This is a genomic window from Mucilaginibacter lappiensis (genome assembly GCF_050433765.1).
GTDB lineage: Bacteria > Bacteroidota > Bacteroidia > Sphingobacteriales > Sphingobacteriaceae > Mucilaginibacter > Mucilaginibacter lappiensis_A.
Genome location: NZ_JBNPWP010000009.1, coordinates 173,015 through 273,798 on the forward strand (window position 1 = coordinate 173,015; position 100,784 = coordinate 273,798).

85 protein-coding genes and 1 tRNA gene (1 of these 86 cut by a window edge) are annotated in these 100,784 nt (G+C 41.5%); 43 read left to right on the top strand and 43 right to left on the bottom strand.

The window, feature by feature from the left end; translation table 11 throughout:
* The 3 genes in view from M2273_RS23580 to M2273_RS23590 are tightly spaced (at most 29 nt apart) and all read left to right on the top strand, a layout consistent with a single transcriptional unit that may run on beyond the window.
* Positions 1-1,702, top strand: the 3' portion of a protein-coding gene (locus tag M2273_RS23580) for a SusC/RagA family TonB-linked outer membrane protein (protein WP_429400238.1). The gene continues 1,532 nt to the left of window position 1, outside the view; only the last 1,702 of its 3,234 coding nucleotides appear in the window; its start codon lies off the left edge, out of view; its stop codon occupies positions 1,700-1,702.
* 29 nt (positions 1,703-1,731) lie between these two features.
* A complete protein-coding gene (locus tag M2273_RS23585) occupies positions 1,732-3,186 on the top strand; it encodes a SusD/RagB family nutrient-binding outer membrane lipoprotein (RefSeq protein ID WP_429400239.1) in 1,455 nt (484 codons plus the stop codon).
* Between the two features lie 20 nt (positions 3,187-3,206).
* On the top strand, positions 3,207-4,148 hold the full coding sequence (locus tag M2273_RS23590) for a DUF1735 domain-containing protein (RefSeq protein ID WP_429400240.1): 942 nt from the start codon (positions 3,207-3,209) through the stop codon (positions 4,146-4,148).
* 465 nt (positions 4,149-4,613) lie between these two features.
* On the opposite strand, the gene M2273_RS23595 is transcribed toward M2273_RS23590, so the two are convergent.
* Positions 4,614-5,336 (bottom strand): hypothetical protein, encoded by a 723-nt coding sequence (locus M2273_RS23595; protein ID WP_429400241.1) that lies wholly within the window; start codon positions 5,334-5,336, stop codon positions 4,614-4,616.
* Positions 5,337-6,053: 717 nt separating this feature from the next.
* On the opposite strand from M2273_RS23595, the gene M2273_RS23600 reads away from it, so the two are divergent.
* The 6 genes from M2273_RS23600 to M2273_RS23625 all read left to right on the top strand — a co-directional run bounded on the left by M2273_RS23600 (position 6,054) and on the right by M2273_RS23625 (position 15,349).
* On the top strand, positions 6,054-6,647 hold the full coding sequence (locus tag M2273_RS23600) for an RNA polymerase sigma factor (protein WP_429400242.1): 594 nt from the start codon (positions 6,054-6,056) through the stop codon (positions 6,645-6,647).
* A gap of 129 nt (positions 6,648-6,776) precedes the next feature.
* The gene (locus M2273_RS23605; protein WP_429400243.1) at positions 6,777-7,871 is read left to right on the top strand and encodes a FecR family protein; all 1,095 of its coding nucleotides are present in this window, start codon (positions 6,777-6,779) and stop codon (positions 7,869-7,871) included.
* Positions 7,872-8,098: 227 nt separating this feature from the next.
* Positions 8,099-11,497 (top strand): TonB-dependent receptor, encoded by a 3,399-nt coding sequence (locus M2273_RS23610; protein WP_429400244.1) that lies wholly within the window; start codon positions 8,099-8,101, stop codon positions 11,495-11,497.
* A gap of 18 nt (positions 11,498-11,515) precedes the next feature.
* On the top strand, positions 11,516-13,081 hold the full coding sequence (locus M2273_RS23615) for a RagB/SusD family nutrient uptake outer membrane protein (protein ID WP_429400245.1): 1,566 nt from the start codon (positions 11,516-11,518) through the stop codon (positions 13,079-13,081).
* A 330-nt stretch (positions 13,082-13,411) separates the two neighbouring features.
* Positions 13,412-14,002: an RNA polymerase sigma-70 factor gene (locus M2273_RS23620; RefSeq protein ID WP_429400246.1), complete on the top strand. Its 591-nt coding sequence runs from the start codon at positions 13,412-13,414 to the stop codon at positions 14,000-14,002.
* Positions 14,003-14,143: 141 nt separating this feature from the next.
* Entirely contained in the window at positions 14,144-15,349 is a 1,206-nt protein-coding gene (locus M2273_RS23625) for a FecR family protein (protein WP_429400247.1), read from the top strand.
* Here the strand turns inward: M2273_RS23625 and M2273_RS23630 are convergent.
* Positions 15,344-15,625 carry a hypothetical protein gene (locus M2273_RS23630; protein ID WP_429400248.1) on the bottom strand — a complete coding sequence of 94 codons (282 nt, stop codon included), beginning with the start codon at positions 15,623-15,625 and terminating at the stop codon, positions 15,344-15,346. The genes M2273_RS23625 and M2273_RS23630 overlap by 6 nt on opposite strands.
* On the opposite strand from M2273_RS23630, the gene M2273_RS23635 reads away from it, so the two are divergent.
* The 3 genes from M2273_RS23635 to M2273_RS23645 all read left to right on the top strand — a co-directional run bounded on the left by M2273_RS23635 (position 15,615) and on the right by M2273_RS23645 (position 21,234).
* Positions 15,615-18,461: a carboxypeptidase-like regulatory domain-containing protein gene (locus M2273_RS23635; RefSeq protein ID WP_429400249.1), complete on the top strand. Its 2,847-nt coding sequence runs from the start codon at positions 15,615-15,617 to the stop codon at positions 18,459-18,461. The two genes, M2273_RS23630 and M2273_RS23635, sit on opposite strands and share 11 nt — an antisense overlap.
* A gap of 21 nt (positions 18,462-18,482) precedes the next feature.
* The gene (locus tag M2273_RS23640; RefSeq protein WP_429400250.1) at positions 18,483-19,631 is read left to right on the top strand and encodes a hypothetical protein; all 1,149 of its coding nucleotides are present in this window, start codon (positions 18,483-18,485) and stop codon (positions 19,629-19,631) included.
* A 142-nt stretch (positions 19,632-19,773) separates the two neighbouring features.
* Positions 19,774-21,234: a DNA/RNA non-specific endonuclease gene (locus tag M2273_RS23645; protein WP_429400251.1), complete on the top strand. Its 1,461-nt coding sequence runs from the start codon at positions 19,774-19,776 to the stop codon at positions 21,232-21,234.
* Positions 21,235-21,317: 83 nt separating this feature from the next.
* On the opposite strand, the gene M2273_RS23650 is transcribed toward M2273_RS23645, so the two are convergent.
* The gene (locus M2273_RS23650; RefSeq protein ID WP_429400252.1) at positions 21,318-21,713 is read right to left on the bottom strand and encodes a (R)-mandelonitrile lyase; all 396 of its coding nucleotides are present in this window, start codon (positions 21,711-21,713) and stop codon (positions 21,318-21,320) included.
* Between the two features lie 233 nt (positions 21,714-21,946).
* Between M2273_RS23650 and M2273_RS23655 the strand changes: the two genes are divergently transcribed.
* From M2273_RS23655 to M2273_RS23665, 3 genes are all read left to right on the top strand, one after another.
* Positions 21,947-22,825 carry an NmrA family NAD(P)-binding protein gene (locus M2273_RS23655; RefSeq protein ID WP_429400253.1) on the top strand — a complete coding sequence of 293 codons (879 nt, stop codon included), beginning with the start codon at positions 21,947-21,949 and terminating at the stop codon, positions 22,823-22,825.
* 18 nt (positions 22,826-22,843) lie between these two features.
* Complete coding sequence (locus M2273_RS23660) at positions 22,844-23,761, top strand: helix-turn-helix domain-containing protein (protein WP_429400254.1); 918 nt, start codon at positions 22,844-22,846, stop codon at positions 23,759-23,761.
* A 100-nt stretch (positions 23,762-23,861) separates the two neighbouring features.
* Positions 23,862-24,239, top strand: a complete 378-nt coding sequence (locus tag M2273_RS23665) for a hypothetical protein (RefSeq protein ID WP_429400255.1) — start codon at positions 23,862-23,864, stop codon at positions 24,237-24,239.
* A 446-nt stretch (positions 24,240-24,685) separates the two neighbouring features.
* On the opposite strand, the gene M2273_RS23670 is transcribed toward M2273_RS23665, so the two are convergent.
* The 3 genes from M2273_RS23670 to M2273_RS23680 form a co-directional block, all read right to left on the bottom strand.
* The gene (locus tag M2273_RS23670) at positions 24,686-25,264 is read right to left on the bottom strand and encodes a cupin domain-containing protein (protein ID WP_429400256.1); all 579 of its coding nucleotides are present in this window, start codon (positions 25,262-25,264) and stop codon (positions 24,686-24,688) included.
* Between the two features lie 82 nt (positions 25,265-25,346).
* Positions 25,347-26,720 (bottom strand): tetratricopeptide repeat protein, encoded by a 1,374-nt coding sequence (locus M2273_RS23675; protein ID WP_429400257.1) that lies wholly within the window; start codon positions 26,718-26,720, stop codon positions 25,347-25,349.
* Positions 26,721-26,827: 107 nt separating this feature from the next.
* Positions 26,828-26,992 carry a hypothetical protein gene (locus M2273_RS23680; protein WP_429400258.1) on the bottom strand — a complete coding sequence of 55 codons (165 nt, stop codon included), beginning with the start codon at positions 26,990-26,992 and terminating at the stop codon, positions 26,828-26,830.
* Positions 26,993-27,218: 226 nt separating this feature from the next.
* Between M2273_RS23680 and M2273_RS23685 the strand changes: the two genes are divergently transcribed.
* Positions 27,219-27,710 carry a cupin domain-containing protein gene (locus M2273_RS23685; RefSeq protein ID WP_429400259.1) on the top strand — a complete coding sequence of 164 codons (492 nt, stop codon included), beginning with the start codon at positions 27,219-27,221 and terminating at the stop codon, positions 27,708-27,710.
* Between the two features lie 23 nt (positions 27,711-27,733).
* Here the strand turns inward: M2273_RS23685 and M2273_RS23690 are convergent, their stop codons facing one another.
* Complete coding sequence (locus tag M2273_RS23690) at positions 27,734-28,657, bottom strand: DUF5996 family protein (protein ID WP_429400260.1); 924 nt, start codon at positions 28,655-28,657, stop codon at positions 27,734-27,736.
* A gap of 397 nt (positions 28,658-29,054) precedes the next feature.
* Between M2273_RS23690 and M2273_RS23695 the strand changes: the two genes are divergently transcribed.
* Positions 29,055-30,611, top strand: a complete 1,557-nt coding sequence (locus M2273_RS23695) for an alginate lyase family protein (protein ID WP_429400261.1) — start codon at positions 29,055-29,057, stop codon at positions 30,609-30,611.
* Positions 30,612-30,699: 88 nt separating this feature from the next.
* Here M2273_RS23695 and M2273_RS23700 read toward each other — a convergent pair whose 3' ends face one another.
* A complete protein-coding gene (locus M2273_RS23700) occupies positions 30,700-32,223 on the bottom strand; it encodes a M20/M25/M40 family metallo-hydrolase (RefSeq protein ID WP_429400262.1) in 1,524 nt (507 codons plus the stop codon).
* Between the two features lie 184 nt (positions 32,224-32,407).
* Here M2273_RS23700 and M2273_RS23705 point away from each other — a divergent pair, with 184 nt between their 5' ends.
* Positions 32,408-33,703 carry a hypothetical protein gene (locus M2273_RS23705; protein ID WP_429400263.1) on the top strand — a complete coding sequence of 432 codons (1,296 nt, stop codon included), beginning with the start codon at positions 32,408-32,410 and terminating at the stop codon, positions 33,701-33,703.
* A gap of 8 nt (positions 33,704-33,711) precedes the next feature.
* Here the strand turns inward: M2273_RS23705 and M2273_RS23710 are convergent, their stop codons facing one another.
* The 3 genes from M2273_RS23710 to M2273_RS23720 form a co-directional block, all read right to left on the bottom strand.
* Complete coding sequence (locus M2273_RS23710; RefSeq protein WP_429400264.1) at positions 33,712-35,157, bottom strand: serine hydrolase; 1,446 nt, start codon at positions 35,155-35,157, stop codon at positions 33,712-33,714.
* A 203-nt stretch (positions 35,158-35,360) separates the two neighbouring features.
* Complete coding sequence (locus M2273_RS23715; RefSeq protein ID WP_429400265.1) at positions 35,361-36,404, bottom strand: PmoA family protein; 1,044 nt, start codon at positions 36,402-36,404, stop codon at positions 35,361-35,363.
* 187 nt (positions 36,405-36,591) lie between these two features.
* Positions 36,592-37,947 carry a Gfo/Idh/MocA family protein gene (locus M2273_RS23720; protein ID WP_429400266.1) on the bottom strand — a complete coding sequence of 452 codons (1,356 nt, stop codon included), beginning with the start codon at positions 37,945-37,947 and terminating at the stop codon, positions 36,592-36,594.
* A gap of 467 nt (positions 37,948-38,414) precedes the next feature.
* Between M2273_RS23720 and M2273_RS23725 the strand changes: the two genes are divergently transcribed.
* A complete protein-coding gene (locus tag M2273_RS23725; RefSeq protein ID WP_429400267.1) occupies positions 38,415-39,629 on the top strand; it encodes a hypothetical protein in 1,215 nt (404 codons plus the stop codon).
* A 156-nt stretch (positions 39,630-39,785) separates the two neighbouring features.
* Here the strand turns inward: M2273_RS23725 and M2273_RS23730 are convergent, their stop codons facing one another.
* From M2273_RS23730 to M2273_RS23740, 3 genes are all read right to left on the bottom strand, one after another.
* The gene (locus M2273_RS23730) at positions 39,786-40,676 is read right to left on the bottom strand and encodes an OmpA family protein (RefSeq protein WP_429400268.1); all 891 of its coding nucleotides are present in this window, start codon (positions 40,674-40,676) and stop codon (positions 39,786-39,788) included.
* Between the two features lie 263 nt (positions 40,677-40,939).
* On the bottom strand, positions 40,940-41,821 hold the full coding sequence (locus M2273_RS23735) for a DUF3078 domain-containing protein (protein ID WP_429400269.1): 882 nt from the start codon (positions 41,819-41,821) through the stop codon (positions 40,940-40,942).
* A gap of 276 nt (positions 41,822-42,097) precedes the next feature.
* Entirely contained in the window at positions 42,098-42,535 is a 438-nt protein-coding gene (locus M2273_RS23740) for an RrF2 family transcriptional regulator (RefSeq protein WP_429400270.1), read from the bottom strand.
* Between the two features lie 147 nt (positions 42,536-42,682).
* On the opposite strand from M2273_RS23740, the gene hmpA reads away from it, so the two are divergent.
* Complete coding sequence (gene hmpA, locus M2273_RS23745; RefSeq protein ID WP_429400271.1) at positions 42,683-43,894, top strand: NO-inducible flavohemoprotein; 1,212 nt, start codon at positions 42,683-42,685, stop codon at positions 43,892-43,894.
* 73 nt (positions 43,895-43,967) lie between these two features.
* Here hmpA and M2273_RS23750 read toward each other — a convergent pair whose 3' ends face one another.
* Positions 43,968-44,918 (bottom strand): NADP-dependent oxidoreductase, encoded by a 951-nt coding sequence (locus M2273_RS23750; RefSeq protein WP_429400272.1) that lies wholly within the window; start codon positions 44,916-44,918, stop codon positions 43,968-43,970.
* Between the two features lie 153 nt (positions 44,919-45,071).
* On the opposite strand from M2273_RS23750, the gene M2273_RS23755 reads away from it, so the two are divergent.
* The 5 genes from M2273_RS23755 to purD all read left to right on the top strand — a co-directional run bounded on the left by M2273_RS23755 (position 45,072) and on the right by purD (position 50,101).
* Positions 45,072-45,887 (top strand): AraC family transcriptional regulator, encoded by an 816-nt coding sequence (locus tag M2273_RS23755; RefSeq protein WP_429400273.1) that lies wholly within the window; start codon positions 45,072-45,074, stop codon positions 45,885-45,887.
* Between the two features lie 39 nt (positions 45,888-45,926).
* Complete coding sequence (locus tag M2273_RS23760; RefSeq protein WP_429400274.1) at positions 45,927-46,793, top strand: helix-turn-helix domain-containing protein; 867 nt, start codon at positions 45,927-45,929, stop codon at positions 46,791-46,793.
* Between the two features lie 371 nt (positions 46,794-47,164).
* Complete coding sequence (locus M2273_RS23765) at positions 47,165-48,208, top strand: alpha/beta hydrolase (protein ID WP_429400275.1); 1,044 nt, start codon at positions 47,165-47,167, stop codon at positions 48,206-48,208.
* Positions 48,209-48,302: 94 nt separating this feature from the next.
* Positions 48,303-48,719 carry an acyl-CoA thioesterase gene (locus tag M2273_RS23770; protein ID WP_429400276.1) on the top strand — a complete coding sequence of 139 codons (417 nt, stop codon included), beginning with the start codon at positions 48,303-48,305 and terminating at the stop codon, positions 48,717-48,719.
* A gap of 107 nt (positions 48,720-48,826) precedes the next feature.
* Positions 48,827-50,101 carry a phosphoribosylamine--glycine ligase gene (gene purD / locus M2273_RS23775; protein WP_429400277.1) on the top strand — a complete coding sequence of 425 codons (1,275 nt, stop codon included), beginning with the start codon at positions 48,827-48,829 and terminating at the stop codon, positions 50,099-50,101.
* Between the two features lie 274 nt (positions 50,102-50,375).
* Here purD and M2273_RS23780 read toward each other — a convergent pair whose 3' ends face one another.
* From M2273_RS23780 to M2273_RS23790, 3 genes are all read right to left on the bottom strand, one after another.
* Complete coding sequence (locus tag M2273_RS23780) at positions 50,376-51,488, bottom strand: redoxin domain-containing protein (protein ID WP_429400278.1); 1,113 nt, start codon at positions 51,486-51,488, stop codon at positions 50,376-50,378.
* 120 nt (positions 51,489-51,608) lie between these two features.
* Positions 51,609-52,781 carry a redoxin domain-containing protein gene (locus tag M2273_RS23785; RefSeq protein WP_429400279.1) on the bottom strand — a complete coding sequence of 391 codons (1,173 nt, stop codon included), beginning with the start codon at positions 52,779-52,781 and terminating at the stop codon, positions 51,609-51,611.
* Positions 52,782-52,852: 71 nt separating this feature from the next.
* Complete coding sequence (locus M2273_RS23790) at positions 52,853-54,034, bottom strand: formimidoylglutamase (protein WP_429400280.1); 1,182 nt, start codon at positions 54,032-54,034, stop codon at positions 52,853-52,855.
* A 156-nt stretch (positions 54,035-54,190) separates the two neighbouring features.
* Between M2273_RS23790 and M2273_RS23795 the strand changes: the two genes are divergently transcribed.
* Both M2273_RS23795 and M2273_RS23800 read left to right on the top strand, forming a co-directional pair.
* Positions 54,191-55,159, top strand: coding sequence for an SDR family NAD(P)-dependent oxidoreductase (locus tag M2273_RS23795; RefSeq protein ID WP_429400281.1), 969 nt, complete (start codon positions 54,191-54,193; stop codon positions 55,157-55,159).
* A 250-nt stretch (positions 55,160-55,409) separates the two neighbouring features.
* Complete coding sequence (locus M2273_RS23800; protein WP_429400321.1) at positions 55,410-56,699, top strand: HAD-IB family phosphatase; 1,290 nt, start codon at positions 55,410-55,412, stop codon at positions 56,697-56,699.
* Positions 56,700-56,811: 112 nt separating this feature from the next.
* Here the strand turns inward: M2273_RS23800 and M2273_RS23805 are convergent, their stop codons facing one another.
* Positions 56,812-57,282, bottom strand: coding sequence for a universal stress protein (locus tag M2273_RS23805; RefSeq protein WP_429400282.1), 471 nt, complete (start codon positions 57,280-57,282; stop codon positions 56,812-56,814).
* A gap of 161 nt (positions 57,283-57,443) precedes the next feature.
* Between M2273_RS23805 and M2273_RS23810 the strand changes: the two genes are divergently transcribed.
* Complete coding sequence (locus M2273_RS23810) at positions 57,444-58,391, top strand: tryptophan 2,3-dioxygenase family protein (protein ID WP_429400283.1); 948 nt, start codon at positions 57,444-57,446, stop codon at positions 58,389-58,391.
* 230 nt (positions 58,392-58,621) lie between these two features.
* On the opposite strand, the gene M2273_RS23815 is transcribed toward M2273_RS23810, so the two are convergent.
* From M2273_RS23815 to M2273_RS23850, 8 genes are all read right to left on the bottom strand, one after another.
* Positions 58,622-60,673 (bottom strand): M13 family metallopeptidase, encoded by a 2,052-nt coding sequence (locus tag M2273_RS23815; RefSeq protein WP_429400284.1) that lies wholly within the window; start codon positions 60,671-60,673, stop codon positions 58,622-58,624.
* A 94-nt stretch (positions 60,674-60,767) separates the two neighbouring features.
* The gene (locus M2273_RS23820; protein WP_429400285.1) at positions 60,768-62,087 is read right to left on the bottom strand and encodes an MFS transporter; all 1,320 of its coding nucleotides are present in this window, start codon (positions 62,085-62,087) and stop codon (positions 60,768-60,770) included.
* Positions 62,088-62,403: 316 nt separating this feature from the next.
* Positions 62,404-63,783 carry a M20/M25/M40 family metallo-hydrolase gene (locus tag M2273_RS23825; protein ID WP_429400286.1) on the bottom strand — a complete coding sequence of 460 codons (1,380 nt, stop codon included), beginning with the start codon at positions 63,781-63,783 and terminating at the stop codon, positions 62,404-62,406.
* Between the two features lie 59 nt (positions 63,784-63,842).
* On the bottom strand, positions 63,843-65,945 hold the full coding sequence (gene recG / locus M2273_RS23830) for an ATP-dependent DNA helicase RecG (RefSeq protein WP_429400287.1): 2,103 nt from the start codon (positions 65,943-65,945) through the stop codon (positions 63,843-63,845).
* Positions 65,946-66,057: 112 nt separating this feature from the next.
* The gene (locus M2273_RS23835) at positions 66,058-66,435 is read right to left on the bottom strand and encodes a RidA family protein (RefSeq protein ID WP_429400288.1); all 378 of its coding nucleotides are present in this window, start codon (positions 66,433-66,435) and stop codon (positions 66,058-66,060) included.
* Complete coding sequence (locus tag M2273_RS23840) at positions 66,432-66,575, bottom strand: DUF6728 family protein (protein WP_321562784.1); 144 nt, start codon at positions 66,573-66,575, stop codon at positions 66,432-66,434. The genes M2273_RS23835 and M2273_RS23840 overlap by 4 nt, the downstream gene beginning before the upstream one ends.
* 244 nt (positions 66,576-66,819) lie before the next feature.
* The gene (locus tag M2273_RS23845; RefSeq protein WP_429400289.1) at positions 66,820-69,993 is read right to left on the bottom strand and encodes an ATP-dependent helicase; all 3,174 of its coding nucleotides are present in this window, start codon (positions 69,991-69,993) and stop codon (positions 66,820-66,822) included.
* 300 nt (positions 69,994-70,293) lie between these two features.
* Positions 70,294-72,021 (bottom strand): glycoside hydrolase family 3 protein, encoded by a 1,728-nt coding sequence (locus M2273_RS23850; RefSeq protein WP_429400290.1) that lies wholly within the window; start codon positions 72,019-72,021, stop codon positions 70,294-70,296.
* Positions 72,022-72,210: 189 nt separating this feature from the next.
* Between M2273_RS23850 and M2273_RS23855 the strand changes: the two genes are divergently transcribed.
* Together M2273_RS23855 and M2273_RS23860 are read left to right on the top strand one after the other, a co-directional pair.
* Entirely contained in the window at positions 72,211-72,885 is a 675-nt protein-coding gene (locus M2273_RS23855; protein WP_429400291.1) for a porin family protein, read from the top strand.
* 148 nt (positions 72,886-73,033) lie between these two features.
* Positions 73,034-73,933: a glycosyltransferase gene (locus M2273_RS23860; protein ID WP_429400292.1), complete on the top strand. Its 900-nt coding sequence runs from the start codon at positions 73,034-73,036 to the stop codon at positions 73,931-73,933.
* A gap of 19 nt (positions 73,934-73,952) precedes the next feature.
* Here the strand turns inward: M2273_RS23860 and M2273_RS23865 are convergent, their stop codons facing one another.
* The 4 genes from M2273_RS23865 to M2273_RS23880 are packed head-to-tail and all read right to left on the bottom strand — an operon-like array spanning position 73,953 to position 78,700.
* On the bottom strand, positions 73,953-75,815 hold the full coding sequence (locus M2273_RS23865; protein ID WP_429400293.1) for an ABC transporter ATP-binding protein: 1,863 nt from the start codon (positions 75,813-75,815) through the stop codon (positions 73,953-73,955).
* Positions 75,816-75,875: 60 nt separating this feature from the next.
* Positions 75,876-76,694 carry a hypothetical protein gene (locus tag M2273_RS23870; RefSeq protein ID WP_429400294.1) on the bottom strand — a complete coding sequence of 273 codons (819 nt, stop codon included), beginning with the start codon at positions 76,692-76,694 and terminating at the stop codon, positions 75,876-75,878.
* Positions 76,691-77,686, bottom strand: a complete 996-nt coding sequence (locus tag M2273_RS23875; protein ID WP_429400295.1) for a glycosyltransferase family 2 protein — start codon at positions 77,684-77,686, stop codon at positions 76,691-76,693. The genes M2273_RS23870 and M2273_RS23875 overlap by 4 nt, the downstream gene beginning before the upstream one ends.
* Before the next feature lie 18 nt (positions 77,687-77,704).
* Positions 77,705-78,700, bottom strand: coding sequence for a glycosyltransferase family 9 protein (locus M2273_RS23880; RefSeq protein WP_429400296.1), 996 nt, complete (start codon positions 78,698-78,700; stop codon positions 77,705-77,707).
* 144 nt (positions 78,701-78,844) lie between these two features.
* Between M2273_RS23880 and meaB the strand changes: the two genes are divergently transcribed.
* Positions 78,845-79,711, top strand: coding sequence for a methylmalonyl Co-A mutase-associated GTPase MeaB (gene meaB, locus M2273_RS23885; protein ID WP_429400297.1), 867 nt, complete (start codon positions 78,845-78,847; stop codon positions 79,709-79,711).
* Positions 79,712-79,776: 65 nt separating this feature from the next.
* Here the strand turns inward: meaB and M2273_RS23890 are convergent, their stop codons facing one another.
* Positions 79,777-81,066, bottom strand: a complete 1,290-nt coding sequence (locus tag M2273_RS23890) for an aminopeptidase P N-terminal domain-containing protein (protein ID WP_429400298.1) — start codon at positions 81,064-81,066, stop codon at positions 79,777-79,779.
* Positions 81,067-81,204: 138 nt separating this feature from the next.
* Between M2273_RS23890 and M2273_RS23895 the strand changes: the two genes are divergently transcribed.
* Positions 81,205-82,587 (top strand): OmpA family protein, encoded by a 1,383-nt coding sequence (locus M2273_RS23895; protein WP_429400299.1) that lies wholly within the window; start codon positions 81,205-81,207, stop codon positions 82,585-82,587.
* A gap of 388 nt (positions 82,588-82,975) precedes the next feature.
* Here M2273_RS23895 and M2273_RS23900 read toward each other — a convergent pair whose 3' ends face one another.
* The 3 genes from M2273_RS23900 to M2273_RS23910 are packed head-to-tail and all read right to left on the bottom strand — an operon-like array spanning position 82,976 to position 84,881.
* Positions 82,976-83,773, bottom strand: a complete 798-nt coding sequence (locus tag M2273_RS23900) for an ABC transporter permease (RefSeq protein WP_429400300.1) — start codon at positions 83,771-83,773, stop codon at positions 82,976-82,978.
* A gap of 5 nt (positions 83,774-83,778) precedes the next feature.
* A complete protein-coding gene (locus M2273_RS23905; RefSeq protein ID WP_429400301.1) occupies positions 83,779-84,678 on the bottom strand; it encodes an ABC transporter ATP-binding protein in 900 nt (299 codons plus the stop codon).
* On the bottom strand, positions 84,672-84,881 hold the full coding sequence (locus M2273_RS23910; protein ID WP_429400302.1) for a hypothetical protein: 210 nt from the start codon (positions 84,879-84,881) through the stop codon (positions 84,672-84,674). Before M2273_RS23910 ends, M2273_RS23905 begins: the two co-directional genes overlap by 7 nt.
* Positions 84,882-85,118: 237 nt before the next feature.
* Here M2273_RS23910 and M2273_RS23915 point away from each other — a divergent pair, with 237 nt between their 5' ends.
* Genes M2273_RS23915 through M2273_RS23925 form a run of 3 tightly spaced genes read left to right on the top strand, consistent with a single transcriptional unit; the run spans position 85,119 to position 87,703 of the window.
* Entirely contained in the window at positions 85,119-86,171 is a 1,053-nt protein-coding gene (locus M2273_RS23915) for a sensor histidine kinase (RefSeq protein ID WP_429400303.1), read from the top strand.
* 15 nt (positions 86,172-86,186) lie between these two features.
* On the top strand, positions 86,187-86,936 hold the full coding sequence (locus M2273_RS23920) for a 3-keto-disaccharide hydrolase (protein ID WP_429400304.1): 750 nt from the start codon (positions 86,187-86,189) through the stop codon (positions 86,934-86,936).
* 41 nt (positions 86,937-86,977) lie between these two features.
* Positions 86,978-87,703, top strand: coding sequence for a LytR/AlgR family response regulator transcription factor (locus M2273_RS23925; protein ID WP_429400305.1), 726 nt, complete (start codon positions 86,978-86,980; stop codon positions 87,701-87,703).
* A 30-nt stretch (positions 87,704-87,733) separates the two neighbouring features.
* Here the strand turns inward: M2273_RS23925 and M2273_RS23930 are convergent, their stop codons facing one another.
* From M2273_RS23930 to frr, 3 genes are all read right to left on the bottom strand, one after another.
* The gene (locus M2273_RS23930) at positions 87,734-88,594 is read right to left on the bottom strand and encodes an SDR family NAD(P)-dependent oxidoreductase (RefSeq protein WP_429400306.1); all 861 of its coding nucleotides are present in this window, start codon (positions 88,592-88,594) and stop codon (positions 87,734-87,736) included.
* 160 nt (positions 88,595-88,754) lie between these two features.
* A complete protein-coding gene (locus M2273_RS23935; protein ID WP_429400307.1) occupies positions 88,755-90,521 on the bottom strand; it encodes an ABC transporter ATP-binding protein in 1,767 nt (588 codons plus the stop codon).
* 74 nt (positions 90,522-90,595) lie between these two features.
* A complete protein-coding gene (gene frr, locus M2273_RS23940; RefSeq protein WP_429400308.1) occupies positions 90,596-91,159 on the bottom strand; it encodes a ribosome recycling factor in 564 nt (187 codons plus the stop codon).
* Positions 91,160-91,358: 199 nt separating this feature from the next.
* Here frr and M2273_RS23945 point away from each other — a divergent pair, with 199 nt between their 5' ends.
* Complete coding sequence (locus tag M2273_RS23945; RefSeq protein WP_429400309.1) at positions 91,359-91,733, top strand: hypothetical protein; 375 nt, start codon at positions 91,359-91,361, stop codon at positions 91,731-91,733.
* An 8-nt stretch (positions 91,734-91,741) separates the two neighbouring features.
* Here M2273_RS23945 and cdaA read toward each other — a convergent pair whose 3' ends face one another.
* From cdaA to M2273_RS23960, 3 genes are all read right to left on the bottom strand, one after another.
* Positions 91,742-92,533, bottom strand: a complete 792-nt coding sequence (cdaA, locus tag M2273_RS23950) for a diadenylate cyclase CdaA (protein WP_429400310.1) — start codon at positions 92,531-92,533, stop codon at positions 91,742-91,744.
* A gap of 93 nt (positions 92,534-92,626) precedes the next feature.
* On the bottom strand, positions 92,627-93,109 hold the full coding sequence (locus M2273_RS23955; protein ID WP_429400311.1) for a group II truncated hemoglobin: 483 nt from the start codon (positions 93,107-93,109) through the stop codon (positions 92,627-92,629).
* 87 nt (positions 93,110-93,196) lie between these two features.
* Positions 93,197-94,168, bottom strand: a complete 972-nt coding sequence (locus tag M2273_RS23960) for a polyprenyl synthetase family protein (protein WP_429400312.1) — start codon at positions 94,166-94,168, stop codon at positions 93,197-93,199.
* 262 nt (positions 94,169-94,430) lie between these two features.
* On the opposite strand from M2273_RS23960, the gene M2273_RS23965 reads away from it, so the two are divergent.
* From M2273_RS23965 to M2273_RS23975, 3 genes are all read left to right on the top strand, one after another.
* A tRNA-Ser gene (locus tag M2273_RS23965) sits at positions 94,431-94,518 on the top strand.
* 442 nt (positions 94,519-94,960) lie between these two features.
* Positions 94,961-95,308: an Arm DNA-binding domain-containing protein gene (locus tag M2273_RS23970; protein ID WP_372978953.1), complete on the top strand. Its 348-nt coding sequence runs from the start codon at positions 94,961-94,963 to the stop codon at positions 95,306-95,308.
* 100 nt (positions 95,309-95,408) lie between these two features.
* Positions 95,409-96,629 (top strand): site-specific integrase, encoded by a 1,221-nt coding sequence (locus M2273_RS23975; protein ID WP_372978952.1) that lies wholly within the window; start codon positions 95,409-95,411, stop codon positions 96,627-96,629.
* A 165-nt stretch (positions 96,630-96,794) separates the two neighbouring features.
* Here M2273_RS23975 and M2273_RS23980 read toward each other — a convergent pair whose 3' ends face one another.
* Positions 96,795-97,340, bottom strand: coding sequence for an ImmA/IrrE family metallo-endopeptidase (locus tag M2273_RS23980; RefSeq protein ID WP_429400313.1), 546 nt, complete (start codon positions 97,338-97,340; stop codon positions 96,795-96,797).
* A 22-nt stretch (positions 97,341-97,362) separates the two neighbouring features.
* On the bottom strand, positions 97,363-97,716 hold the full coding sequence (locus tag M2273_RS23985) for a helix-turn-helix domain-containing protein (protein WP_429400314.1): 354 nt from the start codon (positions 97,714-97,716) through the stop codon (positions 97,363-97,365).
* Positions 97,717-97,860: 144 nt separating this feature from the next.
* On the opposite strand from M2273_RS23985, the gene M2273_RS23990 reads away from it, so the two are divergent.
* Genes M2273_RS23990 through M2273_RS24005 form a run of 4 tightly spaced genes read left to right on the top strand, consistent with a single transcriptional unit; the run spans position 97,861 to position 100,636 of the window.
* Positions 97,861-98,277, top strand: coding sequence for a lecithin retinol acyltransferase family protein (locus M2273_RS23990; protein WP_372978949.1), 417 nt, complete (start codon positions 97,861-97,863; stop codon positions 98,275-98,277).
* Between the two features lie 16 nt (positions 98,278-98,293).
* Positions 98,294-99,049 (top strand): hypothetical protein, encoded by a 756-nt coding sequence (locus M2273_RS23995; protein ID WP_429400315.1) that lies wholly within the window; start codon positions 98,294-98,296, stop codon positions 99,047-99,049.
* 2 nt (positions 99,050-99,051) lie between these two features.
* Entirely contained in the window at positions 99,052-100,236 is a 1,185-nt protein-coding gene (locus tag M2273_RS24000; RefSeq protein ID WP_429400316.1) for an SMODS domain-containing nucleotidyltransferase, read from the top strand.
* Positions 100,196-100,636 carry a hypothetical protein gene (locus tag M2273_RS24005; RefSeq protein ID WP_429400317.1) on the top strand — a complete coding sequence of 147 codons (441 nt, stop codon included), beginning with the start codon at positions 100,196-100,198 and terminating at the stop codon, positions 100,634-100,636. Before M2273_RS24000 ends, M2273_RS24005 begins: the two co-directional genes overlap by 41 nt.
* Positions 100,637-100,784: the final 148 nt, after the last annotated feature.

Consider the following 100,784-nt stretch of genomic DNA (forward strand, 5'->3'; position numbering starts at 1 on the left):
TACCTATCGTAAAAACGAGGAAAATACCTGGAACGAGCAGCAAACAAGCTCTCAGTTACAGTACAGCGGTACGCAAACCGGTGTAAAAGGTGGTTATGCAACACTAACTACATATGACAACAGGGAAAACTATGAAATGTTGATCAACTATACTAAAAAGATCCATGATTTTTCTGTAAATGCTAACATTGGTAGCGACTTTTTTAATAGGATTGTGAAAACCAATGGAGCAAATACCAACAATGGTTTAAGTGTTGATGACCTATATGCCATATCAAACTCTGTAGATCAGCCTTCAGTAATTAACGGGAGAGGCCAGGAGCAATACCGTGCTTTTTTTGGTAAAGCTTCCATTGGATATAAAAACTTCTTATTTGGCGATGTTACCATACGTAATGATTGGTTCTCAACTTTGATACCAACCGATAACTCTGTTTTATCAAAATCATTTGGTGGTTCATTTGTTTTCAGCGAGTTGTTACCACAATTTAAAAATTGGTTAAGCTTTGGTAAAATAAGGGCGTCATATGGTGAAATTCCTTTGGCTTTGGGTACCACTACCGAAACATTTGGTGCTTATAGAACCAATACGGTTTATGGTGTTAACGCATTCAAGTGGGGAAGCAATATCCTGATGTCGACCCCCGACCAATTTGTTGACCCGGCAATACACGGAACCACTACAAAACAAACCGAGGTTGGTTTAGATTTAGGTTTTTTTGATGACAGGGTTGGATTTGCAGGTACTTATTATTATGGTAAAGACAGCGGCATACCCTATAACCTGTCTGTAAATTCAGCGAGTGGTTTTTCGAACATATTAACCAATATTGGTTTAATCGATAAAAAAGGCCTTGAATTATCGCTAAGAGGTACCCCGTTCAGAACTTCAAATTTCCGTTGGGATATCAATGTTAACTTTGCTCAGCTACTTGAAAATAAGATAGTTGAAATTAGCAATAAATATGGTGTTGACCGTATTACAGTTGGCGGCGTTTGGGGCTCAGATATGCCTTACATGATACATCAAAAGGGTCAACAGTGGGGGCAGATATATGGTAATGGTATTAAACGAAATGCCGATGGTGTACCAATCCTAACTTCATCCGGTGCTTATATAAATGATCCTAACGTTTATTTCGGTAGTGTTTTACCAAAATACACAGGAGGGGTACAAAATACATTTGCCCTATTTAAAAATTTCACATTAAGTGCTAATATCGACTATCAGTTCGGCGGTAAATTTGTTTCATTATCAAACAGATGGGGCCAATATAGCGGACTAACCGCAAACACCGCTGCGCTTAATGATAAGGGTATGAATGTACGGGATCCTGTTGCCGATGGCGGAGGTGTTAAAGTATCCGGAGTTGATGCTGATAATAAAGCCGTTACCTATTATGTTGATGCCAAAACCTACTTCCAGGGTTTAACAAACAACAAAACTTACGATCCTTATATTTATGATTTAACCTTTATAAAACTACGAGAAGTTGCTGTTGGCTACAACATTCCGGTTCAAAAACTGGGATTGGGTAAAGCCATTCAATCTGCAAAATTTGAGTTAACGGGCCGTAATCTGTTTCTGATATATGCAAAAACCAAAGACTTTGATCCGTCAGAAATAACTGCAACTGAAGGTGAAACTGCTCAGTGGCCAGGTACCAGGGGATTTGGATTTAATCTTAAGGTAACTTTCTAAGTATTACAAAATCATTAGACATAAATAAAATGAAAAAGATATATATATATACATTAGCAACAACGCTTATTTGGTTAAGCACGGGTTGCTCAAAGCTAAAAGACTTTGGTAATGTAAATGATAATCCCGGCGCTACTACCAAACCGGTACCTGCAGCATTGCTAACCAATGCGGAGTCTGCACTGGGTGGTTACGCTTCTTCAAATACTGAAGCCATAAGCGGAGGCCAGTACGCTCAATATTTTACCGAAACACAATATTCAGGTACATCGCTATATACATTACCGCAAAACTCTTTTACAGGTAATTACAGCGGAAACCTGTATGATCTGCAGAATATTATTAACCTGAATCAAAGCAAAAACAGTTCAACTGTCGCTAAAATTCTTCAACAATATATTTTCTGGATCGTTACCGATTCATGGGGCGATGTTCCTTATAGCGATGCGTTAAAGGGCATACAGTCTATAACTCCCAAATATGATACACAGGAAGATATCTACAAAGGCATAATTGCCAATTTGACCGCGGCTATTGGTGAATTTGATGCCTCCTCTTCCCTGGCCGGCGATATTGTTTTTAATGGCGATGTTGCTTCGTGGAAAAGAACAGCTAATTCACTTAAGTTATTAGTTGCCATACAGCTATCAAACAGAGTTCCTGCTGCCAGCGGTTACGCGGCCACAGCTGTTAAAGAAGCTATAGCTGCCGGTGTTATTACTTCAAATGATCAGAATTTTGATTTAAACTATCCGGGTGGTGGCTATAAAAGTGCATGGTGGAATCTATATAATGGCCGTAAGGATTTTGCTGAATCTAAAACAATGACGGATCTTACCGCATCCTTAAATGACGACAGGCAAAATGCATTTGGCGGCGCAAGTGAAGTAGCTGGAAACGTTACCACATCAAATATTGGTGTACCCTATGGTTTAGCCAGAAACAATGTGTTGGCCTTTACCGATAATAACCCTACCTGGGCACGTATTTTACGTGGCGATCTGCGTACCGAAACTGGCAGTGTTATGCTTATCAGTGCCGCCGAGGTTGCTTTAGCCCGTGCAGAAGCTGCCAACCTGGGTTGGACAGCGGATGATATTACTACCCAGTATCAAAACGGTATTAAATTATCATTTGAACAGTGGGGAAGGCCGGCTCCGTCAGCATCCTATTTTACACAGTTGGGTGTAACAATTTCTGCAGGCGCCAATGCTGCAAATGTGAAAAATATCTCTATCCAAAGATATTTAGCCAGTTACCCTGATGGGCACGCGGCATGGGCCATCTGGAGAAAAACAGGTTATCCTCAACTTACCCCTGCACCCGATGCTACAAATGCTACCAAACAAATTGTTCGCAGGTTTACCTACGCCACAAGTGAATATAATACCAACGGTGCTAATGTTAACGCGGCCGTTGCAAAATTAACTGGCGGTGATACACAAGATGCGCATGTATGGTGGGATACAAGAACAACTAATTAATTTTTTTGAATTAAAAAGACATGAAAAAGAAAATATTCTTAAAATATCTGTTTCTGGCCTGTACTTCTGCGCTTGTTTTCACAGGATGCAGAAAAGAGCCGGCTAACGATAAAGCAGCAAAAAATGCTCAAACAGGTATATCGTTTATTGGCTTCCCTACGGGTATGGAGTCATCAACGTTTTTTGATCCGTTTACCGATATTAAAACCGTAAATGTGTTCACCATAAAAAAAGATGCGTTTAATAATGCTGATCTTAATAAACCAGAAAACATTGTGGTAACCGCTCTTCCTGATGCGATTACAGCATATAACGATGCACATGATACCCAATATGAATTATTGCCATCTTCATTTTACACGGTAGCTAACAGTACTGCCGATGTTACGCAAGCAACCGATGGTAGTTTAACTTTCAAATTTGCTCCTGGTAATTTTGCAAAGGACTTTGCTATAAAACTTAATGGTAGTAAGCTCGACCTGTCAAAAAGTTATGCATTAGCCTATAAAATAACCAAGGCCGATGGATTAACTGTACATGCAGCAAATAAAGACACTTTGTACGCATTTTATAGTGTTAAAAACAAGTATGATGGTAAATATTCCATTACCGGAACTATTTTCAGAAATTCAGCTACGATTCCGGATGCAACTTTAAGTGGGGCACTTAAAGATGACTTAACAACAAATGTTGCCACAATTGGCGCTAATGCTAACACCTTTTCCCAATATTGGGCAACTGGTGAGGGAATAGCCGGCATTGATGGCCTACAGTTGGCCGTTGACCCAATAACTAATAAAGTTACAGTTACAGCAAGCGGAAACCCAGTGCTTAAGAACACCCCGGGTACTGATAATTACTATGATCCGGCTACCAAAACATTTCACTTAGCATTTGATTGGGGAGTTGCACCCAATACAAGGGTTGCAGTAACCACGTTAACATACGTAAGTTCAAGATAATTAATACCCCTAATAAATGAAAGAAAAGGAGGCTGTTCATGACTTATGATACAGCCTCTTTTGTAACGCGTAAGTGCTTGTTTAATATGGTACAAACAAGCAGGCATTTATATACGATTAATGCCATAGTTAACCAGAATTAGTAAATCTTAAAATACTCTTGTCGTTCTTTACATAGTTTCTTCATCATTAATGAAAGACACTTAATAGTTAAGTTAAAAATAGCGTCAGCTCTGGAGTGCTGCGCTTTTTTTATTAATTCGTCATTTTTAACCGGATAACATCTAACCTCCCGATACCCAATGAACGAGGCAGGTATTTTCATTGCATCTAACCGTTTGGCTTTTCCAAAACATTTGATGGTAGTGTCTCAGTTTGAAAATAAATATTTTGGTTCACCCGTTTGACCAAAGCTTTTTCTAAAAAGATGGAAATAATTATTAGGTTATTGCGCTGCACTTTGTGCTACTTCCCATCAGATTTGCGGATATCTTTTGCCTTATTAAAAGTTGCCAAACAACTATCAAGCGGTTGACCTTGTTTATAAATGCAGTCGCAGAAAACTTGGCAAGCCGCGGGGTTTTTGCTGGATGCACATTGATTGCTGCACTCATCTTCAGAGTTGCCCGGTACGATCTCAAATAAATAAAAAGTACCAATGATGATAAAGATTAAGATGGCGAAGGAACCGCCAAAAAATATGATCCGAAGGCGCATACCCAAGGGCTTTTTTAACACAGGAGGATCTGCTTTGGGCTGCTTGAATGGCAAAAGGTGTTTTAAACGGTCATAATTCCAAATTAGTAAAAACAAGCTTGCCAATAACATCATCGTGTTGCCCCGGGTACCATCAAAGCGGGTAGCATAAGTCAGCACACAAATATTAACGATGATGGGGAAATACATTAGTGCACCAAGAAGGGATGTTCTCGGGATCAGTAATAGTATAGCTGTTATGATTTGAACAATGCCGATAAAGGTATAGTAATATCCTGTCAGATGTAAGGCATCGAAGTAATGCCCTAACGGGTTGTTAGACGGCAAGCCAGCGGCGAATCTTTCCCCCACGATTTTAATATAGCCTGCCGGAATAAAGCTCGCGGCTAAAGCAATGCGGCAAAAAACAGCAAACCGTTGAAACCATTTGTCAGCCTTTGCCTCATAATATAGTTCTTCAAATCTATTCATAACTGCATTTTAATTAGTGTAGGACAGGTTTTGGCGGAATTACGACAAACTTCAGGCTTTTTTACGGGTGAATAATTTAATGAAGAGAAAATAAAGGACTGAAGCTACGGCCGTCCAGTATAGCGCACAGAAGAAAGCCAAAACAGGAGGTGCCGGATCCGGATCATTAAATACAGGCGCTAACGGACCTACCAAAACCACTTTAACAGGGTATATAATTGATGCCACAGTACGCTTCCAGGCTACCGGTGAGTCAGTCCCAGGGAACCATTGACCATTCACCGGAATCCCCCGGACTTCGGGACCTAAAATAGAGTTAGTTATAAACTGAAATGCGAACGCAGAAACGAGGAAGATGATTAGAAATCTTGTATATGGATTCTTCACAATATTAGTTTTTAATTTAAAAGTACTTTGCATAACAAAGTTATACATGTCACTTTATATTTCAAAGTATTCTAAGAAAAATTTAAACTGAGGCACTACCCATTTGATTATTAGGCATGATACTAATGTTTTAGTATAAACCATACCAAAGATTAAAATTAATTAAGGCTACCCAAGCTTATTAATATCCAGGCTGCCGTTTTTCAAACGTCCATAATACGGTTGAACAATCTTTTAAGTAATTTAGCCAGATTTATCAACGCTGATTATATAGTAATTAAAAGTGAACGTATTACTTTTGACCAGTTAAGCAGACTTTTGCTTCTAATTATGGTACCTGATAATAACTTTTCGATAGTTGCTGATGATTCTGAACTCTGGGATCTGTTTCGGGCTGGAGATGAAGTTGCTTATACCCGGTTGATCAAAAAATATTCAAAAATATTATTTAATTATGGCTTTCGAATTTGTCAGGATAAGGATTTTTTAAAGGATTGTATCCAGGACGTTTTTTTGGAACTTTGGAACCGCAGGCTAAAGATAAACCCAACCCAGGCCGTAAAATGGTATTTGTTCAAAGCTGTGCGGCTGCGTATTTTCAGGGAACAGTCTAAATGGAACCGCAATGAAACGCCCGACGAAAATTATACATTTTTAGTTGAGTTCAACATCGAATCAAAAATGATCACCGATCTTGAAACGATGGAGCTGGGGACTCGCATTAAACAGGTGCTCAATGGCCTCCCACCACGCCAACGCGAAATCATGTACCTGCGCTTTTATGAGAACCTTGATTTTGAGAATATTTCGCAAATTATGGAAATCAGCAAGCAATCGGTACATAACCTGTTGCAAAAAGCATATAAAAACTTTCGGGCCGAGTGGGTTGTATTGCTCATAGCATTTTCAAACCTCAATCAATAAAAAAATAAACACCTGTTTATCAGGCCATTGTGTTAAATTTATAAAAAAGTTTTATTTTTTTGTCTTTCAGAAGGGTAATATTTAACTGATTCGGAATATATACTGTATAAACCAATTGAATCAGCCCGCGTGATTAATTATACAAACTACGAAGTTGAAGACTTCTTGCGTGACGACTTTTTTATTGATTGGGCGCTTAAAAACTCGCCTGAACAGGAGGTATTTTGGCAACAATGGCTTGCAGAACACCCCGATCGCAAAAAAGTAGTTGACCGCGCCCGCATAATAGCCGCGTCTATTAAAATTGAACCGTTGCAGGTCGAACTTACCGATACTGAGGTTAACGCCTTAATTACACACATCAGGCAACAAGCTTTTGATCAGGCTAATCCAAAGATAATCAGACACCGATATTATCAATCTAACTGGTTTAGGATAGCCGCTTTGCTTTTGTTGTTTGTTAGCGCGGGGCTTTTGTTTATCAAAAACAAGCATCAGGAACCCACCGGGTTAAAAACCACGGCACAAGCTGATCCATATCTGCATATTACCAATCATACAACAGAATCAAGACTGGTGCAAATGAGCGATGGCAGTCTGGCTGTTTTAAAACCAGGATCAGGGCTCAAATACCTTCGGTCATTTCATGACAAACGGGAAGTTTTTTTAGATGGGGAAGCATTTTTTGAGATTCACAAAAACCCCAAAATGCCGTTCCTGGTACATAATCACGATATGGTAATACGTGTTCTGGGTACCAGCTTCACGGTTAAGTCTTTAAACAATAATGACATTAAAGTAGTAGTAAACACCGGTAAAGTACTGGTATATAACCAAAAAGCTACAACAAAAGCCGATAGGGAAAGATACGAAGTAACCCTGGTTCCGAATGAGCAAGTTACTTATGTCGAAAAACAACTCCGATTTAAAAAAGAAACACTGAAGGTCCCTTTAATCCTCTCTAAAGAAATTGCCCAAAAGGAGTTCACATTTGATAACGCTCCATTATCGTACATTATTGAAAGAATAGATAAAGCGTATGATGTTAATATTGAATATGATAAAGCAAAACTGGGAGATATAAATTTAACGGCCTCTCTTTCAGACAGGCCATTGGACGAAAAAGTTAAATTGATATGCAAGGCTATAAATGTTTCGTGCCAGTTTACTGATGGCCGCATTATTATTCACAACCAAAACCTAAACGTTACCCCAACCAATTAACCTATTATTAACTCCAAATGATATGATGAGAAAAAAAACTACATAAATTCCCTCAAAAAAAACCGGCAATATTTGCGGTACTGCCGGTCCAAATGTTTAGCCCCAAAATGATTGATACCCATTTACTGCAACCTCTAAAAGGTTGAGCGGGGCTTTTTTGTCAAGTTATTAACGAATTATTAACCCTTACCAAATTTATGAAATATAAACCTATACTCGTAAAAATAATGAAGATCACATTTTTACAGTTAACATTAAGTCTCTCTTTATTAGGAAGCGCCCTTGCCAAAGATGTTAAAGGCCAGGCTATATTAGATACAAAGGTTTCTGTAAGCGAAAACAACGTTGCACTTAAAACAATAATAAAAAAACTGGAGCAAAAATATCATGTGAATTTTGTGTTTAGCCCGGTACTTATTAACGAAGGCCAAAAGGTAAATGCCTCTTTTAAAGAAAAGCCGTTAGGTACAGTATTAACACAACTGTTTACACCGCTTAATCTTACTTATGAGGTATCCGGAGATGTTATTGTAATCAGCAGCATGAACAACCAGCCTGCAGCAATTACTAAACGCTTTGATCTGGACATGACCCAGGCACCCATCAGTGGTAAAATTGTTGACGACAAAGGCCAGCCGGCTCCGGGCGTTACAGTAACCATTAAAGGCACCAAAACAGGTACTGTTACTGATGTCAATGGTAATTTTACGCTGAACGTGGCACCGGGCACAACACTGGTTTTTAGCGCCATAGGTTTTGACACCCAGGAACTGCCCGCCAAAGCCGAGCCTATGAGCATCGTTATGGTAGCTTCCAACAGCAACCTTGCGGAAATTGTTGTAGTAGGTGTCGCCTTCAAAAAAGGCGATCTTACAGGTTCTGTAAGCAACGTGGATGCCAAAACATTGCAGGAGCGCCCGGTTACTAATGTTAACAGCGCATTACAAGGCCGTGTGGCTGGTGTATTTATTGGCGGCGGCTCAAAACCAAGTGACGATGCAACCATTAAAATACGTGGTACTAATACCATAAACTCAGGTTCAAAACCTATTTATGTAGTGGATGGTTTGGTTATGGAAAACAACCAGGGGGGCTTTAATTCCATCAACATGAATGATGTTGCCTCTGTTCAGATATTAAAAGATGCTTCTGCCACCGCCCTTTATGGTTCGCGCGGTGCAAACGGCGTGGTGGTTATTACTACCAAAAAAGGTAAAAGGAAAGCTGGCGATGGCGTGATAACTTATGACGGCTGGGCTGGTTTCTCCAACTTTGCCAAAATGCCCGAGACCCTTAATGCCAATCAGCTGTTTGATTTAAGGCTGGATGCTTATGCAAACGGTTACCTAAAAGATAACCCTACTGCAAACAGGCAGGATTATATCAATAACACCCTGTTAAAAACCAATATAGCGTTCTCTAAACAAGAGTTTGATACCCATAACAGCGGCAAAAGCTATAACTGGCTCGATCAGGTAAAACGTACCGGTTATCAGCAAAACCATGCTTTAAGCTTTTCAGGAGGATCTGACAGAGGTACATTTTATCTGAGCCTTGGTTACGCTGGCACAAAAGGTCTTATTCAAAAAGTAAATCAAAATAAGTATACCGGTCGTTTTAACGCCGAGTACGATGTTAAAAAGTGGTTAAAAGTAGGTACCAATACCGGTTTTACCCGCACAGATGATGATCTGCCTTCTGATGATGTATATAATAAGGCACTTAATGCCAATCCGTTGTTAAACTATGATCCGTACCGCGCGCCGGATACCCGGTATACTGCAGATTACCTTACAGTGTACTACCGTTCACATGGTGAGCAAAACAACAACGATTATAACCCATTCAACTCGCTTGATGTTACCCGTAAACAAAACAGGAACAGGTTGGTATCATCAAACTATATCAATGTTAACCCTATAAAAGGCTTGGATATACGTTCAACCTACGCGGTTGATTTCGCCAATCAAAGCTGGTTTGAGTTTACTCCTAAAAACATACAGGAAGCCATCAGGCAAAATAACGGCGATGCACGCGCCAAGCACGAACGCACGAACGACCTGTATTGGCAATGGGACAATACCGTTTCATACAACACCACCATTAACTCCAAACACAGGATCTCTGCTTTGTTAGGTACTACTGCCAGCAGGCGCAGTTATGATTATACCAAAGCACAAGGCGACAGGTTTGCCAGCGATGATCTGCTATACTATGATCTTGGTGGTGCAGCTGCAACTGATAAAACAGTAATAGGATCAGACTTTTACCGGTATTCGCTGTTTTCGGTTTTTGCCCGTGCTACCTACAGTTATGACGAAAGGTATTTCCTGACCGCTACTGCACGTTATGATGGTTCGTCAAAATTCGCGGCAGATAACCGCTGGGGTATTTTCCCTTCATTTTCAGCCGCGTGGGACGTTACACACGAGGATTTCATGAAAGACCAGAAAGTATTTAACCAATTAAAACTGCGTGTTGGCTACGGCGTGGTAGGTAATCAGGATATTAACAACTACTCCTTCCAAACACTATATGGTTCAAGGATTGATAATGGCAACGCGCTTATCGTGAACGACGGCCTCCGCGGTAATCCAAACATTACCTGGGAAAAGCAAAAACAAAGCAACCTGGGTATCGATATGACGTTCCTGAACTCAAGGCTTAATGTTACCGCCGATGCGTTCTACATCAACAACGATAACCTGTTGCTTGATCGTTCATTAGCTACCACTACCGGTTACACCCATGAGTGGCAAAACATTGGCCGCGTAAATAACAAAGGTTTAGAAATTTCAGTAAGCGGTCAGATAGTTAAAAGTCAGGACTGGAACTGGACACTGTCTGGTAATATCTCCTTTGATAAAAATACCGTAAAACAACTATACGGAAATGCCAAAGAGATCTATAACACTGACCCATCTAAAGATAGTCGTACAGGCAACGTGTTCCTTGGCCAGTCACTCAACAATATCTACACCTATGTTTCTGGTGGTATAGCCCAGGAGTCAAACCGTGCTGAGTGGGAAAACATCAACTACAACGGTAAAACAGTAGGCCTTGGCGACCTTTTCGCCAAAGATGTTTCTGGTCCTAACGGCGTAAAAGATGGTATTGTTAACCAATATGACAGACAAGTAGTAGGTAAATCAGACCCTAAATTCTACGGGGGCTTTTCAACCGATCTGTCTTATAAAGGTGTAGCCTTAAACGCTGTTTTTGTTTATTCTAATGGTGCTAAAAAAATCAGCAACTTTTATGAGGGCACAATGAACAGTATTGGTGAAAGCATGGCATCAACAGATCTGCTTAACCGCTGGACACCAACCAACACCAATACCAATATACCGCGTGTAATTGGCAATACCAGCTATAACAGGTATAACCCTTCTGAACTGGATTATAGCTTGCAAAACGCTTCATACCTGCGTTTATCGGCGCTAACGTTAGCGTACAACTTGCCGCAATCTATACTTAACAACTGGCATGCTAACCGCCTGCGTGTATATGTGACTGGTTCAAACCTGTTCTGCATCACTAAATACAAAGGTCTTGACCCAGAAACAGGCGACTATGGCTACCCGCCTGTGAAAACGTTTGTTCTTGGGGTAAATTTTGGATTTTAAACGTCAATGCAAAAAATCATGAAAAAAACCATTATAAAGATATTCATAGCCGGAGCGGTAATTATTTCAGCCTCCTCCTGCAAAAAATTTCTCACCGAGGAGAGTTTGACCAAGGTGGATGAAAGCAAGGTGTATTCAGACATCGGCCTCACCGAAACAAGCCTCAAAGGGATATACGGCAGCTGGAAAAACATACGTACAGACGAGCAGGGCCTTATTACCATGATGGGTACCGACGAATTGCAGCAGGGCGCTTTCCAAATGAAAAGCGACGCTGCAAAAGGAGGTCTTGACCGATATGACGGTAATCTCAACTCGCTGTTAAACCAATTAGCCAACCAGTGGAACCTGCGCTGGCCAGTTATAAACGAGGCTGCCAAGATCATTAAAGGTATTGATAAACCAGGCATCGCCCCCGACAGCAAAGAAGCGCATGTTTTAGGCGAGGCCTATTTTATAAGAGGCTTTGTTGACTTTGAGCTGGCGATGTACTGGGGCGAAATACCCATCCGTGACCTGAACCGCGAAAAAGAGCTGGGTTTCCGCCGCCAGCCGCTTAAAGATGTTTGGGCTTTTATCATCAACGATTTGACCAGGGCATCAACCCTTTGTCCGCAAACAAATGATCCGGGCAGGGCTACCAGCGGAGCGGCACTCGCCATGCTGGGTAAAGCTTATATGTCGGCTCCGGAATCAACTGGTTTACGCAGCTTTGATAAAGCACGCGAAGCTTTTGAAAAAATGATGGGAAGATACACCCTGGTGCCTTACAAAGATCTGTGGGATTATGCAAAAGGTAACACGGCCGAGTCTATCCTGGAGTTCCAGTTCAGCCCCGTTTATCCTAACAACAATAAACTGCAGTTCCAGATAGGTTCACGTGCCGTGCAGGCATTTTTTGGGGATGGCTGTTATTATTCAGGATATGACAAAGTTGTTCCAACTATTCATGCCTATGAAACTGTGGCCAACGGCGGTGTGTGGGAAGATGGTGACCTGCGTCGCAACGAGAGCATCCGTTATGACTTCACCTACTACGGAGAAACCCCTACCCTTGACCCTATTTTATGGGAAGATCTGGGCAACGATTATGACGAACTGAAACCTCACATCAAAAAATATGAGGATTTCCGTACAGACAAGCACACTGATAACAAAATCAACAATGAGTGGAACTCAGGAAAAAACATTCCTGTGCTTCGTTTAGCTGATATTAAGCTTTGCTATGCCGAATGTTTAAATGAGCTTAATAAAACAGGCGATGCCGTAGCAGTGGTTAACGAGGTACGTACCCGAGCTTGGGGCGGCACTCTGCCTAATGATAAAAGGTGGAACGTGATGTCGCAGGTTGATTTCCGTACCAATATCATGGAAGAGCGTATCAGAGAGCTTTTTGCCGAAAACTGGCGCCGTATCGACCTGATCCGAACCGGAAAACTCCTTGAGCTGGTAAAAGCTCGTAATAAATGGACAAAGCAATCAGGAACAATTCAGCCGTTTAATACACTTTTCCCTATACCTGATAGCGAAATGAAGCTGAATCCTCAGATAACTCCGCAGGATCAAAATCCAGGTTATAAATAAGGCTTACCGGTAAGCTATAATGATCAAAACAAGTAAAAAAAGTAAAGCGCTTCATAATTAATTATGAAGCGCTTTACTTTTATATATTAGATTTTTTGCGCGACCGGATGAATATCTTCCTTTTCATGATACGCTTTAGTCACCCTGAGATAGACACCGCATTAAATTTACGCTGCTTTATTTTGCAACTGAAAAGTTACCAATTAAGTGCTATTTATTAACCCGGAATTAACCTAAATTGAACACGTAAAGCTCAATTTTGAGGCAGATATTTATATATACCATTAGTGCAGCCCGTAAAATCTAATTAATTATTTCTGCAAAGGATAGATGAGCATTGTAAAAGAAATATTTACGTATAAAAGTAATGCAGACGGATTGCCTGAACAGGTTGATCTGGATGTTCTTTTTAAGGAATATTACGACAGGCTGGTGTATTTTTCTTTACAACTGATCAAAGATAAAGATCAGGCTGAAGACATTGTTCAGGATTCCTTTATAAAATACTGGCACCAGCGCGAAACGGTGATCCAGAATAAAATAGCTATAAAGAACTTTTTATACAGTACGGTACGCAATGCAAGCCTCAATACCATAAGGCACAATAAAGTTGTAGATGGCTATATACAACAACAAGGCAACGCCGAGCTGGAGGAGCCACCGGTAATTGAAGCGATTATTACAGCAGAAGCAATAGCCGAAATTCATTCGGCGGTTCATGCTTTACCGGCCAATTATAAGGTAATTTCAATTATGGGATATTTTGATGGTAAAAAAAACCATGAAATTGCCGACGAGTTAAATATGTCAATAAATACAGTAAAAAAGCAAAAACAGCGGGCCCTTCAGTTGCTCCGGGTAAAACTCACCCCCGAGGTGTTTACCTGCTTTGTTCTGCTTACCATTGCAGCTCTTAAATAGGTTATACTTCTTTCTTTAAATATAACCGGGTTTTCTTCCGGGAATACCATTCTCAAAATCTTTCTTAAAAAAAATTAAAAAAAATGCACACTCCTTTATCCTTTTTAAATGGTGAGGTGTCTTTATGTACGAAAAGGAATTATGAATAATTACAAACCATATTTTGACCTGGGCAGCCTGATCGCGAAACATCAGCGTAATGAACTCACGCCACAGGAAAAAGAGGAATTGGAGCATTGGCTTCAATCAGATGTACGTAACCAGGAATTATTCAAAAAACTAACCGACGAAGCCATAATTAATAACGAGTTTGAAGCCTTTTCAGTAACCGATAAAGCTAAAGCCTGGAAAAATATAGTTAAAAAAACAGGCTATAAAGCGGCTGAAAATAAGCCGGCTGTAACCAGGAGATGGTTAGGCTACGCGGCGGCCGTAATTACACTGATGGCATTGGGCATTACTTTAAGTAAATATCGCAGCAATGAGGACCTGAAAACTTTGGCCCACCAGCAAAAGGATATCTTGCCTGGTAGTAACAAGGCTACATTAACCCTGGCCAATGGATCAAAAATAATTTTGGACGATGCCAAACAAGGAAAAATTGCCAATCAGAAAAATGTAGTTATTAATAAAAACAAAAGTGGGGAGGTGACTTATAAAGCCACATCTGCTGATCAAACATACTCCAGCCAGACACCTGCTGAAGCAATAACCATGAATACGCTAACTACCCCACGTGGGGGGCAGTATGAAGTGGTTTTGCCCGATGGTACCCGGGTATGGTTAAATGCAGCATCCTCATTAAAATACCCAACAGCATTTACCGGTAACGAACGTAGGGTAGAGTTAACAGGCGAAGCTTATTTTGAGGTAAGTAAAGATGCACGTAAACCGTTTTTTGTAAAAACGGCAAACCAAACAGTGGCAGTTTTAGGTACACACTTTAATATTAATAGCTATGCTGATGAGGCAGCCACCAAAACAACCTTACTGGAAGGCAGTGTAAAGGTTACCGGCAACGCAAACCAGCTTACGGTAAAACTTAAGCCCGGCCAGCAAGCGGTAAATACCGTAAATGCTATTGATATAAAACAAGATGCCGATATAGACGAGGCTGTAGCATGGAAAAATGGCAAGTTCCTGTTCAGGAATACCGACCTGCGTACAATTATGCGCCAGCTATCAAGATGGTATAATGTGGATGTGGAATACCAGGGCAATGTAGCCCAAAAACATTACCGGGGACGGATCTCCAAGAACGTTCCTGTTTCAGAGATATTTCAAATATTAAAAACAAGCGGTATAAACTTCACAATTAACGGAGGGAAGATTATTGTAAAATCATAACAAACCAATTACGGCAACCGGCGAGGCTGGTACCCGGGTTTGGCCAATAAAAAAGCCGGAAAGTGTTACGAGCACCTCCGGCCAAATATCGGGCTGACCATATAAATCATATTGACTAATACACTTTTTACTAAACAACCCAAACAAAAGTATGGATTTTTCTACATTTCCAGCGTCCGCGTGCGAAAGCATGCGGGTAAATAAAATTAATAAGCTTACCCATTGTTTTTCCCGGATAAACCCGGCTACAAAAAGGAAATTTATTATGCGGATCAAACTTATCACAGCTTTACTATTTGCAGTATGCCTTCATATCAGTGCCGCGAGCTTTAGCCAGAACATTACCTTAACTGAAAAAAACGCAAGCCTTGAAGCTGTTTTAAACAAAATTGAACAGCAAAGCGGTTATGATATTTTTATGCAAACAGAATTGCTTGCCGGCAGTAATAAGGTATCGGTAAATGTAAAAGACCAGTCTTTGGCAAAAGTACTCGAAAAAGTATTTAAGGGCCAGCCAATAACCTATGCTATAGTTGGCCATACCATTGTGCTTAAAGAAAAAGCACCTGCTAAAGCGGCTGTAGTCTCATCTCAAACTATGATGGCACCGGTTTATACCGGTAAAATTGTTGATGCCAATACCAAAGAACCTCTTATTGGTGCTTCTATAGGCGTAAAGGGTGGTGGCAAAGCTACCTCAACAGGATTAAACGGTACTTTTAAGTTGGATGTTGGTTCATCAGATGCTACGGTATTGGTGATCTCTTATATAGGTTATGTGACTAAAGAAATTTCGCTTTCAGGTACTAATGACCTGGGTGTAATAGAACTGAAGTCGAGCGCGAATGCCATGAGCGAAGTAGTGGTAACCGGAGACGTAGCGGTAGACAGAAAAACACCGATCGCGGTTACAACAATCAGCCAGCAATTTATTGAGGAAAAAGTTGGGAACCAGGATATCCCGCAGCTTTTAAGTGGCTCCCCAGGTGTTATGTCAACCCAGGGCGACGGTGGTTATGGCGATTCACGTATCAATATCCGTGGTTTCTACAGCGGTTCCAAAAAAGGGAACGTGGCATTAACTATTAATGGTATCCCGGTTAATGATATGGAAAACGGGTCAATTTTCTGGTCGAACTGGTCAGGTCTTACCGATGTTACAACTTCCATACAGGTACAACGCGGCTTGGGTGCTTCTAAAGTTATTGTGCCTTCATTTGGTGGTACTATTAATATTACTACCCGCAGTACTGATACTCAAAAAGGCGGTTATATTTCGCAAACCATCGGTAGCGATGGTTATGAAAAAACAGCCGTGCTGGTATCAACCGGCCTAAACGAAAATGGCTGGGCTGCAACCTTCCAAGGCAGCAGAACTAAGGGCGATGGCTTTGCTAACGGACTTAATTTTTTAGGATATAACTACTTCTTTAACCTTTCAAAAGTAATATCCCCAAGCCAAACATTGTCATTTTCTGTAATGGGCGCAACACAAACCCACGGGCAAAGACCTGATGAACTTATTTCAGACTGGCAAAACGCGCCCCAGGGCACCCGTTGGAATTACGAACTGGGAGTTAAGGATGGTAAGCAGATAAACCCGTATAACAACACTTTCAGTAAGCCGGTATTTTCATTAAACCACGATTGGACCATTAATGATAAATCAAGCCTTTCAACAGTTTTATACGCCACTTATGGTACAGGCGGAGGCGGAGGCATAGGCGGAGACGTTGTTGCCCCAAGGGTTAGTAATTATTACTCACCGTTTGACTATACAGCGGCCGAAAAAATGAATGCCACCAATCCTGATGGTTCTGCAAGCACCTACTTTTATTCATCACATAATGACCATGCATGGTATGGTGCCAGAAGTACATACAGAACCGAATTAGGGAAATATATCAATCTTTCTGCAGGCCTTGACGTTAGGTACTATAAAGGTACCCACTATGAAACGGTTACTGATTTGTTAGGTGCCGACTATGTTTATGACCCATATACAGCTACCGAGGTAGTAGGAAGCAGATCAGGTGATATCAATAATCCTGAACATCGTGCGGTAGTTGGCGATAAGATAGACTATTATAATAAGGATTATGTTCAGTCGGGCGGAGCATTTGCCCAGGCAGAATATGTAAAGAATAACTTTTCGGCATTTGTAACCGTGAACGGATCAGGTACAGGCGACCAAAGAAACGACTATTATAATTACCTGAACAGCGATCCAAATCAATCAAGCAGGTACGTTTACTTCTTTAACTACCAGGCTAAGGGTGGTGCAAATTATAATATTAATGATGAGATGAACGTATTTGCTAATATAGGTTACATCACTAAGCCGCCTTATTTTGATAACGTATTTCAGAAATTCACCAATAATATCAATCCAAGTTCAGTATCTGAAAAACTATTAAGCTATGAGTTAGGCTACGGTTTTAAGGTGTCAAACTTCAGCGCTAAATTAAACCTTTACAGATCATCGTACATGGATGAGTCTTTTGCTACCTCGTACCTTGACCAGGCTTCTAATCAGCTTTATACGGTGAATGTTGCCGGGGTAAATGAAATGCACCAGGGAGCAGAACTTGAATTAAAATTAAGACCTATCAAGGACGTAACTTTAAGTGGCATGTTCTCATACGGCGACTGGTACTACAGTTCAGACGCTGGTCCTTCATCGGTGTTTAATGCGCAGCAACAGCTGGTTAAAACAGTTAATAAAGTATACCTGAAAGACATTAAAATTGGTGATGCCGCGCAAACTACCGCCGCGTTTGGTCTTGATGTAAATGTTTTACCTGATTTAAAACTGGGCACCAACTATTACTATTATGGCAATTACTATTCTGATTTTAATTTTGCCAATGCAGGCAGCGCCGGCTTAAGCCCATATAAATTACCAAATTATTCTGTTTGGAACGTTAATGGCGTGTTCAGATTTAAGATCGCGGGTCTTGACGCGTCACTTATTGGCAATGTTAATAATTTGCTGAATACCAAATACATAGCAGATTCTTATGACGGCAACCTGTCCGGAGATGCTTCTAAAGCTTTGGTTTATTATGGCTTAGGCAGAACCTTTACAACGAGCATAAAAATTAAATTTTAATCAAATATTTTATTAATTAAAATGAAAAAGATATATTATTTATTAGCCTTTGTTGCACTGGCTTTTACGGCCTGCCAAAAGCAGCCCATAGTACCTAATCCTAATTTAGCACATACTCCGTCATTAACGCTTACATTAGCTCAGGCAGATTATCAAATGCTGGATACATCAACTTACGCGTATAAATCAAGCGCCTTCCTGTCAGATGCTGATGCAAAATTGAACATTCCGCTAATTTTAGCTGCCAAATATCCGCGATTGGATGATAAATCAGCAGCAGCAGTAACTTTTGCGGTAGGAACACCTACCATTAAACTGCCTGATAGCGTTTATAAAGATGTAGCATATACGCTTACCAATGCTGATTATTTGCTGTTACCCGGTAATAAATATACCGATTTTAGCGCGACGCAAATACTTTCATGGTTACCTTACGGGCCTAAAACCAGCGCTCCCGTAGCCAACCAACTGGCAGTACTTACATTTAATTACTACGCGGGTACTACCACCGTACAAACGTTTTCCTACTTGTATTTAAATGGCGCCTGGCAACAAATATATATGCTTACCCCTGCCCAATACGCGACAGTTGACCGTTCAAGCTATAATCAGTTCACTTCGGCTGATGATGCCAGTTTAACTGCGTATTTAAATGCCATATTGAAGGCCGATCTGACGGTTACCGCTACCGCTAAAATAGGGGATATTAGGTATGTGAGCTTTAACTATTATAATAGCAGTAAAGGTACCAATCAAAGAGTTATAGCACTTACATTTGATGGAACAAACTGGATCACCAAATCAACACCTGAATCATTATCATTCTCCAGGGCTGATGGTAAATGGGTGGTTAACAGCGATATAAGCTATACGCTTATTAAGGAAGATTATACTTATATCGGTACAAAAACTACGGCCGGTAGTGATGCTGCAAGAGCAAATGTTGCACAATACCCTGATTTTAATATCAGTGCTGCAACCGACGCTACCTTCTGGAGTGATGCCGATCTTAATGCCGCTTTAATTGCAGTGTTGGTGAATAAGTTTAAAGGCACAGCTACCTTAAATCAAAAGTATATAGTTACTTATACCGTTTATAGCTTTGGAGTTACTTCTAATACTTCCAAAACATTTGTTTATGATGGTACTGCTTTCGTAGTTCCTAAATAATAAAAACTTACAGTTAATACAAGGGTATGGTTTAAACATGCCCTTGTATTATTCTACCCTAAATCTATTCTGATTAAGCTTTTTGCACAGTGTATATGCTGTTGCTATGCTTTGTTATTCACTTTATTTAAAAAAAATCACTATGAAAATTCAAAACCTATTGCTTGGCATTGGCTTAATTTTAGCCATTGCCGGCTGTTCAAAAAAGGATGCTAATGTGCCTCCGGTTACCCCTCCTGCCGATACGATAGCTAAACCTCCTGCGCCTACTCCTTATAGCATTACTGAAGATTTTGAGCAGGGAACAAAAACGGCTTACGCGGCAGCCGATGTAATCTTAAGCACTGGCAGCTGGAATTTTAATGATGCGGTAATAGGGAACCTTGCTGCCGATTTAAAAGACGGCCTTAAGTCGGTACGTTTACGTGCCGGCGATATTGCCATGAACTTTGATATTAACGGCCTTACCACTTTGTATATTAAACATGGAAAGTATGTTGGTGCCGATAAGCCATCGGCCTGGCAGTTATTAATATCGGCAGATGGGGGTAAAACCTATACCCAGGTGGGCAGCGATATTAACGAAACCAACACAACACTTGTTACCGACTCTTTTAAAGTAAGTACTACGGGCAAAGTTCGTTTTGAGATTAAAAAAGTAGGTACCACCACCGATCGTGTAAATATTGATGATATTACCTTTAAAGGTAAAGGCGATCCTGGCATTGTTGTAGGTGCGCCGGATGATGGCGGCGGCGATGGTGACAATGGCGGTTCTACCGGATCCGATTCGGCACCAAGAGATGTAACTGCCGGTGCGGATGCTCCACCTGCCAGCGGCGATAACAGTAATTTATTGTTTGGCAATCCATCAAACGCGCAAAATACCACAACATCCATGGATAATTATTTGGTTGATCAAAAATATTATACCGAATCATACAACGCCACCAAAGGCGAGCCCAACTGGGTGAGCTGGCATTTGGATGCTACTAATACCACTAATGCATCACCACGCCTGGATGATTTTGCAGGCTGGTCTGCCTTGCCTGCAAACTGGTATATGGTTGTTACCTCGAATTATACAAACAGTGGGTTCGACAGGGGGCATAATTGTCCTTCGGCCGACCGTACAAGTTCTGCAGGTGCCAACGCGGCTACATTTTTAATGACCAATATAATACCACAGGCTCCTTACAATAATGAACATACCTGGGCAAATCTGGAAAATTACTTGAGAGAGCAGGTGGTAGAGGGGAATGAAGTATACATTATTATGGGTAGCTATGGCACAGGCGGTACCGGTTCAAAAGGGGCAGCCAATACCATCAATAATGGTCATATTAATGTTCCGAGCAATGTTTGGAAAGTTGCGGTTATTATACCCGCCGGCAATGGCGATATTAATAGGGTAACAGCCAGTACACGGGTAATTGCAGTTAATACACCTAATATTAATACCACTGACAGCGACTGGACAAAATACATTGTAACCGTAAAGGATATTGAAACGGCTACCGGTTATACCTTGTTATCAAGCCTTCCTGCCAATGTAAGGACGGCTTTAGAAACAAAATTAGATGCCGGAATACCTGGCGCCTGATAGTTAATCTTATAAAAAAGTTAAAGCCGGTTCTTGCATAAGAACCGGCTTTACTTGTATATGCGGCACAAGTTTCTGTTTAATTACTTATTATATTGTTCGTCAGTTACCTGTTCCATCCAATCAACCGGCGAACCGTTTAGCTTCTCCTGGATGGCGATATGGCTCACGGCTGTGGTAGCAGTGGCCCCGTGCCAATGCTTTTCACCTGGTGCGAAATACACCACATCTCCCTGATGAATTTCTTCCCGTGCACCCCCTTGGCGTTGTACCCAGCCCGAGCCTGCTGTGATAATTAAAGTCTGGCCCAACGGATGTGTATGCCAGGCCGTACGGGCCCCGGGCTCAAAGGTTACCAATGCCATCGAGACACGAGCCGGTTCTGGTGGATTAATAAGTGGATCAATTCGCACTGATCCGGTAAAATATTCTGCGGGTCCTTTGCCCGAAGGTTGTGAGCCGCTGCGTTTAATTTCCATGTTGATTCTTTTTTAAAACCTTTTACAATTTTAACTTATTGAAGTTTATTATTGGTGAATAAATTTTCTTCCTGAATTGTTTGGTTAGGAACAGGATTCCTGAGCTGATTTATTCCGGGTTTCCTATCCGGCCAACCAAAGCAATCCTCATTTTTTTGACTACAACAACAGTAGATTCGGCTACACCTGCGTCCTTGCTTCTACGGAACTTTGAACCAACAAAAAACAGAAAGATGAAAATTATAGTAACAGGTTCGTTAGGACACATCAGCAAACCACTGACACAAGAGTTAGTACAAAAAGGACATGCGGTTACAGTAATCAGCAGCAACCCGGAAAAACAGGCAGCCATTGAAGCATTGGATGCCACTGCTGCTATAGGCTTGGTAGATGATGTTGATTTTTTAGCATCAACATTTATAAATGCTGACGCGGTGTTCTGTATGGTTCCACCAAATTTTGCCGAACCCGACCAGATAGCGTATTATAGCCAGGTCGGTAGCAACTATGCGCAGGCCATTGGGCAATCGGGTATAAAGCGCGTGGTTCATTTGAGTAGTTATGGTGCGCATTTAGATAAAGGCACGGGGTTCATTGTCGGTTCGCACCGGGTAGAAAACATTTTGAATAAACTGGTAAACACAGCTATTACGCATCTGCGACCAGGTTACTTTTACTACAATTTGTACCGCTTTGCAGATATGATAAAAGGGGCTGGTATTATGGGCACCAACTTTGGAGGTGATGACAAGCTGGTACTGGTATCGCCAACAGATATTGCCGCCGTCGTCGCGGAAGAGATAGTGTTACAAACAACTGAAAACAAGATAAGATATGTGGCCAGTGACGAGCATACCTGCAATGAGATAGCCAGTGTTTTAGGAGATGCAATTGGTAAGCCCAATTTAAAATGGTTAACCTTTACCGACGAGCAAACACAAGCCACTATGGAAAAGAACGGCGTATCGGCACCAATTGCCGCCACCCTGGTAGAATTGGGCGCTGCCACACACAACGGTGCATTGCGCCAGGATTATGATCTGCATAAACCTGTTATGGGTAAAGTAAAACTGGCTGATTTTGCCAAAGAATTTGCTGCCGCCTTTAAATAAAAATAAGTACATTGAAATATGGCAACCATCCAACCTCACCGGTTTAAAACGATAAGCGAATTTCACAAGTTTAGGGGATTGCCTAAGCCCGAGCACCCGTTAATAAGCGTGATAAATTTAGAAACAATTGCACAGGTGCCCGGTCATGAAATAAGCTTAGTAAAGGATTTTTATTCCATTGCGTTGAAAAGGAATTTCAATGTAAGGATGAAATACGGGCAGCATGAATATGATTTTGATGACGGGATCATGTTCTTTATGGCGCCTGGTCAGGTTTTCAGGATTGAGGTTGAGCAGGATACAACATTAAAACAGTCGGGTTGGATGTTGCTGTTTCATCCCGATTTTTTATGGAATACGCCCTTAGCCAAAACCATCAGGCAATACGAATATTTTGATTATTCGGTAAAGGAAGCCCTGTTTTTGTCAGAGAAGGAAGAATCCATAATTGGAAGCATTATGCAAAACATTCAGCAGGAATATCATTCAAATATCGACAAGTTTAGCCAGGACATCATCATTGCCCAGATTGAATTATTGCTTACTTACTCCGAAAGATTTTACCAGCGCCAGTTCATCACCCGTAAAATTGCGAATCACCAGATCCTGGACCGGTTGGAAGAGATCCTTGCAGCATATTTTAATAGTGATGCTTTAACCCAAAAAGGATTACCAACCGTTCAATACATTGCCGATGCGTTAAACGTTTCGCCCAATTATTTAAGTGGTTTATTAAAAGTACTCACAGGGCAAAGCACCCAGCAGCACATCCACGATAAGCTGATAGAAAAGGCAAAGGAAAAATTATCCACCACCGGTTTATCGATAAGTGAAATTGCCTACGAATTAGGTTTCGAACATCCGCAGTCGTTCAGTAAGTTATTCAAGACAAAAACCAAAGTTTCGCCTTTGGCGTTTAGGCAGTCATTTAATTGATAAAAATTGGTATGGGTAACGATAGAGGACGTTGTATAATCTAAATACGAATAGAAATATTTGAGATTTTTTTATCTTCACTTCAACCAATTTTTAGTTAATGCTTGAAAACATCAACACTATAAAAGATTCATTTACCGAAGACTTTTGTTCTCATCTTGAATATCACCTGACAAGAACGTTTGGAAATTCATCAGACAGAGAATTAAAATGGCTTTGGTGCGACGGTATCCGGCTGCCTCTTGTTGAGGAACAGCTCATCGCAAAAAGTATAATTGAAACACGACAAATTGTAACAGAGGCCTGGTTAGGAGTTGACGGCCAGGGTATATACGAAATGACCATTAAATTTGGCCCACGTTCTTTAGAGAAATGTATTCAAGGGCTAACTTTAAATGATTGTTTACCAAGTGAAGAATCATTAGATTGGATAACGCTTGACCTGGAAAAAAAAGAAATTGAATTACAATTGGATTAAACAAGGTCTGGAGGCAAAAATTTAGCCTGTAGTCGATGTTATCACCAGAAGTGTTCGGATGATATAAGTTTGGCTAAAGCCCATATCTGGTTACTTCTATCCGTCCCATAAATGGAACGGCAATGAATTGAATATCGTTCTATAAATTCGTTGGCTTTATCATTGCCGTTGGCTTTAGCCAACGGATTGCAAGTGAAATTTAGATGGCTTTAGCCAAAATCATCGTGTGAGTTATCCGTAGCGAAAAATCATATCCGATCTGTAATGACCACCCCGTGCACATCGCTTGTTTAATGTTGCAAATTTTTGATTATCAAATGTTTATTAATGACTAAAATGTAAATACCTGATTATCAAGCGTTCATTAGTGTTCACAGTGTTCATAGGTGTACATATGAACGGTATAAGCTTTTCTGTTAAACCCAAATACGCAAGGAAGCTAATTATTAAAAATTCTTAAAATAGGTAAGTGGGCCGCCTACCCGCTCAAAGCCATGCATTTTGCGGAAATCATCTTGCTGTTCCTGGGTCATTTTTGATAGTTTACCTTCACTAATTGCTTGAAAACATGCCTCCATCTTTCCTGCCGGCTGAAAGATGATCAGCATTTTTGCGTCGCCATCATTTGTTTTGGCAAAAGTATGAGGTACCCCTCTTGGACCAAATACACTGTCGCCGGCCTTTGTATTGAACATTTTGTCTCCAACCTTAAATAAAAATTCACCTTCCAGAATATACCACCATTCATCCTGATCATAATGATAATGTAGTGTCGGGCCACCCTTTTTTACCCGCGTCGACTCAAAAGCGTACATATCGCCATCTGAATCTTTTGTAGATACTTTGGTAAAAAAGGTATCCCCTTCAAATAAAGAAATTGATTTGCCGAAACGGTCATTTCCTGAATCAACTTTAAAGCCCTTATTATCTCTGGTTTTAAATAAACGTTTAGCACTACTGTAAAGTGGAACGGTTAGAAATGTACTTGCTGTTATGAAAATTCTGAGAAATGAATTACGTTTCATATGTCTAAATTAAAAATTACACGTTATTCGAAAATTGCCCAGCAAGGGCTGCATTGCAAAAGCCCCCTGAAAAAGGAAACGCTCAGGAAGAAACTTTTTTTATTTCTCTCTTCTTTAAACCAACGGTACCTGGTGTTTTTGTTGGATTATGCGCCGTTGGATCATGCGCCACATGTGCCAGCTTTTCGCGCAGCCAATGGGTAAGGGTATGGTGTAACGGAACTAATATAGCAGCAAGAATAACAAGTATTAATAGTTCAATTACGGGTAAATGATTACTTATACGCGCTACGAAGGGATGGATAAGCAATGTAATGAATTCAAAAACCAACAACAGGGAAAGCACACTCATAAACTCAATCACCTTGCGGTGGGTACGGCTTTTGCTTAACAGTAACAGCACCAAAAAGAAAAAAGGAATAAATATTGCTATTGCAATAAGCTGAAGATTAATTATTCTCTCATCGGCTTCCCGGCGTTTGTCATCAGCTATTTCCTGCTGACGGGCCGCCTCATTAAAACTGAGGTTTTGAATCTCCCTCACTTTTTCGGCATTAAACATACTGTCTTTAGCAGCAACTGATGTTTTATAATACATTAATTCAAGATGTTCATTTTTACCCTGGTAAATCTGGGCAAGTAAACTACTTGCATTGTAAATACCTTCGGGATACAACGCAACTTTTGCAGCTTCGAGTGCTTTTGATGCATAAAAAAGGCTTGAATCTGAACGTCCGGATTTGACATATAACCGGGCTATGCTATTATAGGTATCGGCAATTGCGCTCTGGTCATTATTTTCAACCGCGTAAGGTATACTTAACCGGTAATATTCAAGCGCCATAGGAATATTACCCATTTTATAATTGATATCACCTAAAATTGAAAGCGTATTGGGCATTGTCCCTTTATCATTTATGGCATGTTGTATGCCATAAGCCTGCAGTTCAAAATACAACGCCGAATCAATTTTATTTAGCTTTAAATAGCAATTGCCAATGTTCGACAATACAATACTTACCCGCTTTTTATCGTGAAGCGATTCGGCAGCGGCTTTAGCTTTAAAATGGTAGGTTAATGCTTTGGTATTATCTCCCTGGTCTGAATAAATGATCCCAATGTCATTCAAACTTTTTAATACCCCCAGCTGGTCATTTATTTCTTCTCTTATTTTTAATGAACTGAGTATATAAAATAATGCACGATCATATTTCCCGTTTTTCCACAATACAACACCTACCCTGTTCAGGCAATCACCCTCTCCTTTTTTGTAATTGGTCTTCCTCGCCAAATCAAGCCCTTGTTGTGCATATATTAAAGCACTATCTGGTTTGTATGACTGTACCTTTAAGCTCTTCTGCCTCAATAATTCAACAGCAGCGGTGTCACTTGCGGCCGTGTCATGTTGTTTTAAGAAAGATGAACTTTGTTGCCGGGCACGCACAACTGTAACCATACACACTAAAAAGCATATAGCAATTAACCCATTTATTGAGCTTAGGCGCATATATTATTATAAACACCCCATAACAGGGCAGTAGTTATACGGCGAAAAACACTGGCTTATTCCTCACCCGTTTCTTCACTTGAATCCTGCTCATCAGTTGGTGAATTTTCATTGTCAACTGCCGAAGGGTGGATAATTTGTTGTAATGATGCGAGAACATTGGAATCATCCTGCAGATTGGTTCTTTTGCCCATTGAGGTATTTTTATCAAACGCAGCCATAGTGAGTTAAATAAATTAGTTAGTGCCTACTTCTTTTAGGGTGGTTTTTTCGGCTTATTCCCCATGTTAAATGTAAAACATTAAAGCCTAATAACCAAATGTTTAACATTAATTTTGTTAAATTTTTTAATTACAAGAATAAAATTTTACCCAAATGTGTTGCTCAAAACCTGAAGTGAATGATTAGTACATAGGATGTATACTCATCATTGTTTAATTTGGCCAAATGGAAATACAGGATGCAGCTTATTGGATAAAACGCTTAAACTTACTGCCTCATCCCGAAGGTGGTTATTATAAAGAGGTTTTCCGCTCAAATCAGGAAGTAATAAGAAAATCAGGGGCCGGTTTTAAACAAGCCTGCACATCCATATATTACTTGCTTGAAGCAAAAGACTACTCAGGTTTTCACCGGCTGGCTTCTGATGAAATATGGTATTTTCATCAGGGCGAACCATTATACATACACGCCATTGATAGTCAAGGTATTTACACCCGGCACGAACTTTCGGTCACTGGTAATGGTAGTTTGTCTGTGGTTATTCCCGCTGGTTTATGGTTTGCAGCAGAAATACCAGCCAAAAGCGGCTTTACTTTGGTAAGCTGTGTCGTTGCTCCAGGGTTTGATTTTAGTGAATTTGAAATGGCTAAAAAAGATGAGTTATCAAAACAGTATCCTTCCTATACACACCTGTTTAATAAATTATGCCGTGAATAAGTGGTTTTTAATAACACCCTTCTCTACGCTTCAAAGTTAGTCAGATCACATTCAAGCGATTTCCTGTCCCAGTTGCCGGTATTTGCGGCAGCCACGTAGGTAGACTGTAAAAACTCCAAAAGGGCATTTTCAGGATCGGCAGCATTCCTGACATCCTCATAACGGAGCATAAATTCGCCCAAATCATTGCTATAAAATGCCTGTTCAGGTTTAACCTTTTGCGCTTTATAAGTTTCAGGGGTTGGATAACAATAAGCGTAAAAAATCGGATCGGGAAAACTATCATTACCTCCCCAAAAACCACTACTGCTTACTTCGTGCGAATAAGCTTCCTGCATTACATCCAACGGAATATTTGGAACGCCGCCTTGATGCTTTGGTGCTTCCCTGCCCGAAAAACGGGAAACCGCCAAATCAAATGCGCCCCAAAATAAATGGACAGGGCTGCATTTGCCCCTAAATTTTGCCCGGAACCTTGTAAAAACAGCTTCAATTTTGACCAGCGCCTGCCAATATAAATTTATCTGTTCCTTATCATATTGAAAGTGTAAGTCATCTTTTTCAAATGGGATGGCAGCTTCCATTTCGTTAGGTTTTGCATAAATTTCAGCATCGATCTCCATAAATGCCAGCTTTTCAAAAAGTTCTTTATAAAAACTGGCCACAGTGCGCGGAAAAAGATCCATATGCTGCTGCTTACCTGTACTTGATATGATCACTAACTGATGGGAAATAAAATCAAAATCTATTTGAAATATACCTTGTTCATACGGTATGCTCCCGGTTGTTAACCCTCTTGGCGATACATATAAGGTAACATGCCAGGAGTGGTTTAACCATGGCGTTTTTACCAGCCTGATCTTCCCAATTATTTGTGCCCATAATTGAACGGTGGTAAGCGTTTCCTTTAAATCTGGAAATTTTAATTCTGGCCAGGTATTACCCATGATATTTGAGGTTAGTTTGGTGAATATCGTGAGTATTTACAACAATATAATACCACTATAGTTTATAATTTATGGTAAATAAACATCTGCCCAAAACAGGCCCCCTTATTAGTTCACAACCTTTAACCCCGCTGATTTTTTAGAACGTGTTAACCAAACACCACTTGTAACTTTAAGGATAATATGTCAATGTTACGGATATTAAAACGAAAACGTTTTCGTAAATAAATACCTGATGATAAGCTAATTATATAAACGTTATAAATAGATTTGGATTAACCAATAATTAACCAACCATAAACCTGAACTTATCACAACGGCTGTACAACAGTTTTGTTGGGTATTTTTTATGCCTTATGCAAACCAATTTTTATTACATAAACCTAAACTTTTAATTATGAGAAAGAAAATCTCTTACTGGCTGGCCTTTGCCTGCCTGTTTACCCTGAGCGCATTTTTATGCCAATGCAAAAAATCTAATGTAGCTGGCAAAACAACCGATGCTACCGGGCAAACTGTACCGCGGGCGGTAACTACTTTTGTGCATCCGGGCGTATTAAATACAACGGCTAACCTTGACCTCATCACTTCGCAGGTAAACAGCGGGGATGCCACCCGCACAGCCGCCTATCAAAAAGTGCTTGATTTTATCAGCAACAATGCTTTACCAACCCAATTCTACACTACTGTTTTCGTAGGGTCAAACGGACACACCAGTCCATCTAAAAGTCAGATCAGGAAGGATGCTGAATTGGCGTACGCGCTTGCCCTGCGCTTTGCAAAAACCGCGGATGTTACTTACGCAAATCAATGCATAGCCATATTAAACGGATGGTCATACACCTTTCAGAATTATGCTTCTATAGATGCTACTGATAACCCCAATCAACCCGCCTTAGAAGCATCATGGACCACACCAAGCTTTGTTGCAGCTGCCGAGATCATCAGGTATTATCATCCCAATGGTGTATCCGCCAACTGGTCGACCACTGATATCAACAAGTTTAATGATTATCTGAACAACGTAAAAAACAACTACATTAACAACGTACCCGCCTATAATAATAACTGGAATGTATCTGCAGGTTATGCTAAAATGGCTATCGGGGTTTTCCTGAACAGCACCAGTGTATTTCAAAGCGGCGAGGATATGATTAATGCCGTAATGCCGCTGGTGATACAAAGTAATGGCACCATGCCCGAACTTTGCGACCGTCAGGATTGCGTACATTACCAATATTCATTAACCGGCTTAACTTATGCTGCCGAAATTGCCGACATGCAGGGCGATGGTTCGCTTTATACAGCGCTTTCAAGCCGCATAAGCGCCGGATACGATTTTGAGCGCAGCGCCTATAATCAAAGCACAGGCTGTAATTACTGCTCCACATCAAGCCCTATATTTCCGGGTGTTGAGGTGGCATACAAACATTACGGAACCGCCAACATGTTATCTTTAAGAAATATGCAGGATCCGCTTGGCGTACCTAATGACAATACCTTTTTAGGCTTTACCAGTTATACACACTTTAATGTTGGCGGCAGCACTACCCCGCCTCCGGGTGGCAGCAACCCTCCTATTGGTACAGTAATATCCCTTAAAGGCTTTAATAACGCGTTCGTAAGCGGCGAAAACGGTACCCAGGCCATGACCTGTACCCGCACTACGGCAGGCGATACAGAACATTTTACCGTAATTGATGCCGGCGGAGGCAAAATATCATTACGCAGTAAGGCCAAATTCGTTTCGTCCGAAAACGGTACTATGGCTATTACCTGCAACCGCGCAACAGCCGGCGACTGGGAAAAATTTGACTGGATAACCACCCCCGATGGCAAAGTAACCCTGCGTGGTAATAACGACAAATTCATCAGCAGCGAAAATGGCACACAGGCCATGACCTGTACCCGCACCACTGCTTCGGGCTGGGAATCTTTTACTGTTGGGCAGTAAACTTTTATTATGTTTTTTTTAAGCAAAAGCCTTTAGCGTAAAGCTAAGGGCTTTTTGTTGCAGCAGCATACTGTTAGCTTTAATACTCTCATTTCATCTGCATTACGGCAGCTATTGTTTCAATCCCTTCCCACAAAAAACTGATCTTTACATTTTCATTTTCGGCATGCTGGTTATTATCGTAGTTTACCAATGGCACAGTAATTACTTTGGCACCCAGTTCTTTTTCAAAAATAAATAAGGGCAAGCTGCCACCGCCGCTGGGTACAAGTACTACAGGATAGTTAACCGTTGATTGTATCGCTTTTATTGCCGATTGTGCAATGGGCAGGTCCATAGGTGTACGCTGTGCATTGTAACCGGCATCATGTGTAATTTTTATTATCTTATCATATCTCGCCCTTTCTTCGTCAGTCGGTTCTTTGTTGGTAACAAAGTACCCCTGCGCTTTTATATGCGCTGTTACTTTCTCAATCTGGCGGTCCATATCATTACCCAGTACCAGGCGCAGGTCAAGCACGGCTTCGGCCTTTGTGGGTATCACATTAGCAGCGTGGGCGCCAACATTACCGCTGGCCATACCATTTATATTTAGGGTTGGCAACATAAAAGCCTCAACCAATGGGCGCGACCCGCCTTCGGGTTCGGCTATACCTAATTCTTTTTTTAGTTCTGGTTCAATGGGCGGCACTTTGCTAAGAGCCTCTTTTTCACTATTGCTAAGGGGCAATACATCATCATAAAAACCTTTAACATTTACATGGCCTTTATCATCTTTCATACCGGCAAGCAGTTGTGCCAGCATCAGGCCAGGATTAGGGGCCCAATTACCGTAGTTACCACTATGCAATGGGCGTTTAGGGCCATAAACGGTAAGCCATAAATTTACATCGCCCCTTACACCAAACATGATTGATTTTTTACCGGATGCATGCCGCGGCCCATCGCAAATAATCCACAGGTCAGAATTTAGTCTGCTTTTGTACTTTCTGAATATTTCGGCCAGCCGGGGCGATCCTTTTTCTTCCTCTCCCTCAAAAAAGAACTTAATGTTACAGCCCGGCTTGAGTTTGCTTTTAATAAGCGCGTCATAAGCGTTAATGATGCACATTACGCCCGCTTTATCGTCCGCGCTGGCACGTCCGCTTAACCGCCAATCGGGGTCTATATGATCACCAGGCTTATAATTAATAATATGCCCGCCCTGTTCAACAGGAGCCGTAATAAAAACCGGCTCAAAAGGCTTTAAACCAGGTGCCCATTGCTGTGGGTTTACGGGTTGCCCGTCATAATGGGCATAAAAAATAATTGTTTTAGTGGCTCCCGGAACATTAACCTCACCAAAAACAACCGGGTTGCTTTCGGCAGTGCTCCATAATTCGGCTTTAACACCTCGCTTAATCAGCATATCCTTTATGTACGATGCGTTTACGCGAATGTTTACAGAATCACTAGTTTCATCGGGTATGGCAACCAATTTAAGGTATTCTCCGATGATCTCCTGTTCATTGGCTTTGCGGAAATTGGTTATTTTTTGAAGGTTGTTTTGTGCCGACAGCGAATAGGTGCCAAGCAATAAAATGGAAGTGAGTAAGCATGAGGTCAGTTTCATAGATCGCCAGATATGGTTAAAGTGTTACAATATACTTAACCTTTAAGTATGTTGTATTTTTATTTAGACTGAAGTTCCAAACTACGGATATCATCAAAATGCAAAAAAACTTCCGCATTCATTATGGTTGATGCCGGGTTTGATTACATTTATATATTTGTTAAAACCCCTGCTACTGATGCTGATGAAAAAATTTGCTCTGCCCTTTCTTACTGCCTGCCTGTTATTGTGCTCATCAATACGCGCCCAAACCAATGCAAACAGCATCAAGAGTATCCTTCAATCACCTTACTTTGAAAAACTGTATGCCAATACCTATTATAGCTTGCTGGACAGGATGGGGAAAGATGGCTTTTTACCCGAATCCTTAACCGGAGCTTATGAAGGCATGTATTGCCGCACTACGGGTGCGCTGGTGTCGCTGTTTTTAGAAACCGGCCGTTTAGAAGAAGCGGAGCTTAACATTCAATGCGTTTTAAATGCAACTACACAATATGATATGGAGCGCATACCGCATGTGGTAGGCATAAAAGATAACAAGTATACCATCATCAGCGATGAGCACCAGATAGACGGACAGGCACATGTACTGATGGCCTGGGCAAGGCTGGCACTTAAACGCGGACACACCAAATTTGAAGATGATACCTGGCCACTGGTAAGGGCCATCATGAAACGCACCTGCGACCGCACTTTTTTTCAGCGTGGACGCTGGTCGGTTGAAACTGGGTTGGTACGCAATATATCCTTTGAACATTCGCGCGAGGGCCGCCGTTGGGATACTTGGGACCTGCTCACCCAAAGCTTTGTTGGTGCGGCATTAAATGATATGGCAACCGTAGCAGCAAGAAGGGGCGAAACCAAACTGGCCGACAGCTGGCATAAAGATCTGGGTATCCTTACCGAAGGCATCCGTAAAAATCTGACCACCGTAAGGGATGCCGATACTACTTACCTTGAAATGCGACTGCCCGACTCTAACGGTGGCGTACCATTCCTGGGTATGGGCTGGGTTACGCTCTCACCCATCGCCGCCAGCTGGGAAGGGCCAAACCATGAGGTGATGCGCAATACCGTAAAAGCCATGCGCCGTACCATGCTCAAAACAACCGACGGCTTAGCCTGGATGCCTACAGACAGTTACCCCGATGGCACAGTATCCAACGAGATCATTGGCAAAGGGCAGGCATGGGAAATGGATTTTGCCCGATCAGAAAAAGATTACAACCGCATCAAACAGATCCTCGATCTTATTAAAATAGTTAACGCGCCCAAACCAGTTTACATGGAAGGCGGCTGGCTGGAAGACAGCGGGCATCACCAGTCTGACAAACTCAGCGACCAGGATCTGGCCGCCATGACCAACGCCGTATGGAAAACCAAGGATGCCGGTAATGGCGAGCAATGCGCCTGGTGGTGTTGGGCCATGGCGCGTTTAAGAAACCAAGTGGGTTTACCTGCAGAACCGAAGCGGATGTAAATTAACCATTATTTTATCTTTTTAGCTTCTGTATTTTGCCCGCCTTCTTTTAACATTACGGCATATACCTTACCCGTGGCATCCTTTACAAATTCCAATTCAACCTGTGCTTCTTTTAATACAAAACTTGTTGGTGTTTTAGGAAAAATGGCGCTTTTTACACGGCCGGGTGGTTGGACATATAGCTGCTTGTCTTCTTTTGATACCGTTAAACTGAATTGGGGCGTAACTTGATATACACCAGTATAGGCTTGCAAAACCGTATCAGCTACCGCGATGGTTTTGGTAGAATGATAAAGTCCCTTAAATCCATAAACCTTAGCCACGCTGTTAACTACCTCTTTAATTATTTCATCATGATCTGAATTGATCATCACAACCACACCATTGCCGCCTTCCATACTACCATAATACCAGCTGCGAAAACCCAAAGTTGCCCCGGCATGCTCAAAATATTTGGCACCCTCCATGTCATCAATATAAATACCTAAAGCCGTGCGCTTATCCAGATAAGGCGTTAACCGGAGTTTGGTTGTTGCCTGGTTTAATATTTTAGCCGACCGGCCTTCATAAGCCAGTTGTGTTTCGACGATGTATTTGGCAAGATCAGTAGGATTGGTCCACAAGCCAGCGGCTGCCAGTTCGGAAAAAATACGGTATTTACCGGGTATTGGTTTGTTATTTAAGCCATAACCAGTAGCCAGCAGATCTGGTTTGATGTCTGTGGGCGGCTGTATAAAAGTGCTACTTTTCATTCCCAGCGGGTCAAGCACTGCTTTTTTCATATAATCTGCATAAGCCTGATGGGTTACATCCATCACGATCAATTGCGAAATGATGATCCCCCCGCCTGAATATTCTGATCTTATGCCTGGTGCATACTTTGAACGGATGGCCGGGGTGTTTGCTGGTTTCTGACCGTCAAGTATCTGCACTATAGTAGGCAGGGATTTACCTTGCTGATAACCCGGAAAGCCTGGCATATTTAAACCTGCCGTATGGCTTAATAAGTTAGCCATCGTGATCTTTTTACCTTTACTCAAACTGTCATAAGGAAATTTCCAGCTGGTAAGATAGTTGTTGATATCAGTATACAGATCGAGCTTTTTATCCTGTACCAGTTTAAGCACACCAACCGCGTTCAGTGATTTACTGATGGACCCAGCTTGAAAAAGTGTTTGTGCAGTTACAGGTGTTTTTAAACTATCATTGGCAAAGCCATAACCTTTGGCCCAAACAATATGGTAATTTTGTATTACTGCTACGCTTAGCCCGGGTATCTTAAAGTAGGCCATGCGCTCCTGTATAGTCCAGGGTGTTTCGCCGTTAATCTGTACAGTGCCAATCAGCCCTTTTTCAACTTGCTGAATCTTGTCTTTATCGCTTTGAGCGCAGGCAGTTAACTGTATAAATAGCAGAAATGTAAAAGTCAGTGACAGGCTTAAGGTTTTCATAATTATAATTTTATATTTTTATTTATTCGAAAATACAAAATTAAATTTCGAATTATCAAATAAAAACAAAATTAAATAATTATTTCGAAGATATTTTGACTTATGAAATCACCAGAAACTTCTTTTAATACTGAATTTAAATTCAAAAAAATACCCGCAGATAAAAACCTGCGGGTAAAATCATGAGCATTAAAGCGTAAAATCTATTTCTTTCCAAAAACCTCAGCCAGCTCATTAAGTTTAGCCGCGCTAATGGTTTCACTGCCGTCGGTGATCACTACACGATACCGGAAAGTTACCGACTCTCCTTTTTGAAGGGTCAGGTTCTTTTCTGATTTACCGTTGGTGAAAATTTTCTCTCCAAGTGGGTTGGCTGCAAACAGACCATAGCCGCGGGCATGCCAAAACGTAGGATAATTAACGTTTTTAGGATGATCAATAATGGCTATACTTACCGAATCGGCTCCCATTTTGGCGTAAACCTTGCACCATACACCGCGGGTACTCCAGACGTCATTCCCGGTTTTACCGGCGCTGGTGAGGTAAGTTCCGTTGGCTAACTTATCTGTCCCGCCCTTTACTACAGTTACATTGCCTTTATCATCCGTAAACTTTTGATCTGCCGCATCGGGGATCTGTAGTTCATGAGCCAGACGCAGACCCAGCATACCGTCTTTGGCATCTTTAAAAACAGCGGTCATATCAGCCTTTAAAGTAGTAACACGATCAATAATCCGCTGGTTACCGTCACCGCTAAATTCAAAGCGGGTGGTTTCTTCCAGGATCACCTCTTTTTGCTGGTTGGTCCAGTTGGCATGATAAGCTAAAACACCTGTTGCTCCGCCTTTTGCTTCCAGGATACGGTCGGTACGGATCCACCCATAGGAGCTTTTTTTGCTGGCCGGGATAGCGTAGGAATTGTTCCAGAAATCGAGCCCGTTCAGGTTTTCAAAATTAAACCAAATACCAATATGGTGCGGATGATCGGTTGGGTCGCCGGCTCTTGGGGCAATCGGAAAACCACGGGTTACCAATGTACCGTTGGCAGCGTGCAGGGGGTATAATACCGGCTTCTCCAGCGTATCAGGGTACAGAAAGCTGGTGAACGGCTTGCCGCCAATAAAAATATCCACCTTGTTTTCCTTTGCGGACTTTACCACTTTTACCGGCTCGTTTTTTTGAGCCAGTGTTACAGAAGATAAAGTAGTCATCGCTATGGCAAAACCTAAAGTTTTAAATCTGATCATATTTTTTATTGATAAGGTTGATGAATGGGTGCATTTATTCCCTCCCCACGGGAGGGGTGCGCCGGATGGTGCAGTGGCAAGGAGGGGTTTATACATGCAGTACAGGCTTACCCTGTTTACTAAACCCCTACCTCCCCTTCCCCAGGGAAGGAATCGCACTATCCTTGCTTTCTTTTCACTTTTTCACCTAATATTTAAACACTTTACCATTCGTCATTACCTCCTGGGTGCTTTCGTCAAACGTGGCTTTGAAGCCGGTATGTACGGCTGCGTTGGTCATGATGTTGGCAATAGAGTGACTGTACCCTGCCTCAACCGGTGCATTAGGCTGTTTGCGACTGCGTACACATTCCATCCAGTTACGCACGTGGTTTGATGTCAGTTTATCGCCACCGGTATTGGCCGAAGCCACCACTTGTTCGGTATTTTCCAGGCTGAGCTCGGGCAACAGGTTAGCCTGCATCTTCATGGCATCAGCCATTTTTTGTGTCAGGCCGCCCTCGGGCGAAACCTTATTGGTGTTCAGGTTTAGTTCGCCGCCGTTGGAGTAATAGATCTCGGCGGGGTGCTCATCGCCATTATGCATACGCGAGCCAAAAGTCACCTGGAAACCTGTAGACGGATCATCAAGCGGACCATAATCAAAGGCGGCTAAAATGGTATCCCAGTTCCGGCGGCCATCCTTCCATTTATAAATACCACCATTGGCCACTACGCTGCGCGGATGTTTAAGACCAGAAAACCAATGTACGGTATCAATCTGGTGACTCATCCACTGACCAGCCAGTCCTGATGAATATGGCCAGAATAAACGATATTCTAAATATTTGCGTGGATCGAAAGCTTCATAAGGGCGGTTCATGATAAAGCGTTTCCAGTCGGTATCTTCTTCTTTCAATACATTCAGTAGCTCCGGCCGGCGCCAGCGCCCCGGCTGGTTCACATTCCAGGTAAGCTCTACCATGGTAATAGGGCCAAACTTGCCCGAACGGATAAAATCATTAGCAGCATGGTAGTTAGCCCCGCTTCTGCGTTGCGAACCTATCTGTACAATTTTTCCCGATTCCTTCACCGCTTTCAGGGCGGCGCGGTTATCTTCCATGGTTTCGGCAAAGGGTTTTTCTACATAGGCGTCACAACCGGCTTTTACTGCTTCAATAGCGTGGCGGGCATGTTGAAAATCGGCGGTGCTGATAAATACGGCATCTACCGATTTGCTGTCATACAGTTCCTCATTATTGCGGTAAGCTTTTACATCGTGCTGCATCTTCCCTTTCCAAATGGCAGCGCCTTCTTCCCGGCGTCTGCTCCAGATATCTGATACACCAACCACATCAAAATTGAGTTCCTTGTAGTGGTTCATAAAACTGGGGATGTGTGAGCTTTTGTGCCTGTCTGAAAAGCCTACAACGCCAACCCGCACGCGGTCGTTAGCGCCAATGATGCGTTTATAACTTTGGGCGCTCCAACTGGTTTTGGTAAGCATTACACCGGCACCCGCCAAAGCGGCCTGCCTGATAAAAGTACGGCGAGATTTTTCCATGAAGAATAGGTAATTGGTTAAACGCCGGTTTTTGCAACCGACTTAATCAAATATCGAAGAAATTAGATAAAAAGCGACATTGTTTTTTAAGTGTCTTTGTAACAATAATGTTTCTTAACTGTGTTTTTGACATGAGCATAAGGTTCGAGGTTGGAAACTTCAGTAATAAAGTCAAGCCCTATCGGGGCTCCGTGTTTATAGCAATTATTGTATGTATAAAACTATGAGCTCCATGGGAGCTTCCTAAAAATGTTATCGCCCCGCCAGTTCAAGCGTCCTTCGCTTGAACTTATATCCAATGTAAGCGTCCACGCATTATTAAAAAAGGTAAGCGTGGACGCTTACCTCAGCAACTATTTAAGCGCAGACGCTTGAATAGGCGGGGTTAAATAAATTTGATTCGTTGTTTGATAAGAAATTCATATATATCTGTACTTTTGCCTTTAATAAAGCCTTATCATAATTAAATGAATAAATACCTGCCACTGGTAACTATCGCATTTATTGCGTCACTTTCCGCATGTAAAAAAGAAGCCGTCGGAAATAAATCAATCATTGATACCATTAAAATTAATGATACTATTAAAGTTAATGTTAATGAACTTGATCGGCCAATTAATTTAAGCGCTTCTAAAGGATTATATGGCAACAGGATAATTGTAACCTGGACCCCAATACCAAAAGCAAAAAATTACCGGTTATTCAAATTTGACAGTACTAAACAAGACTATCAATTACTAAAAGAATCAGCAGATACGAGCTATACCGACTTAGCAACAGTAACACCATTAACCAAGGTATTTTATAAGGTAATGGTATATAATAGCAATACAGAATATAGTAAGTTTAGCGATATAGATTATGGTTACACTACAGGGCAAGACTATAGCAGAAATCTATTTTTTGGTTCCCCAGGCTCTGGCCCTGGACAATTTGCATACCCGAACTACGTGGATGTTGACAAAGAGGATAACATTTATGTAGCCGATCTTGACAATGGTAAGGTTCAGAAATTCGATAAAACAGGTAAATTTTTGGAGTTATTCTTTGCAGGTACCAGATCGGCAAGAGGATTGGCCTTCTTAAATAATGGTAATGCGATAGTAACCCAGTTAACGTTATCAGACAATTACGTTAAGATTATCGATAAACAAAAAAATGTGGTAGCGTCCTGGGGAAGTTATGGTACAGGTGACGGCAAGTTTCAAAACATTGAAGGAATAACTGTTGATGATGACCAAAATATCTATATAGTAGATGGCATTAATAATGTAGTTCAGAAATTCGACCAAAAAGGAAAGTTTCTTTTAAAATTCACAGCCGCAATACAAGCTCCCAATCAGGCGGGGGGACCATATCCATTTGGAATTTGCTATTATAACAATAAAATCTTTGTTACTTCTCCCTATAACAGCATTATAAGAATATATGATAAAAACGGTAAATTTTTAAATTCATGGGATGCTGGTACCTCTGCAGAAGGAATAAAAGCCCGAAACAATTATCTTTATATAGCTTGTGCAGGCTTTATCTTGAAAACAGATGAAAAAGGAGAGATAAGAGAAAAAATAGGAGCTGGTCAATTTAGCAGCATTATAACAGGCTTAACTGTAAATAGCGAAGATGAGATTATAGTAACCGAGGTATATAGTCAAAAGATTATCAGTTATAAACATTTATAAAGGCTTGGTAAGGCATATATAAATTGATCATATAAATAAAAAAAGGCCACTTTAAAAAGTGGCCTTTTTTTATTTATATTCCCTCAGTCATTTAATTTTCCGACGGGAAATACTTTGCGTTGGCAATACCATCCAATCACGGATTACTTTACAGCCTTATTGTTTTGGCGGTGTTACCGGAGGTGTTGTTGACTGCGCGTCAGGTGCTTTGCCTATCAGATCCATAAACTGATCAAGTTTTGGGGTAATGATAATTTGCGTACGCCTGTTTTTTGATTTACCGTCTGGCGTGTTATTGTCGGCAATAGGGTTGTATTCGCCACGACCACCGGCTGTTAAACGTTTGGGTTCAACACCGTAAGTGGTTTGCAGGGATTGCACTACTGATGATGCCCTTAAAGCACTCAAATCCCAGTTGTTACGGATGTTTTTCTGTGTGATGGGCACATTATCAGTGTTACCTTCAATCAGCACATCATAAGTGTTATAATCTTTAATGATCTTGGCAATTTTGCTCAGCGTTGCGCCGGCTTTGTCTGATATTTCATAACTGCCCGATTTATACAGCATATTATCGGCAAGCGATATATAAACCACGCCTTTTAATACCTTTACATCAACATCGCTCAGCTCCTGCTGACTTAATGAGCGGGTAAGGTTGTTGGTTAACACCATGTTAAGCGAATCGCTTTTGGATTTGGCATTCACCAATTGCTGAATGTATTTGTTGGAGCTGTTGATCTCATCAACCAGTTTAGAAATGTTCACACTTCCCTGGTTGGTGGAGTTTAAACATTTATTAAGGGCATCCTGCAAAACCTTTACATTTGCTCTTTCAGATGCTAACTGATCTTCCAGGCTCTTTACCCGGCCGTTTGCCACAGCCAGTTGCTGCTCACTGGTTTGATATTTTACGCTCAGGTCGCGGGTGCTGTTTTGCAACTGCGTGTAGTTGGCGTTCAGCTCTTTATACTTTTTGGTGCTTACGCAACTTTGAGCCGTCACTGCTACAATGAGCAGCGCTAATATTAATTTGGGAAACTTCATATATTTTTACTTTTATTTAAATTAAATGTATATCAATAAAGCATAACTAATTATTATCAGTAAAGTTTTGTTTATTAATCATTTCCGCTTAAACGGGTGGTAATATTTACCTCAAAACCCACCTTAAAAAAATTTCAGGCTATAAACCAAAAGCCCTTAGTTCATCACTAAGGGCTTTTAGTTTATCGTGTTCGGGAGTGTTCGGGTTTTTCATTCATACAAAAAAGCGAACACCCGAGCACTCTTAAGATCGCGTAGGAAAATTAAAATTTATATGTTAAGCCCGCGCCAAAAATTTGCTTTACCTGTAAGGCAATTTTCGTACTGCCGTCTTCATTTGGTATTCGGGTTTTACCATCATAAATCAATTGCAAGCCCGCATTAACCGTTACAAACTTGTTTACTTTCATAAAAAGGTTGGCGGTATAGTCTGTATAAATATCACCCGGTTTGTGTAGATAATCTGAGTATAGTTTCAAAATATTCTCCAGGCTGATGTTCTCTACCAGATTGATCTTGTAATAAGCATCTAACGAAGCACCAAACTGGAACAGGCTTTTATGGTCAGGAGTAACACCAAACGCGCCCCTGTGCGAAAGCGTGTCATCATTCACCATAATGATACGTGCCGCAGCAGGCGAAATATTGATCCTGAAATTATCAGAACGCTTATAAGCAAAACCAGGTCCAAAGGTAAGGTATGCCGGGGCCAGGAAATTGGAGATAAATGTTTTGGGTTCTGTAGTATAATCGTAACCTTTTGTAAACTGGGATTGGAAGTTCATATAAAAGGTGTACAGCCAGTATTTTGATGCCTGTCTGCCCAGCAAGCTATTCAAAACTATTTTATCGTCGTTTTTGCGCCAGCCTGCATCCTGCTGTTTACTTAAACCATAGCCCAGGATAACTTTATTGTCCCAGCTCCATTTATCTTTTTTGTAATTAAAATCGTAATTAAAAAGCAGGTTACCTGCAAATGCATTTACACCACCTGCCGACCAGTTTGAATAAGAACTTTGATTGATCAGGAAAGTGTTTTCGCCGTGAATGGTCCATCTTTTTGTGGTGTCGGCTTTCGGTGCATCCTGCGCATAGCCCAACAGGCCAACACATGATAATACTAACAGTAGTGTGATTTTTTTCATAAGAGGTAAAATGTTTAGTGATCAAAAAAGCTTCTCTGCCATTCATCCTTACCCCGCAATAACAAACTTATCTTAGTTTATGGCTATCAGTATTTTTTACAAAATACTTTAATATAAGTTATTATTTTATCCGTTTTTGAGCAATATATGTATTCATGCTCCGACAGATGCTTAGCCAAATATCGCATTTTATTATTTATTATTGTTTAACGAAATTAATGTAACCGTTAATTTACACCCGGAGATAAGGCATTAAAAACTAAGAAAATAATATCCTTATTTTTTGAGAGAGAGTAATCCGTTCATCAGTTCCTCATTAAAGTTGCCGATAGTGGTAGTATTAAGCATCAGGTATATCCGGTTCCGGATATCTTTAAACTCATTATGTAAAGGGCATGGATTAACTTCAGAACATTGTTTTAATCCCAGTCCGCATCCGTGAAACAAGCTGTCGCCATCAACAGCCTCCACAATTTCACTCAGCGGGCGGGTGAGTGCCGGGGCATCCATATAAAAGCCGCCATGCGGTCCTTTAAAAGAACTGATAAGCCCCTTGCGGCTCAGGTCCTGCAGTATTTTGGCCAAAAAATGCTCAGGCGAGTCAATACCGGCGGCAATATCCTTTATGCCTACCTTACTACCTGATGCAGTTTTATGGGCTATAAAAAAAACGGCCCGGATAGCATACTCACATGTTTTTGAAAAAATCGCCATAATTTGATAGCACAAAATTAACAAAAAAATTAATAAAAGATATTTTTGTCTTTTATTTTTTTAATGCATAGTTTTGCCCTGTCAATCATCAAAACGCGCGGATCATTGCACAATAATAAAAGACAAAAAGGTATTAATATATTCATTATGACAACCGAACAAAAAACACTCATTACCGCAACCGTACCAATACTGAAGGAAAACGGCGTACTGCTAACCAAATATTTCTACAACCGGATGTTCACCCATCACCCCGAACTCAAGAATATGTTTAATATGGGGAACCAGCAGAGCGGAAAACAGCAAACTGCTTTAGCCATGGCCGTACTGGCCTATGCCGAACACATAGCCGATCCCACGGTGTTGCTCCCGGTGGTCGACCGTATTGGCCAAAAACACATTAGTCTGGATATTCGTCCAGAACAATATATTATAGTGGGTAGGCACCTGATAGCCTCTATACAGGAAGTTTTAGGCGATGCCGCTACCCCCGAAATTGTAGATGCCTGGACAGCCGCGTATAACCAGCTGGCTAAGCTTATGTCGGGCCATGAGGCTAATTTATACGAACAGCAAACCAACAGGACTAACGGGTGGACAGGCTGGCGCCCTTTTAAAGTGGGTAAAAAAGTAACGGAATCTGCCGAGATCACTTCGTTTTACCTTTATCCCGCCGATGGAGGCAAGGTAACACCACACCAACCGGGGCAGTTTATCAGCATCCGTTTGTTTTTGCCGCAGCTTAACCTGAAACAAGCCAGGCAATACAGCGTATCAAGCACCCCAGGCCATGAATACTATCGGATCTCTGTAAAGCGGGAAAAAGGCTCCAATCTGGATACCAGCGGCATGATCAGCAACCAGCTTCATGACTTTATTAATGAAAACGATATTGTTGACCTTACCGCACCGGCAGGTAATTTTACACTGACCCCTAATATTGATGCACCGGTTACCCTCATCAGCGGTGGCGTTGGTATTACGCCATTATTGAGCATGCTACATAGCCTGGTTGAAAATGACTACGCCCATCCTATCACCTGGCTTCATGGCTGCCGTGATCAGTCGGTACATGCTTTCAGGAACCAACTCAATGATATTGTGAAAACAAAGAGCAATGTAAAACAACACGTTTTTTATAATCAGGTAACTGACGAAAACAGGGAAGCAGGGGTTTTAGAAGGTTACCTGGATATCAGCAAAGTACCCTCGCTAAACCTTCAGCCCGATGCGCACTACTTTATCTGCGGCCCTTCCGCGTTTATTCAAAAGCAGCACCATGACCTGGTTAGCGCCGGGGTAAATAAACAACACATCTACTTTGAAGAGTTTGGCCCGCAACTGCTCTCCTTAAACTAATTAAACAATATCAAAGCAAAAAACCGGCGTTGGGCCGGCTTTTTGCTTTGAATAGCTTGATTGCATTAATCCATTATAATTCTACTACAATCTTACCCCGGGTTTTACCAGCATCTACCTTTTCATGTGCGGCAGGGATATCTTCAAAGCTAAATACATCAGATATATGCGATCTCAGACTGCCATTTTCCAGTAGTTTGGCTATTTGCTTCATATCCTCACCGTTTGATTCCACTGCCAGCCTGTAGGCCTGTACTTCTTTTGATTCGGCTTTTTCCGCATTTTTGCCTTCGAAAAAGGCAAGCAGGCTTATCACCCGGCCACCACGTTTAACGGCATCTAATGACCTTAATATATGATCGCCAGGAATGCCGTCAAGTATCACATCAGCGTCCTGTACCTTCTCCTCAAACTTTTCCTTACTGTAATCAATGAAATCATCAGCACTCAGTGCTAATATAAAATCTTTGCTCGTTGCCGATCCTGTACCTATTACATAGGCGCCAAAATGTTTGGCTATCTGGACGGCATAATGCCCCACGCCACCTGCGGCCGAATGGATCAGCACTTTGTCGCCCGGTTTTACTTTGGCATAGGTAACCAGTGCCTGCCACGCGGTTAATGCGGCAAGTGAGGCAGCCGCGGCTTCGTTATGTGATATGCTGGCAGGTTTTATAGCCAGGTGGCTTACTGGAGCGGCTACGTACTCGGCGTAAGCCTTGGCATGACCGGGGAATTTTACCATTCCAAATACATCGTCGCCAACTTTCAAATCGGTTACATCGTCACCAACTTCCACAACTGTACCCGAAACATCCCATCCCAATATCATTTGTTCGCCGGGCTCTATTAGCAATTTTCTTTTCACGTACACCTCATTTTGCCTTACAAAGCCATCAACCGGATTAATGCCAATAGACCTTGTTTTTATCAAAACTTCATCGGCCTTAATAACCGGTTTGTCAATTTCCTTTAAAATTAGCTTATCGGTACCACCGTTTTCTGTTAATATTATAGCTTTCATGTTATCTTTATTTTTGTATACCCAAATGTCGGACAAAGCCACGGGCCAATTCCGGTACAATTTTGGGATAAAAACGTAGTTTTAAAGGATATGCAAACCCGACATCTCTTTCAGCCTTTTGATATCCACTTGCTGAGATCAAATGAATGCCCGATGAAGGTCCATCGGCATACTTTTTTTGAGCTGGTTTATATTATTGAGGGCGAGGGCATACATAACATCAATGGTAACGCTTTAAGATACGGGCCGGGCAGCCTGTATTTGCTTAGTCCGATGATGGTTCATCATTTTACCGTGGAGCAGCTTACGTCCTTTGTGTTTGTATGCTTTAATAACATCTATATAAAAGGAGTATTTACTAAGGATGAACAGCATAACTCCGGAAACTGGCTGCAAAAGCTGGAATATATTTTTCAGAGCAAACAGGATCAGGGCGCTATTATTAAAAACGAAAGAGATAAACCGTTAACAGCTGCCATTATAGATGCTATTGTTGCTGAATATGAACTGGGGCAAGACATGATGAAAGATGTGGTACAGCAACTCATCAATACGTTAATTACTATTGTAGCCAGGAATATTACCATTAAGTGTGATGCAAAAACAGGGGGCGATACTGTTGCCCTACAGATCATTAACTATATACACCTGAATATTTATGACCCTGAAAAACTGAAGGCCGAAAACATTGCCGATCATTTTAATATCTCTACCAATTACATCAGCGAATATTTTAAAAAGCAAACCGGCGAAAACCTGCAACAGTTTATCATCAATTATAAATTGTCATTAGCCGAAACCAGGTTGCGCCACAGCAATATGCGGCTGAATGAAATTGCCTTTGAACTTGGCTTTACCGATGAAAGCCACCTGACCAAAACATTTAAGAAATACAGGGGGGAATCGCCTGCCCAGTTCAAAAAGAATATCAGGACAGCCGATCAAACAGAAAAATTTTTACCGGCTTAAAAATAAGCATATACCTTATCTCACACTTTATATATTTTCATGGCCCGTTTCAGAGAATTTACTTTTAAAAAATTTGGCTTTTTTGATTTCCAACAAGATATCCTCAACCAGTTGAAATCAGGCGATTATAGCGGTTTTATTAAAATAGTTTTTGTAAAAGCCGGTGGCCAGGTAATTATTGACTTTACCGAATATCAGCTGGAGCAGGATGCTTTATTTTTTATCAACGTGGGGCAATACTATCAATTTGGCGAACACTGTTCAGGTACGATGATCTATTACAACCGCGATTTTTATTGTGTAGAAATACATGATAAAGAAGTGGCCTGCGATGGCATCCTCTTTCATAATGTATACGAGATCCCCGTTGTGTTAATGAGTGCCCAGGAATCGCTTAATATGCAGCAGATCATTGGAGAAATGAAAGTAGAAATTGAGCGAAATGATAGCTCCATGGAAGAAATGCTGCGTATTTTACTAAAACAGCTTATTATTAAAGCTACCCGGTTATGGAAACGGAAACACCAGGTAACTACTGAAGATGCCCATGCAGAAGCTGAGTTTTCAAGAACCTTTAGCCAACTGGTGGAGTGGCATTATACTAAACACCATACCGTGGCCAATTATGCCGATCTACTCAACATAAGTCCGAAGGCGCTGAATAAACGTATAACCCGTTACAGCAATACTTCCCCAAATGACATTATCAAAAACCGCATCATCATGGAGGCCAAAAGATTGCTGGTGCACACTACTTTAAGCGTAAAGGAGATAGGTTATAAATTAGGCTATGATGACCCCTCCTATTTTATCCGCCTGTTTGCTAAACAGGCAGATGCTTCACCGCAGAGTTTCAGAATAAAATATCAGGCCCCCAACCCCCTGAAGGGGGAGCTTTTTGAATAATAAGCTGAGAAAAGGTAGTTTTGCCTGGTTTTGAGTAGACTCACCCCGACATCGCTGCGCTTGTCGAATCTCTCTTCGGCTTCGGCGGAAAAGGGTTTAGGAGATTTTTTCCTTTGATCTTTTGTCTAACTATCCTTCATCAATTTTCAAAGCCCCCTCTTTGCGCCGAAGGCGAAGAGAGGGATGGCGAGCGAAGCAAAGCCAGGGTGAGTAGTTTGCAAGCAAATCAAAAAGTTCCCCCTTCAGGGGTAGGGGGCCTCCAGGGGAAAAATGTGCTATATATGTCTAAAATTGTGCATTGAGTTGCTTTAATTGGCAATGTATCTTTGTTATGTTCAAACGAATAATCAACTATTAAAAACATATACAGCATGAAAACTCAAAACACCCCCAACAAACCTGCTTCAGTTATTTTAACACTTAGCACAGGCCAAACAAATGTTCAACCTATTGATCCGCAGCAAGATCCAAACATTGAAAGTAATATTAAGGCATTTTTGAAAGTGCTTAATTCAGGTAACGGCAAACCACTTGAAGAGCTTTCGCCAAAAGATGCACGTGCCGTGCTGACAGGTGCTCAGGAATCAGTAAAGTTTGATTACTCCGATATCACCATTACCGAAAAAACAATTACCGCCGATGGTGAGCCCATCAAATTACATATTGTTAAACCCGCTAATGCAACAGGTGTGTTGCCGGTGTTCATGTTTTTCCATGGTGGTGGCTGGGTGCTTGGCGATTTCCCTACCCATCAGCGCCTCGTTCGCGATATTGTGGTAGCATCAGGCGCGGCAGCAGTGTTTGTGAATTACACCCCATCGCCCGAAGCTCAATATCCTACAGCTATTAATCAGGCCTATGCCGCTACAAAATGGGTGGCTGAAAACGGCAGTGAGATCAATGTTGACGGTAAAAACTTAGCAGTAGCAGGTAACAGTGTTGGTGGTAACATGGCGGCCGTGGTTGCCCTGATGGCAAAAGAAAAAAAGGGACCCGAAATTAAATTGCAGGTACTATTATGGCCCGTAACCAATGCCGATTTTGAAACAGAGTCATACAACAAATATGCTACAGATCGTTTCCTGACTAAAAGTGTTATGAAATGGTTCTGGGATAATTACACTATCGATCCTGAAAAACGTAAAGAAATATATGCATCGCCATTACAAGCAACCCTTGAACAATTAAAAGGCTTGCCTCCTGCAGTAGTAGCAGTAGCTGAAAACGACGTGCTGCGCGATGAAGGTGAAGCTTACGCACGCAAGTTGGACGAAGCTGGTGTTAAAGTAAAATCAATGCGCTACAATGGCATGATCCACGACTGGGGATTGCTTAACCCTATAGCTCATGTTCCCGGCACTCAGGCTGTTGTGGTTCAGGCTGGTACTGAAATTAAAAACGCGCTTGCCAAATAAACCCAGGCAAACACAGCTAATAAAAATCCCGGCTGCTTATAGCCGGGATTTTTTGTTTTAATATATTTGCCGCCTACCTATAAAATATACACAAATGGAATATTCAAAAAACTACGTGGCAAAGGATGAGCACATAGATGTTCAGGAAATTATGGACGGCCTCTATTATCCGTTTTATATGGAGTATTGCAGGCACGATTACATCCGCGAAGTGCTGGGCTTTGATTTTGACACCGAAGCAAAAAATGGCGTATATATGGTTTTATCGAACTATAGCATCAGCTTTTTAAGGTCATTAAAAAAGGGCGATGAGTTTAAGGTTACCTGTGAGCTATTCGCCGACAAGGCGGGTGCGCCTAAATTACATTTTAAACAGTCTATTATCTTAAACAACAAGGTAATGACCAAAGCCGTATTTACCGGCACCTGCGTACCTGCAACCGGCGGCAGGCCATACCTGCCGGCATCTGTGCTCGAAAAAATAAAGGATGCCCCTGTACTGGACGTTTAAATCACCTTCAATTCCCCTTGTAAAATTCTCTTAGTTTAATCACTAAGAGAATTTTACGTATAAGGCCATCGGTCGAAACTTACAGGCAAATAACTATCTTTGCCGCCATGAATATCCTGATCCTCGGTTCAGGCGGAAGGGAAAGTGCCTTCGCCTGGAAAATATCGCAAAGCCCTAAATGCCAAAAACTGTTTATTGCACCCGGTAATGCCGGTACACAACAATATGGCACAAATGTTAACCTTAAGGTTACCGACTTTGCGGGTATTAAAGCTTTTGTTTTAAGCAATGGCATTAACCTGGTATTGGTTGGCCCCGAGGAGCCGCTGGTAAAAGGTGTTCACGATTTCTTTCTTGCCGATGATGAACTGAAAAGCATACCTGTAATAGGCCCACAACAGGAAGCCGCCCAACTGGAAGGCAGCAAGGATTTTTCAAAACAGTTTATGCAAAAGCATAACATACCAACCGCGGCCTACAAAACTTTCACCAAAGATACCCTGCAGGAAGGTCTTACTTACCTGGCTACGGCTGGTTTACCGGTTGTATTAAAAGCCGACGGCCTGGCAGCTGGTAAGGGTGTTTTGATATGCACCACGCTGGAAGAAGCCCGGCTTGAACTAACTGAAATGCTTGCCGAAGCTAAGTTTGGCGAAGCCAGCTCAAGGGTTGTGGTTGAACAATTTTTACAAGGTATTGAGCTTTCGGTTTTTGTAATGACCGATGGCACCCATTATAAAATACTCCCCGAAGCCAAAGATTACAAACGTATTGGCGAAGGTGATACCGGCCTGAATACGGGTGGCATGGGCTCTGTTTCGCCGGTGCCGTTTGCCGATGCTGCCTTTATGCAAAAGGTAGAGGAAAGGGTGATCATCCCAACGGTTGAAGGTTTAAAAAAGGAAAATATCCCTTACAAAGGTTTTATTTTCATCGGCCTTATGAACAGCGATGGTGAGCCATGGGTAATTGAATATAACTGCCGCATGGGCGATCCTGAAACAGAAAGTGTTATGCCGCGCATTGAGTCGGATTTTGTTGATCTGCTGTTGGGCGTTGCCGAAGGAAATTTAAACGAAAAAGAATTAATTATAAGCGATAAAACCGCGGCCACCGTAGTAATGGTTGCTGGCGGTTATCCCGGCGAGTACATGAAGAACAAAGTAATAACCGGAACAGAGAATGTACGTGAGTCGATAGTTTTTCATGCCGGTACAAGTATCGATGGTGAAAATGTGATAACCACAGGCGGCCGGGTTTTAGCTATAACCACTCTGCAGGATAATATGTTTGCTGCCCTGCAGCAAGCCACTGCCGATACCAGCCGTATTTATTATGATGGCATGTATTTCAGGCGCGATATTGGGTTTGACTTATTGTAGTTCATTGGTTTATTGGTTCATTAAACTTTTAATTTCTAACAATGTCATTTCGACGAGGTACGAGGAGAAACTACCTCTTGAGCGATAGCGAAAAATCTTATGCTACATAAAAAACACAGCGTATAAGATTTCTCCGTACGCAAACGCTCAAAACCACCCTCCGTTCGTCGAAATGACAAGTTTAATATACACATATAAAAAAGCCAGACATATTGAATTGATCTGGCTTTTTTTATGAAGTGGTTACTAATGAAAAAGTGAACTAATGAACCAATTAAATCTTCCCGAATATTTCGGCCAGTTTAGCTTCCAGGTCATCACCTCTCAGATTTTTAGCGATGATCTTTCCATTAGGATCGAGTAGAAAATTTTGAGGGATACCGCGTACTGCATACAAAGTGGCGGCCTTGCTATCCCAAAATTTAAGGTCAGATACATGATTCCAGGTTAAGCCATCTTTATGTATAGCTGCCAACCATTTTTCTTTAGCGTTTGGCCTGTCAAGCGATACACCCAAAATGGTAAATTTCTGATTTTTATAATGATTATAAGCCTGTACAACATTAGGATTTTCCCTGCGGCAAGGCCCGCACCATGAGGCCCAAAAATCAATCAAAACATACTTACCCCTGAATGACGACAACTTGATGACCTTACCGCTGGTGTCGGCCTCGGCAAACTCTGGCGCGGTTGCGCCCAATGCTACTGCCTTTAACTTAGGCATCCGCTCGGCAAACTTTTTACCTGCTTCACTTTGCTTCAAAGCAGGTGATAAGGCATTAAACAATGGCTCAATGTCTACATAATCGGCACTGTAGGCAAATGATTCCAATGCGTTTAAGCTGATAAATGAATCAGGATTTTCCTGGATGAATTTTTTATCTGTAGCGGCACTCTGCTGGTCTATTGCTTTTTCATCGGCTTTTGCCTGCTTCATAAACTCCGGCGAATTTTGCTGCTCGGGTGTGGCTGCCTTTTGTTTATCATCCAAGGCTTTATAAGCATCATTTATTGGCTTTTGCGCCAATTGGTATTTCTCGTTTTCAAGGTTGGTTTTGGTCCCTTCAATCTTTGCATTAGCCAATAAATCGGTTGTAGTTACGGTAATAATACCCGGTTCCAGATAAATGGAGCGATAATCCACAGCATCGTGTACCCCGGTGCCTTTAGCATTAAAAGCGATATCAGCATAATTGGGGTTACTGCCGGCTACACCTGTAAACTGAAATTTACCATCTTTTAGGGTAGCAGAGTCAATCACCGTTTTGCCCTTAACACGATATTCAAGATATACTTTAGCCGGGGCATTGTTCTCGCCTATTTTACCCTGTACGGTATATTTGGCATCCTGTGCAAAAACAATAGCAGGCAAGCCTGCTATTGCCATTAAGGTTATTTTTTTAATTGCGCTAATGTTCATAACGCAAATTAGTATTATTTCAATTATATAAATACTTATTAATTAAAATATTGCAATAAAATTCGCCTATATGTATACAGTTGGGCACTAAATTTTTCCAAACAACTCCTGCAGTTTGGCGTCAAGGTCTTCGCCACGCAGATTTTTAGCAATGATCTTTCCGTTAGGATCAATCAGGTAATTTTGCGGGATAGAGCTTACCTGGTAAAGCGCGGCGGCCGCGTTGTTCCAGAATTTAAGGTCAGATACCTGTGTCCAAGCCAGGCCGTCGTTCTTAATAGCATCAAGCCATGCCGATTTACCTTCAGGCTTATCAAGCGATACACCAACTACGGTAAAATTTTTTGCTTTATATTTGTTATAGTTGCGTACCACATTAGGATTTTCCTGTCTGCAGGGGCCGCACCATGATGCCCAAAAATCAAGTAGCACATACTTACCCCTGAATGATGATAGTTTAACCGGCGCACCATTTACATCGTTTTGTATAAAATCGGGCGCTACAGCACCAATTGCGGTTACTTTTAAACCATCAATACCATGTTTCAGGTTTTTACCAGCTTCGGTATCCTTTAAACTTTGTGACAGGCCGTTAAATAACGGCTCAATTTCATTAGGATCAGGCGCGGGGCCGCCTACCGAGTTAATGGCCAGCAGGCTCAAATAACTATTGGGGTTATTGGTAATAAAGTTTTTAAGTGCGGCATTTTGCTCGGCCTGGATATTCTTATACCGGGCTTGCATCCTGCTTTGAAAATCAGGCGCTTTTTGCTGTTCGGGCGTAGCGGTTTTTGCTTCGGTCATTAATGCCTGTGCCTTTTTATTAATAACAGCCAGTTGTGAGGTAAGTTTTCTGTTATCGTCATTTAAAGGCGACCCTGTAATTTGTGCTTTTGATATCGAATCTTTACTGCTGATGGTAATTGTACCCTTTTCAAGAAAAAGGTTCAGATCATCGGCTGTTTTTGACGGGCCACCATCAGCATAATTCAGCTGTACATATTTTGCAAGTCCAATACCTTTGTAATCAAGCGCTAAAGTGGCGTTCACCGGGTTTAATAAATTGCCGGTAAAGCTAAAAGCACCATTGGCAACATTTGCCGAATCGACAACGTTATTGGCGCCTAACTGATATATCAAATACACTTTAGCCGGAGCACCGATGGTACCCAGCTTACCATTAACAGTAAAAGTATCGGAGGTTTGGGCAAATGCCATTACTGGCAACATGGCCGCTATGCAAAAAAACAATTTCTTCATCAGAATATAAAAACTATAAGCTTTGTTAACGTTAAAAAGCTGTGTGAATTATAATTATTAATATAATATTATTAGTTTAATTTTTGATAAGTGCGCCACCACAGATCAGGCAGCTCACCTGATGCGGCCATTTTATAATCATCATAACTGCAGGGAACCAGGTGAAAACGCTCATTACGTGAACCTCCCGTGGGATAAGGTACCTGCATCCACCAACGGTCTGACTTTTTGCTTTTCACAAACACAACCTCCTGATCTTCGTGCTTTAAACTTGTTTTATAAATAAGGTACTGACTTTTGGGATTAAGCGGAAAATCACGTTTGCGGTTATAAACCCCTTCTACAAAATACCATATCATTTGCGCCAGCAGTGTCGCGGTTTGCCCGTTGCTGTCATAAGCCGGATTAAACTCATAAAAGCCAATGGAACTTAGCTTATCATTAAAACCGGCGTAACGGCACAGCTGGCAGGCTTCTTCACCATAAAACCCATTGGGCGTGGCGTTGGCATTGCCCATAGCATCTGAGGAACGGATTGCACCTACATCCAAACTGATCATGCTGGCATTACGGATGGCGGGTTCTGTAATGGCCACCTTTCCGCTCAGTTCGCCCAGGCGATGTACATCAAAATAAAGCTTATCCATTACCCGCAGGCTTTCCTGGCTGGCAAAATAAGTTTGATAACCCAGATTGCTATAGTTGAACAGATAATTTGGCTCGTGCAAAAATATTTTATTGAGATATGATTGCGAGGTAGTTTCCATCGTGTCCTGGGTTTCATCCTCATCCAGGTCAAAATGCGAATCGATCACTACCAGGTCAACCTTTTGTTCCAGGTCTTCATAACCCAGGTATTGCGCGTAGGTAAGGTCCTGCCCGCCACCCAGTATAATGGGAATAATATCTTTCTTTATCAGTTCGCCTACTACGGTTTTAAGCGCAAAATAGGTATCAGTAACCGTGGCCCCGGCGCGTATATTACCCAGATCGGCAATTTTTACACTATACCCGCCCTCATGAAGCAGGTAAAGTTTCTCGCGAATGTAATCGGGGCCAAGCGCGCAACCCGGATTATCGATGGCATTCCGGTCGTCCATAACGCCGATGATGGCCAGGTCTGTTTTCTCCTCCAGATCAGGAAAATCAACAGAATAATGCACAATTTTATCGCCAAGCTGGCTGGTATAATACCCCTTTTTAGGAGCGATCTTTTTAAGATCAATGGGTGTAAAAAAATCAGCTAAGGACATAATGTTTCAAATGTGCAGATTCCAGATGTGCAAAGGTGCAGATTTTTTGTCTGAACCTGAATTAAAGAATTTATGAATTATCAGAGTCATTTACTCATCTGCAAGTTTTGAAATTTGCAAATATAAATTTCAAACATTTATAATCACATTTGCAATATGATTTTAGTTACTGGTGCTACGGGTTTTTTAGGGGCCGAACTGGCAAAACTGCTGGTTAGTTCAGGGGCACAGATTCGCTGCACCAAAAGGAGTAGTTCCAAAATACCTGCATTGCTGAACCCCTTTCATGACCTTATAACATGGGTTGATGCCGACATGATGGATGTATTTGCGCTTGCTGACGCCCTGGAAGGCATTACCCAGGTTTACCATTGCGCGGCATGGGTATCGTTAAAAGAGGCTGATAAAAAGCCGATGATCAACACCAACGTTACCGGAACAGCCAATTTGGTTAATTTGTGCGCAGAACGGGGCATACGCATAGTTCATGTAAGTTCCATAGCGGCAATTGGCGTAGCTAAACCCGGCGAACTGATCACAGAGAACCATCACCTGGAGCAGTCGGCCGATAATGATGGCTATGCCATATCAAAATTGGAAAGTGAAATGGAGATTTGGCGCGGCATTGCCGAAGGTTTGGATGCGGTAATTGTAAACCCCTCCCTTATTTTAGGTGTCAGCGCCGGCACAACAGGTACTGGTGCTTTGTTCGAGACCGTACGTAAGGGCCTCAAATTTTATACCGGCGGCAGCGGAGGTTTTGTTGATGTGGAGGATGTAGCCAAATGTATGGTAGCCCTCATGAACAGCGAGATTGCTGCCGAACGTTACATTATCAGCGCCGAAAACTATACTTATAAAGCAATAACCACCGAAATCGCCAACGATTTCGGTGTAAAACCACCCGCAAAATTAGCTAAACCCTGGATGATGGGCCTGGCCTGGCGCGGGGCAGCTATTATAGCGGCTTTAACCGGTAAAGATCCTTCCATTGATAAAACATCAGCCCGGGCAGCATCACAGATCCGCGAGTTTGATAATTCCAAAATTAAGGAAGCTATTGATTTTAAATTTAAACCGGTGAGTGAAACGATAGCGGAAGTTTGTAAGGCGTTGAAGCAGTGAGATAAAATTTTCCAGCAATAACACAGTAGATATTATCAACAAACTAAACTTGTCATTGCGAGCGTAGCGTGGCAATCTCATTATGCTAATCACCCTTGATAAGCGAATAGTCTATCTTGGTGAGATTGCTTCGTTCCTCGCAATGACATGGGTTGATGATCCATCGTCCACATTCCATTATCCTCATAGCGTCAATATATTAAACTCCTTCCCGCTCATCAGCAAAAAATTTTGCACATTTGCACCCAAGATGGAGCAGTACTTTATTATTGATTTCGACAGCACGTTTACACAGGTTGAGGCCCTTGACGAACTGGCCCGCATTTCTCTCAAAAATCATCCCGACCGCGAGGATATTTATAAACAGATTGAAGACCTGACCAATGCGTCTATGGAGGGTAAACTATCCTTTACACAAAGTTTAGAGGCAAGGGTAAAACTGTTGCAGGCCAACCGCGATCATTTAAAGCAACTCATCACCCATCTCAAGAAAAAGGTATCCACCTCGTTTTCACGCAATACCATATTCTTTAAAAACCATCAGGACGAAGTTTTGATCGTATCTGGTGGTTTCAAGGAATTTATTACCCCGGTAGTAACCGAATATCACATAAAAAAAGAAAATATTTACGCCAATACTTTTGTATTTGATGATGATGGCAACATCATTGGGTATGACAGGGAAAACCCGCTTTCGCAGGAAGGCGGTAAGGTAAAATTACTGAAAGAGCTGCAATTGCCCGGCGATATTTATGGTATTGGCGATGGCTATTCTGATTTCCAGCTGAAGGAATCGGGCATGATCAAAAAATTCTTTGCCTTTACCGAAAATATCGAACGTAAATCAGTAGCCGAAAAGGCTGACCATATTACACCCAGTTTTGATGAGTTTCTGTACCTTAACAAACTGCCGCGGGCCATATCATACCCCAAAAATCGCATCAAATGCCTGATAGTAGGTGATGTAGACGAAGACGCCCTGGCCCAGATGAAGAAAGAAGGTTATAACCTGCGCCACCGCGAAAGCATTGAAGAAAAATACCTGGAAGAAGCAGGCGTTTTATTTTGTGATGAAGCCAATCAGCCCAACCCGGAGCAGATCCAGAATGCCGGCCGGCTTAAAGTAATAGGTATTTTTGGCAAAAGTAACCGCAAACTGGCCGATACGGCTACAGATTGCGGCATCATTATATTTGACGACCCCAAGCATAACCCACACAATAATGATTTTATACCCCGCAGGGTAATGGCTTTCATGAACGAGGGTAAAACGCATACCAGTTGCAACTTCCCGGATCTGCAGCCGCCGCGTATAAACAATGCCCACCGTTTAATACATATTCACAAAAATATACCGGGTATACTGGCCAAAATAAACGATGTATTTGCCCGCCACAACATTAATATTGTGGGTGAGTTTTTGGTTACTAACGCCCAGATAGGTTATGTAATTACCGATGTAAATACAGGCTATGATGCTCAGGTACTTAACGAACTAAAAGCCATTGAACATACTATAAAGTTTAGGTTGCTGTATTAGATAATCTGTTGCGGGGGTCGGGTTGCCAGGGTCGGGTTTGAACCTTGGTAAAGATGTTTTTCATGCTTTACAAATCCCCCTCGAACCACGCAACACGAAACCCGAACCACAACTAATCCTCAAACGGCACTACCAATACGGGCACTTTAGAGTGGCGTACCACCTCTTCGGCTACGCTGCCTGATAATAGTCGTTCAAAGCCTGAACGCTTATGGGTTCCTACAACTATGAGGTCAGCTTTAAACTCTTTGCTGCAATCAATTATTCCGTCGGCTCTTGAACCGTATTGCATATAGGTTGTTATCTCCAACCCGTCTCCAAACTCCTTTATAATACGTTCAATGAGTATTTCAGATTGAGTGGTTTGTATGTCTGTTAATTCGGCTTCCTGTATGCCCAGGGTACTATCCATTGGTATCCCGGTTAAATTATCTCCGGGAGTGGGAGGTATAATAGTAGGTTCAATAATATGAACCAAACCTACCGCCGCCTTATAACTGCGGGCTACATCAAAGCCATATGCTGCTGCATTGTGCGCATAAGCGCTATCGTCAATACCAATAATTACTTTACTGATCTTCATAGGGTTTAAGCTTAAATTTTTCTGCATCAAAATTTTCTCGGCACATTTGCTATAAAGACATTTACTCCCCTAAAAAGTTTATATTTTTTGCAGATACTTACCAGATTACAGCAAACACCGCCCACAACATTACAGATAACCCAATTTTATTACCTTTGATCATGCATTTCCATCCTGAAATTGAAGATCGCCTGGCACGCTTGCAAGAAAAATATGAAGCTATGGGGCAGGATATGAACTCCTACCTTGACGGTTTGCTACATGCCGATTTTTTAACCTATTGGGATTATATCCATCTGGATACCCTGCTTAGCCTGCAAAACCCTAAAACGCCGTTCCCTGACGAAGAGATATTTATCATATACCACCAGATCACCGAACTGTATTTTAAGCTGGCCTTACATGAGTGCCGCCAAATTGCAGAGGCCCAACCCTTAACCGCCGAGTTTTTTACCGCAAGGTTAAAACGAATTAACCGGTATTTTGAAGCGCTTACCCAATCGTTCGAGATCATGGTTGATGGAATGGAGAAGGAACAGTTCTTGAAATTCCGGATGTCATTACTCCCTGCCAGTGGATTTCAGTCGGGCCAATACCGCATGATCGAGATATACGCTACCGATTTTATAAACCTGGTAGCTAAGGATAAGCGCGAAGAACTAAGCAATGCCCCCATCGAAGATCAGTTTGAATACCTGTACTGGAAATTTGGTGCCACCGAGCTATCGACCGGTAAAAAAACACTCACTCTTAAACAGTTCGAAAAAAAATATTCAAAGGCTTTTATTGAATTGGGCAAGGCCAATGTTAACCATAATTTTAACGCGCTTGCCCTGCAGTTTAAAGCAGCAGGGCAATTATACCCTGAGCTGCAAACAGAATTAAAACAACTGGATGTCAACGTAAATGTGAACTGGCCATTATCGCATTATAAATCGGCCGTGCGCTACCTGAACCGCGAGCCCGAGGAGATCAAAGCCACAGGTGGTACCAACTGGCAAAAATACCTGCCCCCGCGTTTCCAGAAACGCATATTTTACCCATCTTTATGGACCGATGAGGAAGTAGAAAACTGGGGCAAAGCCTGGGTAGATAACGTACTGGGGTAAAAGCCCCTCTAAATCTCCCCTGAAGGGGAGACTTTAAACATCCATTCATTTTGTCATCCTGAACTTGTTTCAGGATCTTATAGAATGAGTATCTTGCATGTTGTACACTTTACATGTGGGGTGCCGAAACAAATTCGGCATGACGATATTTGATAACAAAAATGCCACCTGCAAAACAGGTGGCATTTTTTATTTTTTCCATTGCCGGTGTCTTCACAGGCAATAATTGCTTACCAAACTTTTACCTGTTCATTTTCTGCACGGTAAAGTTTATCGCCTGGTTTTATGTCAAACGCTTTGTAAAATGCCGGGGTGTTTGACAGCGGACCATTTACCCTGTACATTTCGGGTGAGTGCGGGTCAACGCTGATCCGCATACGCATCGTTTCGTCGCGGGTTTTTATACGCCACACCTGGCCAAACGACAGAAAGAAACGCTGATCGGGTGTAAAACCATCGATCTTTTTATCACTCTTGCCCTGGGCAGTGTTTTTAAATGCTTCGTAAGCTATGGCCACCCCACCAATATCAGCCAGGTTTTCGCCCTGGGTAAGGCTGCCATTTACATGCAGGTTGTTCAACACGGTAAATTTGTTGTATTGCTCAATCATTATTTGCACCCGGCTTTTAAATTTGTCGGCATCCTGTTTGGTCCACCAATCTTTCAGGTTACCATCTTTATCATACTGGCGGCCCTGGTCATCAAAACCGTGGGTCATTTCATGACCAATTACAGCCCCAATAGCACCATAATTAATGGCGTCATCGGCGTCTTTATCAAAGAAAGGGAATTGCAATATACCGGCCGGGAACACGATCTCGTTAAAGGTTGGGTTATAGTAAGCGTTAACCGTTGGCGGTGTCATCCCCCACTCGGTTTTGTCAACCGGCTTACCTACCTTTTTAATCATTTCGTTGTATTTATGGCGAGCCATTGATTCCTGGTTCTTATAGTAGGTATCCTTGTTGATCTGTACATCATCATAGTTTTTCCATTTATCGGGGTAACCTATTTTTTTGGTAAAGGCCGCTAACTTGGCAAGCGCTTTTTCTTTTGTTTCAGGGCTCATCCAATCCAGCTTTTCAATACGCGATTTATATACAGTCTGCAGGTTATTCACCAGGGCCAGCATACGCTGCTTGGCATCAGGAGTAAAATATTTTTCAACGTATAATTGCCCCAGCAGTTCGCCAAGACCACCATCAATCGATTCAATAACGGTTTTCCAGCGTTCCTGCTGTTGTTTTTGTCCGCTCAATGTTTTACCATTAAATTCAAAGTTGGCATCCCTAAAACTTTTACCGAGGCTGGTTGATGCGTTATCCAAAGCGGTAAAAGCAGCTTTATCTTTCCAAATATCAATTGGCTGCGTTTTTAGCAAATCGTCCAATGCTTTGAGATATTGAGGCTGACCAACCAAAACGGTGTCGGCGTTTAGTTCCATACGCTTAAAAGCATCTTTCAAATCAATATCAGGAATTTGCTTTTGGAGGTCGGCCACGGCAAATTTGTTATAATTTTTAACCGGATCGCGCAGTTCGGTTGGGGTCAGGTGCGATTTGGCAATAGCCGTTTCGAGTTTTAAAATACCATCGGCCCTTTTAATAGCGCTTGCCCCATCTATGCCTGTTAGCGTAAACAACTTAGCTATATACCTTAGGTACGCCGCTCGTATTTTAACCGTAGCCGAGTCGGTATTAAAATAATAATCCCTGTTGGGCAAACCTAAACCAGCCTGATCAAAATGGGCAATATTATGGGTACTTATCCTGTCATCGGGCGATACAGAAAACCCGAACAAAAAGCCGTCGCCATTTTTGTAGCCATCGGCAGCCAGACTTACTAATTGCTGGTAATTTGTTACTGCATTAATTTTTGCCAACAATGGCTTAACAGGTTCATAGCCAAGCTTCTCAATACCAAGCGTATCCATACCACTGATATAAAGATCGGCTACCTTTTGCTCTTTACTTCCAGCCGCGTTATTCTGTTTAATTGCTTCTTCCAGTATTTTATGCAGATTTCTCTGATTGTCATCATATAAGGTATAAAATGAGCCCCAGCCTCTTTGCGATGGCGGTATTTCTGTTTTCTTTAACCAATTACCACTGGCGTACAAATAAAAGTTGTCACCTGGTTTTACGGTAGTGTCCATGCCGGTTTTATCAAAAAACACGGTCCGCTTAGAAACATCGTCTGTCGATGATTCCTGATTTTTCTGGTTACATGATACCCAAATAATAGCAGGAATAACCGCTAAAGTCCATTTTGTAATTCTCATAAACTAATTCTTTTAAAATTAATAGACGTAAAAAACCTAAAAGCCTAAGATATAAAGATGAATTGACATTACTAAGACGCTGTTGATATATCTGTTATACAACAGATTTTACTTCAACCGCTGGTGGTTGTATCTGATTTAACGAGAGGGGGATGAGTTTTTTGGTTTTAAGGTAGGTGACACCTACTATGAGCATGGTCATGCTGCCGCCAAATATTACAGCCGGTACCGTTCCCAGTAAACGGGCGGCGGTTCCTGACTCAAAAGCGCCAATTTCGTTTGATGAGCCTATGAACATTTGGTTTACAGCTGATACACGGCCTCGCATATGATCAGGGGTTAAAAGCTGCATAATAGTACCTCGAATGATTACGCTGATGCTATCAAAAGCTCCCTCGGTAAATAAAAACAGCAGCGAAAGGTAAAAGCTGCGCGATAAACCAAAGCAAATGATGGACAGACCAAAACCTGTAACCGCGATAAGTAAGTTACGCCAGGGCTTACCCATTGGCGAGAAACGCGCCATAGCCAGCATGGTTAAAACAGCTCCCAATGATGATGTTGCACGCATAATACCCAGACCTTCGGCGCCTACTTTTAATATTTCGTTGGCAAATACCGGTAAAAGCGCTACCGCACCACCAAAAAACACCGAGAAAAGGTCAAGACTCATAGCCCCGATCATCATTTTATTATGGAACACAAAGTGTATCCCTTCTGACAGGCTTTTCCAGATACTCTCTTTTGGGATGAATACCGGCGGATATTTACGCAGCATAAAAACCAGCACCAATGATATGATCATGAACAGGATGATAACGGCAAATGTTGCGGTGATACCAGTTAATCCTGGTATAATTTTATCGGCATAACCATAAATAAGCCCCCCGGTTGCCGGCCCAACAATGGATGCTATCTGCCAGCTCGAACTGCTCCAGGTACTGCCATTGGGGTAAACTTCTTTAGGGATGCTATGCGCGTAAACGGTAAAAGTAGCAGGGCCATAAAATGCCCGGGCAACACCATTACAAAATATCATGGAGTAAATGATGGGCACTATCCAACTGGTATGAATAATACCGCTCATGCTTTTAAGCGTAACAGTAAACATCACCGACGAGGTGATGATAACCATAGCGAATATGATGAGCAGCATCTTCCGTTTTTCAGACTTATCAGCAATATAGCCGCCGTATAGCGCGATGCCTATTGCCGGTATAGCCTCGAACAAACCCACCAGGCCAAGCGCGAAAACACTTTTAGTGATCTGGTAAATATAAAAGCCGATAACAACAGCCTGCATTTGATATGCAAAGGTGAAACAAAAGCGCATCCCGACGTAAGACCTGAAATCTTTATATCGCAATGCTGCAAAGGAATCAATTTTGGGAGTACTACTACCTTCTTCGGCCACTATGTTGATTTAGATGTGCTGCAAATTTACAATACGGTTTTGGGATTTAGTAGCACGATTTAAGGTTTTTATAGGTTTTTTTGATGTGCCGGTTAAATCCGCCCCTGCTATGAGATCCCCTCTTGAGAGGGGGCGCGAGGATTTGTGGGCTGGCAGGTGTGTGTGTGCATTATATCTGAAGAAACACACCCCTCCACCCCTCTCAAGAGGGGAATCGCACATACCTCACCCCTATTTAATTAAAAAGAGACGCATGTGATGCGTCTCTACAAAAATCATGGTAATCCCTTAATCCTGAAAATCAAGGTTCAGAAACCTACAACCCATGCTGATCTATCAGGTATATAAACGCGGCCATACCGGCTGCACCTAATTGCAGTTCGCGTTTGTTTACATTCTCAAAAACATCATTTGGGGTATGGTGAATGTCAAAATAACGCTGCGAATCCGGGCGGAAACCGATCAGGATAATACCCGGAAGTTTTTCCTTCAATGGTTCAATATCGGTACCGCTGCCGCCTGCTACCAATTGGTCAACTTCATAAGGCTCTAACAGGGCTTTATACTTGTCATTAACATTTTTAATAAAATCTTTAGATACGCCATCAAAGCTAAAACCACGCGGGGTAAACCCACCTTCATCAGTTTCAATAGCGGCAATGTGCTCTTCCTTGTTTTGCGCAGCCAGTTCGGCATATTTTAACCCGCCTTTATGGCCATTCTCCTCATTCATGAAAAATACCGCGCGCACGGAATTTTTAGGATGATAGCCTACCGCTTTAAATATACGCAGCACTTCGGCCGATTGCATTACACCAGTACCATCATCATGCGCGCCTTCGGCCAAATCCCATGAATCCAGGTGACCACCTACGCTGATAAATTTATTCGGATTTTCAGTGCCGGTCAGCTCGCCAATTACATTGTATGATAATACATCGGGCAGTAACTGGCAGCTTTGTTTAAAGTAAAATTTAACAAGTGGCAGTTTACGTAAGCGCAGCATATTGCTTAACTTATTGGCTGCTTTGGTTGATATAGCTGCTGCCGGTATAATTTTCACACCCTCGCCGGCAAGTGTTGCACCAGTGTGCGGATAATCATCAAGACTTTCGGTTAACGAACGTACAATAACGCCAACAGCACCATATTTGGCTGCTGCAGCGGGTCCCATAAAACGCTGGTCGCCTGCGGCGCCGTAGGCATGGCCGGTTTCAATAAAACGCGGATCGAACGGGCGGTTAAAGAAAACTATTTTCCCTTTTATCACGGCCTCGCCCAGCGTTTCCAGCTCTTTCAGGCTGCGTACTTCCACTGCATTTGCAGTAATGCCTGTCGCCGGTGTAGCTATCGACATACCCAAAGCCGCGATAGGAACCGGGATGCGGGTTTTGCCATCAATAATGAAAGCCGTTTCCTTTGCACCCCTAACCCAATGCGGTACCATTACCTCCTGCAGGTACACTTTGTCAAAGCCATAGCTTTCCATTAATTTTTTGCTCCATTCCACCGCCTTTTGCGCGTTTGCAGAGCCGCTTAACCGCTGCCCAATATTTTTGCACAGGTAATGCAGGTTTTCATAAGCCTTGCCGTTTACCAGGGCTTCATCATAAATTTTGCGGATGGTCAATGAATCCTGCGCATGGAGCAGGGTGGCCGTAAAGAGCACAGCCAGTAATAAGGTAATTTTCTTCATGAGTATATAAGTAAGATCAGTTTTAACAAATGTAATATTTTGGCAGAAAAAAGGACATATCAGGAGATCTTATCCCAGCTTAAACCAGCATTTTTTGCTTCAAAGGCATGGTGCAGCACCTGATTTTCGGGCAGGGCCAGTTGCGGGTCCTTTTCAAAAATATGTTCAACACATTTACGCACTTTGATCAGCAGTTCCTGATCGGTTGCCAGATTAGCCACCTTTAAATCGAGTACACCGCTTTGCTGCGTACCCTCCAAATTACCTGGACCACGCAGTTGCAGGTCGATCTCTGATATTTCAAAGCCGTTATTGGTTTTAACCATGGTATCCAGCCTTATTTTACCATCATGGCTTAACTTATGGCTGCTCATCAAAATACAATACGATTGCTCAGCACCGCGCCCTACCCGACCACGCAGCTGGTGCAATTGCGACAGCCCGAAACGCTCGGCATTTTCAATGATCATTACTGATGCATTGGGCACATTTACACCTACCTCAATTACGGTAGTGGCTACCATGATTTGCGTTTGGCCCTTGATAAAGCGCTGCATTTCAAATTCTTTTTCGGCGGGTTTTAGTTTACCATGCACAATGCTGATCCGGTAATCGGGCAAAGGAAACTCACGCGACATCACCGCGATGCCGTCCTCCAAATTTTTCAGATCAAGCTTTTCGCTTTCCTTTATCAGCGGATATACCACATAGATCTGCCTGCCCAGGGCAATTTCCTTTTTCATAAAGCCAAATACCCGCAGGCGCTGGTTTTCATAAAAATGGAGCGTTTGGATAGGTTTACGACCGGCTGGTAATTCATCAATTACAGAAACATCAAGATCACCATACAGCGTCATGGCCAGTGTGCGGGGTATGGGCGTGGCCGTCATAACGAGGATATGAGGTGGTATGGCATTTTTACGCCACAGCTTTGCCCTTTGTTCTACGCCAAAACGGTGTTGTTCATCAATCACCACAAAGCCCAGGTTTTTAAACTGCACCTTATCCTCAATAAGGGCATGTGTGCCTATCAGTATTTTAAGTTCGCCACTTTCCAGCTTTTGGTGCAATACCTTTCTGACTTTTTGAGGCGTAGAACCTGTTAACAGGGCCACCTCAATAAAATCATCACCTACCAAACTTGATATGGTTTGATAATGCTGACTGGCTAATATTTCTGTAGGGGCCATGATACAAGTCTGGAAACCATTATCAACAGCTATGAGCATACTCATAAGGGCCACCACAGTTTTACCGCTGCCCACATCACCCTGCAACAAACGGTTCATTTGTACGCCGCGCTGGGTATCCTGGCGTATCTCTTTTAAAACCCGTTTTTGCGGAGTAGTTAAGGTAAAGGGTAGTTTATGGTGATAAAAATCATTAAAGTAATGCCCAACAGTATTAAATATATTGCCTTTAAACTTTTGAGTATGCAGTAATTTATTCCGTAATAATTTGAGTTGTAATAAAAACAGTTCTTCAAACTTTAGCCGAAGGATGGCCTCATTCAGCAAATTGGCATCAGCGGGAAAATGAATGTTGCGGTAAGCGCTGGCCCGGTCAATCAATTTAAACTGATTGATGATATACAAAGGCAAATTCTCACGGATATCTTTGGCATGCTGATCAAGTAAACTCGCGGTAAGCTTTTGAATGCCCTTACTATCCAACTGAAACTGCTTTAGTTTTTCGGTTGAGTTGTATACCGGTTGTAGCGTGGCATTGCCCTGCCGCTGCATGTTTGCCGGCGAATATGGTTCCATCTCTGGATGCGCCATTTGAGCCTGTCCGTTAAAAAAGCCGGGCTTGCCAAATACAATATAAACACTGCCGGGAATAATGGTTTTTTCTATCCAGTTGATACCTTTAAACCATACCAGTTCAAGTACACCTGTATCATCGCGACTTTGAACTACGAGGCGTTTGGTATGCTTTTCGCCAACTATTTGTTTACTGATGATGCGGGTCAGCACCTGCACATAAGGCAAATCGGCCTGAATATCTTTTACTTTGTAGAAACGGGTGCGGTCAATATACCTGAAAGGGAAATGCCGTAAAAGATCCTCGAAATTTGCTAAAGCCAGTTCCTTTTTCAACACCTCGGCCCGGGATTGGCCTACACCTTTTAAATATACAAGTGGCGTTTGAAAAGGATCCATAGGTAAGCCCCTCTAAATCTCCCCTGAAGGGGAGACTTTTATAAGCGTGTTGTTAAATTTCAGAATTTTTATTCAAAAGCCCTCTCCTTCAGGAGAGGGTTGGGTGAGGCTCTTATTTTATCGCGATAACCGATATTTCCACATTAACACCCTTTGGCAATGCCGATACCTGTACCGTTTCGCGTGCAGGAAAATTGGCTGTGAAATATTTTCCGTACACATCGTTTACCTGACCAAAATTGCCCAGATCGGTTAAAAATATACTGGTTTTTACAATGTTCTCAAAACCGATACCGGCCTCTGTTAAAATGGCTTTGATGTTTTCCATTACCATTACCGCTTCATCTGTTATACCAGTGGTTATGAGCTCGCCAGTGACCGGGTTAAGCGGTATCTGACCAGATACGAATACAAAGTTTCCGGCTACGGTGGCCTGGCTATAAGGCCCTATAGGGGCTGGCGCGTTATTGGTGTTTATTATTGTCATCATTTTTTAAATATGAACACTTGTATCAGTTTATAAATGATCCCCGCCAAAAACATGAGGATAGCTAATGCATTAATGAAATGCATGATCCGTAGATTGATGTTTGTTGGCCTATTAGGATCTTTTTTTCTGAAGAAATACATGGTACAAAACTAATAAATTTTTGCCTCACCTAAACGGCGAAGCCCTCATGTAATAATCCTCTCCAAAGGAGAGGACTTTTATATGCATGTTGAATAACAAATGTCATTTCGAACGATAGAGAGAAACTATCTCTTGAGCGATAGCGAAAAATCTTCGACAACTTTTCATGCGAACTTTGCACGGTGTACAAGATTTCTCACTCGTACCTCGTATCGAAATGACATTTTCTGTTTAATAATGATTCTATGCATCCTCTTCCTCTTCACTAACAATTCCCAAAATCTCATCGGCTTGTTTAAAATTGCTTTTAACAAAATGGCACCAGTCGCATTCTTTTTTGCCGCATCCGGTGTTAAAATCGTGTGCCATTATTTTTTGATAGGTAGTGGTGATCTGCTCGGTTACCGTTTCTATGTCCCCGGGGGTTATCACAAATTTTTCGCGGTGATATTCGCCCTCACTTACTGGTTCTACAAAATCAAAAACGGTGCTTACCACTTCCCAGTCGTTGGTGCGGTCATGGTCAACCAGTATTTTATAAAATACCCCTTGCCGCCAGTAGTCGCCGCCGTTAGGATTCTCATTGGTTGGGCGCAGCAGTTTGTCTTTGGCATTCCTTAGCTTACCGGTTTTATAGTCCACTACAGTTACATGCTTGCCGTCAAACTCCATTTTGTCGAGGTTACCTTTTATAGGTACGCCACCTATCTCAATGTTTTTAATGGTGCGCTCGGTAATGGCTACCTTATTCCAGTTGGTCACATTCTGCTCATAGTACAGCGGCAGTATCTTTTCGCCGTAGGCTACACGCAGTTTAAATTCTTCCTTCGTAAATGAATCCCTGTTACGGGCCATATACCAGCGAAACTCATTCATAAACTGTTCAGTTGAAAGAAACTCATTGTCATTGTCTTTCAACAGCCTGTAAGTTTTGTTAAGCGCCCAATGCACTGCCTGTCCAAATGTAGCCGACGGACTTTTACCCGACGGCACCCTGATTAAACATTGAAAATAAAACCGCAGCGGGCAATCGAGATAATTGCTTAAATGCGTTACCGATAAGGTATAATTTTGCAACAGCAGGTTGATGTAGTTTTTATCAAGCAATTCAACTTTTGGTTTATCGGCCTCGCTAAACTGGGTCATATAAAAACCAAGCATGGCCGTTTCCATTACCTTTGGATACTGCACCTGCAAATCAGTACTGGCCAATATCTCGCCTACAAACTGGCTGGCCTCCTGGTCTTTTGCTTTTTTGTCTTTATTAGCGTATGATATTGAGAGGTGTTGCTTGGCACGGGTAATAGCCACGTAAAACAGGCGGCGGGCCTCTTCCTTTTGGGCAATATCATCTGATGTGGTTTGTGTTAAAGTATCTGGGTAGCTGAAACCATTGTTGCGGCCTTTGCTGTCCCAGGTGCGTTTATCACAGCCTATAAAAAATACATGCTCAAACTCCAGTCCTTTTGAACCGTGCGCGGTTAAAAAGTTTACACCATTGTCTGAAAATATTACCTGGTTAAGATCCAACCTGATGCCGTTCTTTTTCATCAAATCGATGGTTGCAATCAGGTCGGCCAGTTTAATTTCGGGGTCCTTGCGACTTTCATCTTTCAGAAAATCAAAAAAACTGGTGAGCATTTGCATGTGCCCGCCCTTATCTGTTTGCTGCATAATATAGCGCAGGATACCCATTTTAGCTATTACATCCTGAAAAAATGCTTGCAGCGTAGTGCTCAAAGCCGATTTAAGCAGTTCATCAATATTGTTGAGGAGATATTTCATCTCTGCATTTTTCCCCGGATCAAACAGATCTGCTTGAGTAGGCAAGCGCATTTCATGAATATAACGGCGCAGAGATGTTTTAGGTTTATAGTTGTTGATAGTGCCGTAATTTTCTTTTGCTACCGCGATGCTTGCTTTAGCAATTTCAATTGGAGCTATATTAAAGAAATCGTAATGCATGATCTCGAACAGCAGTTCATCACCACTATACGGCGAATCGATCTCCATGGCGAGGTAGCGCATAATATTGATGATCTTTTCGCCAAATGGTTGGGTCAGGATATCAATTTTGCGTTTGGTGTTCACGGCTATCTTTTGAATATCGAGGTATTTTATCATTTCCTCAACCTGGCTGTGGTTACGGTATATCACCGCGATCTCGCCCGGCGGCGTGCCATTATCAATCAGTTGTTTTATTTGTGCCGATACATCAACCAATTCCTGATCGGGGTTTTCATACTCACGGATTACTGGTTCAACCGGCATTTCGGCAAAGCGAGGGTGTGATGCGCGCAGGTCCTTATCCAGCTTAAGCTGACTGGTTAAACGCTCGAAATTATTATTGATAAGCGCTTTTGAAATATCAAGGATATGCTGATTGGACCGGTAATTATGTTTCAACACTACCGTATGCAGCGTATCAACATAATCAGTAGCAAAATCAAGGATGTTTTTCATGTTGGCACCCTGAAACTTGAAGATAGACTGGTCATCATCGCCCACCACAAACACGTTAGGCACATCCCAATAATTCAGTAAAAAGCGCAGCAGCTCGTTTTGCGAACCGCTGGTATCCTGAAACTCATCCACCAAAATGTATTGATAGCGTTCCTGATACTTGCGTAAAATCTCTTCATTATTACTAAAAGCCCGGAGCACCCAAATGATCATGTCGTCATAATCATAACGGCCGCGGGCCTTCATCTTGGTATCATAGTTTTTGTATTCACCCACAGCTGCCAATAGTTTACTCATAGTTTCATGAGCGGCATCAATATCCTTCTGTTTGGGGTCGCCTATTTTTATACCTGTTTTGGCATTTGCCCTTTTGTACACAAATTCCTCGCGGTTGGGGATATCATCAAGATACTCCTGAACTGCCCGCTCAATCATATCCGCATCCCAGTTCTCGCGTTTCATTGTCGAAAAGAGGTCTTTCAGGCGTTTGGTATCGTAATAAATATCGCCGGTAAAACGCTTCAATAAATGGTCATTGTCAAAATCATCAACCAATTCACGAAACAGCATAGCCGATTCCAGGTCAGACAATGATTCCAAATTCAGCTTGCCAAAATACTCCAGGTTTTCCTGGATGATCTCGTTACAAAAAGCGTGGAACGTATAAATGTTAATGCGGTAAGCATCAGGGCCAATAAATTCAAACAAACGCTTACGCATGGCCACCGCGCCGGCATCGGTATAGGTAAGGCATAATATTTCGCTCGGCAGGGCATCGGTATCGGTCAATATTTTGCCTATACGGGCAGCCAGTATCTGTGTTTTCCCTGTACCCGGTCCGGCCACCACCAAAACCGGGCCATCCATTTTATTAACAGCGGCCAGTTGTTCGGGATTTAGTCCGGCTAAAGCGGCCTGAAATTTCTCGTTATATTTATTGAGGTTAGATTGCATAATTGTTTAGTAAAATTACGAAAAGCCAGTGGGAAGTCAACTGCTTATTGGCGAAGACTCACCCCGACGACGCTCCGCTTGTCGACCCTTTCTTCGGCTGCACCGGAAAGAGGGTTATTCAATATAATTTTGCCATGTTGAGCGACAGCGAAAAATCTTTTTGAACTAAGGATCCAGTATAATAGATGCTTCACTCTGTTCAGCATGACAAATCTGTTTTATCCCTCTTTACGCCAAAGGCGTAGAGAGGGATGGCGAGCGAAGCAAAGCCAGGGTGAGTTTACTCTCCAACAAACACATCTACTGCAGCCCTATCCCTGTTCCCGTAGGGAAAAACACGTTAACACTCACCGGTAATTTGCCGGTTGGCTTTAAGCTACCTGTGATCACTTTTGCCGCTGATTTTTGCAATTCAGGACTCATTTGGTAGCATACCAATAAAGCACTGCTTTTTTCGATGCCTGGCAAGCCAGCAATAGTGTAGGCATTTGCAAAAACACTCATTACGGTATTTTTACGCGAAGCCAGGTCGGCTATCATTAACCGAACATCGCTGCTGTAGTCCAGTTTGCTTTGCGGGCGAAGGCGCGTGTCATGCACGCCCACAATTACCTGGTTGTACTGTTTTAACCAAGTCAATATATTTCTAATTTCAATAGCCGGCGTGTTCTTATTAATCAGAAATAATCTGCAGTTGGGAAAACTTTTAGCCAGTTCCTGCTGAAAAACCGTGGGTGCATCCACACCAATACTTACTATGGCGGTTTTTAAAAATGGATTAAGTTTTAACGCTGCCGAATTACCCTTCAACAGCGTTACCGAGGCATCGCTTAATTGCTGTACCAGTTCTTTTGCTGCCGGCCTGTTTAGATCTGCATTTAAATTTACGGGCGAAATGTTTTGACGGCTGTTAAGTCCGGCCCAGTATTTGGCGGCCAGCACTTTTTTTACTTTGGTCTGAAATTCTTCGGGGCTGATAAGATTTTTACGCAGCGCCCTGCGAATAAGCTTGATAGCACGGTCAGAGTTTTCTGACAGTTCAATAATATCGTTACCTGCCAAAAAGGCTTTTAGGTCGGCTTCGCCATTGGGGAAATATTTTGTAACCCCTTTCATTTCCATAGCATCAGATACTACCAGGCCCTTAAACCTCAGAGAATCTTTTAAAATACCCGTTACAATAGGACGCGACAGGGTTGATGGCAAATGTTTGGTACTATCCAACGCCGGGATGTTCATGTGCGCTATCATTACCCCGCTGATGCCCTCATTGATGGCTTCGCGGAAAGGATACTCTTCGAGCGAATCCAACCTGGCGCGGCTGTAGGGCAACAGAGGCAGATCCAGATGTGAATCAACATTGGTATCGCCATGACCCGGAAAATGTTTGGCAGTGGTTAACAAACCGGCATCTTGCATCCCCTTAAAATAAGCGATGCCTTTTTTGGCCACGTTATACATATTATCGCCAAAGGAGCGATAGTTGATCACCGGATTATTGGGGTTATTATTTACATCCATATCGGGCCCAAAGTTTATCTGGATGCCCAGCCTTTTAAAATCATAAGCAACCTGTTGCCCCATTTTGTATATCAGGTTATTATCCTGTATGGCGCCCAGTGTCATCTGATATGGGTATGATATAGTTGAGTCAAGGCGCATACCCAGGCCCCACTCGCCATCCATGGATATTAGTAAGGGCACTTCGGCCAGTTTTTGATATTTATTAACCAGGTTTGCTTGCCTGCCGGGTCCGCCCTGAAAAAATACCAGGCCACCAACTTGCTGGTCTTTTATCACTCTGGCAACAGAGTCTTCATACATCTTGCCTTTATTGGTATGAGCCCTTATAAAAAACAATTGTGCCACTTTATGCCTGCGGCTTAAGCTTTTATAAACAGAATCGACCCAGTGATTTTTTGTATTTAAGCTTTGTATATAGCTTTCCTTTTGTGCAAAAACATTAACAGCAATAAAATTTAATGCAATAATTAGTGTGCGGTAAAAACCGTTATTCAGTTTTGACATGGTACAAATGTATGTTTTACTCAGGGGCCAGACGTTCAAATATTATAAAAATTAAACTGTTAATAAACCTTTGCTTTAATTTTTACTCTATGGATATAATAAAACAAACTAAATCAGGAAACCGAATGAGCAGGTTATAAAACAAAACGCTCATGATAGTTTCGCTACCATTAAAAAACAATTAAAAAAATGAAAAAACTTATCTTTTTAGCAATATGCTTATTTACAGTTGGTACAGCAAGTGCACAAAGGTATTATGATGGCCATGGCCGCAGGCCGCCACGCCGTTATGTAAGACATGAACATCGCAGACCGTATAACGAAAATCAAGTTAAAGTGGGTTTTACCGCCGGCCTGAACGTCGCGAATTCGCTTGATGCTTATGATTCCCGTTTTAGCTCAAGCAGTATTGCAGCCTTTAATGTCGGGCTTACATTGGATGTTCCTGTTACTTATTCTTTTTCGTTCGCACCTGAAGTATTATTTTCGCAAAAAGGCTTTAGTGCCGACCTTGAGAATGCCCATTTTACCGAACGTACCAATTATATTGACATTCCCTTGCTGGCAAAATTTAAGATTGTGCCTGGGTTTAATTTTTTAATTGGCCCTCAACTTACCTTTTTAACTTCGCAAAAAGACACTTACCGTGATTTTGGCACCAACACTGAAACCCGTTATGATGGGCACGAAGGCGATCAAAGCTATGTTGCAGGTGTAGTAGGTGTTAGTTTTGATATTAACCGGAATGTAGAGATCAGGGGGCGTTACAACATTGACCTTTCCAGAAACAGTTCAAACGAAGCGGATCTGCCCGATTTCCGCAACCAGGTTTGGCAAATTGGGTTGGGATTTAAGTTTCAGTAAAAATATATTTCGAAAGTAAATTAACAAAATGCTGTAGCAACCCTACAGCATTTTGCGTATATAGCTGTTTAGCGTAACAAAAATGCTTTTTAAACGTTACCTTTTTAACTGTTAATTTATTTAATATACTTTACATTTACCCCTATAAATGATCTCAGTAATTATATGTTCTGCGAATAAAACCCTGCTAAATCAGGTAAGCGAAAACATCGCGGCAACAATTGGTGTACCTTACGAAATAATTGCTACCGACAACAGTTCAGGCGAGCAGGGTATTTGTTCTGTTTACAATAAGGGGATCTTAAAAGCCCAGTATGATACCCTATGCTTTATGCATGAGGATGTACTCATTAAAACTAATAACTGGGGGCAGGTTATCTTAAATATCTTTAAAAAAGATCCCGGACTGGGCTTATTAGGCGTTATTGGAAGTTCATATAAACCCATGACCCCTTCGGGATGGGGAGGTTTAGGACCAAACACTTATTACAGCAATCTGATACAACATAATAAACACTCAAACAAGCCAACTGAGCATATTTTCAGAAATCCTAATAATGAAAAACTTGCGCAGGTAGCCTGTGTTGATGGGGTTTGGCTATGCACCACCAAAAAAATAGCAAGCGAGTTTATGTTTGATGAGATAAACTTTACCGGGTTTCATGTTTATGACCTTGACCTGTCATTATCTATTGGGCAAAAATATAAAGTGGCTGTTACCTATGAAGTTTTAATTGAACATTTTTCTGAAGGTAAATTTGATAAAAACTGGATGCTGGATACTATTAAGCTTCATCAAAAATGGAACAAGGTGCTTCCTGTAAATCACGAAAACTTAACCCGTGAGCAAGTAATATATTCAGAAAAAGCCACCTTTAAACATTTTATAAAATTGCTTTCGTCCTTAAATCTTCCGTTAAGCCATGCCAGCAAAATATTAAGAATGAATAACAGGTATTTTAATCTTGACTTTAAACTTTTTTTTAAACTGCGTTATTATATAATATTAAGGTATCTGAATATTTCGAAAGTTAAAAGACCAGGTTAAATTCACCTTGATAATCTTTTTATTCCTCATTAAATGTCTGCATATCTATCAGTTTTTTATACAAACCGTTGTTTTGCAGCAATTCCTGATGTGATCCCTGCTCAACAACACTGCCCTTTTCCAATACAATAATAAGATCGGCATTTTGTATAGTGCTCAAACGGTGAGCTATGATCAAAGAAGTTCGGTTTTTCATCAGGTTGTTCAATGCATCCTGAACCAGTTTTTCTGATTCGGTATCCAACGCCGACGTAGCCTCATCAAGCAGCATAATAGGCGGATTATTCAATACTGCCCTGGCAATACAGATCCTTTGGCGTTGCCCGCCTGAAAGTTTTGTACCCCTGTCGCCTGTATTGGTTTGATAGCCCTTATCAGTTTCCATGATAAAATTATGCGCATTAGCAATACGGGCGGCAGCTTCAACCTGCTCATGTGTTACCCCGGTTTTACCAAAGGCAATGTTGTTAAATATAGTATCATTAAACAATATCGACTCCTGGTTCACAATGCCCATAAGCCCCCTTAATGATTCCATGGTAACTGATTGAATATTTCTGCCATCAATATATATTGAGCCTGCCTGCGGCTCAATAAAACGGGGCAGTAAATCCATCAGGGTTGATTTCCCCCCACCAGATGGGCCAACCAGTGCAACAGTTTTACCTTTTGGTATTACGAGATTGAGGTTCTTAAGTACAGATTTATCAACTTCGGCAGCAGCGGGAACATCGTTTGCAGACGGTTTATCCTTATAGGCAAAATATACATTCTCAAACCGTACACTATCTTTAAAGTCATTAATTACAACAGCATCCGGGGCGTCAACTATTAACGGTTTTTCATCAATAAGGGCCAATACACGCTCGCCGGCGGCAATACCCGAGTGGATATTACTAAATGAATCGGATATGGCTTTAGCAGGCCTCATGATCTGCGAAAACATGGCAATGTACACGATAAAATTGTCGGCTGATAAGGTACCGGTACCGTTAATAATCAATGACCCACCATATAATACAATACCAGCCACCATTAAAACTCCTAAAAATTCAGATACAGGCGAGGCCATTTGCTGCCTTCTGGCCATTGAACGGGTTATCCTTGAATATTCCCTGTTCTCATGATCAAATCTGTTTTTTATAAATGACACCGCGTTAAACGCTTTAATGATCTTTATCCCTGATAAAGCTTCGTCGAGGTTACTGATCATGTTACTGTAGGTTTGCTGCGACTCGGTAGCCTGCTCTTTAAGCCGCTTAACTATCCTTGATATAACAAATGCCGAAATGGGAATGATCAGCATAGAAAACAACGTTAACTTGACCGATATAACAAATAAAAACACCAGGTAAGTTAAGAGTTGAAAAGGCTCTTTAAACGCAACCTGCAGTGTACCGGTAACCGAGAACTGTACCACTTGCACATCGGCCGATATTTTTGAAAGGATATCTCCCTTACGTTCATTATTAAAATAACCCAGGTGCAGGTTCATTACGTTATTAAAAACTGTTTTCCTTAGGTTAAGCAAAGTATAAATCCGCAGGTTTTCCATAATGCGCTGCGAAAAATATCTGAATAAATTGCTTAGCAATACTGATACAACAATAGCAACACAAACAAACTTTAAAGCACCCAGGGAGCCATAATGCTGATTGGCTGTGTAAGCAAAATAATTAAAATCCTTTAAAGGATCCCACCAGCTGGCAGGCTTGCTTATCACCTCGGCAGTAGCCGGGTTAAAAATTGTTTTTAATAACGGTGCCAGCAGCGCAAGGTTAAGCGTATTAAATATTACCGAAAATAAAGTTAATATAAAGTACGGAACGGCAAATTTCCCTATTGGCCTGGCAAAAGAAAGAAGTCTGAAATAAGTCTTCATTAAAATATTTATAAAGATGCAAAGCTAACAGTAATTTAATTTATGTGCCGGTTTATAATATCAGGGTCTATTTAATTTGAATTTTATTTCTTCGGTGGTTTTAATAACTCTCCTGAATAACCGGGTATTGAACATCATATTCCAAAATGCCGACCCTGATAAATAAAACCTGGCAATGGTAGTATTAACATACCGGCCCTTCATAAACCGGGTATATTTAGCTTTCACCCGGTTTAATATATCATAATATGAGTTATCTGCATTCCCAGTACTCTTGTGAAGGAGTAAAAAATCTATCACGTAGGCCGAGTATCCCAATAACCTGGCAACGGTACACAGATCCAGACCATATAAATGATAGCCCCCTATATCGCCCGAGAGTGCAAGATTAGCACTGTTTTTAACCAGCATAAAATTTTCGTCAAGGCTGCCTACCTTTTGAGGAACGGTTCCCTGTATATCAATAAAACCATCGGGGTAAGCTACTTTTATAGCCATGCGTTTATAAAGCCGGTCGGCCCCGCCGGCATTCCCAAGGACCCCCCAGGTGGGGTCAAGGCTGGTAATTTCTGCAATCTGTTGGTCAAGCAGCTGCTTACTATCTTTATTAATAAGCAAAATATCCTGATGGCATATAATAATATATTCGCCGCTTGCCGCTTGCAGAAATGAATTAATACCCTGGTAGGCATCCATAAGGTTAAATTCGCTGTTATCAACAACAAGATACTCGCAGATATCTGTGGTAAACCCAGCATTTAAAAATGAATCCAGCATCTCCTGATATTCCTGCCTACGGGTTACCAGTGTGCAAACAGAATATCTGTACTTGTAAACCGGCTGTTCAATTTGTTTAATAAACTCAGGTAGCACGGTCATTTTTGTTGCATTTTAAAAGTTTGGTCAAGCGCTCTAATAATACTTTCTTTAACAGTAATAAAGGGGATATATTGCCGCTTTGCAACAGCAGTGGTTATAAACTGTTGTTTATAGCTACGCATTGCCGGTATCTTTTTTACAAAAAGCAGGTATGCTTTATAATAATACAGCTTACCGCTTACCCACCTTACCAACAATGATAAAAATGTAATAACAGCCCACAAATATAAGCGTATGCCCTGCAGATGAAAATAATGCAGCAGCAGCTTATTGCGTGTGCTTATGGTTTTGATGACCTTTTTTGAACTATGTGCCTTTATGGTAGCCGATACAGCGTGCCAGCATACGGCACTATGTTCGTAATAACATTTCCATCCACTTTCCCAGGCCCTTAATGCCAGATCAAGGTCCTCATGGTAAAAAGGCGAAAATATTTCATTAAACCCACCAAGTTCTACCAGTTTCTGCCGGTTTACAAGGGCGTTGGCTCCGCTTAAGTAATATGTATAAGCATCAGCTTTACCATTAAAAGCTACGTTTTTAAAATGATTGATCTTGAATAATGAGCTTCGCGGGTATTTGCAAGCCTCAACAATTTCATCAGTAGCTTCATCGCGGATCTGGCCCATTACCCCAAAGGTGCTGGCATGGGCAAAATACTTAAGCTGGCCGGCAAAATAATTTTCGCTGAGTTTAATATCGCTATTTAATAATAAAACCAGTTCAAGCTTAGCAGCAGCTATTCCTTTATTTATATTGATTGAAAAACCGCTGTTCTTCTCGCTCCTAATCAAAATAATTTCAGGATAATACTGCAAAATAAAATCTGCACTATCATCTGCAGATGCATCGTCGGGCACAATAACCTCGTACGGGCAATTGCTTGTTTTAAGGGCGGCAAACACAAAAGGCAGATTTTTAGCTAACAGGTTTTTACCATTATAATTAGGTATAACTACAGATATGCCCGGATTAGTGTTGGTGTTTTGCATCAAATATAAATATGCTGATTATTTGCTCCACGTTTTAATTTTGTCGGCAACTTTGTCAATAGTTATACTATTTAAATCGCCGGCATTGCTTTCCAGAAAATCGGCTCTTTTACCCAGCGGAGCCCATCTACCCGGATGTATGGGCCTAAATGACGGGAACAATCCCAGGGTGTTGGTACCAGCTGCCGCAGCTACATGCAATGGTCCGGTTCCTGATGCAAGCAAACCATCTGCATTAAATATAAAGGCAATAAGTTCGGGCAAGGTCATTTTACCAGTCATATCAATTACATGGCCCGGCAGGGTCGTTATCCATTTATCCAATAACAGTTTTTCTTTTTCAGAGCCGGTTATAATGATGTTAAATTTATCAGACGGTAGTTGATCTATCAGTCCTGCAAAGTTATCAAGCCCCCATTCCATGCCACTACCATGCGATTTTGGGTGAAGGATCAGGTTAAATTTATCTTTAACAAGTTTATTTGCCAGTGGTTGGGGCAACTGTATTGTACGTTTAAAACTATAATGGTCAATTACTTCCTGTAATGATGGTATGCCAATTAGTCCAAATGGCCTTAATAAAGCGAGATTTAGTTGCGCTTCATGCAGATCAGACTTTTTGCGGCTAAGCCTAACCAGTTTATTACAGGTAAACCAATGATAAAGCCTGTTAGTGGTGCCAATTCTTAATTTAATACCCGCATTTCTGGCTATTGCAGCTACATGTTTATTAGGAAAAACATGAATAATGACGTCTATCTTTTTATCCTTAAGATAACTAACCTGGGCATTTTCAGGTAGCTTCCTGATCTCATCATAGTTTATAAAACCATCAACCGCAGTGCAGGTATCAATCACAGGTTTGGTATACGTGCGGCCCAAAAAGGAAACAACAGCATCAGGCACCAGTGTTTTTATATAGGCAGCCATAGGCAGAGTAAGCACCACATCGCCAATGGCATCAGTTCTGCTGATTAAAATATGTTGCTTTTTTGTTTTGTTAATACCGGGCATTGCGCATTTTACTCGTAATAATCTGTTAGCAGGCTAACAGCTGTACAATTGCAATAATAAAGATTAAATTAACTTTTGTAACGATAATTTTATTCATTTGTACTCACAAACATTAATGTGGCAACTGTTTTTAACCAATCAACGATGATTAATTACAACAACTTTAAGCAGGTTGCACGTGCCTTAACTATTGTTGAAAATAATTTAACAGGAGCCGATGAACTGCTGAAAAATTTAAGCTTTAATAAAACTACTCCTATAATAGGCATAACCGGCCCACCGGGGGCCGGTAAAAGCACATTGGTAAATTCCTTAATTGACCTGCTTTTAAAGGATGGCAGTAAAATAGCGGTTTTAGCCATCGACCCTACCTCGCCATTTAATTTTGGATCATTACTTGGCGACAGGATCAGGATGGCATCGCACTTTAACCACCCGGATGTTTTTATACGCTCCTTAGCTACCCGTGGTTCCCTGGGCGGATTATCAGCCAAAACCATTGAAATGGCTGATGTGCTGCGTGCCGCCGAGTTTGATTATGTACTGATTGAGACGGTTGGCGTTGGTCAGTCTGAAGTTGAAATAGCCGGGCTTGCGGATATAACGCTTGTAATATTGGTGCCTGAGGGCGGCGATGAGATACAGCATAGTAAATCGGGCTTAATGGAAATTGCTGATGCTTTTATTATTAACAAGGCCGACCGGGCCGATGCCGATGTATTTACAAACAATTTGAAAAAGATAATAGGGCAAAAAAAAGGTGAGCATCCACCTGTGTTTAAAACCATCGCATCGCAGGCAAGTGGTATAGCCGAAGTTGCAGCCTTCATCAAATCATCAGCAAACCTGCCACATAAACGACGCGAGTTGTTAATGACCGAAAAAGCATACAAGCTTATTCAGCAAAAATTAATGCAACACATTGATAAAAAAAAGCTTCAGCATGATGTTGCCAAAGCTTTAAGCGATAAAAAGTTCAATCTGTATAGTTTTGTAGATACTTATGTATAGTTTATGATTAATTTACAATTTGATAACGGGCTAAATTGTTTTAATTGTAAAAAATACGTCACAAATCAATTATTCATTATATCTTCAATATGCTCGGCCTCTACCGGAATGTTAGCCATTAAATCCCTGTTGCCGCCTTCAGTAATTAAAATATTATTCTCAATTCTGATACCCAAACCTTCTTCAGGTATGTATATACCTGGCTCACAGGTCAATATATTACCCACCTCAAATGCTTTATACCTGCTTGCAAAATCATGTACATCCAAACCCAAATGGTGTGATGTACCATGCATAAAGTATTTTTTATAAAGGGGTGCATTAGGGTCCTGTTTTTCAAGATCATGTTTATCCAATAAACCTAAGTCTATCAGTTCGCTGGTCATTATTTTACCAACTTCATCATGATACTCATTCCAAACAGTTCCGGCAACTATCATTTTAGTAGCCTCACGCATTACATGTAAAACAGCATTATAAACAGCGCGCTGACGGTTGGTAAAGCGCCCGTTAACTGGCACCGAACGGCTCATATCTGCATTATAATTAGCATACTCGGCCCCAAAGTCAAAAAGTATCACATCACCATCATTACAAACCTGATTGTTATCAGTATAATGCAGCACAATTGCGTTTTTGCCCGAAGCCAGGATAGGGTTATATGCGTGCCCTGTAGCACGTTGTCTTAAAAATTCATGTGTTATTTCGGCTTCTATTTCATACTCAGTAGCACCTGGTTTCAGAAACTTTAATACCCTTACAAAAGCATCATTGGTAATATCACAAGCCTTTTGAGTCAGTTCTATTTCAGTTTCTGATTTTATAACCCGCAGGTCGCGCAGTATCAGCGCCGAACGTTCATACTTATGCAAAGGGTATCTTAATTTTAGTGCCTCATACATCCTCAAATCCCGGTATGGTACAGTATGGCTATACCGATCGTTTTCGTTAGTGTTAATATATATATGTTCGGCATAGTTAATAATATTCTGTAAAATAGTTTCATATTCGCTTAACCAGTAAATACTTTCAATTCCGGATGCGGCCCTGGCTTCTTCTTTAGTATATTTATGTCCTTCCCAAATAGCAATATGTTCATTGGTTTGTCTTAAAAAAAGTACTTCTTTGTATCCTTTATTAGGACAATCCGGGAATAAAACAAGTATACACTGCTCCTGATCTATCCCTGTAAGATAAAAAAAATCGGGATTTTGCTTAAACAAAAAAGCCTGGTCGCCACTCCTCGGAAATTCATCATTTGCATGAAATATGGCTATGGAGTTATGTTTTGTTCGCGAAACGAAATTTTTTCTATTATTTGTAAATAGGTTATTTTCTATTAAAGGATATTTCATATTTATATGTTGATTATCATTTTTTTTTCTTTATTTGTGTAACTATTACATTTTTTGGAACAATGTTTGGTCTTGGTTTCAAACATAATTACTAAATTTGAAAAAAATCACAATTAAAATCGTTTAATCTTAAAAACTATGAATTATTCTACATTAAAGAAAACAGTCGCATTGTCATTTGCTTCTTTGATGGTTGTAAGTATGGTGAATGCACAAACAGATTCAACCAAAACAACAACTACAGCAACGACAACGTCGTCTGAAACTACTACCCCAAAGGTATTTGGTGGTTTAGGACAGTACAAAAAATTTAGCATTGGTGTAAACGTTGGTGCAACATCACCATCAGTTGCAACCGGTGGTTCAAATGATTTTACACACAATAAAGTACAGTTAGGCTACGGAATTTCATTCAGAGAGCAACTTGCGCATTCATTTGGCTTACAATTGGATTTACGTGGTGGTAAAGTAGCAGGTGATAACAGTAAAGATAATGGTTATGCCAACCTTTACGATGCTTCTGAATTTGAAACCAAATTTTGGTCAGGTACTTTAAGTGGTGTAGTAAATGTTGCTACAATCGACTTCTTAAGACGTAAAAATTCAGTTAATTTCTTCGTTACTGCAGGTGCTGGTTTAGCTTTATACACTCCTAAAGTTACTTACAAAAATGGTACTGTAGTTGATTTTGACGGTCATGCCGGCGGAACTCCTACAAGCCCAGGAACAAGTAAATTCGTTAAAGAACTTATTATTCCTATCGGTGCAGGTGTTAAATTCAGACTAAGCGATGCGGTTGCATTAAACTTAGGCTATACCGAAACATTTGTTGATGGTGATAACTTTGACGGTGTTAACAGAGGATACCCTACTAAAGATAAATATGGTTACGGATATGCTGGCTTAGAGTTTACTTTAGGTTCAAAATCAAAACCAAGCTTAGAGTGGGTAAACCCTGTAGCCTTGATGTATGATGAATTGTATGATGCAGCATTACGTCAGGAAGTTGAAGCTTTAAAAGGCCGTGTAACAAATGTTGAAAGCGCTGTTAATGATCTGAAAAAAGATTCAGATGGTGACGGTGTTGCTGATCAGTTTGACAAATGCCCTGGTACTGCTGCTGGCAGCGTAGTTGATGGTTCTGGTTGCGTTATCGTATTCCCTAAAGATACTGTTGCTGCTGCTCCTGCTGCTACTGCTTACTCAAACATCCAGTTTGAATTTGATAGCTCAGTATTAAGAACTTCATCTTACCCAGTATTAGATGCAACTTCAGCTGATCTTAGATCATCTGGTAAATCTGTTCAAGTAGATGGTTACGCTTCATCTGAAGGTACTGCTGCTCATAACATCGCTTTATCAAAAGACCGTGCTAACTCAGTAAAAACTTACTTAGTTAACTCAGGTGTTGACGCTAAAAAAGTTAAAGTTAAAGGTTACGGTGAAACTAACCCAATTGCTGATAACTCAACTGAAGAAGGCCGCGTACTTAACCGTCGTGTTCAATTCAAACAAAAATAATATCAATTAAATATTATTTGCGAAGGCTCCGGATAACCCGGAGCCTTCTTTGTTTTTAATGAGTTTTATGGAGCCGCTGTAGGTTACTCTGCTTCATTTAAACCTTAATTAGGAGGGGAAGGGATTGATCTGCTCATTGGTTCGTTGTTTGAACCATGATTGACAGGATTAATGGATCACTCCTATTTTGATCTGCACATCGGTTTGTCTGAACCCAGAATTAAGCGGATTTTAATGGATCATCAGGAATCTGATCTGCACATTTGTTTTTGTTTGAACCATGATTTTTCACAATAGTGATTATTTTAAATGGAATTCAAGAAGGATTCGGCGTTAAACAGATTAAAGGGACTCCCAGGATTTTAATCTGCAGATCCGCGCATCTGCCTTACTTTACGCTTTTTTTGAGTACAATAAAGTAGCCCCCAATAAAAACAAGGATGGAGATGATGATGCTTACCGGTACATCCTTAGTAAAAACATCAATTTGCAGCTTACCCATGGCCTGGTTACTCCGGCTTATCATGGTGGCTATAGCCACAGTTGGATGCGCGTATGGGAACAAATAACTATACTCCCAGTTATGTGAAGCTAAAATAACACCTGCTATCGTACAAACAAAACCAATACCCATGGGCTTTAAAAAATCGGCCCAGAGCAAGCTCAGTAAAAACTGTATGGAAAGTATGCCTAATGACGATAGAAATAGTTTGAAATAAACCAGTATCAGTTCTTTTTCCATATGGTAGTTATCAAACCTGAGCTGCGGCGCTACCACACTTAGTAAATTGCCAAAGCTAATGGTAAACAACACAAAAAGGGCAAGACATAAAAATACCAGGAACAAGGCATAAAAATATTTGGCACCATATACTGCCCACCGCGAAACGGGCAGACTGAATAAACTTTTCCAGGTATCGGCCCGGTGCTCTATATTGTTCACAGAATAAGCTATAAAAATAACGTATATAGGTAACAATAATGAACCCATTACTTTTAATATAGCGCCGGCAAACTGCATCCATAGCATCATGGGAGCCATGCCCGCAAGTTTTTCGCTTTTTATATAAAAGCCAATAAATAGCAACAGGCAAATAAGCAGGGGCAATAATATGGCCGACCAAAAACCTAATGTTTTACGGCTCTTAAAAAATTCTGACCTGAATGATAATATGAACCCTTTCATTTTGATCAGGCAGTTTGAGTTATTGATAAAAACAGTTTCTCCAGGTCTTTTTGCTGCTTAACAATGCTAAATATGATATATCCGTTTTGGGTGAGTAGTGTATTGATATCGCCCATTTGTTCTTTTGAAGTATACGGAACATATATGTGTTCGTTGGTTACATCGGCAACAGTATGATGTTTACGGGTAAGCAAATTAGCAGCATCAACTGTGTTATCTGTTTCAATACGTATCAGCGGCTGGCTTATGGCTTCCAGATCTTTTATACTTCCCTGAAACAGCAACTCACCATGGTTAATAATACCTACATGCGTAGCCATACGTTCCACTTCGGCCAGTAAGTGGCTCGATATAAAAACAGTTTTCTGATGCTGTCTAACAAGCTTTAGCAGCAGTTCGCGCACCTCAATAATACCATTAGGATCAAGGCCATTGGTTGGCTCATCCAATATAAGCAACTTAGGGTTGCTAAGCAGGGCCAATGCAATACCCAGGCGTTGTTTCATTCCAAGGGAGTATTGACCTGCTTTTTTGTTTGCAGCACTGTTTAGCTTTACAAGGCCGAGCATTTCGTCGACCCGGTTTACAGGCACCTGTAATAACAATGCCCTGTTCAATAAATTTTCTTTCCCGGTTAAATGCTGATAAATTGCCGGCTGCTCAATAAGCGACCCAATTTGAGATAATATGCTGATGCGATTTTTTTGGAGTTCCTGTTCAAAAATATGAATACTGCCGTGTTGAGTTTTTAGCAGATTTAACAGGAGTTTGATAGTAGTGGTTTTCCCGGCGCCGTTTGGGCCAAGAAAACCATATATACTTCCTTCGGGAACTTGCAGTGCTAATGATTTAACAACCTGCTGATCGCCAAAGTTGAAGGATAACCCTTCGGTATGGATTACCATACATTATTATTCTTTGCTATAGTGCAAACTGTTTTAACCAGGGTAACACCTTTATAAAATAACGATGTAGCATGTACTGTTGTACCAACTACTGCCGATTCCTTTTTCTGATCGAACTGATAGCTAACACCTAATATAAGGGCAAACATTACAGGTATCAGTAACATTACAAAAGGATTCGAATTTTTGATAAGCGTTTTCATTGTGCGTGATTTGATAGAACAAAGAAATATTAAATATTTAATCCGCTAAAATGTATTAGACCAACGCACTGAGTTTATAGATGAACAGCCAGTTAACCAAAATAACCCGTTCATCGATTTGAAATGCCCGTTCATCGATAAAAAAAATTACTATATATAAATGTATCAACATATAACAATCAAAATATTAAATTAGATGCCATAACCTTTTGTATAAAGGCTATTAAAAACAAAAGCATGCAGGCTTTAATTTCATCTGAAAAACAAACACATATCATAAAAACGGGCTGGCAGGTATTTTGGCATTTGCTATTTTGGTTAGGCATTATATCACTTTTTTTATTCCTGGCCCGTAGCAATACTAAATTAAGCAATAAAGAGCTGTTGATTTTGTTCCTGCTATACCCAGCTATCAACATCAGCTTGTTTTATATTAACTTCTTGCTATTCATACCCAAATTTTTAGATAAAAAACGTTACTGGGCCTATACCTTGTTTATTATTATCACCATTATAGCTTATGGATTTGGCAAATATGGTGTGGGGCTGCTATTTAAGCAATATGTATTGGTGCGTGCAAAAGGCGAAGTAATTACATTTTCAGCCTTCTTTTTAAGTACTATTTTTACCAGCCTTATATTTGTTTTTTTAAGCACCGTGCTTAAATTCACTACCGACTGGTTTTTGAATGAACGCATACAGCATGATCTGGAAACCCAGCGTTTAAGCGCCGAGCTGGCATTCCTTAAATCGCAAATAAACCCGCATTTTTTATTCAATTCATTAAATAGCATTTACTCCCTGGCCTACCAGCGCTCTGAAACCACCCCCGAAGCTATTCTTAAGCTATCAGAAATTATGCGCTATATGCTGTATGAGTGTAATGATAATAAAGTTGACCTGAGCAAGGAACTTCAATACCTGCATAATTATATCGACCTTCAAAAAATACGGTTTGGCAACAAAGCTTTTATTGATTTTAAAGTAATGGGCAATGTAACCAATCAACAAATTGTACCATTGTTACTTATAGCTTTTATTGAAAACGCATTTAAGCATGGGGTAGCTAATGATGTTACGTCGCCCATAAAATTACTGATCAATGTAGATGAGTGTAACCTGCACTTTTATATTCAAAATAAAAAGCACACCCATAACCGCGATGCAATAGGAGGCATTGGCCTTAATAATGTGCAAAGGCGGCTTAACCTGCTTTATCCCGGAAAACACAAATTAAATATAAGGGACGAGGTTGATACGTATACTTGTGAATTATCTATAGTTTTATAAGATAAAAACCAAACCATGAGCCAATTAAAAAGCTTTTTCCTGATCCTTCTACTATCAGCATGTGGCTATAATTGCCTTGCCCAGAATGATCCTAAACTTACCGAAGTTTGGGATCCTGAACCAGCTATGGTATTGCCTGGCGCAGGTAATAAGGCTCCCTCAGATGCTATTATTTTGTTTGATGGTAAAGATCTTAACCAGTGGACAGATCAAAAAGGTAAGCCCCCTGGCTGGATCATCAAAGATGGCATCCTGACCGTTAAACCCGGCAGCGGCTCTATCATTACCAAACAAAATTTTGCTGATTGCCAGCTGCATGTCGAGTGGCGTACACCCGCCATTGTTAAAGGCGAAGGCCAGGAACGCGGCAACAGCGGTGTTTTGATGCAAAGCCGCTATGAACTGCAGATACTGGATAGTTATAACAACCGCACTTACTCAAACGGGCAGGCCGGCGCTATTTATAAACAGTACGTGCCGTTGGTTAATGCCTCATTAAAACCCGGCGTGTGGCAAAAGTATGACATCTTTTATACCGCTCCGCGTTTCAATCTGGACAGCACGGTAAAAACGCCGGCCTACATTACTGTTGTACATAACGGTGTTTTGGTACAAAATCATGTAGAAATAAAAGGAACGGTAGCGCATGTTGGGCAACCCAAATACCAAAAACATCCTTTTGCGCAGCCTTTAATGCTGCAGGAGCACGAGTTCCCGGTATCGTTCCGTAATATTTGGATCAGGGAAATCAATGTGAGTAAATAAAAAAATTAACTATAAACAATTAGAACACTTATTTTTACAACATGATCAGATGCCTGGTAGTTGATGATGAGCCTTTAGCGCTGCATATTTTGGAAGATTATATTTCCAAGATGCCTTTTTTGCAATTGGTGAAAGCCACAACCAACCCTATTGAAGCTTTAACTTTGGTACAAGGCGGCAATGTTGACCTGGTGTTTTTAGATGTGCAGATGCCCGAGCTTACCGGCATTCAATTTTTAAAAATATCCAACGGGAAAGCCAAAGTGATCCTGACAACGGCCTACCCCCAATATGCTTTAGAGGGCTATGAACTTGATGTGGTTGATTACCTGCTTAAACCTATCGCGTTCGACAGGTTCTTTAAATCGGTTCAAAAAGCACAAAGTATTATACAACCCATAGTTAAACCCACGCAACAAGCCGAACCGGTGCAGCAGGATGATTTTTCGACCGACTTTATTTTTGTTAAAACCGAGCATAAAATACAAAAGGTTTACTTGCACGATATTTTGTTTATTGAAGGCTTAAAAGATTATATATCCATATTTACCCCGGCCGAACGCATCATTACCCTGCAGGGCATGAAGAAGATGGAAGACGCCCTGCCCGAAAAACATTTTGTACGGGTACATAAATCATACATTGTGGCCCTCAATAAAATTGACAGCATTGAGCGCAGCCGCATACAAATAGCCGACAAAATTATCCCCGTTGGTGATACCTACCGCGATGAGTTTTTCAGGATCATTGAGGATAAGAATATTTAGCCCTGGCCCCGAATAAGTATATTGAAGCTGTTATATCTCCATTTTATTGATCAGAGTAGCTGAGATATTCTCGGCCAGTAAATTCATTTCATTAATAGGTGCCTCCAAAACGCCAAGACCCACCGGGTAAACCATCTTCCGCTTGCCTTGGGGCGTATTGATGATCGTACTCACCAGATCAGTAAGCAGCTGTACACTTTGAGGTTGGTTATGCTTGGTAAACAAGTCAATTATTTTGTTTTTCGCTTTAACATACCAGTCGCCATAGTTTTTTGCTACCTCTTCTTTTTCTACAGTCAAATACTTGGAAGCAATAGCTGTAGGGAATGATCCAGCCTGAACAACAACCGAATCAATACATAGGTGCTTTAATTCATAACTATAACTTTTGGCAATAGAGTGGATGGCGGCTTTAGCGGCACTGTACATCCCCATAAAAGGCAACTGAAACGCACTCATCCGGCTTGCTATCAATATCAAAAGGCCACTTTTATGCTGATGCATATACGGGAGCGCAGCCCTGATCATGTTATCGGGGCCAAACACCATGGTTTCAAAAAGATCTCGCTTCTGTTGTCCGTCAAACTCCTCTACCAGCCCTACACTGCCCAATCCTGCGTTGTTAATTAAAACATCTATTTTGCCATTACATAGCCGGGCAATTTCTGCAATGGCTATTTTTATTGATTGTTCGTTACTTACGTCAAGTTCCGTTATAATGATATTAGCCTTATTTTCCTTTGCCCATGCATTTAACTCTTCCGCTGCTTTATAATTACTCGTTTTAACATTCCGCATGGTGGCATATACCGTATTTCCCTCAGTTGCCAATTGTTTGGTCATGAGCAAGCCAAAACCGCTGCTGCATCCTGTAATTATTATATTTTTCATTTATGCTTCAATTAAAAACTTAAAGCTATAAGATTATAGGTATGGAGACAATCCCTAATATTGGGGATTTAATAACGTACTGTTTAAATTTTATATCTCACAAAAAAGCCGGTAACTAAATGGCTACCGGCTTTTCATGTATATTAATTTATCCCTATTTCTATTTCACTTCGGCTTCTTCCACTGTATCCTTTTCGCCTATTTGCTGGCGCCACATGGCGTAGTAAAGCCCTTTTTGAGCTATCAGGACGTGATGTTTCCCCGATTCGATGATACGGCCCTTTTCAAGTACATAAATGTTATCGGCATGCATAATGGTTGACAGGCGGTGGGCTATTAAAATGGTGATATGGTTTTCAAATTCGGATACATTACGAATGGTTTCAGTGATCTCTTCTTCGGTTATCGAATCTAAAGATGAGGTAGCTTCGTCAAACACCAGGAGATCAGGTCTGCGTAACAACGCACGGGCTATGGACAGGCGTTGTTTTTCGCCGCCCGATACTTTTACCCCTCCCTCACCTATCACGGTGCTCAGGCCTTTGTCAGCACGGGCCAGCAGGGTTTGGCAGGCCGCACGCTGTAGTACATCCATACATTCCTCGTCTGTAGCCTCGGGCCGTACAAACAGCAGGTTTTCGCGTATGGTACCCGAAAACAGCTGGGTATCCTGGGTTACAAAACCAATTTTTTCGCGTAGTTGGTCCAGGTCAATGTCCTTGCTTAAAATATTATTGTATAAAATATTGCCATCCAATGGCTGGTATAAACCAACCAGCAATTTTACCAGCGTTGTTTTTCCAGAACCCGACGGACCAACAAACGCAATGGTTTCGCCGCTATTTGTTTCAAAGCTGATGTGATTAAGCGCATTGCGGTTGGCCGTTAAATGCTTAAACGTAACATCGCTAAAAGTAAGGGTATTTACCTTCTCCAATAGTACCGGTTTCTCGGGCTTTATATCAATAGGCGTACTTAATATACCTTTAAAGTTACCCAATGATACCTCGGCTTCGCGCCATGACAGAATCACGTTACCCAGTTCCTGCAATGGGTTAAATAAAAAGAAGGAGTAAAATAAAAAGCTAAAATATTGGCCCGGCGAAATGGTGTTTTTAAAAATAAGCAGTAATAATACCACCACCATTACACTGCGTACAAAGTTTACAGTAGTACCCTGTACAAAGCTCATGCTGCGTACATACTTCACTTTTTTAAGTTCCAGATCAAGGATCTTGTAGGTTGTATTGTTTAACCTCGCGATTTCCTGTTTAGCAAGACCGAGACTTTTTACCAGTTCAATATTCCTCAATGATTCCGTGGTTGAACCTGCCAGAGCGGTTGTTTCAGATACTATCTTTTTTTGAATGGTTTTTATTTTGCGGCTCATGGCCATACTTACAAAAGTAATGACGGGGATAGCTGCAAAATACACCAGCGTTACCTGGTAACTCACGCTTACCGAATACACAATAACAAATACCATCCCAATGAGCGATACAAAAAGAATCCCGATAAATGAGGTGATGAACTTTTCGCAATCAAGCCTTACTTTTTGTAAAATCCCTAAAGTTTCGCCGCTGCGCTGATCTTCAAAAACCTGGTAAGGAAGTTCCAAAGAGTGTTTTAAGCCATCGGCATACATTTCGGCACCTACCTTTTGGGTGATGATATTGGTAAAATAATCCTGGAAATTTTTTGCAATACGCGATACCATGGCTACACCAATTGCAGCCCCAATCAGCATCAATACCTGGTGCAGGTATTCATCATATTGAAGGCTGGTGCGTTTTTCGATAACACGATCGACAATGCGGCCGGTTATCCATGGGTCGAGCAGTGAAAAGCCAATGTTCATGGCCGCTAAGAAAAGGGCCAGTATAACTACCAGGCGATGCTTTTTTAAGTAAGAAAGTAATATATTCATGTTTCAACAACAAAAATAAAAAAAGGGAATGGCTAAGTAGCTCATTCCCTTTTAATTTGACATAAAGATAATATTTATACCGTCATGATATCTTTTTCTTTAGCTTCAGAAAGCTGATCAACCTTGATGATATAGGCATCGGTTAATTTTTGTATCTCGGCTTCTCCTACTTTTATTTCATCTTCAGATACGCCTTCAGTTTTTAATTTTTTAATCTTTTCGTTGGCATCCTTACGAATGTTACGAACAGCTATTTTACCGGTTTCTGCTTCCGCTTTGGCCTTTTTAACCAGGTCGCGGCGGCGTTCTTCTGTTAACGGTGGTACGTTTATACGAATAATGATACCATCATTTTGGGGGTTAACACCAAGGTTAGCTTCTTTAATTGCTTTTTCAATAGGAGCCAGCAATGATTTTTCCCAGGGCTGAATAACAATAGTACGTGCATCTGGTGTGTTAACACTACCAACCTGGCTCAAAGGAGTTGGGCTGCCGTAGTAATCAACCATAACATCATCCAATAAAGATGGACTTGCTTTACCGGCACGAATTTTATTTAATTCACTATCAGCATGGTCTATGGCTTTGTCCATTAAAGCCTTTGCATCAGTCACTTGTTTTTTAATGAGTTCGCTCATTGTTTTTAATTTTTCACAAAAGTAATAAAATCTACCATTTTACTTACTCCCGAATAGGAGTATTCATATTTAATAAACCGTAGAGAAATAAATACAGCTAACTTTAAACTGTTACTATATAAATTGTCAAATGTTAAATAACCTTTTTTAACATCAAAACTTATTATTTGTACTTATATTAGTGTAAACCTTTAGCGTGATGAAAAACATTTGGATATTTATTTTAATGATAGGCGGTGTTACTCAATTAAGGGCCCAGCAATTAATTCAACCCATTACGCCTGGTAAAACTCCTGATAATTCAATATATCAATATTTTAAAGCGAAGCCCGATAATAATCTATCCAAAATAGCACCTATTTCGCCAGAAGCAGGCCAACAATCAACGGTTATACCCACGATTAAGGAAGTAATGGCAGTTGAAACGGCTTGTAATATGCCAATAGCTAAATTACGATCAGACGATAAAATGCCCATCGCTAAGCCGTGGGATGCTAATACCCACTATACGATGCTTATACAAGATTATGGTAAGGCTAATTCTGCTAAAAGCAGAACAATGACCCGTCCTTAATTAAGCGGTTAAAAATCCTTATTCAACACCTTTTCCAGTTCGGCAAAGCTAATGTTCATTTTAACGCGGCCTTGTTTGGCGTAAGAGAGTTCACCGGTTTCTTCAGATATGATGATAGCCGTTGCCTCGTTTGCCTCAGTTACTCCAATACCCGCCCGGTGGCGCAAGCCAAATTGCGCAGGCAGGTCAGTTTTTTCGGTAAGGGGCAAAATACAACTGGCCGATTTAATTTTATTTTCAGAGATCACCACAGCCCCGTCATGCAGCGGACTTGTTTTTTGAAAAATACTTTCGAGCAGGCGTTTTGATATTTTGGCATCCACAACCTCGCAGCTGTTCTGATAAAATTGTTCGTCGTAATATTTGGCAAATACTATTAAAGCGCCGGTACGCGTTTGCTTCATGCTTTTACAGGCATCAATAATAGGTTTTATGCGGGCATAATTATTCTTCTCCACCTCAGCCTTGCCAAAAAAGTACTGCCACCAAGCCTTATTACGCTGAAGTGATGCATTTTTACCTACCAGCAGCAAAAACCGCCGCACCTCCTGCTGAAAAACCACAATAACGGCAATGATCCCCACATCAACAAACTTGCCCAGTATTACGGTAAGCAGTTTCATATCCAGGGCCTTTACCACAAAGTTGAGGATAAATATCACCGCGAAACCAATAAATATGTTGGCCGCTATGGTACCCCTGATCAGGTTGTATAGTTGGTAAATGATAAAGGCCACCAATATCACATCAAGAATATCAAAAAATGTGATTTTGGGAAAGCTTTGATATAAGGATTGCATTTACGAAGTTAATAAGTTTAAGGAGAAGTTATAACTGCATAGCATACAAGGCCATTTTTTTAAATCGCCATGACTTTTATCACCTTATAAAATTCAGGGAATGTATGGTCCGCCGGGTACGCCCCAGCCCCACTTTGGCATCGGAACATCGGCAGGCTCTGTTACCTCATCGGTTTTTGAGTTTATTACCGCTAAGCGGGTACCCCACTCCAGATAAGCCATAAAGGCTGAGCGAAATTCCGGATCATCAGGCAGTGAAAGCTCATCGGCGGTTAACAGCAATAGGTCCATCCATCGTTTGCGGTGCGCCTCGGTCAGGTATTTTTGCAGGTGCTTGCCGATCATTATAAAATGGCTGCCCTCCTCTTCACTATAAATTTTTGGACCACCTAAAACTTCGGCAACAAAATGTGCCACGTGCAGGCGGTGCTGATCAGACATGTGTTTAAAAACAGGCTCAAGCAGGTCATCTTCCAATACCTTATCATAAAACCGATCAAAAAGTTTTTCAAAAGCCTCCATTCCCCCGGCCCATTCAAAAAGTGTAGGCACGCCTGATTTATTCATATTATCCATATGTGTATATGTTTAATTTATGATAAAGATAGCAGAGCCGGGCGAAAGTTAAAAGTATAATACAATGCCGGTTAACAATAAATGGGCTTACTTATCGCGTTCGGTAGTGAACCTTACCAACTGCTCAAGGCCCCTATGCGAATCACTATCGGGGAAAGTATTCAGTATGGCAAAAGCCTCTTCCTGGTATTTTTTCATTTGGGTTTCGGCGTATTGCAGCCCTCCTGTGTCGTTTACAAACTTAATGATCTGTGCAATTTTAGCCGGATCGTCATTATGATTTTTAACCAGGTTTATAATTCTTTTCTTTTCGGAATCGGTAGTATTAGCCAGCGAATATATCAGCGGCAGGGTAACTTTTTTCTCTTTGATATCGATCCCTAAGGGTTTACCTACATCGTCGGTACCAAAATCAAACATATCATCCTTGATCTGAAAAGCAATACCTATTTTTTCGCCAAACAAACGCATTTTTTCAACCACCTCATCTGATGCCCCGGCAGATGCCGCACCACATGCACAGCAGGAAGCTATAAGTGATGCCGTTTTTTGCCTGATCACCTCATAATAAACAGGCTCGCCAATATCCATGCGGCGTACCTTCTCTATCTGCATCAACTCACCCTCACTCATTTGCTTTACCGCATCTGATACAATCCGAAGCAGCTGAAAATCATTATTATCAATAGACAATAGCAACCCCTTTGACAGCAGGTAATCGCCAACCAAAACGGCTATCTTATTTTTCCATAAGGCATTGATAGAGAAAAAGCCCCGGCGCTGGTAGGAGTTATCAACCACATCGTCATGAACAAGCGAGGCCGTATGCAGCAGCTCAACCAAAGCAGCGCCACGATGGGTTGATTCATTGATGCCCCCGCAAATGCTGGCCGCAAAAAATACAAACATTGGTCTGATCTGTTTGCCTTTACGCTTAACAATATAATGGGTTATGCGGTCAAGCAAAGGTACCGAGCTTTGCATAGAAGTTTTGAACTTCTCCTCAAACACATCAATATCGGCAGCGATAGGTTTTTTAATGTTGTTGATGCTCAGCATTTAAACTAAACAGGCTTTTTATGTATAAAACTGCCATTTGGCAATATGAAGCAAACATAAGCTAAAATTATTTATCTGCATTACGGGTAAAAATTTTTTACTCAAATTAAACCAATAGCCTTAATTATACTCTATACTATAAATGCCATATTTTTTATAAGTTGAGTTAAAGTTTTCGTGGAGCGGAGTCCTTAAAAAGGGCTTCGCTTTTTTATTGCCTATGAAAGCAATATTATTTTACCTTTGCAAACCCATTTGATCCGGAGAGGTGTCTGAGTGGTCGAAAGAGCACGCCTGGAAAGTGTGTATACTTCAAAAGGGTATCGAGGGTTCGAATCCCTCCCTCTCCGCTGATAATAAAAATTGTTTATAATTGATTAACAATCAGCTATTTACAAGTAAAAATTTAAAAGAAAGAGGGATTTGAACCTTGGACCTTTTAAAATTGAAAAACCCTCTAATTTCGCTAATTAGAGGGTTTTTCAATTTTTAGCCCCTTTGAAAATCAAAAAATATTCACAATTGCATTGCGTCATTCATAGCGTCTTTTTTATTTCAAAAAAGACGCTATGAAGTTTTAAAGAATTGTAAATGAATCACTTAAGTTAAAATTGAGAATACTTTTTGGTAAAACAATTGATATTGATAATCAGCCATTATCATTTTAAATATCAGAAACTATTTTCAACTAAATAATTAGCAATGGGCCGTATAAGAGCATGTTTACAATATGAACATCTTGTTTTGCAAAGGCCTTAGCATTAAATTTGTTAATCGTTTAAAATCATATTTATGATAGAAAAAAGTTTCGGCTATTTTTTCTTTTTGAAACAAACCAAAAACAAATGTGATGATGTCAGATTTATCTATTTGAAGATCACCGTTAATGGTAAATCTAACGAGATTTCAACTAAGCGAAAATGTGAACCGTCAAAATGGGACGCACGTTCAGGAAGAGTAAATGGTAACAAGTTAACGACAAAAGAACTGAACCGTTTTCTCAATGCGTTTGCAATGCAAGTATATCAAGCCAAAAGATGGCTGATGGAAAACAACAAAGAACTGTCTGCTCAGGCCATAAAAGACGTAATGACGGGTAATTACGAAAAGCCGAAAATGATCCCTAAGGGCGTTCTTTAAATATACACAGTTATCTACGTGTGCCTAATTCCGCATCTAATTATTGCATTTTTGATTTAAGAAGACCATTATTAAGCTTTGCTGACATTTAAAATTTGTTATGTTAGAAAAAAGCTTCGGCTTGTTTTTTTATTTAAAGCAAGCAAAAAATCAAAAGAATGAAAAACGATATGTTTATCTCCGTATCACTGTAAATGGCGCAAACCGCGAACTATCCATCAAAAGGCAATGGATAACTAATCAATGGGACTCATCATTAGGTAGGGCAACAGGTGAAAGTGAAGATGTAAAAGAACTGAATTCATATTTAGAACTTATATCCTGTAAGGTCTATCAGGCAAAAATAAAACTTATTGAAAACAATAAACCTGTAACCGCAGAAGGCATTAAAGAAGTGCTTTTAGGAGCAGATGAAAAGAAACATTTCATTATGGCCGCATTCCTTGAACATAATGTCCAGATGCAAGGTTTAGTGGGTATAGAAGTTGCTGCCGGTACACTAACCCGTTATAAAACCGCCTACTCCCATGTAGGTAACTTTATCAAGTGGAAATATAAGAAAAATGATATAGACGTTGGTGATTTGAATTATGAGTTTATTACTCAATTCTTATTCTGGCTAAAAAGCAAAAAGAAATGCAATCATAATACGGCTATAAAATATGTGGGTAACTTCAAGAAGATTGTTCTGGAGTGTCTGAGAAAGGAGTGGCTGAAAAGGGACCCATTCATAGGCTTCAAAACTAAACGACAGGAAGTAACTCCAGTTGCTTTAACCAAAGAAGAATTGCTGGCAATTTCTAATAAACGATTTAAAATAGAACGAATTATTCATGTACGTGATATATTTCTTTTTTGCTGTTATACAGGGCTAGCTTATATTGATGTTTATAATTTAAAAGACTCAGACATAACCATTGGAATAGATGGTGAAAAATGGATCATAACAACCAGGCAAAAGACAAATTCATTTACAAGACTTCCTTTGCTTCCAGCAGCGTTAAAAATTCTTGCCAAATACGAAAATCATTCCAAATGCATGAGTAATGGAACCGTTCTACCTGTATTGACCAATCAGAAAATGAATTCTTATTTAAAAGAGATTGCAGACACTTGTGGTATAAAGAAGAATTTAACCTTTCATACAGCCAGACATACTTTTGCCACTACAGTAACATTAACTAACGGAGTGCCAATAGAAACGGTTTCGAAAATGCTTGGTCACAAATCACTTAAGCAAACCCAGCACTATGCTAAAATTGTTGATGTAAAAATCAGTGAAGATATGAAGCAACTAAAGAAAAGATTAGAATTAATTTGACCAATTCGTTAATCATGACTTACGGATATTAAGGTACCTTATATCGAGTTGATTGTAGGGTGATTTCAAATTTGCCCAACAAGCGATCAATATTTGTTCCGATACTACGTCGACTAAGATGCCTGCCGTTAGTCTGAGTAAATGGCAAATATTGTCGAATGACCTTTATCTAAATCTATACTGTTTGGACACGCCGGTAATACCTATGCGGTATTTGACCATATCGACGCTGGCGCAAAAGTGGTCTGAAATACCTTCCACGGTGGCGAGGTGTTTGAGTCCCCATTGCAAGCCTGGGCGGGTAATCTGCAGACAACCGCCTAAGTATTTGGCTTCCTGTTCGTGGACGGGGTTAAAATAATGCAATCCAAACTGTGCGCATAGGACAGCAGATTCAGGCGGGACGGTATGTTTGCGGATGATGTGGGCGAGCTCGTGCATGAGATTGCTTTGCTGGCGGAAGCGGGAATGGCGGTCGTTATGGATGATGATCTTTTCGCCGTGAACATTCGGGGTCCACATGGCGGAAAATTTATCGGGGTCGATCATCCGGCTGTAGTCGGGATGGTCGGTCTGGTCGCCAAAAATCTCGTCGACGGTAAAAACGTCCACCTGGAGGTGTTCGGCGAGTTTAAAGGCATCCAACGGGTCGAATTTGGAAATGCCCAGATCCTTCCGGCATCCTTCGGAGATCCGTTCAGCTTCTGCCATAAAACCTCGCGCTAGTACGGACTTACTGGGCATCGCGTTTGGATTTGGTAAAAGCCATATCGACCATATGTACCATGGCGTTGATGGTATCGGTGTCCAGTTCCCGGCTGGAGCGCAGCTGGAAGACGATCTTTTCCTTTTCGGAAATGTCTGCCGCTTCGATCTTTTCACCGGTAATAAAGGTTTCTGTGGATACGCCGAGCCAGTTGCACAGGCGGATAAAGGTCTCAACATCGGGCAGGTTACCTTGTTCAACACGCGAGAGAGTCGCCGAGCTGATTCCGCCGATCTCTGCAGCGGTATCCCTTAAGCCCATTTTGCCGCGCCTGGATTTCAGCATACTGGCCAACAGTTCTGAATTTAATGTGGATTCCATGTGGGTAAGTTGTTGAAAAGTTTTATAAATAAGACATTGTTACATTAATAATACAATGTATATATTTGACAAATGAAACAACGTTACGTTGATGATACAAATCTATAATACTTTGGACATATATACAACAAAATTTATTTAATCATGGAAAATCTGCAATCATATTTATTAAGGGCCGGAGACCAGTTAGTGGAAGCCATTTTTACCACCGGCCTGACTAAGCATTTCGCGGTGTATCTGGGGCGCCTGTCCGATGGACAGGAATGGATCGCCGAGAATCATCACCTGACTGGCGGCGTGAGGCTAATCACCGTGCGGGATTATGCCGCTGCGGGGCGCAGCCTGGTGCGCATTGATCGCTTCAGCGGAACCGAGCAGGAACGGAAGCAGGTTATCCTGCGCGCTCTAAAGCTCGCGGGAAAATCGTACGATCTAGTGCAATATAACTGTGAGCATTTTGCCACGGAAGTAACGACCGGCCTGGCAGAAAGCAAACAGGTAAGAAACGTGATCGGCGGTTTAGTGCTGTTGCTATTGATCGGTTTACTGCGCAGCGAATAATTTAAAAAAAAGAGAAATGGGACAAATCATCGTTGCGCTGTTAAAGCAGGTCTTCTCCAAGGGGGTGAGCAAGCTCTGGGACAATAAGGATGTCGCCTGGCTATATATCCGGACGCTGTTCTGGACCTACCGCACCAAACAGATAAGGTTTTCGCTGAGCTACCTGTTCCGGATCAAAATACCGGGGACAAATAGCTATCTGCTAGTATTGAACCGCCGTATCGCCAACCAATTGCAACCGGTCGGCGGGGTTTATAAGCGTTATGGCGACGACAAGCTATTCGAATCATGGAGCTTCGTGCCCGACAGCCAGGCCAACGGTCTGGGCGTCGATCATACAAGTGACTGCGATCTGCGGTTCCGGGTGAAAGGAAAATACACGGTGGATGTGGTGAAATGGTTTGAAGAGGCCAAGGAACGGGAAGTGAGTGGCGAGCGGGAATTCTGTGAGGAGTTGCTGGAAACGGGTATCCTAGACCGGGATGTGTTTAAAAGCATTCGCTATAAGCATGTCCGGCGGCATTCGCGGCACCTGAAATGGAGCGAATTCCATCAGTGTTACGAGGTGCTGATCTATGATGTATATGAACTGCTGCCTTCAGATAAGCAAAGGGAAGCGCTCGTGGTACTTGCAGCACAGCCGCTGGATCTGTCCAGGGGTTTTGCGATAGCGGAATGCGAGCAGATCGAACAATGCCGTTTTCACCGGGACGGCGCGCAATTGGCGAAAATAGGACAACATACGAAATTGATCATTAATCAGAGTTTTTAGTTATGGAAGATATATTTAAACATTACGAACTGCAGAGGGAGGAATTGCTGGCCCGCATCGCGCAGCATTTGCAGTTGGATGAGACCCGCAAGGGCCGGATGGAGTCGGCCTATCGTGCGATCTCGGAATTATTGGATCAGGACCAGGGCTTTTTCAAGGACCTGGATATTGATGTATATCCGCAGGGTTCGGTACTGACGGGTACCACCGTTCGCCCCTACAAAGGCTGCGAATTCGACTTGGATATTGTGGTCCAGATCAATGCGCTCTACAGCCGTTTTACACCCGCCGAAATTTATAATGCGCTGCTGAAAAAGCTGGAAGGTGATGACCGGTATGGTGACAAGCTGGAAAAAAAGAACCGTTGCGTGCGCATCAATTATGCCAACGACTTTCACATGGATATCCTGCCGGGCTGTATCATATTTTACCAGGACAAGAATGTAATCCGCATTCCCGACCGTTTGCTGCGGGATTGGGCAATCAGCAACCCCAGGGGCTTCGGGGAATGGTTCCTAGCCCGCGCAGCGGCGATCCGTCGCGAGTCGGTGCTTCAAGGTTATTATAACCGGATGAAAGTGGAACTGCGCGCACAGATCGAAGAGCTGCCACGCGATGACTTTTATAGCAAATCGCCGCTGCAGCGCGCGGTGCAGCTGGTGAAGCGATACCGGGATATTTACTTTTCGGGGGCTAATGCGGATTACGCGACTTCCAGCATCGTGCTGACAACGCTAATGGGTTTGAATTACCAGGGCGAGCCTTCGATTTATGAAACGATAGACAACGCGCTGAACCGGGTCAAACTGGCTTATAACCTTGCGCAACAAAACCGCATCCGGTTTACAGTCACTAATCCGGTGAACGAGCAGGAGCATTTTACGGATAGCTGGACGGCGGCACATTATGATCATTTCTACCGTTTTGTCGATAAGTTCCACCGCGAATGGAACGCACTGAAGGAGGGCTTTGATAAGAGCGGCCAGCATTATATCGAACTGTTCGACGAAGGGGTGTACAAGGAGTCGCTGCAGGAGCAAATCAAGGTACTGTCCAAATTCTCGCAATCGCCTGTGACGCGGGCGAACGGCCTGATCATCGGTGGCAAAGCGTTTACGGATGAGGCCGGCCGCATCCGCCAGGACCATGGCTATAAAAACACGGCACATCACAATTATGGAGGATGAGGTGGTGACATCCTGCCAAAAGGAATACCAGGTTTTCCTGTTTGCGCAGCTGGAATTGGTCAAGCGTCATTTTAGCTGGCTTAAACTATCGCTTAACGAGCGCATGATCAGTGGATCTGGCGTACTGGAAGTGGGCGGCCGTCGCTACCAGGTCGAGCTGAATTATTCGCCCTTTTTTCCGCTGCGCTTTGACCGGATATTGATTAAAGGGATCGCTTATCATCCAAAGATCCATGTTTACGGCGATCTGAGCTTATGCCTTTATCACCCGGTTCAGGATATGCCTCTTTTCCGGGCAATCCCCTTGGCGGAGATGATCCCCTGGATCACGGAATGGTGCGTACATTACCAGGAATGGCGGAAATACGGTGTTTGGTTAGGAAAAGAGATTTCTCATTAATAAATACATTTCGCACATTTATATTAAATCCATCATATTGAAAATCTAAGCATAGTGGATATTCCGCTCCATATGGGACCATCGATTCCGACGCATATAGGGCCAGTGATTCCGCTGCAAAAGGGACCAGTCAAGAAAGAGAAAGTGT

Bases quoted from the DNA above. Each gene is read 5' to 3' on its own strand.
- M2273_RS23585 (WP_429400239.1), top strand. From the start codon at position 1,732: ATGAAAAAGATATATATATATACATTAGCAACAACGCTTATTTGGTTA.
- M2273_RS23590 (WP_429400240.1), top strand. From the start codon at position 3,207: ATGAAAAAGAAAATATTCTTAAAATATCTGTTTCTGGCCTGTACTTCT.
- M2273_RS23595 (WP_429400241.1), bottom strand. From the start codon at position 5,336: ATGAATAGATTTGAAGAACTATATTATGAGGCAAAGGCTGACAAATGG.
- M2273_RS23600 (WP_429400242.1), top strand. From the start codon at position 6,054: ATGGTACCTGATAATAACTTTTCGATAGTTGCTGATGATTCTGAACTC.
- M2273_RS23610 (WP_429400244.1), top strand. From the start codon at position 8,099: ATGAAGATCACATTTTTACAGTTAACATTAAGTCTCTCTTTATTAGGA.
- M2273_RS23615 (WP_429400245.1), top strand. From the start codon at position 11,516: ATGAAAAAAACCATTATAAAGATATTCATAGCCGGAGCGGTAATTATT.
- M2273_RS23620 (WP_429400246.1), top strand. From the start codon at position 13,412: ATGAGCATTGTAAAAGAAATATTTACGTATAAAAGTAATGCAGACGGA.
- M2273_RS23625 (WP_429400247.1), top strand. From the start codon at position 14,144: ATGAATAATTACAAACCATATTTTGACCTGGGCAGCCTGATCGCGAAA.
- M2273_RS23635 (WP_429400249.1), top strand. From the start codon at position 15,615: ATGCGGATCAAACTTATCACAGCTTTACTATTTGCAGTATGCCTTCAT.
- M2273_RS23640 (WP_429400250.1), top strand. From the start codon at position 18,483: ATGAAAAAGATATATTATTTATTAGCCTTTGTTGCACTGGCTTTTACG.
- M2273_RS23645 (WP_429400251.1), top strand. From the start codon at position 19,774: ATGAAAATTCAAAACCTATTGCTTGGCATTGGCTTAATTTTAGCCATT.
- M2273_RS23650 (WP_429400252.1), bottom strand. From the start codon at position 21,713: ATGGAAATTAAACGCAGCGGCTCACAACCTTCGGGCAAAGGACCCGCA.
- M2273_RS23655 (WP_429400253.1), top strand. From the start codon at position 21,947: ATGAAAATTATAGTAACAGGTTCGTTAGGACACATCAGCAAACCACTG.
- M2273_RS23660 (WP_429400254.1), top strand. From the start codon at position 22,844: ATGGCAACCATCCAACCTCACCGGTTTAAAACGATAAGCGAATTTCAC.
- M2273_RS23665 (WP_429400255.1), top strand. From the start codon at position 23,862: ATGCTTGAAAACATCAACACTATAAAAGATTCATTTACCGAAGACTTT.
- M2273_RS23670 (WP_429400256.1), bottom strand. From the start codon at position 25,264: ATGAAACGTAATTCATTTCTCAGAATTTTCATAACAGCAAGTACATTT.
- M2273_RS23675 (WP_429400257.1), bottom strand. From the start codon at position 26,720: ATGGTTACAGTTGTGCGTGCCCGGCAACAAAGTTCATCTTTCTTAAAA.
- M2273_RS23680 (WP_429400258.1), bottom strand. From the start codon at position 26,992: ATGGCTGCGTTTGATAAAAATACCTCAATGGGCAAAAGAACCAATCTG.
- M2273_RS23685 (WP_429400259.1), top strand. From the start codon at position 27,219: ATGGAAATACAGGATGCAGCTTATTGGATAAAACGCTTAAACTTACTG.
- M2273_RS23690 (WP_429400260.1), bottom strand. From the start codon at position 28,657: ATGGGTAATACCTGGCCAGAATTAAAATTTCCAGATTTAAAGGAAACG.
- M2273_RS23695 (WP_429400261.1), top strand. From the start codon at position 29,055: ATGAGAAAGAAAATCTCTTACTGGCTGGCCTTTGCCTGCCTGTTTACC.
- M2273_RS23700 (WP_429400262.1), bottom strand. From the start codon at position 32,223: ATGAAACTGACCTCATGCTTACTCACTTCCATTTTATTGCTTGGCACC.
- M2273_RS23705 (WP_429400263.1), top strand. From the start codon at position 32,408: ATGAAAAAATTTGCTCTGCCCTTTCTTACTGCCTGCCTGTTATTGTGC.
- M2273_RS23710 (WP_429400264.1), bottom strand. From the start codon at position 35,157: ATGAAAACCTTAAGCCTGTCACTGACTTTTACATTTCTGCTATTTATA.
- M2273_RS23715 (WP_429400265.1), bottom strand. From the start codon at position 36,404: ATGATCAGATTTAAAACTTTAGGTTTTGCCATAGCGATGACTACTTTA.
- M2273_RS23720 (WP_429400266.1), bottom strand. From the start codon at position 37,947: ATGGAAAAATCTCGCCGTACTTTTATCAGGCAGGCCGCTTTGGCGGGT.
- M2273_RS23725 (WP_429400267.1), top strand. From the start codon at position 38,415: ATGAATAAATACCTGCCACTGGTAACTATCGCATTTATTGCGTCACTT.
- M2273_RS23730 (WP_429400268.1), bottom strand. From the start codon at position 40,676: ATGAAGTTTCCCAAATTAATATTAGCGCTGCTCATTGTAGCAGTGACG.
- M2273_RS23735 (WP_429400269.1), bottom strand. From the start codon at position 41,821: ATGAAAAAAATCACACTACTGTTAGTATTATCATGTGTTGGCCTGTTG.
- M2273_RS23740 (WP_429400270.1), bottom strand. From the start codon at position 42,535: ATGGCGATTTTTTCAAAAACATGTGAGTATGCTATCCGGGCCGTTTTT.
- hmpA (WP_429400271.1), top strand. From the start codon at position 42,683: ATGACAACCGAACAAAAAACACTCATTACCGCAACCGTACCAATACTG.
- M2273_RS23750 (WP_429400272.1), bottom strand. From the start codon at position 44,918: ATGAAAGCTATAATATTAACAGAAAACGGTGGTACCGATAAGCTAATT.
- M2273_RS23755 (WP_429400273.1), top strand. From the start codon at position 45,072: ATGAAGGTCCATCGGCATACTTTTTTTGAGCTGGTTTATATTATTGAG.
- M2273_RS23760 (WP_429400274.1), top strand. From the start codon at position 45,927: ATGGCCCGTTTCAGAGAATTTACTTTTAAAAAATTTGGCTTTTTTGAT.
- M2273_RS23765 (WP_429400275.1), top strand. From the start codon at position 47,165: ATGAAAACTCAAAACACCCCCAACAAACCTGCTTCAGTTATTTTAACA.
- M2273_RS23770 (WP_429400276.1), top strand. From the start codon at position 48,303: ATGGAATATTCAAAAAACTACGTGGCAAAGGATGAGCACATAGATGTT.
- purD (WP_429400277.1), top strand. From the start codon at position 48,827: ATGAATATCCTGATCCTCGGTTCAGGCGGAAGGGAAAGTGCCTTCGCC.
- M2273_RS23780 (WP_429400278.1), bottom strand. From the start codon at position 51,488: ATGGCAATAGCAGGCTTGCCTGCTATTGTTTTTGCACAGGATGCCAAA.
- M2273_RS23785 (WP_429400279.1), bottom strand. From the start codon at position 52,781: ATGAAGAAATTGTTTTTTTGCATAGCGGCCATGTTGCCAGTAATGGCA.
- M2273_RS23790 (WP_429400280.1), bottom strand. From the start codon at position 54,034: ATGTCCTTAGCTGATTTTTTTACACCCATTGATCTTAAAAAGATCGCT.
- M2273_RS23795 (WP_429400281.1), top strand. From the start codon at position 54,191: ATGATTTTAGTTACTGGTGCTACGGGTTTTTTAGGGGCCGAACTGGCA.
- M2273_RS23800 (WP_429400321.1), top strand. From the start codon at position 55,410: ATGGAGCAGTACTTTATTATTGATTTCGACAGCACGTTTACACAGGTT.
- M2273_RS23805 (WP_429400282.1), bottom strand. From the start codon at position 57,282: ATGAAGATCAGTAAAGTAATTATTGGTATTGACGATAGCGCTTATGCG.
- M2273_RS23810 (WP_429400283.1), top strand. From the start codon at position 57,444: ATGCATTTCCATCCTGAAATTGAAGATCGCCTGGCACGCTTGCAAGAA.
- M2273_RS23815 (WP_429400284.1), bottom strand. From the start codon at position 60,673: ATGAGAATTACAAAATGGACTTTAGCGGTTATTCCTGCTATTATTTGG.
- M2273_RS23825 (WP_429400286.1), bottom strand. From the start codon at position 63,783: ATGAAGAAAATTACCTTATTACTGGCTGTGCTCTTTACGGCCACCCTG.
- recG (WP_429400287.1), bottom strand. From the start codon at position 65,945: ATGGATCCTTTTCAAACGCCACTTGTATATTTAAAAGGTGTAGGCCAA.
- M2273_RS23835 (WP_429400288.1), bottom strand. From the start codon at position 66,435: ATGATGACAATAATAAACACCAATAACGCGCCAGCCCCTATAGGGCCT.
- M2273_RS23840 (WP_321562784.1), bottom strand. From the start codon at position 66,575: ATGTATTTCTTCAGAAAAAAAGATCCTAATAGGCCAACAAACATCAAT.
- M2273_RS23845 (WP_429400289.1), bottom strand. From the start codon at position 69,993: ATGCAATCTAACCTCAATAAATATAACGAGAAATTTCAGGCCGCTTTA.
- M2273_RS23850 (WP_429400290.1), bottom strand. From the start codon at position 72,021: ATGTCAAAACTGAATAACGGTTTTTACCGCACACTAATTATTGCATTA.
- M2273_RS23855 (WP_429400291.1), top strand. From the start codon at position 72,211: ATGAAAAAACTTATCTTTTTAGCAATATGCTTATTTACAGTTGGTACA.
- M2273_RS23860 (WP_429400292.1), top strand. From the start codon at position 73,034: ATGATCTCAGTAATTATATGTTCTGCGAATAAAACCCTGCTAAATCAG.
- M2273_RS23865 (WP_429400293.1), bottom strand. From the start codon at position 75,815: ATGAAGACTTATTTCAGACTTCTTTCTTTTGCCAGGCCAATAGGGAAA.
- M2273_RS23870 (WP_429400294.1), bottom strand. From the start codon at position 76,694: ATGACCGTGCTACCTGAGTTTATTAAACAAATTGAACAGCCGGTTTAC.
- M2273_RS23875 (WP_429400295.1), bottom strand. From the start codon at position 77,686: ATGCAAAACACCAACACTAATCCGGGCATATCTGTAGTTATACCTAAT.
- M2273_RS23880 (WP_429400296.1), bottom strand. From the start codon at position 78,700: ATGCCCGGTATTAACAAAACAAAAAAGCAACATATTTTAATCAGCAGA.
- meaB (WP_429400297.1), top strand. From the start codon at position 78,845: ATGATTAATTACAACAACTTTAAGCAGGTTGCACGTGCCTTAACTATT.
- M2273_RS23890 (WP_429400298.1), bottom strand. From the start codon at position 81,066: ATGAAATATCCTTTAATAGAAAATAACCTATTTACAAATAATAGAAAA.
- M2273_RS23895 (WP_429400299.1), top strand. From the start codon at position 81,205: ATGAATTATTCTACATTAAAGAAAACAGTCGCATTGTCATTTGCTTCT.
- M2273_RS23900 (WP_429400300.1), bottom strand. From the start codon at position 83,773: ATGAAAGGGTTCATATTATCATTCAGGTCAGAATTTTTTAAGAGCCGT.
- M2273_RS23905 (WP_429400301.1), bottom strand. From the start codon at position 84,678: ATGGTAATCCATACCGAAGGGTTATCCTTCAACTTTGGCGATCAGCAG.
- M2273_RS23910 (WP_429400302.1), bottom strand. From the start codon at position 84,881: ATGAAAACGCTTATCAAAAATTCGAATCCTTTTGTAATGTTACTGATA.
- M2273_RS23915 (WP_429400303.1), top strand. From the start codon at position 85,119: ATGCAGGCTTTAATTTCATCTGAAAAACAAACACATATCATAAAAACG.
- M2273_RS23920 (WP_429400304.1), top strand. From the start codon at position 86,187: ATGAGCCAATTAAAAAGCTTTTTCCTGATCCTTCTACTATCAGCATGT.
- M2273_RS23925 (WP_429400305.1), top strand. From the start codon at position 86,978: ATGATCAGATGCCTGGTAGTTGATGATGAGCCTTTAGCGCTGCATATT.
- M2273_RS23930 (WP_429400306.1), bottom strand. From the start codon at position 88,594: ATGAAAAATATAATAATTACAGGATGCAGCAGCGGTTTTGGCTTGCTC.
- M2273_RS23935 (WP_429400307.1), bottom strand. From the start codon at position 90,521: ATGAATATATTACTTTCTTACTTAAAAAAGCATCGCCTGGTAGTTATA.
- frr (WP_429400308.1), bottom strand. From the start codon at position 91,159: ATGAGCGAACTCATTAAAAAACAAGTGACTGATGCAAAGGCTTTAATG.
- M2273_RS23945 (WP_429400309.1), top strand. From the start codon at position 91,359: ATGAAAAACATTTGGATATTTATTTTAATGATAGGCGGTGTTACTCAA.
- cdaA (WP_429400310.1), bottom strand. From the start codon at position 92,533: ATGCAATCCTTATATCAAAGCTTTCCCAAAATCACATTTTTTGATATT.
- M2273_RS23955 (WP_429400311.1), bottom strand. From the start codon at position 93,109: ATGGATAATATGAATAAATCAGGCGTGCCTACACTTTTTGAATGGGCC.
- M2273_RS23960 (WP_429400312.1), bottom strand. From the start codon at position 94,168: ATGCTGAGCATCAACAACATTAAAAAACCTATCGCTGCCGATATTGAT.
- M2273_RS23970 (WP_372978953.1), top strand. From the start codon at position 94,961: ATGATAGAAAAAAGTTTCGGCTATTTTTTCTTTTTGAAACAAACCAAA.
- M2273_RS23975 (WP_372978952.1), top strand. From the start codon at position 95,409: ATGTTAGAAAAAAGCTTCGGCTTGTTTTTTTATTTAAAGCAAGCAAAA.
- M2273_RS23980 (WP_429400313.1), bottom strand. From the start codon at position 97,340: ATGGCAGAAGCTGAACGGATCTCCGAAGGATGCCGGAAGGATCTGGGC.
- M2273_RS23985 (WP_429400314.1), bottom strand. From the start codon at position 97,716: ATGGAATCCACATTAAATTCAGAACTGTTGGCCAGTATGCTGAAATCC.
- M2273_RS23990 (WP_372978949.1), top strand. From the start codon at position 97,861: ATGGAAAATCTGCAATCATATTTATTAAGGGCCGGAGACCAGTTAGTG.
- M2273_RS23995 (WP_429400315.1), top strand. From the start codon at position 98,294: ATGGGACAAATCATCGTTGCGCTGTTAAAGCAGGTCTTCTCCAAGGGG.
- M2273_RS24000 (WP_429400316.1), top strand. From the start codon at position 99,052: ATGGAAGATATATTTAAACATTACGAACTGCAGAGGGAGGAATTGCTG.
- M2273_RS24005 (WP_429400317.1), top strand. From the start codon at position 100,196: ATGGCTATAAAAACACGGCACATCACAATTATGGAGGATGAGGTGGTG.